At 58.6% G+C, this 113480-nt stretch carries 104 protein-coding genes and 1 tRNA gene (1 of these 105 running past the window's edge); 56 read left to right on the forward strand and 49 right to left on the reverse strand.

The genetic code is table 11. From position 1 onward, the window contains the following. Nucleotides 1-479: 479 nt before the first annotated feature. From AB4Y89_RS05345 to AB4Y89_RS05370, 6 genes are all read left to right on the forward strand, one after another. Entirely contained in the window at nt 480-1373 is an 894-nt protein-coding gene (locus tag AB4Y89_RS05345) for a universal stress protein (protein ID WP_442299876.1), read from the forward strand. Between the two features lie 26 nt (nt 1374-1399). Next, complete coding sequence (locus AB4Y89_RS05350; RefSeq protein ID WP_442299877.1) at nt 1400-2017, forward strand: hypothetical protein; 618 nt, start codon at nt 1400-1402, stop codon at nt 2015-2017. A 177-nt stretch (nt 2018-2194) separates the two neighbouring features. Next, entirely contained in the window at nt 2195-3124 is a 930-nt protein-coding gene (locus tag AB4Y89_RS05355; protein ID WP_442299878.1) for a dienelactone hydrolase family protein, read from the forward strand. Between the two features lie 2 nt (nt 3125-3126). Continuing rightward, nucleotides 3127-3813, forward strand: a complete 687-nt coding sequence (locus AB4Y89_RS05360; protein ID WP_442299879.1) for a peroxiredoxin-like family protein — start codon at nt 3127-3129, stop codon at nt 3811-3813. Nucleotides 3814-4092: 279 nt separating this feature from the next. Then, on the forward strand, nt 4093-5703 hold the full coding sequence (gene pgi, locus AB4Y89_RS05365) for a glucose-6-phosphate isomerase (RefSeq protein ID WP_442299880.1): 1611 nt from the start codon (nt 4093-4095) through the stop codon (nt 5701-5703). Between the two features lie 191 nt (nt 5704-5894). Next, entirely contained in the window at nt 5895-6362 is a 468-nt protein-coding gene (locus tag AB4Y89_RS05370; RefSeq protein ID WP_442299881.1) for a GNAT family N-acetyltransferase, read from the forward strand. Between the two features lie 57 nt (nt 6363-6419). Here AB4Y89_RS05370 and pcaD read toward each other — a convergent pair whose 3' ends face one another. Beyond that, nucleotides 6420-7196, reverse strand: a complete 777-nt coding sequence (gene pcaD, locus AB4Y89_RS05375) for a 3-oxoadipate enol-lactonase (RefSeq protein WP_442299882.1) — start codon at nt 7194-7196, stop codon at nt 6420-6422. A 75-nt stretch (nt 7197-7271) separates the two neighbouring features. Between pcaD and AB4Y89_RS05380 the strand changes: the two genes are divergently transcribed. Then, nucleotides 7272-8126 carry an IclR family transcriptional regulator domain-containing protein gene (locus tag AB4Y89_RS05380; protein ID WP_442299883.1) on the forward strand — a complete coding sequence of 285 codons (855 nt, stop codon included), beginning with the start codon at nt 7272-7274 and terminating at the stop codon, nt 8124-8126. A 63-nt stretch (nt 8127-8189) separates the two neighbouring features. Here AB4Y89_RS05380 and AB4Y89_RS05385 read toward each other — a convergent pair whose 3' ends face one another. The 4 genes from AB4Y89_RS05385 to AB4Y89_RS05400 all read right to left on the reverse strand — a co-directional run bounded on the left by AB4Y89_RS05385 (nt 8190) and on the right by AB4Y89_RS05400 (nt 13762). Next, nucleotides 8190-9476 (reverse strand): glucuronyl esterase domain-containing protein, encoded by a 1287-nt coding sequence (locus AB4Y89_RS05385; RefSeq protein ID WP_442299884.1) that lies wholly within the window; start codon nt 9474-9476, stop codon nt 8190-8192. Nucleotides 9477-9549: 73 nt separating this feature from the next. Further along, nucleotides 9550-11016, reverse strand: a complete 1467-nt coding sequence (locus AB4Y89_RS05390; protein ID WP_442299885.1) for an NCS1 family nucleobase:cation symporter-1 — start codon at nt 11014-11016, stop codon at nt 9550-9552. A gap of 42 nt (nt 11017-11058) precedes the next feature. Then, on the reverse strand, nt 11059-12459 hold the full coding sequence (gene preA / locus AB4Y89_RS05395; protein ID WP_442299886.1) for an NAD-dependent dihydropyrimidine dehydrogenase subunit PreA: 1401 nt from the start codon (nt 12457-12459) through the stop codon (nt 11059-11061). Continuing rightward, nucleotides 12452-13762 (reverse strand): FAD-dependent oxidoreductase, encoded by a 1311-nt coding sequence (locus tag AB4Y89_RS05400; RefSeq protein ID WP_442299887.1) that lies wholly within the window; start codon nt 13760-13762, stop codon nt 12452-12454. The genes preA and AB4Y89_RS05400 overlap by 8 nt, the downstream gene beginning before the upstream one ends. A 192-nt stretch (nt 13763-13954) precedes the next feature. On the opposite strand from AB4Y89_RS05400, the gene AB4Y89_RS05405 reads away from it, so the two are divergent. From AB4Y89_RS05405 to AB4Y89_RS05420, 4 genes are all read left to right on the forward strand, one after another. Then, nucleotides 13955-14920: an acyl-CoA desaturase gene (locus tag AB4Y89_RS05405; RefSeq protein ID WP_442299888.1), complete on the forward strand. Its 966-nt coding sequence runs from the start codon at nt 13955-13957 to the stop codon at nt 14918-14920. A gap of 228 nt (nt 14921-15148) precedes the next feature. Further along, nucleotides 15149-17485 (forward strand): LPS export ABC transporter permease LptG, encoded by a 2337-nt coding sequence (gene lptG / locus AB4Y89_RS05410; RefSeq protein WP_442299889.1) that lies wholly within the window; start codon nt 15149-15151, stop codon nt 17483-17485. A gap of 577 nt (nt 17486-18062) precedes the next feature. Continuing rightward, nucleotides 18063-18698: an FKBP-type peptidyl-prolyl cis-trans isomerase gene (locus AB4Y89_RS05415; RefSeq protein WP_442299890.1), complete on the forward strand. Its 636-nt coding sequence runs from the start codon at nt 18063-18065 to the stop codon at nt 18696-18698. Between the two features lie 21 nt (nt 18699-18719). Continuing rightward, entirely contained in the window at nt 18720-20474 is a 1755-nt protein-coding gene (locus AB4Y89_RS05420) for an ABC transporter ATP-binding protein (protein ID WP_442299891.1), read from the forward strand. Nucleotides 20475-20593: 119 nt separating this feature from the next. Here the strand turns inward: AB4Y89_RS05420 and fliS are convergent, their stop codons facing one another. The 3 genes from fliS to AB4Y89_RS05435 form a co-directional block, all read right to left on the reverse strand. After that, complete coding sequence (gene fliS, locus AB4Y89_RS05425) at nt 20594-21070, reverse strand: flagellar export chaperone FliS (protein ID WP_442299892.1); 477 nt, start codon at nt 21068-21070, stop codon at nt 20594-20596. Nucleotides 21071-21073: 3 nt separating this feature from the next. After that, the gene (gene fliD / locus AB4Y89_RS05430) at nt 21074-22435 is read right to left on the reverse strand and encodes a flagellar filament capping protein FliD (RefSeq protein WP_442299893.1); all 1362 of its coding nucleotides are present in this window, start codon (nt 22433-22435) and stop codon (nt 21074-21076) included. A gap of 126 nt (nt 22436-22561) precedes the next feature. Continuing rightward, nucleotides 22562-23416, reverse strand: a complete 855-nt coding sequence (locus tag AB4Y89_RS05435) for a flagellin (protein ID WP_442299894.1) — start codon at nt 23414-23416, stop codon at nt 22562-22564. Between the two features lie 211 nt (nt 23417-23627). Here AB4Y89_RS05435 and AB4Y89_RS05440 point away from each other — a divergent pair, with 211 nt between their 5' ends. The 3 genes from AB4Y89_RS05440 to AB4Y89_RS05450 are packed head-to-tail and all read left to right on the forward strand — an operon-like array spanning nt 23628 to nt 25541. Next, entirely contained in the window at nt 23628-23879 is a 252-nt protein-coding gene (locus AB4Y89_RS05440; RefSeq protein WP_442299895.1) for a flagellar FlbD family protein, read from the forward strand. 11 nt (nt 23880-23890) lie between these two features. Then, the gene (locus tag AB4Y89_RS05445; RefSeq protein ID WP_442299896.1) at nt 23891-24658 is read left to right on the forward strand and encodes a flagellar motor protein; all 768 of its coding nucleotides are present in this window, start codon (nt 23891-23893) and stop codon (nt 24656-24658) included. A 4-nt stretch (nt 24659-24662) separates the two neighbouring features. After that, a complete protein-coding gene (locus AB4Y89_RS05450; protein WP_442299897.1) occupies nt 24663-25541 on the forward strand; it encodes a flagellar motor protein MotB in 879 nt (292 codons plus the stop codon). A 35-nt stretch (nt 25542-25576) separates the two neighbouring features. Here AB4Y89_RS05450 and AB4Y89_RS05455 read toward each other — a convergent pair whose 3' ends face one another. Then, nucleotides 25577-26803, reverse strand: coding sequence for a glycosyltransferase (locus AB4Y89_RS05455; RefSeq protein ID WP_442299898.1), 1227 nt, complete (start codon nt 26801-26803; stop codon nt 25577-25579). A 108-nt stretch (nt 26804-26911) separates the two neighbouring features. Here AB4Y89_RS05455 and AB4Y89_RS05460 point away from each other — a divergent pair, with 108 nt between their 5' ends. After that, nucleotides 26912-27523 (forward strand): non-canonical purine NTP pyrophosphatase, encoded by a 612-nt coding sequence (locus AB4Y89_RS05460; protein WP_442299899.1) that lies wholly within the window; start codon nt 26912-26914, stop codon nt 27521-27523. Nucleotides 27524-27529: 6 nt separating this feature from the next. Here AB4Y89_RS05460 and AB4Y89_RS05465 read toward each other — a convergent pair whose 3' ends face one another. Further along, nucleotides 27530-28675 carry a hypothetical protein gene (locus AB4Y89_RS05465; protein ID WP_442299900.1) on the reverse strand — a complete coding sequence of 382 codons (1146 nt, stop codon included), beginning with the start codon at nt 28673-28675 and terminating at the stop codon, nt 27530-27532. A 231-nt stretch (nt 28676-28906) separates the two neighbouring features. Between AB4Y89_RS05465 and AB4Y89_RS05470 the strand changes: the two genes are divergently transcribed. Genes AB4Y89_RS05470 through sdhB form a run of 3 tightly spaced genes read left to right on the forward strand, consistent with a single transcriptional unit; the run spans nt 28907 to nt 32248 of the window. Continuing rightward, on the forward strand, nt 28907-29671 hold the full coding sequence (locus AB4Y89_RS05470; protein WP_442299901.1) for a succinate dehydrogenase: 765 nt from the start codon (nt 28907-28909) through the stop codon (nt 29669-29671). A 25-nt stretch (nt 29672-29696) separates the two neighbouring features. Further along, nucleotides 29697-31478: a succinate dehydrogenase flavoprotein subunit gene (gene sdhA / locus AB4Y89_RS05475; RefSeq protein WP_442299902.1), complete on the forward strand. Its 1782-nt coding sequence runs from the start codon at nt 29697-29699 to the stop codon at nt 31476-31478. Between the two features lie 11 nt (nt 31479-31489). Next, nucleotides 31490-32248, forward strand: a complete 759-nt coding sequence (gene sdhB / locus AB4Y89_RS05480) for a succinate dehydrogenase iron-sulfur subunit (RefSeq protein ID WP_442299903.1) — start codon at nt 31490-31492, stop codon at nt 32246-32248. 64 nt (nt 32249-32312) lie between these two features. Here sdhB and AB4Y89_RS05485 read toward each other — a convergent pair whose 3' ends face one another. Beyond that, nucleotides 32313-32852, reverse strand: a complete 540-nt coding sequence (locus AB4Y89_RS05485) for a DinB family protein (protein WP_442299904.1) — start codon at nt 32850-32852, stop codon at nt 32313-32315. A gap of 110 nt (nt 32853-32962) precedes the next feature. Between AB4Y89_RS05485 and AB4Y89_RS05490 the strand changes: the two genes are divergently transcribed. After that, nucleotides 32963-33190, forward strand: a complete 228-nt coding sequence (locus AB4Y89_RS05490) for a hypothetical protein (RefSeq protein ID WP_442299905.1) — start codon at nt 32963-32965, stop codon at nt 33188-33190. A 3-nt stretch (nt 33191-33193) separates the two neighbouring features. On the opposite strand, the gene AB4Y89_RS05495 is transcribed toward AB4Y89_RS05490, so the two are convergent. Beyond that, nucleotides 33194-34069 carry a hypothetical protein gene (locus tag AB4Y89_RS05495; protein WP_442299906.1) on the reverse strand — a complete coding sequence of 292 codons (876 nt, stop codon included), beginning with the start codon at nt 34067-34069 and terminating at the stop codon, nt 33194-33196. 57 nt (nt 34070-34126) lie between these two features. Here AB4Y89_RS05495 and AB4Y89_RS05500 point away from each other — a divergent pair, with 57 nt between their 5' ends. Then, nucleotides 34127-35884 (forward strand): DUF885 domain-containing protein, encoded by a 1758-nt coding sequence (locus AB4Y89_RS05500; RefSeq protein WP_442299907.1) that lies wholly within the window; start codon nt 34127-34129, stop codon nt 35882-35884. A gap of 222 nt (nt 35885-36106) precedes the next feature. On the opposite strand, the gene AB4Y89_RS05505 is transcribed toward AB4Y89_RS05500, so the two are convergent. Together AB4Y89_RS05505 and AB4Y89_RS05510 are read right to left on the reverse strand one after the other, a co-directional pair. Next, on the reverse strand, nt 36107-36295 hold the full coding sequence (locus AB4Y89_RS05505; protein ID WP_442299908.1) for a hypothetical protein: 189 nt from the start codon (nt 36293-36295) through the stop codon (nt 36107-36109). A 240-nt stretch (nt 36296-36535) separates the two neighbouring features. Further along, nucleotides 36536-36805, reverse strand: a complete 270-nt coding sequence (locus AB4Y89_RS05510; protein WP_442299909.1) for a hypothetical protein — start codon at nt 36803-36805, stop codon at nt 36536-36538. A gap of 178 nt (nt 36806-36983) precedes the next feature. Between AB4Y89_RS05510 and AB4Y89_RS05515 the strand changes: the two genes are divergently transcribed. The 4 genes from AB4Y89_RS05515 to AB4Y89_RS05530 all read left to right on the forward strand — a co-directional run bounded on the left by AB4Y89_RS05515 (nt 36984) and on the right by AB4Y89_RS05530 (nt 40543). Continuing rightward, nucleotides 36984-38231 carry a dipeptidase gene (locus AB4Y89_RS05515; protein ID WP_442299910.1) on the forward strand — a complete coding sequence of 416 codons (1248 nt, stop codon included), beginning with the start codon at nt 36984-36986 and terminating at the stop codon, nt 38229-38231. A 494-nt stretch (nt 38232-38725) separates the two neighbouring features. Beyond that, the gene (locus tag AB4Y89_RS05520; RefSeq protein WP_442299911.1) at nt 38726-39064 is read left to right on the forward strand and encodes a hypothetical protein; all 339 of its coding nucleotides are present in this window, start codon (nt 38726-38728) and stop codon (nt 39062-39064) included. A 66-nt stretch (nt 39065-39130) separates the two neighbouring features. Beyond that, nucleotides 39131-39856, forward strand: coding sequence for a peptidylprolyl isomerase (locus tag AB4Y89_RS05525; protein WP_442300315.1), 726 nt, complete (start codon nt 39131-39133; stop codon nt 39854-39856). Nucleotides 39857-40018: 162 nt separating this feature from the next. Continuing rightward, a complete protein-coding gene (locus AB4Y89_RS05530; protein ID WP_442299912.1) occupies nt 40019-40543 on the forward strand; it encodes a peptidylprolyl isomerase in 525 nt (174 codons plus the stop codon). Between the two features lie 177 nt (nt 40544-40720). On the opposite strand, the gene mdh is transcribed toward AB4Y89_RS05530, so the two are convergent. From mdh to AB4Y89_RS05550, 4 genes are all read right to left on the reverse strand, one after another. Further along, nucleotides 40721-41650 carry a malate dehydrogenase gene (gene mdh / locus AB4Y89_RS05535; protein ID WP_442299913.1) on the reverse strand — a complete coding sequence of 310 codons (930 nt, stop codon included), beginning with the start codon at nt 41648-41650 and terminating at the stop codon, nt 40721-40723. A 191-nt stretch (nt 41651-41841) separates the two neighbouring features. Next, nucleotides 41842-43335 carry a malate dehydrogenase (quinone) gene (mqo, locus tag AB4Y89_RS05540; RefSeq protein WP_442299914.1) on the reverse strand — a complete coding sequence of 498 codons (1494 nt, stop codon included), beginning with the start codon at nt 43333-43335 and terminating at the stop codon, nt 41842-41844. A gap of 189 nt (nt 43336-43524) precedes the next feature. Continuing rightward, nucleotides 43525-44943, reverse strand: coding sequence for an NADP-dependent isocitrate dehydrogenase (locus AB4Y89_RS05545; RefSeq protein WP_442299915.1), 1419 nt, complete (start codon nt 44941-44943; stop codon nt 43525-43527). A 230-nt stretch (nt 44944-45173) separates the two neighbouring features. Continuing rightward, on the reverse strand, nt 45174-46604 hold the full coding sequence (locus AB4Y89_RS05550; RefSeq protein ID WP_442299916.1) for a glutamine synthetase family protein: 1431 nt from the start codon (nt 46602-46604) through the stop codon (nt 45174-45176). Nucleotides 46605-46779: 175 nt separating this feature from the next. On the opposite strand from AB4Y89_RS05550, the gene AB4Y89_RS05555 reads away from it, so the two are divergent. The 8 genes from AB4Y89_RS05555 to AB4Y89_RS05590 all read left to right on the forward strand — a co-directional run bounded on the left by AB4Y89_RS05555 (nt 46780) and on the right by AB4Y89_RS05590 (nt 52845). Then, nucleotides 46780-47691 carry a carbon-nitrogen hydrolase gene (locus AB4Y89_RS05555; protein WP_442299917.1) on the forward strand — a complete coding sequence of 304 codons (912 nt, stop codon included), beginning with the start codon at nt 46780-46782 and terminating at the stop codon, nt 47689-47691. 294 nt (nt 47692-47985) lie between these two features. Further along, nucleotides 47986-48207: a hypothetical protein gene (locus AB4Y89_RS05560; RefSeq protein WP_442299918.1), complete on the forward strand. Its 222-nt coding sequence runs from the start codon at nt 47986-47988 to the stop codon at nt 48205-48207. A gap of 24 nt (nt 48208-48231) precedes the next feature. After that, the gene (locus AB4Y89_RS05565) at nt 48232-49281 is read left to right on the forward strand and encodes an agmatine deiminase family protein (protein WP_442299919.1); all 1050 of its coding nucleotides are present in this window, start codon (nt 48232-48234) and stop codon (nt 49279-49281) included. Between the two features lie 19 nt (nt 49282-49300). Beyond that, entirely contained in the window at nt 49301-49903 is a 603-nt protein-coding gene (locus AB4Y89_RS05570) for an HD domain-containing protein (RefSeq protein ID WP_442299920.1), read from the forward strand. A gap of 373 nt (nt 49904-50276) precedes the next feature. After that, the gene (locus tag AB4Y89_RS05575; protein WP_442299921.1) at nt 50277-50906 is read left to right on the forward strand and encodes a phospholipase D-like domain-containing protein; all 630 of its coding nucleotides are present in this window, start codon (nt 50277-50279) and stop codon (nt 50904-50906) included. Nucleotides 50907-50992: 86 nt separating this feature from the next. Then, nucleotides 50993-51595, forward strand: coding sequence for a cytochrome P460 family protein (locus tag AB4Y89_RS05580; protein WP_442299922.1), 603 nt, complete (start codon nt 50993-50995; stop codon nt 51593-51595). 13 nt (nt 51596-51608) lie between these two features. Beyond that, nucleotides 51609-52061 (forward strand): tRNA adenosine(34) deaminase TadA, encoded by a 453-nt coding sequence (tadA, locus tag AB4Y89_RS05585; RefSeq protein WP_442299923.1) that lies wholly within the window; start codon nt 51609-51611, stop codon nt 52059-52061. A 16-nt stretch (nt 52062-52077) separates the two neighbouring features. Then, nucleotides 52078-52845 (forward strand): SDR family NAD(P)-dependent oxidoreductase, encoded by a 768-nt coding sequence (locus AB4Y89_RS05590; RefSeq protein ID WP_442299924.1) that lies wholly within the window; start codon nt 52078-52080, stop codon nt 52843-52845. Nucleotides 52846-52973: 128 nt separating this feature from the next. Here the strand turns inward: AB4Y89_RS05590 and AB4Y89_RS05595 are convergent, their stop codons facing one another. From AB4Y89_RS05595 to lnt, 6 genes are all read right to left on the reverse strand, one after another. Continuing rightward, nucleotides 52974-53363, reverse strand: a complete 390-nt coding sequence (locus tag AB4Y89_RS05595; RefSeq protein WP_442299925.1) for a YybH family protein — start codon at nt 53361-53363, stop codon at nt 52974-52976. Beyond that, the gene (locus AB4Y89_RS05600; protein ID WP_442299926.1) at nt 53360-55468 is read right to left on the reverse strand and encodes a protein-disulfide reductase DsbD family protein; all 2109 of its coding nucleotides are present in this window, start codon (nt 55466-55468) and stop codon (nt 53360-53362) included. The genes AB4Y89_RS05595 and AB4Y89_RS05600 overlap by 4 nt, the downstream gene beginning before the upstream one ends. Before the next feature lie 31 nt (nt 55469-55499). Then, the gene (locus AB4Y89_RS05605) at nt 55500-55910 is read right to left on the reverse strand and encodes a CoA-binding protein (protein ID WP_442299927.1); all 411 of its coding nucleotides are present in this window, start codon (nt 55908-55910) and stop codon (nt 55500-55502) included. Between the two features lie 13 nt (nt 55911-55923). Beyond that, nucleotides 55924-56424 (reverse strand): DinB family protein, encoded by a 501-nt coding sequence (locus AB4Y89_RS05610; protein ID WP_442299928.1) that lies wholly within the window; start codon nt 56422-56424, stop codon nt 55924-55926. 101 nt (nt 56425-56525) lie between these two features. After that, nucleotides 56526-57666, reverse strand: a protein-coding gene (gene prfB, locus AB4Y89_RS05615; protein ID WP_442299929.1) for a peptide chain release factor 2 whose coding sequence is annotated in 2 segments (ribosomal slippage) — nt 56526-57596 and nt 57598-57666 — 1140 coding nt in all. Because the reading frame shifts where the segments join, the coding sequence is not laid out codon by codon here. A gap of 4 nt (nt 57667-57670) precedes the next feature. Further along, the gene (gene lnt, locus AB4Y89_RS05620) at nt 57671-59296 is read right to left on the reverse strand and encodes an apolipoprotein N-acyltransferase (RefSeq protein WP_442299930.1); all 1626 of its coding nucleotides are present in this window, start codon (nt 59294-59296) and stop codon (nt 57671-57673) included. A 43-nt stretch (nt 59297-59339) separates the two neighbouring features. Between lnt and AB4Y89_RS05625 the strand changes: the two genes are divergently transcribed. From AB4Y89_RS05625 to AB4Y89_RS05635, 3 genes are all read left to right on the forward strand, one after another. Continuing rightward, nucleotides 59340-59504, forward strand: coding sequence for a hypothetical protein (locus tag AB4Y89_RS05625; protein WP_442299931.1), 165 nt, complete (start codon nt 59340-59342; stop codon nt 59502-59504). 112 nt (nt 59505-59616) lie between these two features. Beyond that, a complete protein-coding gene (locus AB4Y89_RS05630; RefSeq protein WP_442299932.1) occupies nt 59617-61977 on the forward strand; it encodes an APC family permease in 2361 nt (786 codons plus the stop codon). A gap of 146 nt (nt 61978-62123) precedes the next feature. Further along, a complete protein-coding gene (locus AB4Y89_RS05635) occupies nt 62124-62378 on the forward strand; it encodes a hypothetical protein (RefSeq protein ID WP_442299933.1) in 255 nt (84 codons plus the stop codon). Nucleotides 62379-62430: 52 nt separating this feature from the next. Here the strand turns inward: AB4Y89_RS05635 and AB4Y89_RS05640 are convergent, their stop codons facing one another. The 3 genes from AB4Y89_RS05640 to AB4Y89_RS05650 form a co-directional block, all read right to left on the reverse strand. Beyond that, on the reverse strand, nt 62431-63147 hold the full coding sequence (locus AB4Y89_RS05640; protein WP_442299934.1) for a metal-dependent hydrolase: 717 nt from the start codon (nt 63145-63147) through the stop codon (nt 62431-62433). A 69-nt stretch (nt 63148-63216) separates the two neighbouring features. Then, complete coding sequence (locus AB4Y89_RS05645) at nt 63217-63798, reverse strand: class I SAM-dependent methyltransferase (RefSeq protein ID WP_442300316.1); 582 nt, start codon at nt 63796-63798, stop codon at nt 63217-63219. A 72-nt stretch (nt 63799-63870) separates the two neighbouring features. Further along, nucleotides 63871-64263: a bactofilin family protein gene (locus AB4Y89_RS05650; protein ID WP_442299935.1), complete on the reverse strand. Its 393-nt coding sequence runs from the start codon at nt 64261-64263 to the stop codon at nt 63871-63873. A 113-nt stretch (nt 64264-64376) separates the two neighbouring features. On the opposite strand from AB4Y89_RS05650, the gene AB4Y89_RS05655 reads away from it, so the two are divergent. Next, entirely contained in the window at nt 64377-65216 is an 840-nt protein-coding gene (locus tag AB4Y89_RS05655) for a hypothetical protein (protein ID WP_442299936.1), read from the forward strand. Nucleotides 65217-65524: 308 nt separating this feature from the next. Here the strand turns inward: AB4Y89_RS05655 and menC are convergent, their stop codons facing one another. Genes menC through mazG form a run of 3 tightly spaced genes read right to left on the reverse strand, consistent with a single transcriptional unit; the run spans nt 65525 to nt 68198 of the window. Continuing rightward, nucleotides 65525-66634 (reverse strand): o-succinylbenzoate synthase, encoded by a 1110-nt coding sequence (gene menC / locus AB4Y89_RS05660; protein WP_442299937.1) that lies wholly within the window; start codon nt 66632-66634, stop codon nt 65525-65527. Between the two features lie 17 nt (nt 66635-66651). After that, nucleotides 66652-67407, reverse strand: a complete 756-nt coding sequence (locus tag AB4Y89_RS05665) for a GNAT family N-acetyltransferase (protein WP_442299938.1) — start codon at nt 67405-67407, stop codon at nt 66652-66654. Next, on the reverse strand, nt 67404-68198 hold the full coding sequence (gene mazG / locus AB4Y89_RS05670) for a nucleoside triphosphate pyrophosphohydrolase (protein ID WP_442299939.1): 795 nt from the start codon (nt 68196-68198) through the stop codon (nt 67404-67406). Before mazG ends, AB4Y89_RS05665 begins: the two co-directional genes overlap by 4 nt. 90 nt (nt 68199-68288) lie before the next feature. On the opposite strand from mazG, the gene AB4Y89_RS05675 reads away from it, so the two are divergent. Beyond that, nucleotides 68289-68489 carry a DUF3311 domain-containing protein gene (locus AB4Y89_RS05675; protein ID WP_442299940.1) on the forward strand — a complete coding sequence of 67 codons (201 nt, stop codon included), beginning with the start codon at nt 68289-68291 and terminating at the stop codon, nt 68487-68489. Between the two features lie 10 nt (nt 68490-68499). Further along, the gene (locus AB4Y89_RS05680; protein ID WP_442299941.1) at nt 68500-69750 is read left to right on the forward strand and encodes a mechanosensitive ion channel family protein; all 1251 of its coding nucleotides are present in this window, start codon (nt 68500-68502) and stop codon (nt 69748-69750) included. A 206-nt stretch (nt 69751-69956) separates the two neighbouring features. Here AB4Y89_RS05680 and AB4Y89_RS05685 read toward each other — a convergent pair whose 3' ends face one another. Continuing rightward, nucleotides 69957-70709, reverse strand: coding sequence for an OmpA family protein (locus AB4Y89_RS05685; RefSeq protein ID WP_442299942.1), 753 nt, complete (start codon nt 70707-70709; stop codon nt 69957-69959). A gap of 217 nt (nt 70710-70926) precedes the next feature. Here AB4Y89_RS05685 and uvrC point away from each other — a divergent pair, with 217 nt between their 5' ends. Next, nucleotides 70927-72879 (forward strand): excinuclease ABC subunit UvrC, encoded by a 1953-nt coding sequence (uvrC, locus tag AB4Y89_RS05690; RefSeq protein WP_442300317.1) that lies wholly within the window; start codon nt 70927-70929, stop codon nt 72877-72879. Between the two features lie 54 nt (nt 72880-72933). After that, on the forward strand, nt 72934-73746 hold the full coding sequence (locus AB4Y89_RS05695; protein WP_442299943.1) for a metallophosphoesterase: 813 nt from the start codon (nt 72934-72936) through the stop codon (nt 73744-73746). A gap of 233 nt (nt 73747-73979) precedes the next feature. On the opposite strand, the gene AB4Y89_RS05700 is transcribed toward AB4Y89_RS05695, so the two are convergent. Then, nucleotides 73980-74819: an SGNH/GDSL hydrolase family protein gene (locus tag AB4Y89_RS05700; RefSeq protein WP_442299944.1), complete on the reverse strand. Its 840-nt coding sequence runs from the start codon at nt 74817-74819 to the stop codon at nt 73980-73982. 143 nt (nt 74820-74962) lie between these two features. Further along, nucleotides 74963-75868 carry a KPN_02809 family neutral zinc metallopeptidase gene (ypfJ, locus tag AB4Y89_RS05705; protein WP_442299945.1) on the reverse strand — a complete coding sequence of 302 codons (906 nt, stop codon included), beginning with the start codon at nt 75866-75868 and terminating at the stop codon, nt 74963-74965. Between the two features lie 74 nt (nt 75869-75942). Between ypfJ and AB4Y89_RS05710 the strand changes: the two genes are divergently transcribed. The 3 genes from AB4Y89_RS05710 (at nt 75943) to AB4Y89_RS05720 (ending at nt 78959) form a co-directional block, all read left to right on the forward strand. Continuing rightward, nucleotides 75943-77535, forward strand: coding sequence for an ArnT family glycosyltransferase (locus tag AB4Y89_RS05710; RefSeq protein ID WP_442299946.1), 1593 nt, complete (start codon nt 75943-75945; stop codon nt 77533-77535). 134 nt (nt 77536-77669) lie between these two features. Next, the gene (locus AB4Y89_RS05715; RefSeq protein ID WP_442299947.1) at nt 77670-78305 is read left to right on the forward strand and encodes a LysE family translocator; all 636 of its coding nucleotides are present in this window, start codon (nt 77670-77672) and stop codon (nt 78303-78305) included. An 18-nt stretch (nt 78306-78323) separates the two neighbouring features. Beyond that, nucleotides 78324-78959, forward strand: a complete 636-nt coding sequence (locus AB4Y89_RS05720) for a LysE family translocator (RefSeq protein WP_442299948.1) — start codon at nt 78324-78326, stop codon at nt 78957-78959. A 130-nt stretch (nt 78960-79089) separates the two neighbouring features. Here the strand turns inward: AB4Y89_RS05720 and AB4Y89_RS05725 are convergent, their stop codons facing one another. Next, entirely contained in the window at nt 79090-80118 is a 1029-nt protein-coding gene (locus tag AB4Y89_RS05725) for a metallophosphoesterase (protein WP_442299949.1), read from the reverse strand. Nucleotides 80119-80284: 166 nt separating this feature from the next. Here AB4Y89_RS05725 and AB4Y89_RS05730 point away from each other — a divergent pair, with 166 nt between their 5' ends. Beyond that, on the forward strand, nt 80285-81691 hold the full coding sequence (locus AB4Y89_RS05730; protein ID WP_442299950.1) for an APC family permease: 1407 nt from the start codon (nt 80285-80287) through the stop codon (nt 81689-81691). A 124-nt stretch (nt 81692-81815) separates the two neighbouring features. Here the strand turns inward: AB4Y89_RS05730 and lysA are convergent, their stop codons facing one another. The 4 genes from lysA to AB4Y89_RS05750 all read right to left on the reverse strand — a co-directional run bounded on the left by lysA (nt 81816) and on the right by AB4Y89_RS05750 (nt 85687). Further along, nucleotides 81816-83132 carry a diaminopimelate decarboxylase gene (gene lysA / locus AB4Y89_RS05735; protein WP_442300318.1) on the reverse strand — a complete coding sequence of 439 codons (1317 nt, stop codon included), beginning with the start codon at nt 83130-83132 and terminating at the stop codon, nt 81816-81818. 5 nt (nt 83133-83137) lie between these two features. After that, nucleotides 83138-83473: a PspC domain-containing protein gene (locus AB4Y89_RS05740; RefSeq protein WP_442299951.1), complete on the reverse strand. Its 336-nt coding sequence runs from the start codon at nt 83471-83473 to the stop codon at nt 83138-83140. 130 nt (nt 83474-83603) lie between these two features. Then, nucleotides 83604-85016 (reverse strand): BON domain-containing protein, encoded by a 1413-nt coding sequence (locus AB4Y89_RS05745; RefSeq protein ID WP_442299952.1) that lies wholly within the window; start codon nt 85014-85016, stop codon nt 83604-83606. 131 nt (nt 85017-85147) lie between these two features. Then, complete coding sequence (locus tag AB4Y89_RS05750; protein ID WP_442299953.1) at nt 85148-85687, reverse strand: hypothetical protein; 540 nt, start codon at nt 85685-85687, stop codon at nt 85148-85150. A gap of 182 nt (nt 85688-85869) precedes the next feature. On the opposite strand from AB4Y89_RS05750, the gene AB4Y89_RS05755 reads away from it, so the two are divergent. Then, a tRNA-Met gene (locus AB4Y89_RS05755) sits at nt 85870-85946 on the forward strand. A 201-nt stretch (nt 85947-86147) separates the two neighbouring features. Here the strand turns inward: AB4Y89_RS05755 and AB4Y89_RS05760 are convergent. Together AB4Y89_RS05760 and AB4Y89_RS05765 are read right to left on the reverse strand one after the other, a co-directional pair. Then, nucleotides 86148-86621: a DinB family protein gene (locus tag AB4Y89_RS05760; RefSeq protein ID WP_442299954.1), complete on the reverse strand. Its 474-nt coding sequence runs from the start codon at nt 86619-86621 to the stop codon at nt 86148-86150. A gap of 71 nt (nt 86622-86692) precedes the next feature. Then, nucleotides 86693-87637: a carboxypeptidase-like regulatory domain-containing protein gene (locus tag AB4Y89_RS05765; RefSeq protein WP_442299955.1), complete on the reverse strand. Its 945-nt coding sequence runs from the start codon at nt 87635-87637 to the stop codon at nt 86693-86695. 318 nt (nt 87638-87955) lie between these two features. Here AB4Y89_RS05765 and agaR point away from each other — a divergent pair, with 318 nt between their 5' ends. After that, nucleotides 87956-88747: a transcriptional repressor AgaR gene (gene agaR, locus AB4Y89_RS05770; protein ID WP_442299956.1), complete on the forward strand. Its 792-nt coding sequence runs from the start codon at nt 87956-87958 to the stop codon at nt 88745-88747. Nucleotides 88748-88870: 123 nt separating this feature from the next. Here the strand turns inward: agaR and AB4Y89_RS05775 are convergent, their stop codons facing one another. The 3 genes from AB4Y89_RS05775 to AB4Y89_RS05785 all read right to left on the reverse strand — a co-directional run bounded on the left by AB4Y89_RS05775 (nt 88871) and on the right by AB4Y89_RS05785 (nt 91968). Next, nucleotides 88871-89917 (reverse strand): amidohydrolase family protein, encoded by a 1047-nt coding sequence (locus tag AB4Y89_RS05775; protein WP_442299957.1) that lies wholly within the window; start codon nt 89915-89917, stop codon nt 88871-88873. A gap of 63 nt (nt 89918-89980) precedes the next feature. Continuing rightward, nucleotides 89981-90919, reverse strand: a complete 939-nt coding sequence (locus tag AB4Y89_RS05780; protein ID WP_442299958.1) for a carbohydrate kinase family protein — start codon at nt 90917-90919, stop codon at nt 89981-89983. Between the two features lie 2 nt (nt 90920-90921). After that, on the reverse strand, nt 90922-91968 hold the full coding sequence (locus AB4Y89_RS05785; protein WP_442299959.1) for an SIS domain-containing protein: 1047 nt from the start codon (nt 91966-91968) through the stop codon (nt 90922-90924). Nucleotides 91969-92166: 198 nt separating this feature from the next. Here AB4Y89_RS05785 and AB4Y89_RS05790 point away from each other — a divergent pair, with 198 nt between their 5' ends. Beyond that, nucleotides 92167-93864 carry an MFS transporter gene (locus AB4Y89_RS05790; RefSeq protein WP_442299960.1) on the forward strand — a complete coding sequence of 566 codons (1698 nt, stop codon included), beginning with the start codon at nt 92167-92169 and terminating at the stop codon, nt 93862-93864. A 521-nt stretch (nt 93865-94385) separates the two neighbouring features. Continuing rightward, a complete protein-coding gene (locus AB4Y89_RS05795; protein WP_442299961.1) occupies nt 94386-95504 on the forward strand; it encodes a hypothetical protein in 1119 nt (372 codons plus the stop codon). A gap of 187 nt (nt 95505-95691) precedes the next feature. On the opposite strand, the gene AB4Y89_RS05800 is transcribed toward AB4Y89_RS05795, so the two are convergent. Both AB4Y89_RS05800 and AB4Y89_RS05805 read right to left on the reverse strand, forming a co-directional pair. Further along, a complete protein-coding gene (locus AB4Y89_RS05800) occupies nt 95692-96459 on the reverse strand; it encodes a glycerophosphodiester phosphodiesterase (RefSeq protein WP_442300319.1) in 768 nt (255 codons plus the stop codon). 93 nt (nt 96460-96552) lie between these two features. After that, nucleotides 96553-99933 carry a carboxypeptidase regulatory-like domain-containing protein gene (locus tag AB4Y89_RS05805; RefSeq protein ID WP_442299962.1) on the reverse strand — a complete coding sequence of 1127 codons (3381 nt, stop codon included), beginning with the start codon at nt 99931-99933 and terminating at the stop codon, nt 96553-96555. A gap of 265 nt (nt 99934-100198) precedes the next feature. Here AB4Y89_RS05805 and AB4Y89_RS05810 point away from each other — a divergent pair, with 265 nt between their 5' ends. From AB4Y89_RS05810 to AB4Y89_RS05825, 4 genes are all read left to right on the forward strand, one after another. Then, nucleotides 100199-100963, forward strand: a complete 765-nt coding sequence (locus AB4Y89_RS05810) for a DeoR/GlpR family DNA-binding transcription regulator (RefSeq protein ID WP_442299963.1) — start codon at nt 100199-100201, stop codon at nt 100961-100963. Between the two features lie 42 nt (nt 100964-101005). After that, nucleotides 101006-102466, forward strand: coding sequence for a GHMP family kinase ATP-binding protein (locus AB4Y89_RS05815; RefSeq protein WP_442299964.1), 1461 nt, complete (start codon nt 101006-101008; stop codon nt 102464-102466). A gap of 74 nt (nt 102467-102540) precedes the next feature. Beyond that, on the forward strand, nt 102541-103503 hold the full coding sequence (locus AB4Y89_RS05820; RefSeq protein ID WP_442299965.1) for a DMT family transporter: 963 nt from the start codon (nt 102541-102543) through the stop codon (nt 103501-103503). A gap of 80 nt (nt 103504-103583) precedes the next feature. After that, nucleotides 103584-104108: a GNAT family N-acetyltransferase gene (locus tag AB4Y89_RS05825; protein WP_442299966.1), complete on the forward strand. Its 525-nt coding sequence runs from the start codon at nt 103584-103586 to the stop codon at nt 104106-104108. 128 nt (nt 104109-104236) lie between these two features. Here the strand turns inward: AB4Y89_RS05825 and AB4Y89_RS05830 are convergent, their stop codons facing one another. Continuing rightward, nucleotides 104237-105685 carry a sulfatase-like hydrolase/transferase gene (locus tag AB4Y89_RS05830; protein WP_442299967.1) on the reverse strand — a complete coding sequence of 483 codons (1449 nt, stop codon included), beginning with the start codon at nt 105683-105685 and terminating at the stop codon, nt 104237-104239. 655 nt (nt 105686-106340) lie between these two features. Here AB4Y89_RS05830 and AB4Y89_RS05835 point away from each other — a divergent pair. Continuing rightward, nucleotides 106341-107498 carry a ComEC/Rec2 family competence protein gene (locus AB4Y89_RS05835; protein ID WP_442299968.1) on the forward strand — a complete coding sequence of 386 codons (1158 nt, stop codon included), beginning with the start codon at nt 106341-106343 and terminating at the stop codon, nt 107496-107498. A gap of 56 nt (nt 107499-107554) precedes the next feature. Here the strand turns inward: AB4Y89_RS05835 and AB4Y89_RS05840 are convergent, their stop codons facing one another. Then, nucleotides 107555-108430: a TIM barrel protein gene (locus AB4Y89_RS05840; RefSeq protein WP_442299969.1), complete on the reverse strand. Its 876-nt coding sequence runs from the start codon at nt 108428-108430 to the stop codon at nt 107555-107557. 52 nt (nt 108431-108482) lie between these two features. Between AB4Y89_RS05840 and AB4Y89_RS05845 the strand changes: the two genes are divergently transcribed. From AB4Y89_RS05845 to AB4Y89_RS05855, 3 genes are all read left to right on the forward strand, one after another. Further along, complete coding sequence (locus AB4Y89_RS05845; protein WP_442299970.1) at nt 108483-109265, forward strand: c-type cytochrome; 783 nt, start codon at nt 108483-108485, stop codon at nt 109263-109265. Next, nucleotides 109262-110833 carry an acido-empty-quinoprotein group A gene (locus AB4Y89_RS05850; RefSeq protein WP_442299971.1) on the forward strand — a complete coding sequence of 524 codons (1572 nt, stop codon included), beginning with the start codon at nt 109262-109264 and terminating at the stop codon, nt 110831-110833. The genes AB4Y89_RS05845 and AB4Y89_RS05850 overlap by 4 nt, the downstream gene beginning before the upstream one ends. A 142-nt stretch (nt 110834-110975) precedes the next feature. After that, a complete protein-coding gene (locus AB4Y89_RS05855; protein WP_442299972.1) occupies nt 110976-111776 on the forward strand; it encodes a 3-keto-disaccharide hydrolase in 801 nt (266 codons plus the stop codon). Between the two features lie 145 nt (nt 111777-111921). On the opposite strand, the gene AB4Y89_RS05860 is transcribed toward AB4Y89_RS05855, so the two are convergent. After that, complete coding sequence (locus AB4Y89_RS05860; RefSeq protein WP_442299973.1) at nt 111922-112377, reverse strand: hypothetical protein; 456 nt, start codon at nt 112375-112377, stop codon at nt 111922-111924. A gap of 191 nt (nt 112378-112568) precedes the next feature. Further along, on the reverse strand, nt 112569-113480 hold the 3' portion of the coding sequence (locus AB4Y89_RS05865; protein ID WP_442299974.1) for a diguanylate cyclase. Its footprint extends 636 nt past the window's final position; the window shows 912 of its 1548 coding nt (coding positions 637-1548); the start codon falls outside the window, past its right edge; its stop codon occupies nt 112569-112571.

Below are 113480 nucleotides of genomic sequence, written 5' to 3' on the forward strand. Positions count from 1 at the left end.
CGGCAAATACCGTGACATACTCTCTTCTCGTATAAATAACCCCGAAAAGCAAGTACTCACACAGACTCTAAAAGCCCATTACTTTTTGCCGTTTATCAGCGGGCTGAAGCCCGCTGCTCCCACCGCTTTCAAACCATGATTCTCAGACCAAACGAACTTGTCGATACGCCTATAGGAAAAGCAGGCGCGGGAAAGAATAGCGCAACAAAAGGCTTGCTCCGGCCGCGTGATTGGCCGGAGCAAGCCTTTTGAGCATCAAAACAAAATATGGACGCCCATGATTCTTCGGGGCGACAATATTGCCGTCTCGTTGACCCAGTGTGGCTAGATAGGCCGACGAGACCTGGCCGGAGGCATGCAGCAGCGCTGACCTCGGGATCGCCCCGTTCGGTAGCCGGTGTGATTGCCATCACCGACTTCGATTCCCGGACACGCGCACTCTTACTTTGCTGCCAGCGGCCGCGAAAGGAGTGTGTTTCATGGCGCTCAGTTCCCATTCCGCAGCTGTTGAGATTCACCTTCAGACCACACGGTTGAAGTTCCGGCATATTCTCGTCGCGACCGATTTTTCCTCCTACGCGGATGCGGCCCTGTTCGCAGCCTGCCATCTGGCTCGTACGTACCAGGCTGAATTGGTGCTCTTCCACAACATCATTCCTCCGGTCATTACGCCCGACGCCACGCTGACTACCATTGAAGCCTCGTCGGCCGCCTGCGCCCATGCCGAAAAGCGCATGGCGGCACAGATCGCGGCACATATGGAATTGACCACCGTGCCTCACCGCATCGCCATCCGCGAAGGCTATCTGAACGAGGAGCTTGCCAGAGTGGTCAAAGACGAAGCAATCGATCTGCTGGTGGTCGGCTCACATGGCGCGCGCGGATTTGAGAAAGTCCTGCTTGGTTCCGTGGCGGAGTCGATGTTGCGCCGGTCCCCCATTCCGGTCATGATCATCGGCCCGGAGGCCAAAGTCGCCGAAACGCCCACCTGCATTCTGCTTGCCACCGATCTTGAACCCGCAGCATTGCATGCGGCGCAGTATGCGACCTCGCTCGCCGAGGAGTTTCAGGCAAAGCTGACACTGTTGCACGTCCTGCCCAAGGCCGGCTGGCCTACCAGCGAAGAACGCGAGGCGATTGAACATCGGCTTCAGCAACTGGTGCCGGCCGATGCAACGGCGTTCTGCCAGGCTGGATATCGTGTACGGCACGGCGAACCCTCACGGGAGATCGTCGCGCAGGCCAAGCAGTGCGAGGCCAACCTTATCGTTACGGGCCGCCATAATAAGGGTCCGCTCTCAAGTCGAGCTCTTTGGACCACGCTCACACGCCTGATCCAGGAAGCTCCGTGTCCTGTCTTGACTGTTCGCTAGGCATCACCCCGGATAGGAGGGCCGCCATGCACCGCTACGAAACATATTGGATTATCACGTTGTTCCGCGGGGTTCTGGCGATCCTGTTCGGCTGTGCCATTCTGCTTATCCCGCAGATGTCGTCCTCGGTCTTACTATTGCCGTTTGCCATGGTGCTGTCAGTGTTATTTCTGGCAGGCTATGGCGCGGCAGACAGTGCCTTGGTGTTCTTTGAAAGCTTTGCGCTCCCCAAGCGCCCTGGCCAGATTGCAAGCCGGTTGCAGGGATCGGTTGGTATCACGATCTCGTTGCTGCTGGCGACCATCGCCTTTGAACATGCCCGTCTGCATTGGTTCTTCTATCTGGTAGCGGCACAAGCCGGAGCGGCTGCCGTGTCAGACATCGCCACAGCTCGTCATGTGTGGCGTCACCATCGCACGATCGTGGTGTATGCCTCGGCACTCGTCTCCGGCGCCGCATCGCTTTACTTTCTGATCAGCGCCCTCATGGAAGCACCCCTGGCAACGGACACCTCGATGCGCATGCTCTACGGCTATCTGCTTGGCTTCGGGACCGTCAACATCGGTTTGGCATGCATGCTGCTGCAGGAAAGACCATATCCTCACCACGTGCCGCCGACATCTACGCTGCGGCACATCCACTGATTCGGCAACAAATTACATTTCCCCAATTGCCGATGGGTTCTCGCTCGCTCTAGAGCATTTTCCTGTAGGTGTGGTGCAGGGCTTATGCATCTATGGGCGTTTTCCGCAAAATGAAAACGCCGCTGTACGGTTCTCCGGGATACCCAGCAACAGGAAAAATGCTCTACACTGCTGCGCATGCGCCGACTCCTGCTTGCCTGCTCGTTGCTGTTGCCCGTCTCTGCTGCAACCCTTCACGCCCAGGACTGGGCCAAAACCCGCCTCGACAAGTCTCCGCGTCACCGCGAGTACATCTCCCTGAAGACCTCCGGTGGACCGGTCCAGGCCTTCGTCGTCTATCCGGAGATCAAGGACAAAGCTCCCGTCGTCGTTCTCATTCACGAGATCTTCGGGCTGAGTGACTGGATGAAGACCATGGCCGACGACCTTGCCGCCAGCGGCTACATCGTAGTGGCTCCGGACCTGCTTACCGGTAAAGGTCCGAACGGCGGCAATACCGATTCGTTCGCCACCCGTGATGAGGTCACCAAGGCCGTCTCCACGCTCTCGCCCGACGCCGTCACCGAAGGCCTGAATGCCGCGGTCGCGTATGCAAAGACGATTCCCGCCGGCAACGGCAAGATCGCCGTCGGCGGCTTCTGCTGGGGCGGAGGACAGACCTTCCGCTTTGCGACGAATAACCACGACATCTCCGCCGCGTATGTCTTCTACGGACCGCCACCCACCGCGGACGATATGAAGAAGATCACCGTACCGGTATATGGCTTCTACGCGGGCAACGACGCGCGCATCGATGCCACCATTCCCTCGACCATCGAAGCGATGAAAGCCGCCGGCAAGACCTACGAACCAGTCACCTATGACGGCGCAGGCCATGGATTCATGCGTGCTGGCGTTGACCCGACTGATACCAACCCGAATAACAAGAAGGCGCGTGACGACGGATATGCGCGCCTGACAACACTGCTGAAGTCACTCTCAGGGACAAAGAAATCCCCTGTAGAAAGCACCCCCAACCGTTCGATGGTCGCCAAGGCAGCGAAGGGTAGCAAGTCTAAAAAGGCTGCCGCAGCCACCATGGACTGCCACGACATGTCTACCATGTAAGAGTGGACGAACAGAGTATCCCTGTACTGCAGACGCAACTGGACGAGATCACCGCGAACACGCGGCGGCTCGTCCAGGCTGAGCGTCTGGAAATCAATGAAAACGCCATCGCTGAGTTATTCGCGACCGGCATTGAAGACCGTATTCTCCCCGTAGGCTCCAGGGCTCCTGAGTTTTCTCTTCCCGATGCCATCAGCGGCAAACCCATCCGTTCCGCGGACCTTCTCGCTCTGGGACCGCTGGTCATCAACTTCTTCCGCGGACGCTGGTGTCCCTACTGCATCACCGAACTGGAGACCTGGCGCGAGCTATACCCGTTGCTGCGGGAGCGCGGAGCCTTGTTCGTGGCAGTCTCGCCGCAGACCGTACGCCAGTCTGACTTTACCGTGCAGCAGCACGCCTTACTCTTTCCTCTGCTGCGGGATGAGGGTTCAGAGCTTGCCGAAAAGTTTGGCATCGCCTATACGCCATCGCCGGCCATGCAACAGTACTACCGGTCGATTCTGGTCAATATTCCTTTCATCAACACCGGCCAGAACGCCCTGAAGCCGGCGACGGACGCGGCATGGCGCCTGCCCCTGCCGGCCACCTTCGTCGTTGGCCAGGACGGCACGATTCGCTTCGCCGAGGCGCATGCAGACTTCCGTGTGCGTCCGGAGCCTGCCGATGTCCTGGCGGCGCTTCCATAAAAATCCGTATCGCGATCTTTCTCTCGGGCACCAAACCGCCCCTGCCGGTCATCTATCGAAGGGGCCTCGGGCTCGGCGATAGAGCATTTCCCTGTAGGTATAGAGTAGGGCTTCCGCATCTATGGGCGTTTTCCGCAATGAAAACGCCGCTGCACGCACCTTCCGGAATACCCAGTAACAGGAAAATGCTCTAATGAAACTGATGGGCCGCGAGACACGTCGGCTGCGGCCAAAACACTCACCTGCTACAAGACATAGAACGGAGCAGAATATTTCGTTATGAGCACTTCGACCGCATGGAGCGCGCTTGCGCAGCACTACAAGGCTATTGAAAAGACTCACCTGCGCGAGCTGTTTGCCACTGATCCCGGCCGCGCCGAGCGCTATGCCCTTGAGGCTGCCGGAGTCTTCGTCGATTTCTCCAAGAACCGCATCACCGACGAGACCCTGAATCTGCTGCTCTCGCTGGCCAATGAAGCCGGCCTGAAGGACAAGATCGTCGCCATGTTCTCCGGCGAAAAGATCAACATCACTGAGAACCGCTCGGTACTGCACATCGCTCTGCGGGCCCCCAAGGGCACCCAGATCTTCTCCGACGGCAAGGATGTTGTTCCCGAGGTTCACGAAGTCCTGGACAAGATGTCCGGCTTTGCTGATCGCGTCCGTTCCGGTGAGTGGAAGGGCTTTACCGGCAAGACGATCAAGACAGTCGTCAACGTCGGCATCGGTGGATCGGACCTCGGCCCGGTGATGGCCTACGAGGCGCTCCGCCACTACTCCAAGCGCGACATCGGGTTCCGTTTTGTCTCTAACGTCGATGGAACTGACATCGCTGAAGCGACCCATGACCTGGATCCGGAGACAACGCTCTTCCTGATCGCGTCGAAGACCTTCACCACTCTGGAGACCATGACGAACGCGCACACCGCGCGCGAGTGGCTGCTGAAGGGGCTGAAAGATGAGAAGGCCGTTGCCAATCACTTCGTAGCCATCTCCACCAATGCCAAGGAAGTGGCGAAGTTCGGTATCGACACGGCCAACATGTTCGGCTTCTGGGACTGGGTCGGCGGACGCTACTCCATGGACTCAGCCATCGGTCTGTCGACGATGATCGCAATCGGTCCTGACAACTTCCGCCAGATGCTCGCCGGCTTTCATGAGATGGACGAGCACTTCCGCTCCACCCCATTCGAGAAGAACCTGCCGGTCATCCTGGGCCTGCTGAGCGTGTGGTACACCGACTTCTTCGGCGCACAGACCTATGCTGTGCTGCCTTATGACCAGTATCTAAAGCGCTTCCCTGCTTACCTGCAGCAGCTCACCATGGAGTCGAACGGCAAGCACGTTACGCTGCAGGGCGAGCATGTCGCCCACGATACCGGCGCCATCTACTGGGGCGAGCCCGGCACCAACGGCCAGCATAGCTTCTACCAGTTGATCCACCAGGGCACGCGCTTGATCCCTGCCGACTTCATCGGCTTCATGCGCTCGCTGAACGCAGTAGGCAATCACCACGACCTGCTGATGGCGAATGTCTTCGCGCAGACCGAGGCTCTGGCCTTCGGTAAGACCGCGGAGCAGGTGAAGGCTGAGGGTACAGCCGACTGGCTGGTACCGCACCGCGTCTTCGAGGGCAACCGTCCGTCGAACACCATCCTCGCCGAGGAGCTGACTCCGAAGGTGCTGGGAACACTGGTGGCTCTGTACGAGCACATCGTCTTCACCCAGGGTGTGATCTGGAATATCGACTCCTTCGACCAGTGGGGCGTAGAGCTTGGCAAAGTACTCGCCATGCGCATCGTTCCCGAGCTCGAGGGTGCAGGCGAACTGAAGCACGACACCTCCACCAACGCTCTGATCGAGCGTTACCGCAAGGCCCGCCGCAACTAGAGCATTTTCCCTGTAGGTGTAGAGTAGGGCTTCCGCATCTATGGGCGTTTTCCGCAATGAAAACGCCGCTGCACTCCTCTCCCGGGATACTCAGCAACAGGGAAAATGCTTTAAACAAATCTCGCAACCGTAGAGGCCTGCTCTTCATCAAGAAGAGCAGGCCTTTTACATCTTCAGAGAGACTGGTTCGCATGGAATCGCTCGAGATCCGCATTGCTGACTTTGACGATCCCCACACGCGCGATCTGCTCGCGCTTCATCTGGCCGGGATGCGTGCTTCTTCACCGCCGGAGAGCGTGTATGCTCTCGACCTCTCGGGCCTGAAGAAGCCCGAGATCACAACCTGGAGCGCATGGCGCGGAAATCGTCTGGCTGGAGTAGGAGCACTGCGCATGCTCAGCGCAGACGCAGCGGAGATCAAGTCCATGCGGACTCATCCTGACTTCCTGAAACAGGGCGTCGGCAGAGCGATCCTCACCCATATCGTGGAGACAGCGAAGCAGTGCGGGATCAAGCGCCTGAGCCTCGAGACCGGCAGCGGCCCAGCCTTTGACGCAGCAGTACAGCTCTACCGAAACTTCGGCTTTCAGTTTGGCGAACCGTTTGGAGACTACGTCCCCACAGGTTTCAGCCAGTTCCTGCATCTGGAAATTGCATAGGATTGCGCCCAACCCGTTCGAGCTACGCTCGAACATTATTCAATTCTTCAATCTCCCCTAAGCCAGAAACTCCATCACTGCCTCATTCCATAGACCCGGCCGATTGAGGCACGAGAGATGGCCTGAGGGCAGTTCACGATACCGTGCCGAAGGAATCTGCTCGACCAGAAACTTCTGGTCCGCAGGAGGCGTGGTTGGATCTTCATTGCCTGCGATGCAAAGCACCTGCAGCGGGATCTGGTTCACGCTCTCACGAAGATCCGTCGTTGCCAGCACCTCGCAACCGGCGGCATAACCTGCGATGCTGCTGCGGCGAACGGAGTTCTCCAGCTCCGGGACCACCTCGGGATGCTCCGCTCGGAAGTCCGCCGTCAGCCAGCGCTCCGCGCTCCCCGGCAGAAACTGTTCCACACCCGCAAGCCGGGTACCTTCCGCGCGTTTCTGCCAGAACTCGGACGTGCCGATCTTGGCAGCCGTATTCGATAGCACCAGTCTCTCGATGCGGTCCGCCGCATTTACACCCAGCCACTGGCCGACCATGCCACCGATGGAGATACCGCAGAAATGAGCCTTCGCAATGCCGAGATGATCCATCAGGGCAAGAACATCGTTCCCCATACCCGCAAGCGTATTCGGTGGCTGCTGGGAGTTTGAGCGGCCAAAGCCCCGCTGCTCATAAACCACGGTCCGGAAGGTGCGGCTGAAGTGCTCCGCCTGTGCGCTCCACAGGTATGTGCCCTGACCAAGAGAGTGGCTAAAGATGACCGCAGGCGCGCCTTCAGGACCGGCGGCCTCGTAGTAGATCGTCTCCTCACCGCCCAGTTGAACCAACACCGTATCAGTTCTCCTTGATTCCGTAACGCCGTTCGTTTATCGTCACTATAGTGCGTCTATCGCACGGGATGTTGTATGCCGAACCAGACTGACTCTGCCGCCGTTATCGCCGAAGCTCCCGCACCTGCTCCCACAGTCCGGCAGACGCCGGCTTCATCCCTGGATCAATTTGCTGGTGATCCTAATTTTATGACGTCGCTGGCCCGAGGCCTCGTCGTCATTCAGGCATTCACCCAACAGACACCGCAGATGACCATCTCGCAGCTTTCGGCGAAGACCGGTCTGTCGCGCGCTGCAGTGCGCCGCTGCCTGTACACCCTGACGAAGCTTGGCTTCGCCGGCGCCGAGGACGGTCAACGCTATTCGCTGCGGCCACGGCTGCTTACGCTGTCGCACACCTACACCTCGTCCAGTTCCCTCTCCTCTTCCGCCCAGCCAATCCTGGAGCGCATGACCCAGCAGTTCCGCGAGTCGTTCTCGGTGGCTACACTGGACGGTGATGAGATCGTTTACGTAGCCCGCTCTCAAGTCTCCCGCGTCATGGCGGTCGACCTGCACATCGGTTCGCGCCTGCCGGCCTTCTGCACGTCCATGGGCCGTGTCCTGCTGGCCTACCTGCCGCCGGAGCAGCTCGAACAGTTCCTCGCGCGTATCACTTACTACCCGTACACCAACCGCACCATCACCACTCCTGACCGCCTGCGCCTGGCGATCCGCAATATCCGCCGCAATGGCTTCGCTATCTGCGACCAGGAGTATGAGATCGGCCTGCGCTCGATCGCCGTACCGGTCTTCGCCCCTTCGGGCAGAGTTGTAGCGACTCTCAACCTTTCCAGCCATGCGCCCCGTATGCCGCTGCCGGACCTTCAGCAGCGCTATCTGCCGCACCTGCGCGCAGCCGCCAACGAGCTCAGCATGTTCCTGCGCTAAAAGATTCGGCTAAAGAAGAAGGGGCACGGCGATTGCCGTGCCCCTTCTTTTTGTCCATCTCCCCTACATCGCAACTTTAAAGTGTTGCTTTAAGAATTCGACGTAAACTTTCCAATCATTTGGCACCATGCCATGTCCACCATCATGCATGTAATAGGCGAGGTCATGGAAGATCTGCTGGTCTGGCGCAGGCCACTGCGTCGTTCCCAGAGGCTGTTTACCAAGTAAGGTGTAGACCGGACCGGCCGCCACCTCTGCCTCAAACTCCCCCTTTGGATCGGACCAGGTATCGGTGTTCCCGGTCTGCAGCAGCAGCGGCCGCGGAGCCACCAGGGCGACCAGCATGTGCGCATCCACCGGCAGTTTGCTGACATCGGTCGCGTACTTCTGGTAGTTGATCGCGAACTGATAGGGGTAGCGCCGGGGGCTGACCAGGTCCTCAATCCTCTCTCCGTAGTCGCGGCGGCTGAGCGCGGCTCCTCCCTCACCGCTGCAACTGGCAATCACGGCGGCGAACCGCTGGTCATGCGCTCCCGCCCACATCGTGGTCTTGCCCAAACGAGAGACACCGTGGACCGCAACCTGTTTCGCATCTACCGCCTTGTCGGTCTCCAGGTAGTCCATCACCCGGCTCATGCCCCAGGCCCAGGCACTGATCGATCCCCATTCATCCGGAGCGGGTTCGATCTGGCCGGACTTCAGGTAACGGGCGCGAATTCCCTGCTGCAGACCGCCAAGATAATCCGGGTCCAGATCGCCGTAGTAGAACGTCGAAACTCCGATACCCGCGTCCAGGAATGCCTCGACATCGATCTTTCCGAACTTGCGGCCCTGATCCGCAGGAACCCTGGTCTTAGTCTTCGCATCCCAGATCATCCCAACCTTGATGCCGGGGTCGTCGATCATGTTCGAGGGAGCCGTAAAGCTGATGGAGAGAAGCATCGGTGACGGCCCCTTTGCCTTGGCCGGGAGATACTCCACCAGTTGGATCTGGGGCGCAGCGGGATCCTTATCAACGTGGATCATTACCTGACGGCGGATGGCCTTCCCGTTAAACGCAACTCCTTCTTTTTCAAAAACCTCGAAGCTCTCATCCTTCGGCCGGCCGGGGGCGCGGCCGTATTGTTGCGTCTCAAAAAGTGACACAATTTCAGGACGCCGTTTGCTGATCCAGGTCTTTGCATCCTTTACCGGCTTACCATCAGTGGTCTTCAGCACTTCAGGCAAGGTGTAGGGCTTCACCTTGGATTCGTCGGTATTCGTCGGATGGTTGGGATTAACACCCTGTGCAGCCGCAACCGCCACCGCCGCCAGAAGCATGGCGCTACCAATAGATTTCGTTCGGGTCATGGATTTTCTCCGGGCACACAAACTAAAAAAGCTGCAACTCTGCTGTCAAATGAAAATTCGGCAGCCTTTATTTTCAGGCGCCCTCACCCTCAAGAACGGCGGCGCCGGGGAGCCTGTGTTCCACGAGCAGTGGGGTACTTCCCTTGGCCGTCGTTGCCCCCATCATCAGCAGGCAATACAGCAAGCCCGAAACGATGAAACCGACAAACCAGGCATAGTCGTACAGCCAGCGGAGCGGGGGAACAACGATGCCCACCAGGGCGACAACGATGCCGGCTATCAGAGCAATGATGGCGCGGATGTTGAAGCCGTCGGAGTATTCATACGGGCCGCCCCGGAGGTACAGCCCATCCGGATCGAGCTCCCGGCCGCGCACCAGGAAGTAGTCCGCGATCATGATGCCGGCAATCGGGCCCAGCAGGCCGGAGTAACCCACCAGCCAGCCGTTGATATACCGTGCCGGATCCGCAGCAAGCTTCCAGGGCATGCACAGAATGCCAAGCACCCCGGTAATCAGGCCTCCGGTGCGGAAGCTGATCCAGCGGGGGTTGAGATTGGAGAAGTCATTCGACGGCGAGACCACGTTCGCGGCAACATTCGTATTCAACGTGGCCAGCAACAGCGCCACCAGACCGATGCAGGCAACGACCGGCTGATTGAAGTGCCCGAGCAGTACGACCGGATCCCAGAGAGCCACGCCGAAGACGAGCGACGAAGCGGAGGTCACCGCAATACCGATGAAGGAATAGAGCGTCATGGCTGGAGGGAGGCCAATCGCCTGGCCAACCATCTGGGCACGCTGCGATTTCGCGTAACGGGTAAAGTCCGGAATGTTAAGCGCCACCGTTGCCCAGAAGCCGACAATCGCCGTCAGCGATGGAACGAAGATCTTCCAGAAATCGGCCTTTGCCGCTCCTGCATGGAAGGTCGCGGCATTCGCCAGGGTTGCAGAAAGCCCACCGGCCTTTCCTGTCATCCAGAAGAGCAGCAGCAGACCAACGATGAGCATGAAGGGGGCGGAGACAACCTGCAGCCAGCGGATGACCTCAATCCCGCGCCAGATCACCGCCATGTTGATGGCCCAGAAGGCGAAGAAGCAGATCCAGACCGCGGCGGGCGCCGACGCGATGGCAGGAGCGATCACACGCAGCATGGAGTAGATCGCCTGCCCGCCGATCCAGCACTGGATGCCGAACCATCCGCACGCCACCAAAGCTCGCAGCACCGCCGGGATATTTGCTCCGCGTACGCCGAATGAAGCGCGGACGTAGACCGGAAACGGAATCCCGTATTTAGCTCCTGCATGGGCGTTCAGGATCATGGGGACGAGGACGATGAGGTTCCCCAGAAAGATCGTCCCGAGCGCCTGTTTCCAGCTCATGCCGTTGGCGATGAGACCGCTGGCGAGCATGTAGGTGGGAATACAGACCGACATCGCCACCCAGAGTGAAACGTAGTTGTAGACACCCCAGGAGCGCTCAGTAAACGGGATTGGCGCCAGGTCCTCGTTGTACAGACTGTTGGCCTGCTGCTGCGGCATGATCACCTGTTTTCCTCGAGCCCTTTTTCCTTGCGTATGGGCTCAGCATTGTTCAACGATCCCCAGCTTCACAGTCCGCTCTTCCCACGTCTCCGGAGCAAGACCTACTGGGACTTCCTTCATGGTGATGCAATCTTCAACCGGACAAACTAGTGAACACAGGTTACATCCGACACACTCGGTCTCGTCCACACGGGGAATCCTGGCAAGCGGCGCCTTGTGGAGCCCCTGCGAGACCACCGGCGGATCCATCTTCGGAATGCGAGTCACGGCGATCGAGCTCATCGTGGCATGGACGGCTTCCATCGGCTTGCGATGCACTTCAACGTGCCCATCCACCGGCCCCGTCACCCGGTCCGTGTGAATGCACTGGTGCGCTCCGTCCCAGCAGGCGATGTGGCAGAGGTCGCACCCGATGCATAGCGACTCATCGATCTGCGCAACGATCTTGTAGTTGAGGTTCAGGTGTTTCCACTCGGCCACCCGTGGCAGACTCAGGCCGCGGAAGTCGTCGAGCGAGGCAAAGCCCTTCTCGTCCATCCACTGCGACAGGCCGTCGATCATATCTTCGACAATGCGGTAGCCATAGTGCATCACCGCAGTGCAGACCTGCACCGTGCCCGCGCCCACCAGCAGGAACTCGGCTGCATCGCGCCAGGTACCAATCCCTCCAATGGCGCTCATCGGCAACACTGAGGCCGGGTCGGCCATCACTGACTGCACCATGTTCAGCGCAATCGGCTTAACCGCCGGACCGCAGTAACCGCCGTGCGAGCTCTTACCGTCCACGTTCGGCCGTGGCGTGAAGGTATCCAGATCGATGCCCGTGATGGAGTTGATGGTGTTAATCGCAGACAGTGCATCGGCGCCGCCCTGCTTTGCCGCCCGAGCCACTACACGAATGTCCGTGATGTTCGGGGTCAGCTTCACCAGCACCGGCGTACGCGCGACCTCCTTTACCCACTCGGTGATCATCTGCGCGTATTCCGGAACCTGACCGACGGCCGATCCCATGCCGCGTTCGCTCATGCCATGGGGACAGCCGAAGTTCAGCTCCAGGCCATCGGACCCGGCATCTTCGGCTCGCTTCACCATCTCGTGCCAGACATCGCGGCGCGACTCCACCATCAGCGAAGCGATGACGGCGTGTTTTGGATACCGCCGCTTCACCTCGGCAATCTCCGCCAGGTTGACTTCGATGGGCCGGTCACTGATGAGTTCGATATTATTCAGGCCCATCATGCGCTGCCCTGCCCAATCGACGGAACTGTAGCGCGAGCTGACATTGGTGATTGGCTCACCAATCGTCTTCCAGACCGCTCCTCCCCAACCCGCGTCAAAGGCGCGCATCACCTGTTCGCCGCAATTGGTTGGCGGCGCACTCGCCAGCCAGAAAGGGTTGATGCACTCGATACCGGCAAAGGTCGTCTTCAGGCTAGCCATGAGCCACCTCCGTTATTCCCAGAGCTGCGGTGATGCCACGCGCGGCTCTCTTGCCATCGGCGACAGCATCCACCACTTCGCGGCCGCCGTTTACGCAGTCGCCACCGCCGAAGTACTTCGCGTGGCTGGTGGCGCCGGTAGCACGGTCCACCACAACACGTCCTTTGGCGAGCTGGATTCCTTTCACCGAAGACAGCCATTTCGCAAGCGGAGACTGGCCAATCGCCGGCACCACGACTTCAGCGGCAAGCTGGGTCCGCATCTCGCCGACGACAAGCTCTCCGGCTTCGTTGATCGATGTCCCGGCGCAAAGCAGCGTGCCTGCATCCAGTGCAATCGGCTGCTGCCACCACAGGAACTTCACACCCTCCTGCAGAGCGTGTTCATATTCGAAGCCGAAAGCGGACATCTCCTCCGGACCGCGGCGATAGACGATGTGAACTTCTTCGGCGCCAAGCCGTTTTGAGGCTACGGCTGCGTCAATCGCGGTGTTGCCACAGCCGATGACAGCTACGGTCCGGCCGACGGAGAGGATCTCTCCGGTCTTATACCCGGCGATCAGGTCCAGCGCATCCATCACGCCGGTCTCTCCACCGGGGATGCGAAGCCGGTGCATCTCCCCAAGCCCGACACCGAGAAAGATCGCGTCGAACTCCTGTTCCAGGGCTGCGAAATCTTCGATCCCAATCTCACGCTGCAGGATCTCAACGCCCATGGATTGGATCGCTTCCACCTCGCGCAGTGATTCGCTGACGCGTAGTTTGTATTCCGCCACTCCGTAGGTATTCAAACCTCCGGCGAGATCGCGCTTGTCGAAGACCGTTACCTGCACACCGGCCTGGCGAAGCTCCGCCGCGCAGGCCAGGCTCGCGGGGCCGCCGCCGACACAAGCGACTCGCAGTGGCAGCTCAGGACGCTGACGAACTGGAATCTGCAGGCCGCGCCCATAAAAGTTATCCATGGCATAGCGCTGCAGCCGGCCAATCATAATCGGCTTCTCAGCGCGGTGATGCATCACGCAGGAACCTTCGCAGAGCACCTCGACCGGACACACGCGGGCGCAGCTTCCCGCCAGGACATTGGCTTCAAGAATGCTGCGGGCGGAGCCGGCGATATTGCCCGAGGCAATCTTCTTAATGAAGCGCGGAACGTCGATGTGTGTGGGACAGGCAGCGGTACAAGGCGCGTCAAAGCAGTTCAGGCAGCGGTTGGCTTCCACCATTGCCGCCTGTGGCGTCAATGCAGGCTTCAGCTCCGGGAAACGAGCTGTAATACCGGCATGCGGAGTGAATGCGGTGCCCAAAATCGTGGCCCTCCGTTCAAACAAACTGATCGTAGAGATTGCAAGCTACCCCTTCCCACAAGGTAAGTCAATAGAATCAGGGGTTTCCCTATTTGTTTCTGGGACCGGAAAGAAATGACCGGAATCACAGCAATTCTGTGCTAACGCTGATACTGTTAAACAAGGTTGTCTCCATTATTAAAGGAACAGATTTTGGCAAATACCGTACTCCCACCGACCTCGGAAGTAGAGACGATTAACAGCACGTCTACCGCACCGCAGTCCTTCCTGGTAAGTCCGCCCCTGTTGAAGACTCGGCCCAACACCGACGTTTTGATGGGCCGCGCTGCCCAGGGCGGAAAGATCAATTGGATCACGTCCATCTTCATGGGCGCGTTCCATGTGGGAGCGATTGCCGCGCTCTTCTGTTTCTCCTGGAAGAACCTGGCTGCGTTTGTGGTGCTGTACTTCCTCGCCATCAACGTTGGCATCGGCATGTGCTATCACCGCCTGCTGACGCACCGCGGCTACAAGGTCCCCAAGTGGCTGGAGTACTGCCTGACCATCTGCGGCACGCTCGCCCTTGAAGGCGGACCAATCTTCTGGGTAGCGACACATCGTGTTCACCACCAGCTCAGCGATCACGAGGGCGACCCGCACACGCCGCACGACGGCACATGGTGGGCCCATGCCGGCTGGATCATCTCCGGCCGCACCCTGCATACGCACACCGCGATGCTGGCTCGCTATGCGCCAGACCTGACCAGGGACCGTTTCCAGGTCTTCATGTCGAAGTACCACTGGCTCTCGATCGCCACCGCTGCCGCCATCTGCTACGTCATCGGCGGTTGGTCGATGGTGCTGTGGGGCATCTTCCTCCGTACAGTGCTTGGCCTGCACTCCACCTGGCTGGTCAACTCGGCAACGCACCTGTGGGGAGCGCGCCGCTTTGAGACTCGCGACGACTCCCGCAACAACTGGTGGGTCGCTCTGCTGACCGGCGGCGAAGGCTGGCACAACAACCATCACGCTCACCCGGTAAGCGCCCGTCACGGCCTGCGCTGGTACGAGTTCGATATCAACTACTACGGCATCTGGGTGTTGGAGAAACTTGGTCTCGCCAAGAAGGTCCTGATCGCACAGTGGGATCCGAAAGATCCCCGGCCGGCCGGCAGCTAGTCAAGTATCCATCTATCTCATTGAGGCCCGCAGATGCGGGCCTCAGTTTTTGCCGGTAACGCGCGACCAGCCGGCCATCCTCGGTACACTTAGAGAGCGTTTTCCCTATTGCTGGGGTTCCGGAAGGGTATGCACCGGCGTTTTCATTGCGGAAAACGCCCATAGGATGAGGAATCCCTACATTACACCTACAGGGAAAATGCACTAACTCGTACACTTAAGCCAACCGTGCGCATCCTGACCCGCTACATTTTGCGTGAGTTGCTCTCACACGCCCTTCTCGGCGGCGCACTTTTTACCTTCGTGCTTTTCATGCGCGACCTGGAAAAGATTCTTGAACTGGTCGTGCGCGGTTCGGCGCCCCTGACAGACGTCTTCCGCATCTTTCTCTACACCGTCCCCAATACGCTCACGCTCACCCTGCCCATGTCTGTCCTGGTCGGCGTACTGCTCGGCCTGTCACGGCTCGCGGCCGACTCCGAAGTCACGGCGATGCGAGCCAGCGGCGTCGGCGTGCTGGATTTCACCCGCATCGTCTCTATCGTCGCGGTCGGAGCCTTTTCTCTCGGACTCGCCAACTCGCTCTATCTCGCACCGCGCGCGGCCTCCGCGCTCATCCAGATCGAAAACGAGTTGAAACAGTCGCAGGTCAGCTTCGAGGTGCAGCCGCGCGTCTTCTATGAAGACTTCAAGGACTACGTCCTCTATGTGCAGGATGTCGTGCCCGGCGTCGGTGCAGCGCAGTGGAAGAACGTCTTTCTTGCCGACCTGGCGCATCCTGCCTCGCCGCTCATCACCACTGCAACCGAAGCGGTCGTGGTCAACGGCGGAAACCAGACCCTCCGCATGAGCCTGCATGCGGGCGGTCAGCATCAGATCGCCGCCAACGATCCGAACCAGTACAACATCTCCACCTTTACGGACAGCGACCTGCCGATCAGCGCCGGAGCGTCCGACGACACGCACATCACCCGGCGCAACACTCCCCTGCTAGCGATGCCGCTCCAGGAGTTAATGCGCGCCAATGCGCCAGATCGGATTCTGAGGCGTATCGAGCTGCAGAAGCGCTTCTCCTATCCCTTCGCCTGCTTTGTGCTGGTCCTGGTCGGTGTGCCTCTTGGCCTGTCGTCACGCCGCGGCGGTAAGTCGACGGGCTTCGTGCTGACCATCCTGCTGGTCTTCATCTACTACCTGCTCTCCTCCATCGGAGAAGCGGTCGCACGACAAGGCAAGCTACCCGTCGTAGTGGGCATATGGGCAGCCAATCTCGTCTTTGCACTCGCAGGCATTTTTCTGCTGTGGAGACTTTCAGTGGAGACCATCCCCCTGGGACGGCTTGCCGGCATGGGACAGTGGATAGCCGCCCGTCTCAAGAGGGGTAAGACGCAAGAGCCACAAACCGAACAGGCTGAGATCGTCTCGACAGACCGCGGTGCGCGTAAGACCATCTGGGGCTTCCCCTTGCTGCTGGACGACTACGTCATGCGGCAGTTTGTCGCCAACTTTGCCCTGGTACTCTCGTCGTTCGTGGCATTGTCGCTGATCTTCAGCTTCTTTGAGCTGGTGGGAGATATCATCCGCAACCGTACGCCGCTCGTTACGGTGGGCGACTACCTGCTGAACCTGATCCCGTACATGCTCTACAACCTGGCTCCGCTGTGCGCCCTGATCGCCGTTCTTGTCACCTTCGGCGCATTGAACCGCACCAGTGAGATCACGGCAATGAAGGCCACCGGCATCTCGCTCTACCGCATTGCGGCGCCGGTCCTCGTGCTCGCGGCGGTGTTGGCGGCGCTGCTGTTTACCTTCGACGAGTTCTACCTTCCCTCCGCGAACAAACGTCAGGAAGCCCTGCGCTCGGTCATCAAGGCACGGCCGGCACAAACCTTTTCACGTCCAGACCGGAAATGGATTACCGGTCAGACGAACGGCGGCGAGGATCCGGTCCGTATCTTCTACTATCAGTTCTTCAACCCGGACATGAATTCGTTCGCGAACCTGACCGTCTTCGAGTTCCAGCCCGGAACCTTCGCACTGCAGCGCCGCGTCTTCGCTACCAGCGCGCACTGGGATCAGAGCGCCCATCAATGGATCTTTGAGAATGGCTGGCAGCGCACCTTCGACAAAGAGTCCGTCGCCACCTATCAGCCGTTCACCGTCTCCCTCTTCCCCGAGATCCACGAACAACCCAGTTACTTCAAGAAGGAGTTCGTCGCGGCTCAGGAGATGTCGTTCGCGGATTTGACGCGATACATCAACGACCTGAAACAGTCTGGCTTTGACACCATGCGGCTGCGGGTGCAGTTGAACCACAAGATCGCCTACCCTCTAGTGACCCTGGTGATGGCGATCCTGGCGATTCCGTTTGCACTCTCCATGGGCCGCAAGGGCTCACTGGCCGGCATCGCCGCCGCCATCGGTCTGGCCATCGCCTACTGGGTCATTGCCGGGCTCTTTGAGGCGATGGGCAACGTGAATACGCTACCTCCGATGCTGGCCGCCTGGTCGCCGGATATCCTGTTTGCCTTCGCCGGGGCCTACCTCCTGCTCCGGACTCCGACCTAGGGTGTGTCATCAAACTCCTGTCGTCAGAGCATTTTCCCTGTTGCTAGGTATCCCGGCAGTATCGTGCAGTGGCGTTTTCATTGCGGAAAACGCCCATAGATGCGGAAGCCCTACTTGACACCCACAGGAAAAATGCTCCAGCGTTGCGAGCTCAAATTGGCCCAGACGAGGCGGAGGCCGAAGGCTGTGGCGGGTTCCACAGTCGAGGCCGACAACGAAGTTTGGGCCAATTTGCGCCGCAACCCGAAGGGCCGGGGCAGATTTTCTTCACCCCAGCCAGCAAAGCTGACTGGGGACCCCGATTTCCCGATCTCTTCGTCACTCGTCGTTCCAGTGGACCGGCCACAGTTCTCTCCTCGCTCCTCGATCTCGTAAAAATCTGCTCCCCGCGCTGACGGCACGAGTTTGATGACACACCCTAGAGTTGGTAACCCGGCCCAGCTTTGCTGGCTGGGTGGAAGGGTAGCGGAGAAATCCGCTTTCATTTCTTTCCCGCCGAGTTCACCCCATCCCATATCTGGGCTCCGCCATATCCGATACAGTTAACTGGACGCGCCCCAAGGAGCTTATCCCCACCGTGAAAATTGCTGTTTTCGGCCTTGCCCTCACCACTTCCGCCGTTCTGGCACAGAGCGGAGCTGCTACTCCAAAGCCGGCGGCCTCTCCTGTAACCCGCCGCCCGGCCACGACAGCCGCTCGTAAACCTGCAGGTACGGCCACGAAGGCGGCTCCCGCCGCTGCCCCTGCCGCCAATGCGGCCTTTAACCCCAAAGGAGCTCCGGAAGTCACGGGAACACCTCAGACCCTTTACGCACTGACCTACATCGACACCAAAATCGGTGACGGTCCGCTGGCGGAAGATGAGCGGTTCTACACCGTGCACTACACCGGCTGGCTGCCGGACGGCACCAAGTTTGACTCGTCGGTAGACCGCGGGCAGCCCTTTGTCTTTCCCTACGGCGCCCGGCGGGTCATTATGGGCTGGGACACCGGCTTCGAGGGAATGCACGTCGGCGGCAAACGCCGCATCCTCGTCCCCTGGCAGCTTGCCTACGGAGCTGCCGGCCGTGGCCCGATTCCGCCCAAAAGCCCCCTTGTCTTCGACATCGAGCTGATCGCCCAGGCGGCTACGCCTCCGGAACCGCCTGCACAGCCCGCACAACCTGCACCTTCTACCCCGCCTCCCGCATCTACTCCGCAGCAGCCCAAGTAAGCAGGAGACCGCGCAAAGCTGATGTTTGAACGTCTGTCACCACTGTTTCCCTACCTGAAGCGCTACCGCCGTCAACTGGCGACGGGTGCGGTGGTGACCGTTCTTTATAACGCCAGCAAAATTACGCTGCCGAAGATCATCGGCTCGGCCGTGGATGACATGCGCCTGGGAGTGACCCGGGACAAGATCTTCCATCATGGCCTGTTGCTCTTTGGCGTCGCGGCGCTGAGCGCTGTATTTCTCTACCTGATGCGGCAGATTGTGATCGGCGCCAGCCGCGAGATCGAGTTCGACCTGCGCAACGATCTCTTTGAAAACCTGCTGCGACAGCCGCCCAGCTTCTATCACCAGCACCGAACCGGCGACATCATGGCGCGCACGACCAATGATCTCAACGCGGTGCGTCAGCTTCTGGGTCCAGCCATCATGTACAGCGCCAATACTGTGGTCTTCACAGCGGCCGCGCTTCCCTTCATGTTGAAGATCAGCCCGTGGGTCACGCTGTGCGCCTTTGTTCCCCTGCCCATCGCGTCAGTTGTGGTGCAGTACTTCGGCAGCCGGATCCATACGCGGTTCGAACGCATTCAGGCCATGTTCTCTGAGATCTCCGCCAAGGCCCAGGAGAACTTCTCCGGCGCCCGCTTTATTCGCGCCTTTGCGCAGGAAGAAGCGGAGATCGCCTCATGGGAGACAGCCAATCAGGAGTACATCCGCCGCAGCCTGCTCCTGGTCCGGCTGATGGCCATGCTGTGGCCCACGCTTGAGTTTGTTCTCGGCTTCGCCATGGTCATCACGCTGCTCGTTGGCGGCCATGAAGTAGTAAAAGGACACGTCTCTGCCGGAAACTTCACCGCCTTTGCCATTATCATCGTGCAACTTACCTGGCCGATGATCGCTCTGGGCTGGGTCGTCAACCTCTTCCAGCGCGGAACCGCCTCGGTTGTGCGCATCGACGAGCTGCTGAAGTGGGTTCCACTCATCGACGACTCTGCTGTGGATTCAGCGATCGCAGCCGATCTGAAACTGCGTGGCGATATTGAGTTCCGAAATCTCAGCTTTGCCTACGGCTCCAATGCCGCGGTGCTGCACGATATCACCCTGACGATCCCCGCAGGCTCTTCACTCGCGATCGTCGGTCCTACCGGCTCGGGCAAGTCCACTCTGGTGCATCTGATTCCCCGTCTTCTGGATGCGAAGGGAGACCAGGTGCTGATCGACGGCGTTCCCATCCGTCACTATCCGCTGGATGTCTTGCGCTCCAATATCGGCTTCGTCCCCCAGGAGACCTTCCTCTTCTCAGAGAGCATTCGGGAAAACATCGCCTTCGGTGTCCAGGACGCCACAGACGAACAGATCGTGCATGCCGCCACCACGGCCCACATCGCAAAAGAGATCCAGGAGTTTCCCAACGGATTCGACACCGTCGTGGGTGAGCGTGGCATCACCCTTTCGGGCGGCCAGAAACAGCGCACGGCTATTGCACGCGCTTTGATTCGGGAACCACGCATCTTGATTCTGGATGATGCGCTTGCATCCGTCGACACTTACACCGAAGAGCGCATCCTGAGCGGCCTGAAGCAGGAGATGCAGGATCGCACTACCATCTTCATCTCGCATCGTGTCTCAACGGCCGCAAACGCCGACCAGATTGCGGTTCTCATCGATGGACGTATCGCCGAGCTCGGCACTCACGAAGAGTTACTGATGAAAGGCGGGTATTACACCAGCCTGTTTGAGAAGCAGCAGCTCGAAGAAGAGATTGCCGTCACCGCTTAGGTAGAGCCGTGGGCTTGAAGCCCACGCTCCCACCGACTTTCGCTACCCACAAAGAAGAACGCATCGAGCTCCGCTCGATGCGTTCTTCTTTCATTCAAAAACTTTGGAATTGTCTGAGCTTAGGCGCTCCACCGGGCACCGGCCTGTGCACCGCTCTCGACCATCTGAGCCTGTGCCACCACCGCCGGAACCATCTGTCCCTCGCGCGTACGCAGGTCGCGCGGAAGCACTGTCTGAGCCTCAGGATCGCGTGCCGCGATCGCCCATGCATCACGTACATCACGGACGCACTGGATGACCTCTTCGAAGGTCTCCTTCGAGTTGTAATAGGAGGCCTCCAGAGTGAGCTGGAACATGGCGGCATAGAAATCAGCGAGAGACGTTGTCGTCTTGCCGCACACATCGGTGCGCAGCGTGCTCTGCAGATAGATGAAGATATCGGTTACCCGCTTCACAGCCATACGGCGGCCATAAACATCGTCCTCTTCCACACACTGGACGGCGCGATAAAGATAGCGAAGCACACCATCGTACAGTGCCACGACGAGATCGATGCCGGTAGCTCCGGCGAGAGACTGCTGCTGATATCCGTTCATGGGTTATCCCTTCGTGTTGTAGCCGGTAAGAGCCGAATAGATCTTGTTGATCTGATCGACCTGAGCCGGAATTGACTGGAGGATCTGGTTGGCTGCAGTCAACTGGCTCGTGAGCCTAGTCTTAAAATCGGCAATTCGATCGTCTTCATTAGAGATGCTGTTGTTAAGAGCCTTCTCTTTTGCCGTATTTTCCTGCTGGGCCAGATAGACCACACCTTTCGTCGAGGTGGATCCCAGTCCGTCAACAACAGATTTGAAGTTTTGCCCAAAGCTGTCAGAGTTCTGCAGAAATCCCACTACATCATCGAAGTTGCCATTAAGCGTGGACTCAAGCGCTGTAGTATCCAGACTGAGAGTTCCATCCTTCGCGACAGTGATGCCGAGTTGATCGATGCTCTTGATCGAGCCGGTGCTGGTACCGCCGAACAGAGCGCCTGATAGCGACTGCTGCAACATCGAAAGCGTTGACGTTCCGGACAGAGGCGGGGCTGTACTACCTGAGACTACCTTTGATTGCACAGCGAGTTCCTTCGCTACGGTGTTGTACGCGCTGACGAAGGTGCTGAAGGCGGTCTCGATGGAGCTGTTGTCATTGGCAATCACTACCTGAACCGTCGACGACGGATCTGCCGAGACAAGCTGAAAGGAAACACCTGGAATCGCTCCGGAGACCGTATTGGAGCTGCTGGTGACTCCAACACCATCCACGGTGAGCTGTGCATCGCTCCCAGTCTGCCCCTGATTCATGGTGAGCGCGTTTCCGCTGCCGTCACTCAAACCACCCGTGATGGTCAACTGCCCTGCGGCGCCGCTAGTCTGGCTGACGAACGAGAGCCGTGATCCGCTTGAGTCCGTAATTACGGAAGCACGTACACCGATGCCGGCGAGATTGATCGCCTTTGCATAATCGGCAAGCGTTGAGCCCGAAGCAACATTGACCGTCTGTGCAGTTCCGCTTCCTACCTGAAAGGTAAGGGACCCGCTCACCGATGCGGTAGAGCTGGAAAGCTGACTGGTGTACATGGAGGAGGTCTTGGCCAGCGATGACACCACGACGCTGTGACTGCCGGCAGTGGCCGTACTGGAGGCCGAAGACAGAGAAAGAATATTGTTGTCGGAGCTGGAGCCCTGCTTCTGGGCCATGACGCCGCTGAAGTCCGTCAGGCTCGTCAGAGCGCTATACATCGTCGACAGATCGGTGCCGATCTGCGACAGCACTGTGTCCTGGCTCTGAAGCGAGGTGACCTGGTCTTTCCACGCCGTCTCGACGCCCTGGCGAATGGAGACGATCGACGAGACCGTCGTCGCGACATCGAAGCCCTGGCCGCTGGTGGCGGAACCGAATGCTAAGCCGACTGTACCCATAATGTGTGTTCTCCCCCTGGAAATGGCACGTCAGTGACCAAACCCAATCGGGAGCGAATTAAGTTCCTGCAAGAAAATCGGCGGACGAGCCGTAAGCAACTCGTCCGCCGTGCTGAGGAAGGGTGATTATTGGAGCAGCTTCAGAACCTGCTGCTGCGTCTGGTTGGCCTGCGCCAGGGCGCTGATACCGGTCTGGCTCAGCACCTGGAACTTGGCCAGTTCGCTGGTGGCGGTGGCGTAGTCCGTGGAGCGGACGCTGGACTCGGCCGCGGTCAGGTTTTCGGACTGCGAAGTCGCAACCGACGAAGCAGCTGAGAGCTGGTTGATGTTGGCGCCGATCTGGCCGCGCTGATAAGCAACGCCGGCGATGGCGGTGGTCAGGTTGGTAAGAACGGTCTGGGCGGTGGAAGCCGTCAGGGTGGCGACAGCGGTAGCAGTAAAGTCTACGCTGGTGCCAGCCGCATTCAGACCCACATGAGAGGTGCTGAGAGCGCCGGTCGTGTCGCTGAACACCGTCGCACCCGAGCTGGTGCCGTCAGAGACGAAGATCGTGGTTGCCGTGCTGGAGAATACCGCGTTGCCGTTGAAGTTCGTCGAGGAACCGATGTTGCCGATTTCCGACAGAATGTTCTGGTACTCCTGGTTTGCAGCGCTAACCTGCGAGCTGTTCAGGGTGCCGTTGGCACCCTGGGTGGCCAGGGTCACAGCGCGGTTCAGAAGGTTGGTGACCTGGGAGAGAGCGCCGTCAGCGGTCTGCAACAGACCGATACCGTCGCTGGCATTACGAGCCGACTGGTTCAGAGCGGCAACGTTGGCGTGCAGGCCGTCAGCCAGGGCCAGGCCGGCGGCGTCATCGGCGCCGGAGTTGATGCGCGAACCGGAAGAGAGCTGCGTAAGGGTGTTCTGCAGGTTCTTCTGGGTCGACGCGAGGTTGTTCTGTGCGTAGAGAGCAGAGATGTTGTTAAGGACACTCAGGGACATTGGTATTCACTCCTTTTAATACGTCAAGAAAGAATTGCGCTTTGCCTGCCTGGTGTCCTCTCTTGCGATTAGCACCTCGCGGAAGGCTCCGCGTTCACCTACCTCATCGGTCTGTCCCGAAAGAACATTAGCCAGAAATGTAAAAGTACACAAAAGTAATGCGTTGCCCCCAATGGCCGATAACAAACAGGAATAACGGAGTTAGATCCCCATGATTGAGCTCGCACGCCTGAACGGTCACGCTCTCTACATAAATGCGGACCTTATTAAGTACATTGAGGCCTCCCCGGACACCGTCATCACCCTGGTGACCAACGAGAAGATCATCGTCCTCGAAAGCTGCCAGCAGGTCATCGATCTGGCCCATCAATATAAGGCAAGCCTGCTTCGCTCCACCTGGCCGACAGCCGCGGACGCGCTGGCGGCAAAGTTCGCCCACAACATTGAAGAGACCTCTCGCTAAAAGGAACAGATATGGACATCGCAAGCGTTGCAGGTATTGTTCTGGCCCTACTCGGCATTCTGGGCGGCATGATGATCGAAGGCGGCCAACTCGCCCAGATCACACAGCCGACCGCGGCCATGATCGTCGTTGGCGGCACCGCCGGCGCTGTTATGCTGCAATTTCCCCTCAGCATCTTCCTAGGCGCCCTTAAAAAGGTCGCCTCCGTATTTCTGCATAAGGGAGCGGATAGCCAGGCGCTGGTCAAGCAACTGGTGGATTTTGCCAACAAAGCCCGCAAAGAAGGCATCGTCTCCCTGGATACAGAACTGGCCAAGGTGACCGATCCCTTCCTTAAACAGGCGATGATGCTTGCCGTCGATGGCACGGAGCCGACCGAACTCCGCAAGATCATGCAGCTCGAGCTCGACAACAAGAGCGAGATCGAGGAAAAGATTCCGCAGGTCTTCGAGTCTGCGGGCGGTTTCGCGCCGACCGTCGGCATCATCGGCGCCGTACTCGGCCTGATCCAGGTCATGCAGCACCTCGACAACATCGATGAGGTAGGACGTGGTATCGCGGTCGCTTTCGTGGCAACCATCTACGGTGTGGGACTGGCCAACCTTATCTGTCTCCCCGCCGCCGGCAAGCTGAAGATCCGCCACCGCGAAGAGACCATGATCAAGGAGATGATGCTCGAGGGCGTCGTCAGCATCCTTGAGGGCATGAACCCCCGCATGATGGAAACCAAGCTTCGTACCTTCCTGATGGAACCGGGTCACGCGGAACAAAAGGCATAACGCCATGGGTAAAAAGAAACACGCCGAACACGTCAATCACGAACGCTGGCTCGTCTCTTACGCGGACTTCATCACACTGCTGTTCGCCTTCTTCGTCGTACTCTTCGCCTCATCGCAGAGTGACAAGAAGAAGGAGAAGCAGATGGCCGCAGCGATTAAGGCAGCCTTCTCCGATACGCGTATCTTCGATATGCACTCGGCGACGCCTGCCCTGACCGATGGCGGAGCCAGTGTCGACACCAAACCGATTGAGATGCCGCTTCCCACAGCACCCGAGTTCGGAAGCGGCAACGGCAATGGAAACGGTAGCGGACAGGACGTTGCGGCGCAGATCCGAAAGGCGATCGAACGGGCCGCTGCCAAGCAGATCTCAGCAGGAGCAATCTCAATTCACCAGGCGGCTGACGGATTGACCATCTCGCTGCAAGAGGGAGGCTTCTTCCCCTCTGGCTCGGCGGAGCTTCGAATGGACTCACAGGGAATGCTGGACCATATCATCGCGGCCCTGCCTACGAATATGAAGATCCGCGTCGAAGGCCACAGCGACAATCGTCCCATTCATACGGCACAGTTCGCGTCCAACTGGGAGCTCTCATCGGCACGCGCCTCTGCCATTGCCCGTGAGATGCTGACCCGCGCTAAGTTCGATCCGGCGATGATCTCTGCCGCCGGCTATGCTGAATACCACCCGGTAACCTCCAATGAGACCGAAGCCGGACGGGCCCGAAACCGCCGCGTCGATATCGTGGTGCTCCAGCTTACTTCCGCTCCCCCTCCGCCTCCGATGGCCCCTGCTCCTCGTCGGCCTCACAACGTAGAGTCAACAGCGTCGACCAGCGAACCCGGCATCGTAAAAGATGCGGTACCACCCTCCACACCTTAATCCTGTCCTCTAGCTCCAAGTCGGAGGCCGATGAGCTACTTATTATGCGGGTCAAGGTAGTTAGCGATAGAGCGGTGCAGGTCGGATGCGCCCGCCATCGTCAGGCGCTTTTCTGCGACATCGCCTGCAAACGCCATTTCGTTTGCCGTAACCGCACCGGCAATCACGATATCCAGCAGCTCCGCATGATCAGGTTCTATCTCATAGGCTTTATGGAGAACATCCATCCCTTCATCCATATGGCCGAGGTAAATCTGGCACACACCATATTTGGCAAGGATCAGCGCTGACGCGCCTCCGAGCCTGCGAGCCGTGTTGTAGGCATCGGAAGCGGCCTGGTACTGCTGCTGATGCAGATGGGCGTCGCCAAGCGATTCATAAAGAACAATGCTGGCTGAATGCCTCTCTACTGCATGGATGAACAGTTGGACTGCCTCAGCATAACGCTCCATACGGAGCAGACACACACCCCCGAGAATGATGGCATCGGTATTGGATTCATCCAACTGTATGGCGCGGATCAGGAGGTCCAGTGCGGCCTGCGGATTCTTACCGTACTCCAATTCTCCCCAGCCGAGTTCGTAGGCGGTTCTGCTGTCTTCCGGAAATGCCTCGAAATGGCGTTTGCCAATCTCAAGATAGAGCTCATTCTTGGCAGTTCGCACGGCCTCATCGTCTTCGGCGTGACCGAAGTGATGAATGACGAACGGTGCCTGTCCAATCGAGAGACCAGCTTCTTTAACCCGATGAACGACGGTTTCATGGACAGGCCTTTCGAACCAGACATCCGCATGTCGCCGGAATAACCGCGTATTGACGGATGTAACGTATGCGGGAAAACCCTCTGCTGCTGGAAGCACATGAGGATTCGCCATCGCCCCATCTGCGCCACTTCGGCTATTTACCTGCCGGACGTAATTCCATCGCACAACGTCAAAGGCGGACAAAGCAGTACCCGAAACCAGCGTTCTCAGAAGATTGGCGCCTTTCGGATCGAGCATCTCGTCAGCATCGAGCACAAGAATCCAGTCGCAGGTCGCTTGCCGCAGGACCAGGTTGCGGGCTTCCGCAAAATCACCGTTCCACGGGATCGGCATCCACTCTGCTCCAAATGCCTGGGCAATTTCGGCTGTATCGTCTGTCGACCCCGTATCTCCGATGACGATGCGATCGACGACGGAACGAACGCTCCGCAAACATCGCTCGAGACTGCTTCCTCCATTTTTCACAATCATCGAGAGTTCGATCGTGGATGTACGCATCCTTTGGAGCCCCTTCAAGAGCGATTATCACCCAAGGAAGGGACCCTCTCGGTCGGGGCGTTCCGCTTCGCTTAGCATCCAAAGAGGGGGACCCCTTCCGAAGAACGTATGACCATCTATCTCGCAACTACCAATGCCGGTAAACTGCGCGACTTTGCGGCAATTGCGCTTCAGCACGACGTGACCGTCGACACCTTGCCGGGGCTGGCCTCCATCCCCGAGGCGCCGGAGAATGAACCAACCTTCGAAGGCAATGCGGTCTCCAAGGCTCTGTATTACTCCAGACGTGCTCCGGGGTTGCTGGTGCTGGCTGACGATTCCGGACTCGAGGTTCAGTGCCTGGATGCTGCTCCTGGAGTACGTTCGGCACGCTACGCCGAAGACCAGCACTTCCCTCCCACGCCCGGCTCCACCAAGGATGAACGCAACAATGCCGCGCTGCTGCATGCCCTGGACGGCATTCCCGAGACCTGCAGGCAGGGACGTTACCGCTGCGTGCTTGCCCTGGCACGGGATGGAGAGCTGTTACAGACGGCAGAGGGCTCCGTCGACGGCATCATCCTGCAGTCGCCGCGTGGGGAGAACGGCTTCGGCTATGACCCGCTCTTCTTTCTACCGGAGCTGGACCAGACGATGGCGGAGGTCTCTATCGAACAAAAACAAAGGCTCAGCCATCGTGGCCGAGCCTTTGAGTCACTGTTGCGGCAACTCGATACCTAGGCCGCATTACTCTGCCAGTTTGAACTCCGGTTCCGCCTCGCTCCAGGCCATGCGCAGGCCGTGCCAGAAAGGCGCTGAACCCATCATGCGGACCGCCGTCAGGCTGGCGCCGATGTACCAGGGCGCCCGTCCCTTCTGCCACATTGCCGAGACCGGCTGCATGACACCGTTCGAATCCGGGTGGAAGACCCGCTCATCCCACTTACGGGAACCTTCCGGGAACTCCGGGTAGTTGCGGATGGCGGCCAGGGTCGACTCCAGCACGCGGTGCTTCCAGGGCTCGGCGTACTGCGGCATGAAGTGTACGTGGCTCACGCGCTCCACCCGAACCTCTTGCACGAACTCCGCAAAGCTGGTCGCGCGCGTCAGGTTGACGTTCGCATTCGGCTCCGTACCGTGACGGTCTCCACCGCTGATCAGAAGCATGCCCCAGCGCTCCGCCAGACCGATCACATCCCGGTTCTCGTGCCAGTTGCGCAGGCCGTTCAGCTCCAGAGCGTGGACAAAGCCGCCGCAATCACGCAGGAAACGCTCAACCTCGATGAGATGGCGCTCGGTTCCGATGTCGTACAGGTCCCACAGGGGGTGATTGAAGATGATCAGAACCTGCTTGATCTCATGCAGCTCCGCCAGAATCGAGCGCAGCTCCTGCTCGTTCGGCGTAGCGGTCATCGCCTCCATACGAGCCATCCACTGCTGGCAGGTCCCGGCCGGAAGGTTATGGATTCCCAGGTGGAAAGTCGTGATTCCAAACGGCGCGCTCCACTCCACGCTGATCGGCAGATCTTCAGCCGCATTGGTGGCGCGCAGCAGCAGAGGAGCGTTGATGTCGTCGTGGTCGCTGATGGAGACCATACCCGACAGCTGCAGTCCGTTTTCGATCTGTCCGCGCTCCAGGTCCAGCGACTGCATCGGCGTCAGGGGCGGCGTCCAGTAGGCACGGTCGAAGTCCAGCTTCAGGCCATATTCGCCGGCGCATTTTTCTTCCCGCGAGCGGACAAACTTCTCCAGCCAGGGAATCTTGTTGCCCATCGCGGCGATAAAGTTCAGCGTCTCCTTGGACTGGTTCGTATGACTGTGCAACGAGACACCGCTCCGAAACACCCGGGTATTCACACGTTCTTTCCAGCTACAGGTAATGACGCTTGACATCGGTCAGGCCCTCCGTCCCTAAGGTCGCCCGAAATACGTCAACAGGCGTTCAGCGCCAAAAGAACAGTCGATGAAAAGTGCACCAAAATTGGTACAACACAAAATTCGCACATTTTTCCGATAATCGCACACGAGAGGCCGCTTTTCCTTGACCCCGGTTTTCCAGGGGCGGAATAATACGGTTGCCGCAGCTTCAGGCTGACATTCGTACTAGAGGAGCGACCTCTCATTATGGCGACAACCGCCTCAGCACCGCCCGCCACCCCGCAGTTGAAGGGCGTTCAGCCGCTCCGCGCAGGCGAAGGCAACTCCTTTCTCTGGCGCCGTCTGCACTCGCTGACCGGCATTGTGCCGATCGGCGCCTTCCTCATCGAGCACATTGTTTCGAATTTCGAGGTCGTCAACGGTCCGCTGGCTTATGCGCAGCAGGTCAAGTTCCTGAACGGCCTGCCCCTGGTGCGGGTGCTGGAGTGGGGCCTGATCTTCATCCCTCTGCTCTACCACGCGCTCTATGGCGTCTTTATCGCTGTTCGCGGACGCAGTAACGTGAATGTTTATCCGTGGGCTGGGAACGTGATGTATTACTCGCAGCGCGCCACCGGTCTGATTGCGTTCGCCTACATCCTCTATCACGTCCTGACCCAGCGGTTTATGGGAGTGAGCCTGCCCGAGCATCCTGGCCTCGCATATGCCAAAGTACAGTTTGAGCTGCTGTCGCACTGGTATGCGATTCCGGTCTATGTCATTGCGATGATTGCCACCTGCTGGCACTTCGCCTATGGCATCTGGCTGTTTGCCGCCAAGTGGGGCATCACGCCGGGCAATGTTGCCCGCAAGCGCTTCGGCTGGGTTTGCGCGATCGGCGGGACCGCGCTCTGCATTATGGGCCTGGTCAGCATCTTTACCGTGGCATACAGCCGCCCATATTCGCCTGATGATGTGATGCCGGCGCAGTACGACAACGTCGTCGCACCTACGGTTCCACCGCAGCAGTAACTCGAAGAAGGACACACACAAGACTATGGCTGCAGCTACACCCAGGATTATTGTCGTTGGCGGCGGACTTGCCGGTCTCTCCGCCGTCATCAAGATCGCCGAAGCCGGCGGTAAGGTCGACCTGTTCTCCGTCGTTCCGGTAAAGCGTTCGCACTCCGTGTGCGCGCAGGGTGGCATCAATTCCGCCAAAAACCTGAAGGGCGAAGGCGACACACCGTTCAAGCACTTCGACGACACCATCTACGGCGGTGACTTCCTCGCCAACCAGACGCCCGTCAAGGCCATGTGCGAGCAGGGACCGGCCATCATCGATCTTCTGGATCGCATGGGTGTGCCGTTCAATCGCACTCCCGAGGGCCTGCTGGACTTTCGCCGTTTCGGTGGAACGCTCTATCACCGCACCGCCTTCGCCGGCGCTACCACCGGACAGCAGCTTCTTTACGCGTTGGACGAGCAGGTGCGCCGCTTCGAGTCTGAGGGCAAGGTCCAGAAGTACGAGGGCTGGGAGTTTCTGTCAGCCATCCTCGACACCAAGGGAGCCTGCCGCGGCATCGTGGCCATGAACCTTCGCTCCATGGAGCTGAAGACCTTCCCCGCCGACGCCATCATTATCTGCACCGGCGGCAATGGCGCCATCTTCGGCAAGTCCACCAACTCGGTGGTCTGCACCGGATCCGCCCAGGCTGCGCTCTATCAGCAGGGCGCCTACTACGCCAACGGCGAGTTCATCCAGGTGCACCCGACCGCCATCCCCGGTGAAGACAAGCTGCGCCTGATGTCAGAGTCGGCCCGTGGCGAAGGTGGCCGCGTATGGGTTCCGAAGGATCGGAACGACAAGCGCCAGCCGAACTCCATTCCTGAGACTGAGCGCTGGTACTTCCTGGAAGAGTGGTATCCGAAGTACGGCAACCTCGTCCCGCGTGACGTTGCGACCCGCGCCATCCACAAGGTGGTGTACGAGCATGGCATGGGCCTCGACGGCCAGCCGATGGTCTACCTCGACGTCTCGCACCTGGCGCCGGAGCGCCAGCACAAGCTCGAAGGCATTCTCGAGATCTACGAGAAGTTCGTCGGTGACGATCCGCGCAAGGTCCCGATGAAGATCTTCCCCGGCATGCACTACACCATGGGCGGCCTGTGGGTGGACTTCAACCAGATGACCAACATCCCCGGCGTCTTCGCCGCGGGTGAGGCCGACTACTCCATCCACGGCGCGAACCGCCTGGGCGCGAACTCGCTGCTCTCGTGCATCTACGGAGGTTTTGTCGCCGGACCGAAGGCAATGGAATACGCCAAGGGGCTGGCGCCGCAGGAGAGTGACGGCGGTCATGCCGCTGAGCTCATCCGCCAGCAGCAGTACAACAACATTCTGCTGAACAACCAGGGCACGGAGAATCCGTTCCAGATCTGGCGCGAGCTGGGCGACACAATGACCCGCCACGCCACGATCATCCGCTACAACGCGGGTCTTCGCGAGGCGGATCAGAAGATCGTCGAGCTGATCGAGCGCTACAAGAAGATCAACCTCTCGGACAAGAGCCAGTGGGCCAATACCAGCTTTGCCTTCGCCCGCCAGCTCTACAATATGCTGCAGCTTGCCCGCGTGATCGTTCAAGGCGCGGAGCTGCGCGACGAGAGCCGCGGCGCACACTACAAGCCGGACTTCCCGGAACGCAATGACGAGAAGTTCCTGAAAACGACCAAGGCGGTCTACGACGACAACAGCGACGCGCCGAAGTTCGAGTGGGAAGACGTTGATACCAGCCACATCAAGCCGCGGCCTCGCCGCTACGACGCCACCGCGTAAGGGAGAACAGAATGCCGACCACGATTGAAGTCGAAATCAAGCGTCAGAATGGTCCGGACGGCACAGGCGCTGTCGAGAATTTCTCGATTCCCTATCGCCCGAATATGAACATCACCTCTCTTCTGGGCGAGATCGCGCTGAATCCCGTCACCAAAGAGGGCAAGGCGACCACACCGATCACCTACGATTCGAACTGCCTGGAAGAGATCTGCGGTTCCTGCGCCATGCTGATCAATGGCAAGGCCCGCATGGCGTGCTCGGCCCTGGTGGACAAGATGCTGGAAGAGGGGGGCGGTAAGATCAAGCTTGCTCCGCTGTCGAAGTTCCCCGTGGTGCGAGATCTGGCGGTCGACCGCGCTGTCCTCTTCGAGAACCTGAAGAAGGTCAAGGCGTGGGTGCCGATCGACGGTACTTACGATCTGGGCGCAGGCCCCAAACAGGCTCCGCACATCCAGGAACAACGCTATCCGCTCTCGAACTGCATCTCCTGCACCATCTGCATGGAGGTCTGCCCGCAGTTCAACGACGTAACCAACTTCGTCGGCGCGGCCACGATCGGCCAGGCCAAGCTCTTCAACATGGACCCCTCGGGTTCCGTACTGAAGGAAGAGCGCCTGCGCGCGCTCGCCGGCGACGGCGGCGTGCAGGAGTGCGGCTTCGCCCAGAACTGCGTCCAGGCCTGCCCCAAGGGGCTTCCGCTCACCGAGGCCATCAGCGATATCGGCCGCGATGTCTTCGTGCAGAAGGTCAAGGACTTCTTCCGCGCCTAGCCGACAAAAATGCAAAGGGCTGCCAGGCATGTGCCGGCAGCCCTTCGTGTTTTAACGGAGACGTTTACTTAACACCGTTCTCCGGATTCCAGGTTCCGTGCAGCTTGCGAACAAAGAGCATCTGGCCGACGTGATAGGCATTGTGTGTGCTGATGTGTGCGATGTCAGTGGCGTGCTTCTGCAGGTCCGCTTCAGAACAGCTCGCGACATAAGCCTCAAGATCCGTAAGGACCTTATCGAGGTCTTTCTGCGTCTGTGCCCAGTTGGCGGCGTTGAAAGCGTTGAAGGTCTCGTCGTTGTTGCCGTTGAACTTGGGGACGGGCTTGCCGGTCATCTTTGCAAGCTGTTCGCCGTTCCAGAAGATAAGGTGGTTGGCGAGTTGCCCGACGGAATGATTGCCGGAGCCGTCAGTCCAGGCAGCCTGCTCCGGAGTGAGCCCGGCGACTGCATCGTTAGCTGGGACAAACCATTCTTTGCTGTTGTGGGTGGATTTGAGCTGCGACAACAAAACCGAGCGCAGAGTGGGTGGAGCTTCCGGTTTCTTCGTTTGTGCCAAAGCTAAAGCCGGAGCCGCAAGAAGAGCGAGGACAAGCAGTCGTTTCATAGACACGTCCAGCGGGATTTTGAAGTACAAGGCATTCTACGCACTTCGCGAAGGTACGGTCCCCCCCAAAGCAAATGTCAGTATCGGGCAGCCGTATACACTTGTTTGCCATGAACCGCTGGCTGAACTGGACCGTGGGGCTAATCTATGTCTCAATCGTCAGCTTTGTCATTTTTTGGCTGCTAGGTGGCAGTTTGCATGGCGATGGCGGCTGGGTGGCCATGATCTTCCTCTGCACTGGATACCTGTCGACCCTGGCCACACCTGTCTGTTTCGTTCTTTTTCTTGCAACGGCTATTCGTAATAAACGGCGCGGCAAATCCTTCTGGTACGCCTGATCTTTAGCTCTTTCTTAACTGCACTAGGCGTCCCGTCATGGCGGAGATATCGCTCAGAGCGGCATCGCTGACTTCCGTTGAACGTTGCCGTCTTGCTTCGCGGATCTCGGGCTCTTTTCCTTTGATCTGATACTTCGTCTGCCGCGCGCTCGCCATTGTATTGACCCATCTCTGCGCCTCGGACTGTACGGCAGCGCTCTGTCCTCCCTGGGCCGCCTGAGCGATCACGGCGTCGGTCTGGGGCGTCTGCGCAAAGAACATCGCGGTCAGCAGCGTTGTCCTGGTCTCATCCTTCTTCGCCTTGTTGAACTCTGCCACCAGAACATCGGCCCATTTGCTTTCGGGAAGAGGGAGCAGCAGAAAAACAAGCGCCATCGGGCGCTTGAGGGTCATGTTCTGCTGGGTGAACGTCACCGTGAACTTCGGGTCGTCCAGAAGGTGCAGCGCTGCCTGGGTTACATCAGCGCCGTCGACCGCCAGGCGATGCACCATGTTGAAGTACGCCAACGGAGTGACATCAGCCAGATCCGTACTCGGAAGCGAATCGGCCACAAGCTGCTCATCGTCAGGAGAGTGGCTCATGCTCAGCAGCAGAGCGGCGCCGTCATACCGGAAAAAACGCGGTGTCGCGGAGTTCTTCAACTCCACACGCAGCATGGGCAACATCGCCGCAGGGTCGGCCTTCACGTCCTTCCAGAAGGAGTCCATCTCGGAGGCCTTCTCCTTCTGCTGTGCAGGAGTCACCAGGTGCGGGGAAAAGTTGTAGACATTGGTGACGCGGGTATGAAAATCCCGCTGGGTGGAGTCTGTCACCTGCCCCAAGGCCGGTCCGGCGATGAGACAGGCGAGCATCCATCCCATAAAAACACGTGCTCGCATTAACTTCCTCCTCACAATTAGATGCGGTACCCTAACCCTTCATCACTGAGAAACAGCATGAAAATTACAGCCGCCGCGCTTTTGACCCTCCTCGCCCTCCCCCTTTCGGCACAGGATACGCAGCCAGCCTGGGTAAAGACCTCCGACGCCTATACCCAGCTCCTGCTCGATCTGGACAAGAAATATTCGCCGGAGGAGGCCTCTGCGCAGGGCCTCTCCCAGTTCGACGCCGAGATCTCTATCCCGACACGCGCCAATGAAGACGCCAAACGCAGGGATGCGGAGGCCGTCGTGGCCAAACTCGCCGCGGCGGAAAAGACGGAGAAGGAGGAACTGGTCCGCCAGGACCTGGAAATCCTGATCGACAGCTCCGAGCGCGATTTCAAGCACGAGGACTACTCCCGTGCGCACTCCGTACCATTCATCAACGCCGCCGGATATGTCTATGGCGGGATTGAAGCTCTACTGGACGACCAGGTGGCTGCTGACCGGCGTAAAGCGGCCGTCGTCCGCCTGGCGAAGTACACCGGCCAGGTGAAAGGCTTTCAGCCGATTACGGCGATCCTGCGCCAGCGTACGGAAGAGCAGATCGCCAAGCCGAACATGATCTATCCGTCGAAGCTGCGGATGGAGACAGAACTCTCCCGTAATAAGGCTCGGATCGACGGAATCGCCGAGCTCTTCAAGAAGTACAAACTTACCGGCTGGGAGGCCAACTACGCGCTGCTGCAGAAGCAGATCGCGGATTACGATGCCTGGCTCAAGACGACGGTCCTTCCCAAGGCACGGACCGACTTCCGCCTGCAGCCGGAAGAGTATGCTCTGAACTTCGCCGATTACGGCATCGACATCTCCCCGGCCCAGATTTCCCGGATGGCTCACGCGGCATTCCTGGACTACCAGGCGCAGATGCAGCGAGTAGCTACCCGGATCGCAACGGAACAGCACCTTCCCAACTCCGACTACCGGACCGTGATTCAACAACTGAAGCAGAAGCAGCTCTCGAACGATGAGATTCTGCCGTTCTACGAAAAACGCCTGCATGCGATTGAAGAGATCATCCGGACGCAGCATCTGGTCACTCTGCCGGACCGCCCGGCGATCATCCGCCTGGGCACACCGGCCGAGTCTGTACAGCAGCCGGCGCCGCACATGGTGCCTCCTCCGTTCCTGAACAACACCGGCCAACGCGGCGTCTTCGTGCTGCCGCTCAATATGCCCGCCGCCAACGGCAACACCGCGCAGAAGGTGGACGACTATACCTACGATGCCGCGACATGGACCTTGATCGCACACGAGGCACGTCCCGGCCACGAACTCCAGTTCGACTCCATGGTGGAACACGGCGTCTCTAAGGCGCGCGCGTTGTTTGCCTTCAATTCAACGAACGCCGAAGGCTGGGGCCTCTACGCTGAATACATCACGCTGCCCCATATGCCGCTTGAGGGCCAGTTGATCAGCCTGCAGTTCCGCCTGTTGCGTGCAGCACGCGCCTTCCTGGACCCCGAACTGCAGGCCGGCAAGATCACCCCGCAGGAGGCGATGCGCGTACTTACCGAAGATGTCGGGATGTCGGTTCCCTTCGCCAACCAGGAGGTAGAGCGTTACACCTTCCGCATGCCGGGTCAGGCCAACAGCTACTTCTATGGCTATACACGCCTGCTGGAGTTGCGGAAGTCGACCGAAGCTGCACTGGGACCGAAGTTCAATGCGCAACGCTTCCACGACTTCATCCTGGCGCAGGGCCTGCTGCCTCCAGGATTGATGAAGAAGGCGGTCGAAGACCATTTCATTCCCGACGAACAGAAGCGATAGAGCATTTTCCTGTAGGTGTAGCGCAGGGCTTGTGCTTCTATGGGCGTTTTCCGTAATGAAAACGCCGCTGCACTCCTCTTCCGGAATACCCAGTGATAGGGGAAAATGCTCTAAAGCATTTTCCTGCAGGCGCTCTAGTTTGAACGATGAAGAAAGCCCCGCTCATAGCGGGGCTTCTCTCTTCTATTCGGGTTCACGCTCGTGGCGCTACGTCGTGAAGATTTACTTGGTAAAGATCTTACTCCCAGGTATCTTGCCTTCGTTCTGCTTCATGCGTTGTTGACCGCGACGAGCCGATTCCATCGCCTGCTGATCCTTCTTATTCAGGTTCTGGGTATCTCCTTCGCGATGCACGAGTGCTTCATGCGAGGGGCGGGCTGGATCTTTGGTCGAATTTACGCCGGTTCCCATAGTGAATTTACCTCTCTGGCCATACTCTGACGTCGGCGCCTTATCGGGCGTTGCCCGCAACAAAGAAAGCCCACTGGAGCATTTTCGCTGTCGCTGGGTATCCGGAAAGGGCGTGCAGCGGCGTTTTCTTTGCAGAAAACGCCCATAAGTGCGAAAGCATTACACCTTCAGGAAAAATGCTGGTCGCAGGGCTTTCCCTCTTCTATTCGGGTTCGCGCTCGCAGCGCTACTTCGTGAAGATTACTTGCTGAAGAGCCTGGTGCCGGGGATTCTTCCCTGGTTCTTCTTCATGCGTTGCTCACCGCGGCAAGCCGCTTCCATTGCCTGCTTCTTTATGTGCTCGGGCTCGTGTAAATGCTCTATATCCACGTGTTCCCTATCCACATGCTCTCTATCCACATGCTGTGTATCCACATGCTCGGTATCCACGTGTTCCCTTCCTCCGCGATGCACCAGCGCCTCGGGAGACGGGCTTGCCGGATCATTGGTCGATTTCGCGCCCATATCCATGGTGAATCACCTCTTCTAATGTGTGTTTGACGCAGGCCGAGGGGTAGAGGTCTCTAGCCATTGCGTTCCCGGAAAACGATGCCTTTCCTTTCGAACCTGGCGCACAATCCGGCATCACTTTGAATTCCGAACTCTTAGCGAGAACCGCTACCATAGAGCAGCACCGATCCAACTGCCCATGAGACTCTCTCTCCCCATCGCCATCGCTGCTGGAAGCCTGTTCCTGGTATCCACCGTTTACAGCCAGCAGACCGTAACTCGAAAGAAGGCTATGCAATCAGATCCCGCCAAAGTTCACGCCGAAGCTCTCGTCATTGACACCCACGCCGACACACCACAGCGTTTTGTCGACGAAAACTGGGATTTCTTTGAGCCGCTGAACGGCGGCATGGTGAACTACGAATCCGCTAAAAAGGGCAACCTCGACGCCGAGTTTTTCTCCATCTGGGTCGATCCATCGCAGTATCCGGCCAACCGTTCGGCGGTACGCACTCTTTCCTTGATCGACGGGGTTCTGGAACAGGTGCGCAAACACCCGGACAAGATGGCGCTGTGCCGTACACCCGACGAGATTCTCGCCGCGCATAAGGCCGGCAAGTTCGTCGCCTGCATGGGGATTGAGGGCGGCCACTCCATCGAGAACAACCTCGGCCTGCTGCGTGACTACTACCGCCTCGGGGTTCGCTACATGACCCTCACCTGGTCCAATACCAATGACTGGGCAGACTCCTCGGGCGATATCGACGACCCCACCGTAAAGCACCACAACGGGCTGACCGACTTCGGCAAACAGGTCGTCGCGGAGATGAACCGCCTGGGCATGATGGTTGACATCTCGCACGTTGCCGACAAGACCTTCTGGGACGTGGTTGAGGTCACCAAAGCTCCGCTGCTGGCATCTCACTCCTCAGCACGAGCCCTGACTCAGGCCGGTCGCAACCTTACTGACGACCAGCTTCGCGCTGTCGCAAAAACGAACGGCGTAGTGATGGTGAACCTGTTCCCTGCCTTCATCGACGAGAAGTGGAGACAGGCCTGGAACGACTGCAAGGCCGACCGCCAGAAAGAACAGGACGCACTCGAAGCCGAATACCACGCCAAAGGCATTCCAGTTCCCTACACGGCATCTGACGCGATCGATCGCAAATATGCGGCAAAGGTGGGACGCGCACCATTCGATTCGCTGATCGATCACTTTGATCACGTCATCAAGGTGGCCGGCATCGACCATGTAGGCATCGGTACTGACTTCGACGGCATTCCGCAGCCGCCTGGAGGTATCGACTCCGCAGCCGATCTGCCAAAGATTACGGCAGCCCTGATGGCCCGCGGATATACCGCGGATGACATGAAGAAACTGCTCGGCGGCAACCTGATCCGTGTCTTCCGCGAGGTTCAGGCGAAGGCCGAGCCTTCGTTTCAGTAACGTTATCTCTATCTCTTGAGTAAGTTTTCGATTAAATCCATCTAAGATCGAGATAGTTCGGGAATAGTTGCCAAGTAATCAGGCTATATTCCCGAACTAAAAAATAATCAAAAAAATTCTCTCCTTACTCTTTACAAAAGTACTAACCGAGGAGCATCGTATCCGGCGGTCTAAATGGCCACGGGTAAGTTGTCATGAAAGTTTTTCCTCGGTGTTCGTTGATTTTTGGGTTCCTTGTTCTGCTGTCCGCCTGTCTCCTGGCTCACGCGCAACACTACTCGCAGCCCGCGCTCATTCTCAAACCAGATAGGGTAGGAAATTTCCGCCCAGAGTTTGCAAACGCAGTTGCAACCGAGATACAAATTCGGCTGCGGGAAGTAAATCCCGGTCAACCTTCCCCAATCTTCTATCTCTCGCAGACTCCACCTCTGGCAGTCGATTTCCCTGAGATACTCTTCCTGCGCTTCACGGGCTCATGCGATGTGCTTCCCCAGATGCCTGCACCGCATATTCCTCGAGCGCTGGGTTCCGTCCCCTTTGTGAAAGGCGAGCCGATCAACTACATCCTGATTGATTGCGAAGAGATCGCTCTGACGATCAACGACGCGATTGCGCCGATGAAGCCGGAACAACGCATCGATGCCATGGCGAGAGCGATTTCGCGTGTCTTCCAGCACGAATATCTGCACATCCATCGCCGGACTTCACACCACGACGAGACAGGTGTCTTCGCCTCGGCTCTGTCGCGGCGTTTTCTGGTAGCCCCTGACCCTCCCACTCCACCATCTGCCACACCGACGACCGCCGTCATCGAGACCGTCGGAGCTCTCTGACACTAGGGAGTGTCATCCACCCCCCAGGGGACGAAAGTACGCCTCACCTTGTACCCTTATAGGGTGATGGTTCGTGCTTTCGTCCTTAGTGTTTCGCTCGCTGCCACCGCGTTTGCCCAGCAGCAGACGCCGACCCCGCCCAAGCCGGTCGACGATCTGCCGGACACGCCGAGCACTACCGCTCAGATCGTCCGTGACGCCATCCCGAATGGCCCCACGGCCGTCATCGATACCTCCATGGGGCGGCTGACCTGCCGTTTCTTCCAGAAGGAAGCGCCCGTCACCGTTGCCAATTTCGTCGGTCTGGCCGAAGGCACCAAAGACTGGCTCGACCCGGTCAGTCAGAAGCGCATGCACAACACGCGTTTCTACGACGGCACCACCTTTCATCGGGTGATTCCCCGGTTCATGATCCAGGGCGGCGACCGCGCCGGCAATGGCACCGGCGACCCGGGCTACTTCTTCGCCGATGAGATCACGCCGACCCTCACCTTCAACCAGCCGGGACGTCTGGCCATGGCCAATTCCGGCCCCAGCACCAATGGGAGCCAGTTCTTTATCACCGAGGCTCCGGTTATGGAACTGAATGGAAAGCACACCATCTTCGGCCAGTGCGACGAGCACTCCGTCGTTATGGTCCAGTCCATCGCCAGGGTTCCTACCAATCCCAACGACAAACCGCTGACACCGGTGACCATCAACAAGGTCACCATCGTTCCCGAAGGGCAGCCCCTGCCGCCGGATCCCATGGCGTCGCCTGCTGCCGCTCCATCCACACCGCAGACGAAATAGCTGCCCTAGGTTCCTGTATCCTGACTAGAGCATTTTTCCTGTTGCTGGGTATCCCGGAAGAAGCGTGCAGCGGCGTTTTTCATTGAGGAAAACGCCCGTAGACGCACAAGCCCCGCACTGCATCTACAGGAAAAATGCTCTACCGCAAGGAGAGAATTACACATGTCGACTCGCACCCCCGGCACGTATGCCGTTTTCAATACCTCTGAGGGAACCTTCGTCTGCAGCCTTTTCGAGAAGGACGCACCGCAGACCGTCGCCAATTTCATCGGCCTGGCCGAAGGCACCAAAGACTGGAACTCCCCTTCGAAGAAGGGCGCCAAGCTGTACGACGGCACCGTCTTCCATCGCGTGATCCCTGACTTCATGATTCAGGGCGGCGATCCCGAGGGCTCCGGTATGGGCGGTCCCGGCTACCGCTTCGCAGATGAGACCAAAGGCAGCCCGCACGGCTTCCAGGAGAAGGGCAAGCTGGCCATGGCCAATGCCGGCCCGAACACCAACGGCAGCCAGTTCTTCGTCACCGTTGCTCCCACCACCTGGCTGAACGGCCGCCACACCATCTTCGGTGAGGTTGTCGAGGGCTACGACGTTGTGGAGAAGATCAGCAAGGCCTCCACAGCCGCTATGGATCGCCCGAAGAAGGACATCACGATCGACTCCCTGCTCATCGAGCGCGTCGCCTAACCGCTGCACAGACACACGAAGGCCCGCCAGCAACGGCGGGCCTTCTTATTTTGTCTCTGATTGCTAGAGCATTTCTCCTGTAGGTGTAGTGTAGGGATTCGTTATCTATGGGCGTTTTCCATAATGAAAACGCCGCTGCACTCCACTTCCGGGCTACCCAGCAACAGGAGAAATGCTCTAGGCCATGCCGATCACGTCACACAGCTCTTTTACGGCATCCGCACTGCGGTTCAGCGCAGCCTGCTCCTCGGGCGTGAGCTTGATCTCGATGATCTGTTCCATGCCCTTCTCGCCGAGCTTGACCGGAACACCGACGTACAGACCATTGATGCCGTATTCGCCCTGCAGATAGACCGCGCAAGGCAGGATCTTTTTCTTGTCCTTCAGAATGGCTTCCACCATCTCCACTGCGGCGGCAGAAGGAGCGTAGTACGCCGAGCCGGTTTTGAGATGCTTGACGATCTCCGCACCACCATCGCGCGTCCGCTGCACCAGGGCCTCCAGACGGTCCGGAGCGATGAGTTCTGTGATCGGGATGCCGGCGACGGTGGAGTAACGCGGAAGCGGCACCATGGTGTCACCATGACCACCAAGGACGAACGCCGTAACGTTCTCGACGGAGACATGCAGCTCTTCCGCAATGAAGGTCCGGAAGCGAGCCGAGTCCAGAACACCCGCCATGCCGATCACGCGTTCGCGGGGGAAACCACTTTGTTTGAAGGCCGTCTGTGCCATGGCGTCGAGCGGATTTGAGACAACGACCAGGATGCTGTTGGGCGAGCCGGCGGCAACTTTCGTCACCACGTCGCTCATGATCTTGAAGTTAGTCTGCAGCAGGTCATCTCGGCTCATGCCCGGCTTACGGGGAATGCCTGCCGTAATCACGACGACATCGGAGTTTGCCGTCTCCGCATAGTCGTTTGTACCGATGATGGAGCAGTCGCGTTTCTCGATCGGCATGGCCTCCAGAAGGTCCAGAGCCTTGCCCTGTGGAATGCCTTCGGTCACATCGAGCAGCACCACATCACCGAGTTCTTTTCCTACGATCCAGTTTGCAGCCGTTGCGCCTACGTTCCCTGCTCCAACAATCGTGATTTTTTTCCGCACGCAGAAACCCCTCCGGTCCTCTCGGCCAACACCCTACCATTCTCAAGCCTTGAAGTCCAAAAGGGGTTGCGGTTCGCTTAGAGCATTTTTCCTGTTACTGGGTATCCCGGAAGGGGCGTGCAGTGGCGTTTTCATTGAGGGAAAACGCCCATAGATGCACAAGCCCGCACTACACCTACAGGGAAAATGCTCTATCCGATGCGGAGCGCGGTGCGCGCCTGCGCCGTGATCTGGTCCAGCAACGCCGGCTCCTGATCGAGCTTCTTGCCGAACGATGGAATCAGCTCCGCGAGCCTTGTCTTCGCCAGCTCCGGCTTGATGACCGTAATCCCCTTCTGCAGCATGCCCAGCATGATACTGACCGCGGTCGAGGCACCGGGCGATGCACCCAGCAGTGCCGCAATGGAGCCCTCGTTGTCACGAATGACCTCGGTGCCGAACTCGAGCACACCGCCCTTCTCCGCATGCGACTTGATGATCTGCACTCGCTGTCCTGCGATCGCCAGCTCCCAGTCTTCCAGGCGGGCATTGGGAACGAACTTGCGCAGGCTCTTCAGGCGGTCCTGCGGAGACTGCATGACCTCTTTCACCAGATACTTGGTGAGGTCGACGTTATCGAGACCGGCCTTGATCATCGGATACAGGTTGCTGGGCCTCACCGACTTGATCATGTCCAGATACGATCCGTGCTTCAGGAACTTGGTCGTGAAGCCCGCGTACGGCCCGAAGAGCAGCTCTTTCTTGCCGCCGGTCATGCGCATGTCGAGGTGGGGCACCGACATGGGCGGAGCTCCGACCGATGCCTTGCCGTAGACCTTCGCCGAGTGCTGCTCAATCACCTCAGGATTCACGCAGCGGAGCCACTGTCCGCTGACCGGGAAGCCACCGTAACCGCTGCCTTCGTCGATCCCCGCCTCCTGCAGCAGAGGCAGAGCGCCGCCGCCGGCGCCGATGAATACGAAGCGTGCGCAGACAGTGGCTGCGCGACCGGTCTGCAGATTCTTCACGTGCACATGCCAACGGCAGTCCCTGCCCTTCCCGATGCCGGTGACACGATGACGAAGGAAGAGACGCGATTGCTTACCCTTGAGCAGATAGGCAAAGAGCTTGCGCGTGAGCGCGCCGAAGTCGACATCGGTGCCATGATCCACACGTGTGGCAGCCATGGAGCGGCTCATATCGCGGCCCTCCATCATCAGCGGAATCCACTCAGCGATCTTGGCCTTGTCCTCGGTGTACTCCATATCGCGGAAGAGCAGGTTCTTGCTTAGCGCCTCGTACCGCTTGCGCAGGAAGCTGACGCTTTTGTCCGTCGTAACGAAGCTAAGATGAGGCACCTTGGTGATGAACTCGTGCGGGCAGGTAATCTTTCCCTGCTCAACCAGATACGTCCAGAACTGCAGCGATTCCTGGAACTGCTGGTTGATCTGGATGGCCTTGGAGATGCTTACTGAGCCGTCCGACTTCTGCGGCGTGTAGTTCAGCTCGCAGAACGCGGAGTGGCCCGTGCCGGCGTTGTTCCAGGCATCGCTGCTCTCGGCCGCCACGCGGTCCAGGCTCTCGAAACAGACGATTGACAGCGATGGATCAACCTGGCGCAGCAGCGTTCCCAGCGTCGCCGACATCACACCGGCGCCAATCAACACGACGTCTACCCGCTCCCGCGGGGCAATTTCAATCGACATTTGTATCCCTTAAGACAAAGGCGCGCCCTGCTTGCTGCAAGGCGCGCCGGTTAAGAGCGTTTCCTCGTTGCTGGATATCCCGGGAGAGCGCACAACGACGTTTTCATTGCGGAAAACGCCCCAAGGATGCAGAAGCCCTACTGTACTCCCACGAGGAAACGCTCCAGAGCTAACGGAGAACGTTTAAGCTTACTTGCTGGCGACCTTGTCCATGTTCTCGATCATGCGGGTGGCGAACTCACTGGTCTTCACCTTGGTCGCACCCTCCATCTGACGCTCGAAGTCGTAGGTCACGAACTTCTGCTTGATGGTCTCTTCCATGGAGTTCTCGATCAGACGAGCAGCTTCCGTCCAACCCAGAAAGTCGAACATCATCACGCCAGAGAGCATTACGCTGCCGGGATTGATGACGTCCTTGTCCGCATACTTCGGTGCCGTACCGTGGGTCGCCTCGAAGACGGCGTAGCCATCACCGATGTTGGCGCCCGGAGCGATGCCCAGACCGCCGACCTGCGCCGCGGCAGCGTCGGAGATATAGTCGCCGTTCAGGTTCGTCGTCGCGAGGACTTGATAGTCGCTGGGACGGATGATGATCTGCTGGAAGATCGAGTCGGCGATACGATCGTTCACCATGATCTTCGACTTCCACTTGCCGCCGCCGTGCGATGCGCCGATCTCGGCCAGTACCTGCTTGACCTCGGCAATAACGCTGTCGCCGAACTCCTTCGGAGCAAACTCGATGCCCGGCTCGACCAGGGCAGCGTTCTCCTCCGGTGTGAGATTGGGGTTGGCGTCCAGGTTGCCCAGGATCCAGCTCTCACGCTCTGTGACAGTCTGGTCACGGAACTCCTGCGTGGCGACCTCGTAGCCCCACTCACGGAAGGCGCCCTCGGTGAACTTCTGGATGTTGCCCTTGTGCACCAGCGTGACCGTCTTAAGGCCATTCTTGATGGCGTAGTCGATGGCCGCGCGCACCAGGCGCTTGGAACCGGTGATGGAGATGGGCTTCACGCCTACGCCTGAATCCAGGCGAACCTTCTTCTTACTGCCCTTCAGCATCTCGTCGTTCACGAAGCTGACGAACTTCTGGGCCTCGGGCGTTCCCTCGCGGAACTCAATGCCGGCGTAGATGTCCTCGGTGTTCTCACGGAAGATCACGATGTTGCACTTCTCAGGGTGCTTCACCGGGCTGGGCACACCAGTGTAGTACTTCACCGGACGGACGCAGCTATACAGATCCATCAACTGACGCAAAGCCACGTTCAGCGAGCGGATACCGCCGCCTACCGGAGTCGTCAGCGGTCCCTTGATTGAGACGCGGTAGTCAACAGTCGCCTTCACGGTGTCATCGGGCAGCCAGTTGCTGGTCTGGCGATAGCTCTTCTCACCGGCCAGAACCTCATACCACTTCACCTGACGCTTGCCGCCGTATGCCTTCTCTACGGCTGCATCGAACACACGCTGTGAGGCCTTCCAGATATCGCGGCCGGTACCGTCACCCTCGATAAACGGAATGATGGGCTTGTCGGGCACGATGTATTTGCCATCGACGTACTGAATCGCCTCGCCGTCCTTAGGGACCGCAATACCGTTGTAGCTCTCTTGCATGATCAGGATTCTCCGGTGAAATTTGTGCACTTCAAAGGTATCACCGGCGAAGAGGGGTATGCAAAATTCGCACAAAGAATTCGATTATCGCGCAACCTGCCAGAGCCAGAGAGCCTACAGAAACGATGGGGCGAGAAGCAGATTTCTCCGCTCCCTTCGGTCGCTACGAAATGACAAACAAAGAAGACGCCCGGCCGAAGCCGGGCGTCTCTGTCTGATCTGCGGCAGTTTTAGAACTGGCCCCACAGAAGCTGGTTGTACACGTCGTGGTGGAACTGCACTTCGCTGCTCTTCACGATGGTGCCCAGCAGGCGCGGGCAACGATCGGCCGCAGCCTGTTTCAGGTCCGCATAGCGGGCCTTCACATCCTCGCCCAGCAGGGTGCTGGTCCACTCCGCATTACGGAAGTTGTCGAGCGCCGTGTAGATGTTGTCCGGCAGGTAACGCTCGGCCTGACGAAGGTTCTTGATCTTCGAGATGTCGCCCTCAAGGCCGGTCTTGAAGCAGGAGAGCAGCACGGCGTAGGGGTTGGCATCCGGTCCCACCGAACGAACCTCGACGCGGGCCGACTTCTCGTTGCCGATCGGGATACGGACCATCGATCCGCGGTCGGTCGCCGAAGCCTTGATCTGGTTCGGAGCTTCGAAGTGCGGATCAAGACGGCGATAGGAGTTCACGCTGGCATTCAGCAGAAGGCAGATGTCGTTGCCGTGGGTGAGGATGCGGTCAACGAACTTCCACGCCATGGCCGAGATCTTCTCCTGTCCCTTTGGATCCCAGAACAGGTTCTTGCCGCCCTTGGTGATGGAGATGTTGGTGTGCATGCCGCTGCCGTTGACGCCGGTCACCGGCTTGGGCAGGAAGCTGGCCGTCATGCCCATCTGGGTAGCGACCTGGCGGCAGATCAGCTTGTAGAGCTGGATCTGGTCGGCGGCTGCAACGACTTCGCCGTAGGTGTAGTTGATCTCGAACTGCGAAGGCGCAACCTCGGGGTGGTCCTTCTCGTTCTCGAAGCCCATCGCACGCTGAACCTCGGCGGTGGTATCGATGAACTCACGCAGCGGATCGCCGGGCAGCGAGTGGTAGTAGCCGCCCTGGTTGACGTACTCGAACTTGCCGGTCTGGTGGAAGGCGCGCTCTGCGTCCACGCCCTCGAAGAGGAAGCCCTCGATCTCGTTGGCGGCGTTCAGGGTGTAGCCGTTCTTCTGGAACTGTTCCTTCGCGAAGGCCTTCAGCACGCCGCGCAGGTCGGCGGAGTAGGTGCCGCCGTTCTTGTCGATCACTTCACCGAAGACGATGACCTTGCCTGGCCCGAAGATGTCGGCCGGGGTCCAGTAGAAGGCGCTCCAGTCAATGCCAAGGCGGAGATCGGACTCACGCTGCGCGGTAAAGCCGCGGATCGACGAACCGTCGAAGGTCAGGTTGTCGTAGCTCTTAACCAGGAACTTCTTGTCATAATCCAGCGTGTGCAGGCGGCCTTCCAGATCGCTGAAGACCACGGTGACAGCCTTGATGCGCTTTTCATCGGTCAGATACTTCAGACGCTCTTCCTGAATAACGTCGGCCGCCACGCGCTTCTTGCGCTGCTCTTTGGCTGCGAGGTTCAGGTCTTCGAGCTCCGCGTAGCTGAGCTCCAGAAAATCACGGTATTCGCCGGACATACGACTCCTTCTAGTCTCCTGCGCCAACGGCCACAGCCGCCGCAGGTAAAGCGTGAATTGTGTTGGGAGAAACCCTGAAGGCCGGGCGTCGTGGCCCGTCCTCGCTTCAAAGCTATCAGAAATCAAGACTCGATTTATAGTCCTTTCGCTCGAATCTGAGAAACTGGAGGGAGCTATGAAGTCGACCCGTACCGCACTGATCCAGATGTCCTGCGTCGCCTCCACCGATGCCAACCTCGAGAAGGCCGCCTCGCTCGTTGTTGAAGCCGCCAGAGAAGGCGCCCAGCTGATCTGCCTGCCGGAGCTTTTCCGCGCCCAGTACTTCTGTCAGCGTGAAGACCACGCCCTGTTTTCTATCGCCGAATCGATCCCCGGCCCCTCGACAGAGCGCCTGTCGGCCATCGTCCGCGAACACAAGGTCACTATCGTGGCCTCGCTCTTCGAGCGCCGCGCTCCCGGTCTGTATCACAACACCGCTGCCATCCTGGACCCGGCCTCGACGGCCGAACACAACATTCAGGACATCTACCGCAAGATGCATATCCCGGATGACCCGCTCTACTACGAAAAGTTCTACTTCACTCCGGGAGATTTGGGTTTCAAGGCCATGAAGACCTCCGCCGGGCATATCGGCACGCTGGTCTGCTGGGACCAGTGGTATCCGGAGGGCGCCCGCATCACCGCGCTGCAGGGAGCGAACATCCTCTTCTACCCCACCGCCATTGGCTGGCATCCCAGCGAGAAGGAAGAGTTCGGTACGGCACAGTACGATGCCTGGCAGACCATTCAGCGCGCCCATGCTATCGCGAACGGCGTCTTCGTCTGCTCAGTGAACCGCGTAGGGCACGAACAGGGCGACGTCAACGGCATCAAGGGACCCGAAGGCGCAGGTCTCGAGTTCTGGGGCGGCAGCTTCATTGCCGATCCCTTCGGCCGCATCCTGAAGCAGGCTGCACACGATGAGGAAGACATCCTGATCGCCGATCTCGATCCGCAGCTGGTCGAGGTGACGCGCCAGCACTGGCCCTTCCTCCGTGACCGCCGCATCGACGCCTACGGCAACATAACCAGCCGGTTTATCGACTAGGACCGCTATGTTGAGTCTGGAAAGTCCGCGCTGGGCGAACCTGACACACGCATATGGAAATGCTTCCGACATCCCACAGCTTCTGGGAGCGTTGGGAGCATTTCCAACGTCTGAGGGGCAAGAAGAACCCTGGTTTTCAATTTGGAGTTCACTTGCCCACCAAGGTGATGTGTACGACGCCTCATTTGCCGCTGTACCCCACGTCATTGCGCTACTAGAGTCCGATCCATTGCAAACCCCATCGATTTTTTTCTCTTCCCGACATGGGTGGAGATTTGCCGCCAGAAAGCCGCTATGGATGTACCTCTCGATCTGAAAGAGGACTATTTTGGGGCAATCGCGAAACTGTCCGAGATTTCAGGTAAAACACATTCGCGCAATTTCGATTCGTCACAACTTGTCTATGTACTCGCGGCGTTCGCAATTTCCAAAGGGAACGCAGCACTGAGCGAAGCAATCCTTGAGCTGACACCTGACGTCTTGCACGATTTCCGGGACTGGATCGAGTCACGCTAGTCCGTAGAATTGAAAAAGGAAAGAATGACAACACCCCGCGAAAAGAACTTCCGCATGCCCGCCGAGTGGGCTCCCCATACCTCGACCTGGATTGCCTGGCCGCATAACGCCGAGGACTGGCCGGACAAGTTCCTGCCAATTCCCTGGGTCTATGCCGAGATCGTCCGTCACCTCTCGCGGGTGGAGGACGTTAACATCCTGGTCAACGACACCGCCGCCGAAAAGCGTGCGCGTAACATCCTGCGCCGCGCCGGGGCAAACCTCGCCCGGCTACACTTCCATCTCTGGAAGACCGACCGTGTCTGGCTGCGTGATTCCGGTCCGATCTTCGTGAAGAACCCGAAGGGCGAACTTGCCATCACCAACTGGAGGTTCAACGCCTGGGCCAAATATCCCAACTGGCACAACGATGACCGCATCCCGGGACAGGTCGCCGAGCTCTACGATATGCCGGCCTTCGAACCCCACGTTGGAACGCATCGCCTGGTGCTTGAGGGTGGCTCCATTGACACCAACGGTGAGGGCATCCTGCTCACCACTGAGGAATGCTTGCTCTCCGAGGTGCAGCAGCGCAACCCTGGCATCTCTCGCGAGCAACTGGAGCAGGCCTTCCAGGAGTACCTGGGCATCGAGCAGGTGGTCTGGCTCAACCGCGGCTGCGCCGGCGACGACACGCATGGCCACATCGACGATATCTCCCGCTTTGTCGGAACGAACACCATCGTCACCACCGTGGAGCACAACACCCACGACGAGAATCATCTTCCATTGGCCGAGAACCTTGATCGCCTGCGCAGCGCGAGGAATCTGAAGGGTGAGCCCTTCCAGATCATTGAATTGCCCATGCCGTCGCCGGTCCTCTTCGAAGGTCAGCGCCTGCCCGCCAGCTACGCCAACTTTTACATCGCGAACAACCTGGTGCTGGTGCCCACGTTCAATGACAAGAATGATCGCATTGCGCTCAATACGCTCGCAGACTGCTTCCCTGATCGCGAAGTCGTGGGGATCCACTGCGGCGACTTCATCTGGGGTCTGGGTGCGCTGCACTGCATGACACAGCAGGAACCCGCCTAACTCTACCGCCGGAGACCCGATGCCCGACTTTCGCGCCAAGCTGACCGACTACCTCCACGTGAATGCCCAGCCGCAGCACAAGTACGGGCATCAGCCACGGCTCTATGCGCTGACGCGCAAGATCGGCGAAGGTCTGGACTACGACGACGATGTTGTCTTCGCCGCCTGCTTCCTGCACGATCTCGGGGTCTTCGTCGGTCATCGACCAGAAGACCCCGAGCTTCTGAAGAAGTGGGATCACGTCGTGTATACCTGTGAAAAGTCGCCCGCGATCCTGCGTGAAGCAGGTTTTCCTGAAGAGAAGATTGCGGCCGTTCTCGAGGTGATCCGCACTCATCAACCGCATGATGAGCCACGGACATTGGAGGCGACGATCGCGCGCGATGCCGACATCCTGGAGCAACTCGGCGCCATCGGCATTACCCGCACGCTCGCCAAGCTGGGATCGGATACACGCTTCATCACCTTCACCAACACTCGCGATTCGCTGCAGAAAACGCTCGAGACGCTTCCCGGAAAGCTGCGCCTTCCACGCGCGAAGGAACTTGCAGAGCCCCGCATCCGCACACTCACGAAGTTCCTGATGCATCTGAACGAAGAGGCCGGCGAGAACCTTTTTTAAGAGGCCGTCATCGGGAAGAATCAGCGAGAGAGACCTTACCTCAGCGGCTGAAGCCGCATTTTCTTCGCCTCCGGTATGGCATGGCTGAAGCCATGCCCTTAAGCAAAACGGATCGAGCGGAGCTCGATATTCCAACTCACGTGACTACTCTAAAAGAGTAGCCATCAACTTCGTTGCATCCGACTTGTATCCTGTTCGCGCGTAGCGCGAATGTATTGCTCCGGGGTCCCCAGCCGGCTCAGCTGGCTGGGGTGGTTAAGGGGACGGCTCAAAGAAAGCGGCTTCAGTCGCTGAGGGAATGAGGCAAAACGCTCGGACCCAGTTCCGCTTTTCCTCAGCCGATACCCTCACAAAGCAATACACTCGTCGAAGCATGAATGCCCGTTGCACGCTATTTCTCCCTCTCGTTCTTCTCACAGGCTGCGCACAACTCTCCGGAGTCACGCCTACTCCGACGAACATCCCCGCTGAGATTCACTACTCCCCCGCCGAGAATCTCGAACACCTGGACGTCGATCTGATTGGACAGGCGCGCAGAAGCATCGACATGAATGCCTATGCCCTCACCGATCTCGCAATTGCGGATGCCCTGGTGGCTGCCGCGAACCGTGGCGTGCGGATTCGCATCTATCGCGATAACACGCAGACCGACGGAGAGCTAGCCCGCGCGAACAAGGTCAAAAATTCCCGAGCCCGGAAATCCGACAGCGATGAGGACAGTGACGACACCGGCGATGCCAACTCTGCTCTGCTGCGGTTGGCGCATACGGCGAATGTGCAGGTGCTGGTGAAGCACTCTCGCACGCTCATGCACCTGAAGGCCTACTGTGTCGATGGACGGTTTGTTCGTACCGGTTCAGCCAACTTCTCGCCTACAGGGGAAAAGCGCCAGGATAACGACCTCATCATCCTTCGCGACGGCGCCAGCATCCAGCACTTCCAGGCCAACTTCAATACGTTGTGGTCACGGCCTGACAACGAATCCCTTCCGGCACAACCTTAACCAACGAAAATCTGGAACAAATCTGCGGTATGTCCCGTATCATCCGGGCATACCGCAATCGAAATCTTTGTTCTGGAGACCGTGCCATGCTCCGCCGTGCTGTTCTTGCTTCCAGTCTTCTGCTCACCGCAGGCGCCCAGACCATTGCTCCCACAGACGTACCCGCCTATACCGCGGAGGGCAAGCTGGTGATGCCGGTCAACTACCGTGAATGGATCTATCTGACCTCCGGCATTGACATGACCTATACGCAGCCCACCAGTGCTACCGCGGCGCCCGCGGCTCACTCCATCTTCGATAACGTCTTCGTCAATCCAAGTGCCTATCGCAGTTTTCTGCAGACCGGCACGTGGCCCGACAAGACGATGCTTGTCCTCGAGGTCCGCACGGCAGAGAACCCGGTCTCCATCAACAAGAGCGGACATACCCAAAGCACCAGCGTACGGAACATCGAGGTCCACCTGAAGGACAAGAACGAGTGGGCTTTCTACGTCGGCGGTAAGCCCGGAGGAGCGCCGGCATCGCGCGTTCCGCAAACAGCAAGCTGCTATACCTGCCACCAAGCCCACGGAGCCGTAGACACTACCTTCGTGCAGTTCTACCCCACACTTCTGCCCCTCGCCACCGAGAAGAAGACTCTGAGCAAGGAGTATCTAAGCGAGACTCCCGCTCCGGAGCCGACGAAGTAGTACAACATAAGCTGTGCCAGAGGATCTCGACTATCTGAATGCAGCCATCGAAGAGGCCCGTGCTGCGGAGCTGGGCGGCGAAGTCCCCATCGGCTGCGTTGTCGTTTCCCCAGCGGGAGAGATCGTCGGACGCGGACAGAACCGCGTTCTGCGCGACCAGGACCCGACTGCTCATGCTGAGATCGTTGCCCTGCGCGAAGCGGGCAGAGCGCTCTCCAACTATCGCCTGAGCGGATGCACGCTCTACGTCACCCTGGAACCCTGCGCCATGTGCGCCGGCGCCATTCTGCATGCACGCATCGCCCGGCTGGTCTATGCTGCACCCGATCCCAAGGCAGGAGCATGCGGTTCCGTTCTCTCTGTCATGAACCACCCTCAACTCAATCATCGTGTCGATGTGATATCGGGCCTATTGGCAGAGGAGTGTGGCGAAATTTTGCGCAGCTTCTTTAAAACGCGAAGATAGCATCCAAGGCAGGTACATGCGTCTTCAGAACAAAGTCGCCATCGTCACCGGTTCTTCCTCGGGTATCGGGCAGGATATTGCCATCCGCCTGGCTGCGGAAGGAGCGGCAGTCGTTATCAACTACAGCGGAAATGCCGAAGGCGCCGAGGCGACGCAGTCGCAGATCGAGCAGGCCGGTGGCCGCGCATTCGTCGTCCACGCCGACATGGCAACGGTCTCCGATACCCGAAATCTGATCGAGGAGACCTGGGCGCATTTCGGCGGATGCGACATTCTGGTGAATAACGCCGGCGTCGAAAAGGGCGCCGACTTCTGGGATGTCACCGAGGAAGACTACGACAAGGTGCTCGACGTTAATCTCAAGGGCGTCTTCTTTACGACACAGGCCTTAGTCCGCCGCCTGCGAGACGCAAAAAGGCCCGGACGGATCATTAACATCTCCTCCGTCCACGAAGACATGGCCTTTCCTCATTTCTCGACATACTGCGCCAGTAAAGGCGGCCTGCGCATGCTCACCCGTAATCTTGCGGTAGAGCTTGGCCCGCTCAATATCACGATCAACAACATTGCGCCTGGAGCGATCGTCACACCGATCAATCACTCCCTGCTCGCAGACAAACCCAAGCTGGAAGCGCTGTTGCGGAACATCCCCCTCAACCGCCTGGGGACGACCGACGATGTCGCAGCTCTGGCTGCGTTTCTCGCTTCAGACGAAGCAGGCTATATCACCGGCAGCACGTATGTGGTCGACGGCGGCCTGATGGTGGACTATCACGAGCAGTAGGACATGAGGAGTGAAGACACCGGGTGCCCCCTGCACGGAACCCCCGACGAACTTGTTCGTTGGGATGTTTCCCCTCGGGGACGGTTACTGCGAAATGGCAGACAAAAAGTTGGCCCTGAGGCCTGTGACTACGGCATCATGTTCGCATCACGCATCAGACGCCACTTGCCGTCCTCGCATCTGCGATAGATGCCCATGGTCCTGCCCTTCATAACCATCGGCTCTTTGCCTTCCACGACGACGTTCACGGTCAATTCCTGCCATAGCCAGCCGAAATTTCCTTCAACCTGAACCTCTTTGATCTCGGCCCGGGGAACAATCCGCGCCTTACCGACCATCTCGCGGGTTCCCTTCTCGAACTCGGCTTTGGTCATCGGCGGAAACTTCGTTGTCAGAAAGAGCATGTCATCAGTCATCAGGTCCATCAGTTCCTCGACCCGCTCTTCCACTGTGAATTGGATCCAGTCGGCGACCACCTGCCGTATCGCCAGCTCATCTGCGCTCTTGTTTGGGCTCATTTCAGGTCCTTATCCAGGGCGTCGATCACAATGCTCTTGCTCAACAGTTCCGGCAAAACATCGGGCTTTGCTGCGCCGCCCGCAGGATAGATCACATACGTTGGAACACCGCTGCGTCCCACTGCATGCAATGCTTCCGTAATGGCGGGATCGTACTTGGTCCAGTCCGCCTTCATCAGGACCACATTGCCCTTCTTGAAGCGAGCCTGCACTTCGTCAGAGTTCAATGCAACGCGCTCATTCACCTGGCAGCTAAGGCACCAGGCCGCAGTGTAGTCCACAAAGACCGCCTTGCCCTCAGTATGAGCCTGCTGTACGGCGGCATCGCTCCAGGGAGCCCAGCGAGCCTTCTCCTCTTCCGCAGCCTTCTGGCCAGTAAGAGGAATCGCTACACCGCCAATAATCAGCAGCACGGCAATGGCGACGCCAAGCCACTTGCCCTGCCAGCGGCGCATGGCCCAGCCGGCAACGGCAATCAACAACAGGCCGGCGAGCAGACGCACGGCGCGATCCACACCGTCCTCACCAAACAGACGGCCGAAGACCCAGACCAGCCAGACCACGGTGCCAAAGAGGAAGAGCGACGTGAACTCCTTCAGCGTCTCCATCCAGGCTCCTGGCCGCGGCAGAATCCGCGTCCAGGCAGGCTGCAGGCTCAGCAGCATGTACGGCAGAGCCAGTCCCAGCGCTACCGCGGTAAAGATTGCGAAGGTGACCCAGGCAGGCTGCGCCAGAGCAAATCCGATGGCCGCGCCCATCAACGGAGCGGTGCACGGCGTAGCTACGATCGTTGCCAGAACGCCGGTGAAGAAGCTTCCCGTATATCCCTGCTTTGCTGCCAGACCTCCGCCGACACTCGTCAGCGACAGGCCGATATCGAACATCCCAGCCAGAGACAGGCCAAAGAGGAAGAGGAAGGCCGCAAGTAGCGCGACGAACCCTGGCGACTGCAACTGGAAGCCCCAGCCGAGCTGACTTCCACCCGCGCGCAGCAATAGCAGGAGCGCCACGATCGCCCAGAACGAAACGACGATACCGGCGGTATACGCCACACCGTGCGAGCGCTGCCGCTTCCGTTCCTCGCCTGCGCTCTGCACCAGGGCCAGAGCCTTCAGGAACAGTACCGGGAAGACGCACGGCATCAGATTCAGGACGATGCCGCCCAGAAATGCCAGCCCGAGAAAGCCCCAGATCTCCGCACCAGCTCCGCCATTCGCTGTGGAACCAGCTGGAACCGCCGCCGCTGCCGCCGTGCTTACCGGTGCGCGGAACTCGTAGCCCCAACCGTCATCGAGCTTGATGAGGCCATGCAGCTCCGCCGGATTCTTCGTGAGCTCCTCGGCCTTTGCCAGATGAATGCGCACGCCGCCGGGGAAACTCTCCAACCGCTGGGTTGCGGCGTTTTTGATCTGCTCCTGGTCGAAGGGATAAAACTCCCAAACCTCGCCTTTGTCGGGCGAACGCAACGTGACCAGCAACTCCGTTGGTGTCGCATTCACGGCGACCTTCGCGCCATCCGGCAATGGCGTCGGCAGGCTCTTCAGCGCCGAACCGATCGCTCCTACCGGCGCCTCATCGCTCTTCTCCTCGGCGGGCTTAGCCGGCAGAACGTCCAGATCCATGCCGAGAACGGCCTTCCCCGGAAGGCAGACCTGTGCGCAGACCAACCAGTCCACCTTTGCTTCGATGTGAGCCTTTCCCGGCTTCGCTTTCTCCGTCGCCTTCAGCGTGAAGGGAAAGGTCACGCCCTCCTCGTAGCCGAAGTCCATCAGCGGTCCCAGGGGCAGCCGCTGCGGAACGGGGAACTTCAGATCGGTGGCGGCGATGCCGGCCGGCATGGTCCACTTCGCATGCGGAGGCTCGCCGGAATCTCCGGCATTAAGCCAGTAGACATGCCAGCCCTCCTCAAGCGTGAAAATCAGACCGGCGTTGAACTCGCCGCCCGCATAGACATAGGGGTGCTGGGTGACCAGCTCCACCGTAAGATGCTGTGCTTTCAACGGCCCAGGGGTCTTACCATCGCCCACGGGCTCAATCTGCGCGTATCCAGACGCGCACACCACCGCCCATAAGGCGAGCAACCGGCCGAGCCATTTCATATTCATCTATTGTAGGACTCTCCCGAAACGAGAAGGGTTACGTAGCGCGCCGCCGGTGCTCTACCATGATGCAGCGGTCCATAACCACCCGGATTCCGCCCTCCTCAGCCTTTCCTGCGGCATCAAGATGCACGATTCCCTGCTGTACCCACAGGTTCGTCAATCCGAGCTCCAGCATCTCGTCGACGATACCGGGGATGAAGCTGGGGACACGAAAGACGTTCACGATGTCCGGTTTGCCCTCGGACGCTACCAGGTCAGTCAGGCTCGCGTAGCTCTTCTCCCCGAGAACAGACTGGATACCGGGGTTCACCGGCAGGATCCGGAAACCGGCTCGCTGCATGTACTCGGAGACATAGTGGCTAGGCTTCGTCGAATTGTCACTCAAGCCGACGACCGCAATCGTCTTCGCCTCAAGCATGCCGCGCAGGACCTCTGGCTCGTTCATCTCCGCTCTCCTGTCACTTCCAGACTCCCAGCAGCCGCCGCAGCATAATCAGCTCGCCCACATGGTATGCGGAGTGATCTGTGACCAGTAGCACCTCCCGCAGAAGGTTCTGTCCCTGCCCCCACTTAAACGGCGTATGCAGATCGCCTTTTTCGACCAGCTTCTCGAACTCACCCAGATCTCGTTTGATCGCGGCAATGCTCTCATCCCAGGCCTTCGTCGAGGCCGGCTCGGCCTCTTTCGGCCAGTAACCATCCGGCCACTTCAGTTCCTCGTAGTGGCCGTCTTCATTGGTGCTGAAATCGAGGATGTCCCGCTGCGCGATCCGCAGATGTTCCAGTAACTGCCAGGCGGAGTACGGTAGCCCCTCCGGGACGACACCGCGTTTCGCCGCAGGAAAGTCCGCAACGGCATCGTCAAAGGTTGCGTGTGCCTGTGCTTCTTTTAGAAGCGCCAGAAGCTGTTTCCGGAGGTCCTTGTCCGCATTCACAGTGTCCGGATTCACAGTCGCCATGGTGAGTGTTGGATGCGTGAAACCTTACCCGGGTGCTTCAGATTTTCCTGGTGGCAAAAGTGAAGGGCCTGCGCAACGCAGACCCTTCGCTTTTACACGCTCTACAGATCGTCGTCGTCCGTAATCGGCGCGGGGATGCCTCCCTCGCGGCGCATCTTCAAATAACCCGCAATAAAGATTTCCAGATCGCCATCCAGCACCGAGTCCACGTCGCCAGTCTCCACACGCGTACGCAGATCCTTGGCTATGCGGTAAGGCTGCAACACGTAGTTCCGGATCTGTGAGCCGAAGTTGATATCCAGCTTGGAGTCTTCAAGCTTCTTGCTCGCCGCCTTTTTTTTCTCCAGCTCGAACTCATACAACCGTGACCGCAGCATCTTCATCGCCTTTTCGCGGTTCTTATGCTGCGAACGCTCGTTCTGGCAGGCGGCCACGATTCCAGTAGGAATGTGCGTGATGCGCACAGCCGAGTCGGTCGTATTGACGTGCTGGCCGCCCTTGCCGCCGGAGCGGTAGGTGTCCGTGCGAATCTCGTCCGGCTTGATGTCAATAACGATCGAGTCATCGATCTCCGGCGAGACGAAGACGCTGGCAAACGAGGTGTGGCGGCGCTTTGCCGAATCGAAGGGAGAGATACGCACCAGGCGATGGACACCCGTCTCTCCGCTCAGCAGGCCGAAGGCGTATTCGCCCGTCAGGGTAAAAGTCGCGGACTTGATGCCGGCCTCATCACCATCCTGCAGTTCGTTGATCTCGGTCTTGAAGCCCTGCCGCTCTGCCCAGCGCAGATACATGCGCAGCAGCATCTCCGCCCAGTCCTGGCTCTCAGTACCGCCGGCGCCTGGATGGACAGTGACGATCGCATTCAGAGGATCGGTCTCGCCGCCCAGCAGGGTCTTGGTCTCGAGCTTTTCGGCAAAGTCGCTCAGGCTGTCGATCTCGCGCTCCAGGTCGGCAAGCAACGACGCCTCTTCGCCGCCTTCCTTGGCCAGTTCGAAGTAGGCCCCGATATCGTCGGAACGGCGGCCCAGCGCCTCATCATCGGCCAGCAATCCTTCAAGCCGCTTGCGCTCGCGCATCAGCGGCTGTGACTTCGCCGCATCGGCCCAGACCGCCGGATCGGCTACTTTTTCTTCAATGTCAGACAGTTCCCGCCGCAGACGCGCGGCGTCAAAGATACTCCCGCAGGTCGCGCACCTTCTCACGCACCGGGGAGTAAGCAAACTCTAGATCAGCAAGCATGCCGTTATTCTAATGCGCCGGGGGCGGTTGCGCCGGAGGGGATTGCGCCGGAGTTGGTTTGCTTCACCCTTAACGCCCCATATCCAAGCAAAGTAATCACCACCAGAGAACACCCGTAGGCGAACACATCGCCAAATCGCGTATAGAAGGTCATCTCGTCCGCATAATCGAAGCCTACGGCAACTGCCGTTCGTATGTGCCGCGGGGCCTGTTCGCGAAGGTGGCCGTAGGGATCAATGGCGCCTGTCACACCCGTGTTGGTATCGCGCAGCAGCCACCGGCGATTCTCAATGGCCCGCATCCGGGCCATGTTCAGGTGTTGCCACGGGGCGCTGCTGTCTCCGTACCACCCGTCATTGGAGATATTGACCAGCACCTCGGCGCCCCCCTTCACGAACTGCCGAACTTCATCCGCGAAGATCGACTCGTAGCAGATAAACGTGCCATAGCCATGGCCATCAGGACGAAAGACCGTACGGAAGTGTCCAGGATCAGATCGCCCAACCTCAGCGACAAGTCCACCGGCAAACTGAAAGAGCGACGGAAACGGAAGATACTCTCCGAACGGAACGAGATGAACTTTGTCGTAATGACCGCGATAGCTTCCATCGGTAGCAAAGAGCGCCGCTGAGTTATATGCCTTATAGCCGCTGGACGATCCACTATCGAGCTCGACGCCTTCAGCGCCGATAATCGCTGCGCTACCTGCGGTCTTCGTCATCTCGCCGATTATCTGGCGGAACTGAGGATCGTTGGTCGTAAAGGGCGCAGGCGATTCGGGCCAGACAATAATTTGAGGAGGAATGCTCCGCGCACTCCCTTGCGGCTGCAGCGATTGCCGCGCAAATGCAGCAAGTAACGCGCTCACATCTTCATTACGCGGCGCATCGGGACCTGACTCGGAAAGATTTCCCTGCAACAATACGGCGGTATGCCTCGCCTGAGGAAGCGACTCAGGGTTGTGCAGATTGGATGAATCTTTCGCCCATCCGCCGATCTGCAAAACAACTGCGGTTGAGAGCCCGACGCCAGCGAGCCTCCAGGAGCGTCGTTCACCCACCCAGCGGGACGCCACCAACGCATTCACTACCGCGATGACGAAGCTCATCGCATAGACTCCTCCCCATGGCCCAAGCAGAGTGAGCAARGGATTGTCTACTTGTGCAACACCTAACTGGTCCCAGGGAAAGCTTGTAACACGGGCTCGCGCCAGCTCTACCGCTACCCAGACAAATGGCGAGGCAAGAAGTACGTAGCCGGCGCTCCAGAAACGACGCAGAAGGCCAATCAGAATGGCGAAGAGTGCGTGATAGAGCCCCAGGTAAAGTGCAAAGAGCAGCAGAATGCCGAAGCCGGCGGGTTTACTCATACCGCCGTAGAGGTACATCGTCGGCATGACCCAGTAACAGCTCCCCAGGTACCAAAGAATGCCACAGGCATAACCGAGGAGCGCAAACTCTCTCGTCCTCAGAGGTTTCGCTTCGAGCAACGCTACCAGTAGTGGAATCAGCGCCAGCCAGCACAACACCGCTCGCCACGCAGGCACCGGACCCGCCATTGGGAAGATGAGCACCTGTAATACTCCGGACACAAGCGTGAGCGCCCATCTCTTTCCCGAAACTGCCTGCATGCATCCTCCGCTCGGAAAAGTCTAACAACCACACAGGCGTACAATGATGTTCGTGGTCGACCTGTTCATTCACGGACTTTCGCATCTGTTGGTGCCGATGTTCTTCTTCGGCCTTGTCGGTTCAGTCTTCGTTGTCGTCATCAGTTCGGCGCACGATCTGCTGGAAGTCTTCACTCCTGATGAGGAACCGAACGAGGCGGAGCTATAGCGATACCGTTCCACCCATTGACCTTGCCCAACCACAGGTCTAGACTCTTCGATGGGCGTCAGTTTCGTTGAGCGACGGATCGTAAAGTCCTCAAAAGGCGCGACCATACAAGATGGCCTCTAAACCCACGGTCACCGTTCCGCAACCGAACCGAGTTCGGCTCGTCGTAGCCTCCTCGGTTATGCTCACCTTCATTTCCTTCTGGCGAGCCGCCGCCATCGTTCTGAACGACCTTGGATCGTCGGCCTTCTACGCCGGAGGCATCTCAGAAGAGGCTGTCGGCAAATCTGCGCCATGGTTCATCATCGGCGTGATGCTCTTCTCCTATGCGGTGCGCTCGGTCTACGTCGAGAGCTGTTCGATGTTTACTCGAGGCGGCGTCTACCGCATCGTGAAGGAGGCCCTCGGCTCCACCTTCGCCAAGGTTTCGGTCTCAGCACTGATGTTCGACTACGTGCTGACCGGACCGATCTCAGGCGTCTCTGCCGGCCAGTACATCGTCGGCATGTTGAATGACCTGGCCAGATTATGTGTTGAGAAATATCACTGGCCCACGTGGGCGGCGCCTCAACTAAACGTCAACTACGCCTCCGCCGCCTTCGCCGTCGTCATCACCATCTATTTTTGGTGGCAGAACATCAAGGGCATCGAAGAGTCCAGCGAAAAAGCCCTGACGATCATGAAGATCACAACGGTCATGGTGATCCTTCTTCTTGCCTGGGGCACACTGACCGCAGTCCATCGTGGAGCTCATCTTCCACCGCTGCCCACGCCGTCGAATCTTCATTTCTCTGACTCCGCGCTCGGCTTCCTCAAAGGCACTCACTTCGCCCAGACCCTTGGCCTCTTCGGTATCCTGATGGCCTTCGGCCACTCCGTGCTGGCGATGTCCGGCGAAGAGTCGCTGGCACAGGTCAACCGCGAGATCGAGCACCCCAAGCTCAAGAACCTGAAGCGCGCGGCGATGGTTATCGCCATCTACAGCCTGCTCTTCACAGGTATCGGATCGATGCTTGCGGTCATGATCATTCCGGATGAGGTTCGCGTCTCCGTCTATCGTGACAACCTTATTGCCGGTATGGCGATGTACATGGCCGGCCCGGAGTTTTTACGGCTGGCCTTCCGCGCCTTTGTCGTGATCGTCGGCTTCCTGATCCTCGGTGGAGCAGTCAACACAGCTATCGTCGGCTCCACCGGCGTGCTGATGCGCGTCGCTGAAGATGGAGTTCTCACCGACTGGTTCCGCAAACCGCACAGGAGGTTCGGCACCAGTCACCGCATTGTGAATCTGGTTACCGGCATGCAACTGCTGGTAATTGTCGTCACGCGCGGCGACGTCATATTGATTGGCGAGGCGTATGCCTTCGGCGTGATCTGGTCGTTCACCTTCAATGCCCTGGCCATGCTGGTGCTGCGCTATCGTTTCCGTGGCGAACGCGGCGCGAAGGTGCCGCTGAATCTGCATATTGGCCGCACCGAAATCCCGGTGGGCCTGATCAGCGTCTTCTGTGTTTTGCTGACCACGGCGATCGTAAACCTCTTTACCAAGTCAATCGCGACCGTCTCCGGCATTATCTTCGCCGTCGTCTTCTTCATCATCTTTTCGCTCTCAGAGCGGGATAACAAGCGCCGCCATGCACTGGCAGAGCGCCAGATGAAGGAGCACTTCCAACTCGAGCACTCCGATGACATTGGCGCGGAAGAGCTGAAGATCCGTCCCGGCTGCGTTCTGGTCACTATGCGTGACGCGGCAAATCCCTTCGCCTTAAAGTGGGCGCTGGCACGCACCGATACTGATGAGCAGGATGTCGTCGTACTCGCCGCCCGTATGATGGGCGTGGGCGGTCCGGAGTATGTCGATGCCAGTGAACAGCTTTTCTCTGAGCATGAGCAGATGCTGTTTACCAAGGCAGTCTCCGTGGCAGAAGGCTTTGGCAAACATATCTCGCTGCTTGTTGTTCCGGCCGGCGACATCTTTGCGGCGATCGTCAAGACGGCTACCTCACTGGAAGCCGCCGCAGTAGTCTCCGGCCTCTCCAGCAAGCTCACCGCGCAGGAGCAGGCCTATCACGTCGGCCAGGCGTGGGAGGCACTTCCGGAACCGAAGCGGCAGTTCACGTTCTACGTGGTGCCGCAGCAGGGCGAGGCGGAAAGCTTCCATATCGGGCCGCATGCACCCACCATTCCTGCGGAAGACGTCCAGCTGGTTCATCGTCTCTGGTTGAATCTCCGTCGCAGTCCCAATATGCAGCATCTGCATCACAGCGACATCGTGACTTATGCGTTAACACGGCTATCCTCGGAATATTCCAAGGATCGCGATGCAGTCGTGCATGGCCTGCAGGAATGCATCGAACATACACAGCACCATCAGGCTCTTGGCTCTCCTGCCCGTTACGACTCGATGGAAGGGGCCGGCCCGGGGCTGTCTTTACAAGCTCCTAAACCAACTCCTGCAACAACTACCAAGTAACTGAGGTACAATTTCAAGAATTTGCAGGTATATTATCTGCTGGGTATCCTTGTTACTTAGAAGAATTTCATTGATCCGCGGATCCTTGCACGCTCAGAGTTATTCTGGATCCCCCAACCGCGGACATATTCAACGGAGGCAATTTCGTGGAAGTTTCTCGCATTATCGCCGAAATCGATGCACAGATCGCCAAACTCCAGCAGGCGCGCACTCTGCTCGCGGGTGCGGCAGCTGTGGGCGGCCGTCGTCCAGGCCGCCCAAAAGGCACAACCGCTGCAGCAGCAAAGACCAGCGTCTCTCGCAAGCGTTCCAAGCGTGTTCTTTCGCCTGAGGCTCGCAAGAGAATCGCCGACGCTCAGAAGCGCCGCTGGGCCGCACACCGCAAGGAAAGCGACAAGTAAATAAAAAAAGCCCCGATCCACTCCGGGGCTTTTTTCGTGTTCTGTAAGACTTCTATGTCGTCGGTTCTCCAATCGTAAGTTCCAACACGTCAATCCCTTTTCCTTCCAGTGCCATACGCAGAGCATCGGGCCTGCCACGGAGAACGGGGAAGGTACCGAAGTGAATCGGGATCACAGTTTTCGCGCCAATCCACTCGGCGGCGATTGCGGCGTGTTTCGGCCCCATCGTGTAGAAGTCGCCAATCGGCAGAACGGCAACCTCAGGGGCATAGAGCGCCTTGATGAGTTTCATGTCGCCAAAAAGCGAAGTGTCTCCGGCGAAATAAATCACCGGCCCATTCGCGGGCTTAACGATTAGACCTGCCGGGGGGCCGGCATAGACTGGCTTGCCGTCGATCATATAGCTGGAAGAATGGCGCGCTTCCACCATCGAGATTTCGAGATCGTCGACGTGTACCGTTCCTCCAAGATTCATTGCGATGAGCTGCCTGCTTTTCAGTCCCTGTCCCTCGAGTAGATCGCCAAGTTCCACCATGCAGACCACTGCGGGATTGTGCTGTTTCGCCACATCCAGGGCAGAGCCCGTGTGATCCGAATGTCCGTGCGTCAACAGCATGACATCGACCTTGTCGAATTTCTTTTTATCGGAAGGATAGACAGGATTTCCGTCAATCCATGGGTCGATCAGGATGGATGTCCCTGCGGCTGTCTTCAGATGTAGCGTTGCGTGTCCAAGCCACGTCAACGTGACCCCGCCAAGTCTGCTCATCCTAACCTTCCTTTTTCTATTTGCTGTTGTGCGATTCGGGCTGAATTTACCTGGGGATAAGATGCAGCCCTAGCGGCTAATGACTACTTCCCGAAGATTATCTTTCGCCAGGAAGAACTTATAGGAGTTGTAGCTCTCAAACATGCGCTCCACCTGGCGGTTGGTCCACACCTGCAGCAGTTTGCGATCGGCTATGCGCTGCATATTGATCATTTCGTTTTCGGTCAGGTGATACCGGTAGAAACTGGTGTCGCTGTCTTCCTTTTTCGTATGGAAAAACGCCAGGACCAGCCCACCGGGATTGAGCACCTCATGCAGCCGGGCGATCACCGCTTTTAGCAGTGACTCAGGAAGATAATCCGCAACATCCCACAGCAGCACGATATCGAAGGTGCGTCCGGCGAAATCGAAGTTCTCCGCCATGAAACGATCCACATCGAAGCGCGCCCCTTCACTTTCAGTAGCGGGCAACATCCAATGCGGCTTTGCGGCCTCCTCTGCCAGGTCGGCCATATAAACGCCATGTCCAAGACCGGTAAGGAAATTGATGTTTCCCGATGAGGTCGCGCCGATATCGAGGACGCGCAATCCCTCGCTCGCTTTTAACTGTTTAAGAACATGAGTCCAGCCGCTGGAATGACGTGCAACCACTCCGCGAGGCCCACTCGCCTGTTCGCTTCCGCCAAAGAAACCTCGCAACACAGTGCTGATCCCGACTCCTGGTTACTTATGCTGAAACAGCGAGGACTCTTCCACAACAGGAGCGGCATCTTCAGCCTTCTCCTCAGGTCCACGCAGGTCTACATGGCCACGTAAGACGGCGCCCTCTTCCACCGCCAGACGGACGGCAAGAATATCGCCCCTCGTGGTTGATTTGTCGCGTAGCTCCACCTTTCCCTCGGAGCGCAAATTGCCGTTAAGTTCACCCATCACAGCGACTTCGGGCGCCTGCACATCCGCCTTGAGCCTGGCGTTTGGCCCAACCGTCAACCGGCCTGCGGACAGGGTAACCGTTCCTTCGATGGATCCATCCACGTACAGATCTTCGCTTCCGCTGACTTCGCCGCGAATGACCAGAGAACGGCCAATCAGCGTACCGGCACCCAAAAGGCTCATATCCGGAAATCTCTCCTTTTGAAACATGTGGGACTTGCCCGAAGTCTATCCGACCAAAGGTTATCCGGCAAACCGCAAAACTTTCCTGATAAGCTGAGCGTCTACTTCAAAAGGTGCGCGCTCTACTCTTTACGCTTTTGACGGCCATCACACTGCCGGTCTCCGCGCAGACGGCAGACCTCTCGCAGGCGCCACGGGACTGGGTCGTCACCACCGTCAACACCGAACTTCCCGTCGTCGCCCGCGACAACTTATACCTGCGATATCTTTCACGCCGCGTTGATGAACGCGGCGACGTGGTACGCGACACCATTGAAGCCAAAGAAGGCGCGGTCGCACGTCTTGTCAGCAAGGAAGGCCGTGCCCTCACCAAGGAAGAGAACGAGGCTGAGTGTGCACGTCTCAATGCCACCCTGGAAGACCCCAGCGGCTTTTTGAAACACCACAAACGGGACCGATCGAATATTTCGTTGACCACGGAACTGATCAAACTCATGCCGGATGCAATGCTCTGGACCTACGTCCCAGGTCAACCGCAACTGGCAGGGCGGTCGCCGCAGCAAGTCGTTTTGGACTTCCACCCGAACCCGGCTTTTCATCCGTCCGGCATGGCCCAGGCCGCCCTTGGCTCCCTTGAGGGCCGCATCTGGATCGATTCGCAGAGCCATCACATGATGCGCATGGAGGGCCATATCTTTCGCGATGCCAACCTCGGATGGGGCCTGATCGCAAAGATCTATGCGGGCGGCAACCTCGAGCTCGATCAGCGCGATTTTGGCAACGGGCTCTGGACCTACAGCCGGCTCACCATGGACATCACGGTGCGTGAAGTGTTGGTACATACCGTCAGGGTGAAGTCGCTGTTTGAGGCAACAAATGTGACGCCGATGCCCAAAGCACTCTCCTGGCAGGACGCCATCAAGGTGCTTCTTACCGCTCCCCTGCGACCATAGAGCCGCCGCAAGAGTGGGAGGCCAGCCTACAAAGCGTGTTCCTAGGGTGTATCGACAAATTCGGAAGGAGTAGAGTCTCGTTGCCCCATTCTTCGCGGTTTTATCGCGAAGGGTGGGGTATCGCGCTTCGCGAGACCGTATTTTGATCTTTCAGACGATGATGCAGGAAAGGTCGGATGAGTACTCGGGATAGTGAAGACCGGGCCCATGTCCCCGAGGGACACCACCCCAACGAACAAGTTCGTTGGGGACCCCGGACATGGGGCACCCGATGCATGGGATATCTCGAATTTGTCGATACGTCCTAGCTATTTCGTGATTCGTTCTTCGCGGACGGTAAGCTTTCGGATGAGGTCGGCCTTCACCTCAAAGCCGCGGCCCGGCGTTGTCGGCACTACGATCTCACCAGTGCTGCTTACTTCGACTGCCGGCTCGATGATGTCTTCTGCCCAATAACGCTTGGAGGCGCTTACATCACCCGGAAGCCGGAAGTTCTCCAGCGACGACAATGCGATGTTCTGTGCGCGGCCAATGCCGGTCTCAAGCATACCGCCGCACCACACCGGAATCCCTCGCTCCGCCGCGACGTTGTGGACTGCAATCGCTTCGCTGAAACCGCCCACACGCCCGACCTTGATGTTGATAATGCCGCAGCTTCCCATGTCGATAGCCGCCAGGGCATCGCGCCGGTTGCGAATGGACTCATCCAGGCAGATGCGTGTCTTCAGGCGTGACTGCAGTTTTGAGTGGAAGTAGAAGTCGTCGTACCAAAGCGGCTGCTCGATCATGAGCAGGTTGAAACGGTCCCATGCGGCGATGTGATCGGAATCTTTCACCCGGTAAGCCGAGTTCGCATCGCAGCTCAGCAGGATTTCCGGCCAGCGCTTGCGAACCATCTCGAAGATCTCTACGTCCCAGCCCGGCTTACATTTGAGCTTGATACGCTGATAGCCTGCGGCGAGCTCCGTCTCGATCTTTTCCATCAGCTTCTCAGGCGTGGGCTGAATACCGATGGAGACACCGCAGGGAATCTTCTCGCGCACGCCGCCAAGCAGCTGGGCCAGAGGAACCTTCTTCAGAATCGATTCCAGCTCCCACACGGCGTTTTCCAGAGATGCCTTCGCCATGCGGTGTCCGCGAACCTGCTTCAACAGATCGGGCACTTTACCGCCGTTTTCGATCTCAACGCCTACCAGTCGGGGCGCCAGCTCCGTCTTCGCGATGATCCAGGCTGTATCGATCATCTCGTCTGAGAAGTAAGGGTGCTCTCCGGCGACGCATTCGCTCCAGGCCGTTGCTCCCTCGGCCTGCAGCTCTACGAGCATGATGCGACGCATCGTAGTCAGCCCGAAGCTGGTTTCAAACGGGTGAGCCAGAGGCATCTGGATCTCGCGCAACACTATGGCATCAATCTTCATTCGTCTCTCGTTTCCTTCTAAATCACTTGATCTTCGTCCCAGCGGCCCATCAGGAATCTGCCAGTCCCCTCCGCATCGCGGTCATAGCCGATCACCGAGAGCCCGTGCGCAAACGCAGCCTGCAGCGCCTCGCGGTTCGCGGCCTGCACGGCGGCTGCCTTATCGCGATCCGCTCCGTTTGCCTTCCACTCATAGATAGCAGCAGGCACCTCCACGGTGCGTTCGATCTCCATTCGAGGTTTCCCGCCGGCGAGGACAGTCTTGACGCGGTCGCTCTTGAGCCACCATTCGGCGTACAGACGGTCAGTGGGGAGACCTCCCTGCAACGGCGAGGTGGAAGAACCGTAGAAGTCGGCCTTATACCGTCTGGAAATGGCGCCCAGCTTCGTGATGTTGAGGTAGGCATTTTTGATCTCCAGTGGATCGTAGGTCCACTCCATCAGATCGAAGCCTTTGGCCAGAGCGCCGTCGCGCTGGGCGAGTTTGAGACGGCGGCCGATGCCGCCGTTACGGTACTCGGGCAGAACGGCCAGCATATGCGAATGAAGATAGCTGTGTCCGTTGCGGAAGCCTGGCAGGCCCATGGCGAAGCCGATCATGCGTTCACCATCATAGGCCCCGAGCACCTGCCCTCCGATGCGGTACGCGACGAGGAAAACGCGGCGCGGGACCAGGTCCTGCTCCGAGTAGTTCCATACCTTCAATTGCAGATCGACACACAGGTCGAACTCACTGAGCTCTGACAGCTCGCGGATCACGATCTCCGTACTCAAGCCTTCTTTGCCTCCGCCCACAGCTCTTCGAGCCGGGTTGGCGAGAGGCCCTCCAGGGAGCCTCCCGCGGACTGTTCCATGGCCGCAAATCGCGCACGGAACTTTGCATTTGCCAGGCGCAGCGCCTGCTCGGCATCTACCTTCAAATGCCGCGCAAGGTTGACTGCGGTAAACATCAGGTCGCCAAACTCTTCTTCTACCTTCGCACGATCTCCCGCAGCCACCTCCGCTGCGAGCTCCCGCGACTCCTCTTCGATCTTGCCGACAAGCCCCTGTACGTCCGGCCAGTCGAAGCCGACCTTGGCAGCCTTCGAGCCCAGCTTGGCCGCTTCGACGACAGCCGGCATACTGCGAGGCACCTCGCCTAGCAAACCGCCCTCACGAGCCTTTCCGGCCTTTTCTTCCTTCTTGATGGCCTCCCAGTTGCGGAGGACAGTATCGGCATCGTCGGCCGTCACCTCGCCGAAGATGTGAGGGTGCCGCCGGATGAGCTTGGAGTTCAGGCCATCCACAACTTCGGCGATTGAGAAGTAACCGGCCTCTTCCGCCATCTGCGCGTAGAAAAGCACCTGCAGCAAAAGATCACCGAGCTCGTCTTTGAGCTCCGGCCAGGAGCGTCGTTCGATGGCGTCGAAGACCTCGTAGGTCTCCTCCAGCGTGTGCCGCTTGATCGTGTCGAAGGTCTGCTCGCGGTCCCAGGGACAGCCATCCGGGGCTCGCAACTGCGCCATGATACCCACCGCCTCAGCGAACCGTGCCGCCGCCAGGTCCGGGGTCTTGTTCGAATCCATGGGTTAAGCATAACGAACGGAGACTGGGCAGGAGCATGTCATCCAAATCCATCAGGCACGCCCTGGGGTCGTGCTACCATCAACCCCATCGTGTCCACACCGACCAAGACGCGCATTTCGCCCTGGGCTTTGCTGCTGCTTCTGCCCTACCTGGCGCTCTGCTTTCCGAGCCTGTACAACCGCATGACGCCGGACCTGATGGGTTTTCCCTTCTTTTACTGGTACCAGTTGGCGTGGGTGATCATCGCGTCGGCCATCATGCTGGTCGTTTATAGGAAGCTGAAGTCCTGATCCGCACACCATGCACGTTCTTCCCGCATTGCTCGCTGAGATCCCTTTCTGGAAGAATCCCGATTACCTAAAGCGCACCGCGATCACGTTGCTGATCCTGGTAACCGCATTCCTCCTTTGGCGTCTTCTGCGCCGCGGGCGCGCCCGTCTGGATGACCTCCTGCAGAGCAAGCGGCGCACCGTACCGCCACTGCATATTCGTGGTCTGCAGCTTCTGACCGGGTCGCAGATCGTGTCCGCACTGAGCCTGCTAAGCGTCGCCGTTTTCTACGGGCTCGTCCTGCTGAACGTAATCGTCGCCCTGCTGCTGACCTTCAGCCAGTTCCCCGCCACCGAGCGTTATGTCAACCTGGTGCTCGGCTGGGTCCTCACTCCTCTGCACGACCTCTACTACGGCTTCCTTGCGTCGTTACCAAACCTCATCACCATCCTGGTGATCGCCATACTCACCCGCTTCATTCTGAAGGCGGTGCGCTTTCTCTTCACCAAGGCAGATGAGGGCGCCATCAATCTCTCGCCATGGGTGCACCGCGATGTGGCGCTGCCTACCGGCCAGATCGTCCGTGCCGTGATTATCGTGATCGCGTTGTTCCTGATCGCACCACGGATTCCAGGCACGGGATCGGAGGCCGCGAAGGGCCTGTCGGTCGTCATCGGCCTGATGGTCTCGTTTGGCTCAAGCTCAACCGTAGGTAATGTCATCGCCGGCATCGTACTGACCTACATGCGTCCATTTCGCGTTGGGGATCGGGTGCAGATCCAGGGAACCACCGGTGACGTGATGGAGCGGACGTTCCTCTACACCAAGCTGCTGACGCCGAAAAATGAAGAGGTGCTGATTCCCTCCACCAAGGCGCTGGATGGCAACATCACCAACTACTCGGCACAGGCGCGCTCCGGAAACCTGATCCTCTATACGACGGTCACGATCGGCTACGACACGCCGTGGCAGACAGTGCACCAGCTTCTGGTCGATGCGGCGCTGAAGACAGAGATGGTCGAGTCGAATCCACAGCCCTTCGTACTGCAGACCGCGCTGGACGATTTCTATATTCACTATCAGGTAAACGCCTTTACGGCGCATGCCGACACCATGCCGCGCATCTACAGCGAGCTCCACCGGAATATTCAGGATGCCTTCAATGAGGCAGGCGTGGAGATCATGTCACCGCACTACACCCAGCTACGAGATGGAAACCAGTCGACGGTACAGGGGCCATTGAAACCGAAACCCACACGGTTTCGAGTGGCAATGGACTGACACTTTCCCTAAACGGGTGCCCTACCCTCGGGGAGTGGGCAAGACCACAATATTCGAGAGAAAAACCGGTTTAAAGAAGCTGGCGGAGCCACATAGGTGCTGGGCTCCGCCGCCTTTTGGGGTGAGTAGTGAGACTGGCAGCACGCCGGTCTCACTACTTGGGGGAGGGGTACTTCACTTGCAGTAACTACTGAGGAAGGAAACCTCTACTTGGTACCGCTCGGAGCGGACGTGTCAGCCCCATCCTTCATGTTCGACATCAGGCGAACAGCGACGCGACGGTTCTGCTTGCGACCGGCGACCGTCTTGTTGGACGCGACTTCCTGATCCTTACCGATACCAATGAGATAGAACTTATGAGGAGCAACGTTGTACTTGGTCTGCAGATAATTTACGACCGCATCCGCGCGCCGCTGGCTGAGCTCGTAGTTGTACTGCGGATCGCCGGTGGAGTCTGTACCTCCGGTGACCTCAAGAATGTAGTGACGGACGCCGTCAAGCTTGGCGGCAAACGCGTCGAGGTCCTTCTTGTCGCTGGCGGTCAGAGTGGACTTGTCGAAGCCGAAGGTCACGGTCACATCCGCGAGCGGAGTGTAGTGATCCAGGTTGGCGACAACGCCGGTCAGCGAGTCGACACGATTGTAGGCTTCCTGGGCGCTCTTACCGGCTGCGTCCGCAGCCGTTCCGGCAGCCATAGCATGCTGATCAGCCGTATCGGCAGCACCCTGGGCGCGGGCGATGCCGGCCTGAGCGCGCTGATCCGTATCAAGAATCGTGCGATGGTCCTGTGCCGTCTTCGCATCCAGATCGTTCGTGTTCTGGATGAGAGGAGCAGTCTGCGAGCGAACATAGTTCTTTGTAGAGCAACCGACCGTCAGGAAGAGAATGCCAGCCGCGGCCACCGTGGTAGCAATCGTGGCTCCAAGATTCTTGCGTGCAAGGCGGAAATCGTTCGTCATGGTGACTCTCCTATTGTTTGGCCCGGCAAACAGGGCCATCTGTTACGCCTTATGAGATGCAAGCTACGCACCAAATGTAAACTCCAAATACTTTCAATGACTTGCGAGATTTCCGGGGTTTAAATAGGGAAAATTTTTCCTACCATCTCTTCCGACGATGGCAGGCCGAAGAGCGGAGTAATCTAATAATTTGCGCCTTGTAAGGGTGCTCCCACTGATGGATCTGCTGGCGAAAATCCGGACACTGCCGACCAAACCTGGCTGTTACCTCTACAAGAACGCCGAGGGCGAGGTGATCTATGTCGGCAAGGCGAAGAACCTGCGGGCGCGTGTCCGCAGCTATTTCCTCGCCGCCAGCCAGGCAAATGCCAAGACCGGCTCCCTGATGCGCGAGGCAGTCGACATCGATTACATCCAGGTAGCAAATGAGCACGAAGCTCTGGCGCTGGAAAACAACCTGATCAAACAGCGGAAGCCACGGTTCAACATCCTGCTGCGGGATGACAAGACCTACCCGTATATCAAGCTGACGCTGGGCGACCGCTATCCGAAGGTCTTTGTCACGCGGCGACTGAAGAAAGACGGGTCAGCTTACTTCGGGCCGTACTTTCCCGGCAACCTGGCATACCGCCTGGTAGATCTGATCCATCGTAGCTTTCTGATTCCATCGTGCAAGGTTGATCTCTCCCGCTATCACTCGCGCGCCTGCCTGCAGTACTACATCAAGCGCTGTCTTGGACCATGCGTAGAAGGCTTCACAACCCCGGAGGCCTATCGCGAGGCAGTACGCGATGTGCAGCTTTTCCTCGACGGAAAAGAAAGCGAGTTGGAAGGGCGTCTGCGAGAGCGCATGGCCGAAGCCGCTGTCGCAGAGCAGTACGAGCTTGCCGCACGGATGCGCGACCAGCTCATCACCGTGCAGCAGCTGCAGGAGAAGCAGCGCATTGCCAGTACTGAAAACGAGGACGCCGACGTCTTCGGCTTCCATTTCGAGAAAGAGATGCTCGCTGTCAACCTCTTCCATATGCGGTCGGGCAAGATCGTGGATAAACGCGACTTCTTCTGGGAAGACCTGCCCGACTTCAGCTTTCTAACGGAAGATCCCGAGGAGAGCGACGAGACCGAAGACATCGCATCTCTCGGCTCCGGAGGGGCTCCAGAAGCAGCAGCGGAGGCAACGATCGAGCGGCCCGCGTTCTCTCCTTCGGCCTTCTTCTCTGCCCTGCTGAAGCAGGTGTATCTCGATCAGCCGTATGTGCCCAAACATATCTACGTCCCGGTCGATTTCCCTGATCGCGTGGCGCTGGCCTCTCTGCTCTCAGAACGGACGGGGCACAAGATTGAGCTGGCCGCGCCGCAGCGAGGAGACAAGCGTTCCCTGGTTGACCTGGTATGCCAGAACGCCAAACAGGCCTATGACCAACGGTTCCGCACGCTGCAGCCGACCAACAAGGCGATCGCCGAAGCGTTGCAGGATGCGCTGAGCCTGGAAGAACCGCCGCGGCGTATCGAGTGCTTCGACATCTCCCACATTCAGGGAGCGGAGACGGTCGCCAGCATGGTGGTGTGGGAAGACGGCGCGATGAAGAAGTCGGACTACCGCAAGTTCAAGGTGAAAACCGTCACAGGTGTCGACGACTTCGCCTCCATGCGCGAGATTGTGCATCGCCGGTACTCACGCCTGTTGGAAGAGAAGAAAGATCTGCCATCACTGATACTGATCGACGGCGGCCTGGGACAGCTTCATGCAGCTTATGCCGCACTGGAACAACTCGGACTCACGCTCCAGCCGATGGCTTCCATCGCGAAACGCGAAGAGATCGTCTATGTCTACGGCCAGGAGGATGAGCCAGTGGTGCTGGATAGGCGTTCTCCGGTACTGCATCTGATCCAGAAGATCCGCGATGAATCGCACCGGTTCGCAATTACCTACCACCGCAAACGCCGCGAGATGCGTGACCGCGATTCGGAGCTGCTGGCAATCCCGGGCGTTGGTCCACGGACGCGGCAACGGCTGCTGGAGCACTTCGGGTCGCTGCGCGGCATCAAGCAGGCGGGGCCGGATGCCTTGTCAGCGGTGGTGAGTCCGGCAACTGCTGAGAAGATCCGGAACTACTTCCAGGCTGAGAACGAAGCAGCTGTCGATACGGCGCTGCGGGTAATTCAGTAAAACTGCCTCTCTGGGCCACATACCCGAGCCGCCCAAAATCGATATTCTTAGAGTGTGAGTACCGCCGCTGAGCTTCATGCCGAATCGATCTCCTTTCAGGATCACTCCGAGAACTCCGGCCCCTTCGACATCGTGGGCGATGTTCACGGATGTATCGATGAGCTAAGGGAATTGCTGGGAACGCTTGGATACCAGGTGGGTGATGATCTCTCCATCACGTCGCCGGACAAGCGCAGGCTGATCTTTGTCGGCGACCTCGCGGATCGCGGGCCGGGAATCCCAGGGGTCTTCCGTTTGGTATCTGCGGCGATGGCACAGGGCAAGGCTTTCTCTGTCGCCGGAAACCATGATGTGCGGCTTGCGACGGCTCTGTCCGGCAAGACCTTGCCCCTGACCTTCGGACTTGCTGACTCTCTGGAACAATTCGGACGGCAGTCTCCAGAATTCGCCAAGCAGATGGCGATCTTCATCAAGCGGCTGCCGGGGCATCTGATCTTCGACCATGCCAGGCTTCTGGTCGCTCACGCCGGCCTGAAGGAGTCCATGCATCGCGCCGCCACCATCCAGGCTCGGGAGCTCGCAATTCATGGAGAGAAGACTGGAGTCCGCGATCAGTGGGGCGAGATCCGTTATCCGTGGGCGGCGGAGTACCAAGGGAACCCGTTGATCGTGTTCGGGCATACTCCGGTGGAGAGCCCTGTGATCCTGAACAACACCATCAACATCGACACCGGGTGTGTCTTCGGCGGCAGGTTGACGGCGCTGCGTTATCCGGAGTGTGAGTTCGTCTCGGTTCCGGCGAAGCGTAGATACTACGAACCGACGCGACCGTTTCTTCCGGACGATCCCCGGCTGCGTATCGCTTAGATAGCCCATTCAATGGGTGCCCCATCCATTGCGTAGCAATGGATGGGATTTTCAGGGGATGGGATTTTCAGGGGATGGGATTTTCAGGGACAAGGCGGATTCGAGCTTCGCTCGAATGTCCCACTCACGCTACGCGTGACCACCCCAACGAACAAGTTCGTTGGGGACCCCGGTGAATGGGGCATCCAGTGAGTTGCCACACCGATTCGCACGCCAACGTCCGGCTTAGCGTGTTAGCGAGCTGAAATCTTCTTCGCCTCGTCCGCCAACATGCCTCCCGCTACCTCGTGAGCTCGCGTTGAGGGATGCCCTTCGTGGTAGAAGAAGTACTTCTCCGGCGTGGCACAGGGTGTGGGATCTTCGTTGCGGAGCACGCGGCCGGCACAGCGGTCCGTCGTATTCGTAATACCGTACTTCGCAGGGTTTGTAATCACCTCATCAAGGAATGCACCCCAGTTGCTGGTGGCAATCTCGATGTCAGCGTGCCGGTGCTTCATCTCTTCCGGAATACCGCGCAGTGCCGGGTTGACGCGGATTCCCTGCTGCGCAAACTGCGGAATCTTCTCCGGAAGAATGGCCACCATGAAGCGGCGTGCGCCCAGACCATAGAGCGCCTCGATCTCGTCCTCAATGTCCTGGGCGCTGGTCTCGATGGGCAAGGTCCTGTCATTCAATCCACCGGCGAAGAAGAACATTGTCCGCTTGGGATCGAAGGTGACGAGACCCGCCTGCATCAACTCGCGGAATTGCCCTACTTGAAGTTGCATGCCATAGCCTAGGATCTCGCCGTGTTTATCAATGCGCCCGAGTCCACCATCGGTGCGAGCGCCGCTGACGGCGAAGTTCACGCTCGCCCCAGCCCACGACTTCAGCGGTATGACCAGGTCAATACCGAGATTTTTGGCCATGTACCAGACTGCCGTGGGGCCATTGCCGTCAATGTATCCGGCTCCGGTATCGGAGTAACTGTCACCGAAGACGAAGAGCTGATCATACGGGCGCGACGGCTTTTGCGCCTGAAGCGCAACGGAGCCGAGACAGAAGAGAAGAGCAAGCTTCCGGAGTGCGTGCATGCGGCCATGCTACGACAGCAGCGTGTCAGTAGTGCATTTTCCCTGTAGCCGTAGTGTAGGGCTTCCACATCTATGGGCGTTTTCCGTAATAAAAACGCCACGGCACCCCCTCTTCCGGGATACCCAGTAACAGGGAAAATGCTCTAGTCCTGGTTGTCCGCGTCGCTGAGATTCTTGAAGGTATTGCAGGCGCCGATGGTGCCGTCCTGCAGACCACGCTCCAGCCACTGCTGCCGCTGCTCGGAAGAGCCGTGCGTGAAGCGTTCAGGACTGACGGCCCGTCCGGCCATCTTCTGAAGATGATCGTCGCCGACTGCCGCCGCAGCCTTCATGCCCTCTGCAATGTCACTGGTGTGGACATGACCGCGCTGCTCAGCGGAGTGCGCCCACACACCGGCAAAGCAGTCTGCCTGTAGCTCCAGAGCGACGGAGAGCTGGCTGCGCTGCGCCGGGCGCGCATACATCAGGCGTTGCACATTGCTCTCAATCCCGAGCAGGCGCTGTACATGGTGGCCGATCTCGTGCGTAACAACGTAGGCCTGTGCGAACTCGCTCGTACCGCCGCCGAAGCGCTGGAGCTCCTCCCAGAAGCTGAGATCGATATAGACCTTCTGATCGACCGGGCAGTAAAAGGGGCCAGTGGCTGCCTGCGCCGTACCGCAGCCGGAGTAGGTGGCATCGCGGAAGAGGACAAGCTTGGCATGACGATAGGTCTTGCCGTTCTGCTGGAAGATCTGCTCCCAGGTCTTCTGCGCGTCGTCCAGGGTCCAACTGATGAGCTGCACACTGTGCTTCTCCCCCTGGGTCTCCTCGACGGGACCTGCACTGCGGCGCTCTGCAGGCTGCGAGGGAGCATGACCGGCGCCAAAGAAGCCGCCAAGGAAGTTCCGGCCCGTAACCAGGCTGAGGATCAGCAGAAGGATGAAGCCACCGATGCCGAGGCCACCGCCCATACCGCCGAAACCAAAGCCGCCGCCACCACCGCCGCCGGAGTCGTCGCCTCGCCGGTCTTCAATATCGTCACTGGTGCCGCCAGGTGTCCAGTCCATGATTCATCCCCTATTCCGTAATCTTAGATGCCGCGCAAGGAACCGCAGTGCTGTTCCTTGCGTATCCTTGCCGCATGGCAGCATCCGTGACCGTCCGCTCCGCTGACCCTACACTCCGGCAGGCCATCAGGCTTGCTACGATCTTTGCACTCATCAAGCTTGCCATTCATGTCGGCACGAATCTGCTGGAGCCGGCGATCGGCTATGGCTACTTCCGCGATGAGTTCTATTACCTGATGTGCGGCCGGCACCTGGCATGGGGATATGTGGACCACGGCCCCGTTGTCGCGGTGCAGGCACGGCTGGCGGAGCTCTTGTTCGGGCACTCCCTGACTGGGATCCGCATGTTCTCCGCCCTGGCGGGTGCGGCTCGCGTCTTTCTGACGGGTCTGCTTGCCTGGGCGCTCGGCGGACGCCGGCCGGCGCAGGGCCTGGCGATGCTGTGTGTGTTGTGTGCGCCGCAGTACCTTGGCCTCGACAGTTTTCTCTCGATGAACTCCTTCGAGTCGATGTTCTGGATGATCTGCCTGCTGGCGCTGATCCTGCTGCAGCGAGATCTCTGGCCACCGCAACGGGCGTGGATCGTCCTCGGCGTCTCGGCAGGGCTGGGGCTATTGAACAAGCCCTCGATGATGTTCTTCCTGATCGCCGTAGGACTGGCGCTGCTGTGCACACCGCAGCGTAAGCTGCTGTTCACGCGTCATGCGGCGATGGGCATCGCCCTGCTGCTCCTGATCGCGAGTCCGAACGTCATCTGGCAGGCGATTCATCACTGGCCAACACTGGAGTTTCTGGAGAATGGACGCAAGGACGGGAAGAACATCTCGCTCGGCTTCCTGGCCTTCTTCCTGGCGCAATTCAAAAACGTCAACCCTATCGCGGCCCTCGTGTGGATTCCCGGAGTTGTCTTTCTGCTGCGCCGGGCGCAGTGGCGCTGGCTGGGGCTGACCTGGGTCTTTACCTACGCCATGATGTTTGCCCTGCACGCGAAGGACTACTACCTGGTGCCGGTCTATCCCATCGTCTTTGCAGCCGGTGGTCTGGCATGGGAAACACGCTTCGCCACACGGAAGTCAGTCCACTGGGATCGTCCCATTGCCTTCCCCGTACTGTCAGGCTTGATTGCGCTGTTAGCGATCATCTCGCTGCCAATGGCAATTCCGGTACTCCCGGTGGAGTCATGGCTGCGTTATATGAAGGCGACGCATCTTTACGACAGCTCCACCAATACTGAGACGGACAGTTCCGGAATTCTGCCGCAGTTCTATGCAGACCGTTTTGGATGGGAAGAGCTCTCCGCGAAGATCCGCCCCGCCTACCACTCATTGCCGCCGGAAGACCAACGGAAAGCCGTAGTAACCGCCGGCAACTACGGCGAGGCAAGTTCACTGCTCTTTCTCAATAAACCAGGTGAGATTCCACCCGTGGTCAGTGGACACAATACTCACTTCCTTTGGGGACCGCAGGGTGCTACCGGAGAGGTCGTCTTCTCCATCAATGCAGCGAAGCTTCCGGCCATGCTGGAGTACTACCAGAGCTGCACCGTGGTCGGACATCTGGATCATCCGTACGCGATGCCATTTGAGAACCGGCGAAACATCTACCTCTGCCGGAACAGGAAGAAGAATCTGACCGAAGATTGGGCGAGCTTCAAGTTCTACTACTAAAACAGTTAAAAGTTGAAAGTTAAAAGTTGAAGAGGTACGGCAGTGGTTAGATGAAGTGCTTGCCTGCCTTATAACAAGAGCTGGCTGGCGCTTGCCAATTGTTGGTGGAACTCTGTAGCGTCCTTGCTGTCCCCATGTCTTACATCGTTGCGCTTGCCGCGTTTGCGGGAATCCATTTTCTCGGTATGGCCTCGCCCGGGGCTTCGTTTGTGAATACACTGCGGGCCTCGACGCAGTATTCGCGTGGAGTCGCTCTGTTTCATGCGCTGGGGTTGGCCGGCGCTGCCTTCGTCTGGGCGCTGGCGGCAGTGCTGGGCTTGCAGAGTGTTTTGATGACCGTGCCTGGACTCTTTCGCGGGCTGCAACTCTTTGGCGGCGTCTACCTCATGTGGCTGGCGGTGAATGCGTGGCGTCATGCCAACTTCCCTGCACACCAACGTGCCTCGCTGGAACTTGGCGCAACCACCACCAGGTTTGCTTTGTTCCGGAGAGGTCTGCTGACCAACTTGGGAAATCCGAAGGTGATGATCTTCTTTGCCAGCGTCTTTGCCGCGGTGCTGCATCCCGAGTGGCCGATGTGGATACGGTTCGCGGCAGCCCTTCTGGTGTTTGCCGATGAGTTCATCTACTACAGCAGCCTGACGCTGTTGCTCTCCACACGCCATGCGCAACAGACCTACCGGCATGCCAAGCCCGTCATCGACCGCGTCGCGGGAACAGCGCTGCTGCTGTTTGCGTTACGGCTCTTCTACCGAGCACTCGAAAGCTGATTCCGTACACTGAAACACATGCATTATGTTGCCGCACTGCTTGCACTGGCCGGCGTTCATCTGCTCGCCGTCGCCTCGCCCGGACCCGCCTTTGTTGCCACCATGCGCGTCTCCATGCAACACCGCCGGCCAGTCGCCGCTGCACATGGCTTCGGATTGGGCTTTGCCGCGTTTCTATGGGGCGCGGCTGCGGTCTTCGGCGTGCAGATCATCCTGGCCAAGGCGGAGTGGCTCTATCGCATCATGCAGTTCGCCGGCGGCATGTACCTCTGCTACATCGGCGTGCAGTCCTGGCGTCACGCAAAGTCGAAAACGTCTAACGGCGCCGCCACCACGGCGGCTCCCGATATGTCGGTCGGCGCTGCCTTCCTACGCGGGCTTACGTTGAACCTCGCCAACCCGAAGGTCATTGTCTTCTTTGCCAGCATCTTTACGGCGGTGCTGCAGCCTTCGTGGCCACTGTGGCTGCGCGGCATCGTGCTGGCGATCGTGTTCGTAGACGAAGCCGGATACTACATTGGGTTGTCGCTGCTGCTCTCCACCCAGAAGGCACAGGCAGCGTATCGGCGCGCTAAGACCGGCATTGAACGCACGGCCGGTGCGGCGATGTTTACGTTCGGCGGGAAGCTGATCTACTCGGCCACCAGCAAATAGATTTGAATCGAGCTGTTCTTCGGCTTTAGCGAGGATCAGAGGATATGGAGAGAAGCGGATTTCTCCGCTACGCTGCCAAATGACAAATAAAATGTCGTGCAGCGTTCTCAAAGAGAGTGATCCCAACTCTTTATCCTACAAACGGGGTCAGCACTTCGACCGCTCCGCCGACATGGCGACGGAAGCTGTGTAGTTCTTTCGCGTTCTGGTCGAGGAGTCGAACGATAATGGCGTCGTCCTTCGCTTCAAAGTCGGTGAAGCCGAGAACCTTGCTGCCCCAGGGACCACGCTTCTTCGGATCGGTCGTCCAGTCAACGAGCTCCGCTCCGCCGCCTCCCGAAATGACAAACGACGTTGGATGCCCGGCAAACTCCAGGTGTTGCAGGTCGTGGTCGTGGCCGGTGAGATAGAAATCCACCTTAGCGCCACGTAGCAGGTCATCCCAGCGCTTGATCAGCAGATGGTTGTCCTTATGGATGCCATTGCTGAAAAGTGGATGATGTGCGACGACGGCGACGAAGGGCGTGGTGCGCGGCTTGGCGAGTTCCTGCTTGAACCACTCCTCCTGCTCGTCCCGGTGCTCGCGCTTCATCGTGAAGGACCAGGGCCATGGATCACTCTTCGTTCCCGGCAGGTTCGAGTCCAGGCAGATAAAGGTCACGATCGGCTTCGCCTGTGGCCAGGTAAAGGTGTACCAACGCGACGGCATGTACCAGCGGGTCCCCTGGTGGTTCTTAGCGTAGCCGAGCTGCATCTCAACCTTGTTGCCGATCTTGTACTCGTAGTCGTGGTTGCCCAACACGGCATAGGCCGGCCCTGGAAAATGCGACTTCGGATACATCTGCTCAAACTGGCTCTGCCAGCGGGGGGAGTCATCACTGAGCGTGCCGTACCAGTTATCGCCCAGCATAAAGAGGCTCTCCGGGTGAATCTGACGAACGTCGACGTAGCTCTTCATTCCGTTGGCCGTGGCCACCTGCTGTTCGAGATACTTGTCGGTGCCCCAATCTCCGAGCATCAGCATATGGGCGGCATCGCGATCCGGAGCGGGTGACGGAAGCTGTCCAAAGACAGCGCGCGGCTGAATCGCCGCCAAGGCGGAGAAGGCCACCGTCTGCTTCAAAAACGATCGCCGGGATATGGAACCAGTCTTGCTCATCACTTCCTCATCAGACGCAGAAAACCGCGGGCGCGTCACCTATTAAATTGCCGGCTTGGCCCATCTCACCATTGAAAGAGAAAGGCCTTAAGTGCCCATTAAGCCTGAGTGAGAACGGAGGTAGTCCGATGACCTCAGGCAGGGCGTGCTACCCTCACTTCAACCCATGCCATCGCAGACCGCACCGCCAGCCGTCCACGCCGAACTGCCTCGTGTACTTGAAGCATCGCATGCCACGGCGCTGGTGATCGGCATCATCATCGGCTCGGGAATCTTTCTTGTACCGTCGGAGATGATGCGGGCCGTGGGCTCCTCCGCGATGGTCTACGCCGTGTGGATCGTCGGTGGCATCCTTTCCCTCTTCGGAGCGATGACCTACGCGGAGATCTCCGCGACCCGCCCGCGTTACGGCGGCGAGTACGCCTATCTGCGCGAGGCCTACGGTGACCTGACCGGCTTCGTCTTCATGTGGACGCAGGTGACGATTGCAAAGCCCTCGTCGATTGCATCGATTGCGAGCGGCGTGGTACGTGTGCTGGGTAACTTCGCCGCCTTTCATTTCTTCACCCAGCCCGTCTTTCCGCATGTAGTTTGGGGGCAGCTTGCCGCGATTGCCTTCACCTGGCTGATTACCGGTTTGAACATCCTGGGCACGCGCAGAGCCGGAAACACACAGCGGCTGCTGCTCATCATGAAGATCTTTCTGGTGCTCGGCGTCGTCGGGATCTGCCTCTTTGGCGGACACGGCAGTGTTGTCAACTTCCATACTTCGTTCAGCGGCGCGCGCGGCGGCTTCTCCGGATTTATGGTGGCGTTGATCGCAGCGCTGTGGGCGTATGACGGATGGTCCGATGTCACGCACACCGCGGGCGAGATCAAGAACCCGAGCCGGTCGCTGCCCATCGCCCTCATCGCCGGAGTCTCCGTCGTCGGCGTGCTGTACATGCTGACCAACGCGGCAATCCAGTTCGTGCTCCCGGCAATGGCAATTGCCCATGCCGATCGTCCCGCGGTAGCCGCGATACTCACCAGCGCTCCACCGATCGCAGCGACGATCTTCTCTGCCGTGCTGGCCGTGGGCTACGGAAGCACCTTTATCGGATCGTCGCTGACCGGCGCACGTATCCCGTTCGCGGCAGCACGCGACGGGCTGTTCTTCCGCTGGCTGGCATGGGTGCATCCTCGATTCAAAACACCAGCGGCCGCGCTGATTTTGCAGGCAGTGTTGTGCAGCATTCTTCTGCTGCTGATCAATACCTTCCAGGGATTGTTCTCGCTGGCTATCTTTTCGGAGTGGCTGTTCTACGCGGCGGTGACGGCTTCGGTCTTCGTCTTCCGCAAGCGGGAGCCGGACGCTCCACGGCCCTACTCTGTAACCGGCTACCCAGTAGTACCGGCGATCTTTGTGCTGTGCGCGATTGTGCTGCTGGTGTTTTCAATCGTCGATCAGCCACGGAACTCGGGCATCGGCGCGGTGATTATCGCCTGCGGTGTTCCGCTGTATTACCTGCTGAAGCGTTCGGGCGTGTTACGACCCGCCGAAACCTCGGCGCCAGCGAACGAAGCACCGTAGTGTGGAACATCGGATTCAGTTGGTGGGAGCGATCCCCCTAAAAAGCAGATCCCTAAGGGATGACAAATCAAAACAACGGCCCGAACTACGTTCGGACCGTTGTTTTTGAACATTGTCCAGATGTCTAGAGCAATTCCTGCGCCAGCATCTCCTCAACCGTCTCGCGGCGGCGGATCCGCTTCGCTTTACCGTTACGGACCAGCACCTCGGCGACGCGGGAGCGAGTGTTGTAGTTCGAGGCCAGTGACATGCCATACGCTCCCGCATCGAGCAGTGCAACCAGATCTCCTGATTTGACCGGGGGCAGCTCGCGATCACGGGCGAAGAAGTCTCCCGACTCACAGACCGGGCCAACGACGTCGGCAACAATGGTCTTCTTCGAACTCGACTGTTTCACCGGCAGGATCTCGTGATGTGCCTGGTAGAGTGCCGGGCGGATTAGATCATTCATCGCGGCGTCGGTAATCACAAAGGTCTTGGTGCCGTTGACCTTGGTGTAGAGCACGCGTGAAAGCAGTGTTCCCGCCTGAGCGACGAAGAAGCGGCCGGGTTCGAGCAGCAGATGCACATCCAGGCCACCCATAGCCTTCTTCAGTGCATTGGCGTATTCGTGCACCTTAGCCGCGGGGTCGAAGTTGCCGGTACCGTACTCAATACCGAGGCCGCCGCCCGCATCGACATAACGGATACTGAGACCGTCCTTGCGGAGTTGCTTCACCAGGTCCACGACCCGGGCGAGGGCTGAGCCAAAGGGCTCTGTCGAGCGGATCTGCGACCCGATGTGAACAGACACGCCCACGGGATCGAGCCACTGCTTCTTTGCTGCGCGGCGGTAAACCTTGCGGGCGATGCGAATGTCGATACCGAACTTGTGCTCGCGCAGACCGGTGGAGATGTAGGGATGCGTCTCTGCAAAAACATCCGGATTCACGCGCAGAGCGATACGCGCCTTCTTCTTCAGCTTCGCGGCTCGTTCTGCCAGCAGCTCAAGCTCGGCCTCGCTCTCGACGTTGAACATCAGGATGCCGGCCTTGAGAGCAAGATCCATCTCGGCGGCCTGTTTGCCTACACCGGAGAAGACAACGCGCTTGGCGGCATCCTTCGAGACGCGCAGAACGCGCTCCAGCTCTCCGCCGGAGACGATATCGAAGCCCGTGCCGGACTGTGCCAGCAGCTTGAGAATCGCGAGCGACGAGTTCGCCTTCACCGCATAGCAGACCGTGTGCTCGACGCCGGCAAACTCACGGGCGAAGAGATTGCGACGCTCCAGGATCTGGTCGCCGGAATAAACATAGAGCGGCGTCCCAAACTTCTGGGCGAGACCGTCCAGGGCGACGCCGCTGCATGCGAGCGAACGCCCCTGGTAGGTAAAGGGACGGGCTTGATTCGTGGATTGTGTGTTGGTCGACTTCGGGGAGACAGCGTTTACCTTGGCCTTCACTTCGTTCACGGAACTCTCGTCGGCGGCCCTGCGGGCAGCACGTAACTTTCTTCTGGAATCGCTATCCACAGGATGATGTACGCCACAACGCCGGTGCCGAAGAGGACGACGGCGAGCAGCCAGGCCACGCGGACCATGCTGACATCCCAAGCATAGCGCCGGGCGATGCCAAGGCAGACACCGGCGACAACACGGCCGGAGCGCGGTCGTGTGATGCCGTCAAAGTTGACGGACGGGTTCGCGGCCACCGCAACATCACCGAACGAGGCAACAGACGCACCGCAGGCAGAACAAAAGCTGGCCCCGGCGCTTACTTGCTTTCCGCAACGAGAACAGTACATGGTTACACTCCCATGGAAGAATTCCATTGTTTCATACGCTGCATGCTCTCTATTCGTTCCAACAAAGCAGAAGGCCCGACATAGTGCCGGGCCTTCTGCCATGGTGAATCAGGGGAGGACATCTTAGGCCTTAGTAGCGGTAGTAACCGCGATAATACGGACGATAGTACGGACGGTAATAGCCGCCACCGTAGTAGTACGGTCCAGGTCCGCCAACGACCACCGCGCCGTAAGGATAGGCGTACGGATAGGGATACGGGTACGGACGCGGCCCCATTGTCGGAGGCCCGCCGGCGGGTCCAGCTCCGTAGGCCAGCCGGTTGAGCTCCTGCTGGTCGACTGTCGCGACAGTGACCGGCTGCGAGACACGGAAGCGCAGGACGGCCTCGCCGGGTACCCAGACGTTTCCGCTGGGGGATGCGGCTGCCGCTCCCAGGCCAACACCGCCACCGACGCCGGCTCCGATAGCGGCACCGGCTCCGCCACCGGCAACGCCACCGATGATCGCGCCGATAGCGGCGCCGCCAAGGGTGCTGTCCACGCTGGTGACGGCCTTATCGCCGCCGTTGCGCGTCCAGGGCTCGGAGGTGAGAGCAAACTCTTGTCCGCCGAGCGAGACTCCGGTGAGCAGCAACGAGACCGAGCCGCGGCCCTTGAGGGCTCCGGCGTTCGACACATTGGCAACCTGGCCATGGACGGTAGCGCCGCGCGGGATCGCGATCGCCCCATCGGCGATGATGTCCGCGACGACCGTTCCGTCAAAGCTTATGCCCGCCTGCGCGTTGTGGCTGTCGAGCGGCTGGTTGATACGGACCGAGAGAACGGTTCCGGCAGGCACGGTAACCATGCGGCCAGCCTGCTGGCCTCCGCCCTGGTAAGGCTGCTGTTGCTGTGGGTAAGAATAGTTACCCTGCGCCTGCTGTGGCGGAGCACTGGGGTACGGATACGGTCCGTAGACACGGCGCTGGTACGGTGCCCGGGAAGGGGGATATCCCGGCTGTGCCTGCGGATATTGGGGCTGCTGTTGCGCCTGCTGATCCGGCTGAGCTTGCTGATCTGGCTGGGCCGGGGGGGCGGCTTGAGGGGCATACTGAGGGTCCATGGACTGAGCCGTTGGGTTCTGGGCCTGCTGGTCAGCAGTAACGGGGGGATACTGCTGCGGCTGGGCTTGACCTGGCTCGTTCCGCGCTTCGGCAATGGCCGCCGCGCCGGCATCTTCTGCGCTCGGAGCTGCGGCAGGGTTGGCCGGAGCCGCTCCGAGGGCGAGTTCATCCACAACCTTGGTGACGCCGTTGGTCTGTGCCGCGGCCTGTTCGGCGGCGTGACGGGCATTGTCGTCGGTCACCGTGCCCGTGAGCGTAACCGTCCCGAAGGCAACCGATGCCTGGATGTCCTGATTCTGCAGCGAGGCGTCGGCGGCAAGCCGTTTGAGCACGTCTGCCTGGATCTGCGCGTCAGGGACAGTGCTCTTCTTCGCCTGGGCAGATGCGCTCGCAACCAGAGCAGCGGCGAGGACTGCGTGAGTAAAAGTCTTCCAATACATATGCTTCCCTATCCCCCGTCAGTGCCCAAGAATCACCGACACTGACCCTGCTTGTTCAGACGCAAATTCCGGGGGAAAGTTCTGGTACCTGGCGAGTGCATGGGCCGAAATCCTATCGTTTCGGCCATTGCCTACTGTTTCTGGGAGGCATCTTTGTAGTCGGCTGTCAGTTTGTAGGTCCCGTCCTCACCACGACGCAGGAAATACTCCTGACGCCACGAATGAGAGGCCAGTGAGGCTTCGCCGACAAACATAATTTCAGCGGACTCCGCGCCCTTGCGTGGCAGGCGTATCGATACGACTCTCCGGCACTGGACCGGAAGTGCTTCATCCAGGCTGCCATCGAGAAAATACGCAGGCCCCTGTGCAGGTACAACGTAGATACCGCAGGTATGCCGCGATACCCCGGCGTTCGGGTTGGGCACATCAAAGTCGACCGCAGCGATGGTCAGTTCTTCTGTGTCGTGCGGCCCAACAAGTTTGAATATCTGTTTGGGGTCGATGTTCCTGTGGTTGGCGCCCGCCGGCATAAGGGCCGGATCAAGCCTCTTCTCAAGGGCCGCACGTTCCGCCTCCGATGGGGGCACCAGATGGCGTCGTGACTCCGCGTGACCCACCGCACCGCATAGAAAAGCCAGAGCCAGAACCGTGATTACCTTATCCGCCCGCATGCCCACAAACCTTATTCAAAAGCTTCTCATTCGAAACTGGAGTCAAAACTCCCGTTCGATGGACATAGATGCTTCCTATCTCAAAGAAGATGTTGGAGACATAGCAGGTTAATGCCGTTCTGCGATAACTCCAAAAACAGGGGACGAGTTGACCTGATGGCCCTCAGATGGCATCATATGAATGCGGGGTGGAGCAGCCCGGTAGCTCGTTGGGCTCATAACCCAAAGGTCGCAGGTTCAAATCCTGCCCCCGCAACCAATCGACAATCACGCGAACGTTGAAGCAGTAACATCATTTACGTTTGCAAGAGCCTCCGGTCCACGCACCGGAGGCTCTTGTCATTTCTGCTTACAATTTCGGAAAGCTATCCGTTAGCTTACTCACCGCTCCAGACGCGGGAAAGGCGTAAACGACATCATTGATGTCATTTACGCCACATCAAGAAACTCTCCGAAAGCTCTACTTCACCAGTACTACTTGCCCCGCATGAAACGCTACGTGGTTGGTGCGGCTGAGAAAAACGGCAAGCCGGTTCCGTGTTGGTTCTTTGGCGAAGTCTTCGTCGGTGACTGCGCTGTGCTTCTTCAACCAGTCGTCAGCCGAAAACTTCTCGACCGCGGAGATCAACGCAGTGTTCACCTGTCCCCACGCCTTTTTCAGGTCCGCCGCAGGGAGCGGATCGGCAAGCGAACGATCGGGGTTGGTGATGTAGACCTCATCGAGCGCCGGGTAAAGTCTCTCCCCAACGCCAAGGAGCGGCAGCATGCGGTCATGAACGGCCGTGAGATGGCCGAGCAGATAAAAAAGACGGTTTCTGTCCGGGGCAACCTGCTTCTGAAGCTGTTCGTCGTCAAGTGGCGCAAAGCGTTGGTCCACACGGCTGACCGCCTGTTTCCACGAAGCTACGACAACCTTTATAAAGAGCTCGTCCATCGTTCCTCATCCTTTTTGCGGAGTTATCCATTGGATGTCTTCGCCGTCGTGGCGATGCGAAACGATGCGACTTAGTTCTTCTCGTGATTCCCCGAGGTGAGCTTCTTCAGGATGAACTCCTGGGCGAGAGCGTTGAGCATGCGCCCTCCTGCGGCCGTCAGCGCTGTGTTGAAGACAAGACTGGGACCGCGATTGGATTCCGGATAGTAGAGGTTTGAAAGCGCACCCGAGGCGAGGTCGCCTCCGATAGACGAGTAGTTGAACTGCCACTTCCCGTTATCGCCCTTGCAGATAAATGGACTGGAGAGCGCATGCAGTGCGCGAGACTTCCTTGTGCCTGTCCCCTGGTAGAAGTAGCGCGGATCCTGATGGAGGAGCGACGGCAGAACAGCGCCGCCAATAAGGATGTCGCTCACGCCGTCGGCATAAATGGCGCCATATCGTTGACCGTATCCCTCGGCGCCCTGGCGAAAATCAGGGCGGTCCGCAGCCTGATAGATGCCCGAGATAAACCCAACTCCGGCAAAGGTAACAACGTCGGTAGAAGCCTTCAGAGCCAGGCGGAATTTCAGCGCACTCGTCATCGGAACCGCATTGTGGTCATAGACCACGTAGAAGTTCGGGATCACACCCAGTACGCGCTGCTTCTCTTCTTCCTTGACCTGCTCCTTCGCCAGCTCTTCCGGAAAGATCGCAGTCACCTCGGTATCGAGCGTCGCGATCGCAAGCTTGATCTCCGGCAGTTCCATATACTGCCCCGGCGTCAGCGTCACAGAATTCGATGTCCAGGAAGCAAATCCATTGACCGACACGTTGAACGTCACCGCAGTCCCCGAGGGCACACGCGGTAGCAAAAAGACACCGTCCCCTCCTGAAACCGCAGAAACGCCATCAACCGTCGATCCGTTGCGAACAACGGTAATCTTCGCTCCCGGAATGGCTGCGCCGTCGGTATCCATAACCACACCGGCAATGGAGCCGGGCTGGGGCGCCGGGCCTTCTGGAACGGCAATCATTTGCTGTGCGCGTGCGATTACCGCAGCGAAACAGAAGAACAAGACGAGCAATTGTCGCGAACAGGGCATATAAGTCTTCCCAATAGATGAGGGGAAAGGTCTGAAAGACGCGGACTTTTGTGCAGTTTTATGCGGTTTTACGGGCTGTTCGGCTGCACATAGCCCGCAAAATAATTTGCATCCGATATCCCATGGCGTGAGCGACAAGACCAGAAACGCAGATCAAGGTTGCGGTCACCCGATGTAATTGCATGCCAAAACAAAGGTTTCGCCTCATAATTGGGAGTTGAATAAGATCCATCGCCCGAGAAGAAAAGAATGCGGCCTACCACTCCCGACGGAAATGAAATGCTCATCGATGAGCGCCGTCATCACATCCTCAGCAAGATGCAGCAAGAGGGACGGGTCCTGGTCTCGGAGCTTTCTGACACTCTGGGCATCTCGCGAATTACGATCCGCAAAGATCTGGACTACCTGGAATCCAAGGGCATGGTGCGCCGCACCCACGGCGGCGCCATTCCTCCGCAGGGAAGCATCCTGCAGGATCTCTCTTTCCGCGAGAAAGAAAAAAAGCAGTTCAAGGAAAAGCAGCGGATCGCCAAAGCGGCTGCCGCGCTTGTGGAAGAAGGCACGTGTGTCCTTCTGGACTCGGGCACCACAACCAGCGCCATTGCGCAGGAGCTGAAGCGGTTCTCGCACTTAACGGTGATCACCAACGCGGTCAACATCGCCGCCGAACTCTCCGGGACGGACTTCGAGGTCATCATCACCGGGGGCACACTGCGGAAGAACTCCTTCTCTCTGGTAGGCCCGCAGGCAGAAGATATGTTCCGCGAGGTTCACGCTGACATTCTTTTCCTCGGCGTCGACGGCTTCGACACGACCATCGGCGTCATGACACCCAATATGCTTGAGTCGCGTGTGAACCGCGCCATGGTCAAATGCGCCACGCGTGTGGTCGCGGTCTGCGACTCCACCAAGTTCGGCCACCGCAGCCTGGCGCTGATCGTTCCTCCGACAGCGATCCATGCCGTGATTACGGACGATCAGATCCGTGACGAAGATGTGGAAGCACTGAAAGCATCAGGCATTGAAGTGATCATCGCCTAGGCGAAAGCATTTTCCCTGTTGCTGGGTATCCCGGAAGCGGTGTGCAGCGGCGTTTTCATTGCGGAAAACGCCCATAGATACCGAATCCCTACACTACACCTACAGGGAAAATACTCGAATCGCCTATTGCGGAAACAGCTTGAGGGCGTTGTCGCGATAGACCTTCTTGAGCACATCGTCCGGCAGGTAGAGCCCGTAGATGTTCCACCGTCCCTGCCGCGACGCATGCGAGGGATACTCGAAGTACTCGTCATCGGTTTCCAGGAAGCGATAGTACAGCCGGTACATCTCGATCTCCGGAAGCAGATCGGTGCCGAACAGAATGCGATCGGCATACTTCAGGAAAAACCTGCGAGCGGTGTAGGGCTGCCGGCCCAGCTCCGGCGTGCGGGCGCTGATGTCGATCATCAGGTTCGGCAGCGCCTCCATCTGCTCTGCGAGATAGGCCAGATCCTCGCCTGACTCAGCACAGTGGGCTCCCACAAAGGTCATCGAAGGGTGACGCGCAATCACACGGTTCCGCTGTTCGAGCAACTCCCGCTTGCTGAACAGTGAATTGCTGAAACCCCAGTCAGGATGAGCGGCGAGCTCTTCATAACGCTCGTTCTTCGCGTCAATGGGATCGAAGAACGCACTCGGGTCAGCGGTGTGGAACATGACCGGCAGGCGAAGCTTTCCGCACTCCTCGAAGATGGGAATCAGACGCTCATCGTCGATCCGCAGCAGCTTGCCTTCGCGGTCACGCACGGAAAGGCCAAGGTCCTTCCAGAACTTGATACCGATCGCTCCGTGCTCCACCAGGCGATGAAGACGAGCGATGGTCACCTGGGCAAAGTCGTCGCGTTCGACACCGTGCCAATCCATCCACCCTATGCTTGCAAAGCGATCCGGAGCTGCCTGATGAAACTTGTCGAGCATAGCGATCGCACGATCGCCCACCTGCATGGTGATGTTGACGATGCGTTCGACGCCGCAGGCATCCATGATGCGCAATACCTCGGCAGGCTCCATGGAGTCGAGATGGTTGTGATAATCGATGACTGGAAACTTCGGCTTCAACGGCGTCCGCACGGGCGTGACCAAGGACGACCGCGGCTGAAACTCGCCCAGTGGAAGATCGACACGCGCCACCGCACTCACTATATCGACGAACTTGTCGCTACCTGCCATGCTTCCTCCGATTTCTCACGCTCCGTGATATGCCGCTTTTCAGGCTCCGTGATATGCCGCTTTTCAGGCTCCGGGAATATGCTGCGCCAGAAATGCCTTCCGAAACTCCGCATCGCGAAAGGCCTCAGTTCCGCCGGGACGCTGCGTTGAAAGCGCTGCCGCGACATTGCCCATGGCCGCACAGATCGGCAACGGTTCCACTGCGAGAAAGCCTTTCAGAAAACCTGCATTGAAGCTGTCCCCCGCACCGATCGTATCCACCGCTGCCACGGGAATCGCGGGAACGTGCCAGAGACGATCTCCCTGCCGCACCACCGCACCTGATCGTCCCTGCTTGACGGCAACCACAGGCACGCGCCTCGCGAGACGGCTGATCGCCTCGTCCAGATCATCGCAACGGGTCATGCGGCGAGCCTCATCATCGTTTGGCAATAGAAGATCGATGGAATCGAGCATGCGGTCCAGAATGCTGCCCCATTGATCATCCGGGTCGTCGTTGGTGTCGAGAGAGACCGTACATCCTTCAGCGCGCAGCTCGCGGCAAAGCTCAGGCAGTTCGGCATGTAAACCGCGCTGCAAAAACAGAGAGGAGATGTGCAGGTGCTTCGCCTGGCGAAGATACTCCCGATCAATCTCTGCAATCGTAAGCTCCGCCATCATTCCGGGGTACGTGAGGATGCGACGTCTCGAGCCATGATGCAGCAGAATCGTCACCCCGGTCTGCGACTGCGCTTGCACCACATCGCGCGGCAGGTCGACACCGGCTTCGTGCAACCGCTCCAGTGCGATGGCGCCCAGAGGGTCGCCTCCCACCTTGGTGATAAAGCCCACCCGGCAGCCCAGCGTGGCGAGGTTATGCGCCAGGATGGAGGACGAGCCACCGAGTGTCATGCGGAAGTCTTTTGCCAGCACCTCCCGCTCGAAGGGCAACTCCTCCTCGAGACCGTACAGAATCAGGTCGAGGTTGGTTTCACCGAGAACGACAAGGTCGAGCGCAGGCATCTTCAAATCGTCACGACACGGCTGAGATTGCGCGGGTTATCGGGGTCGAGGCCTTTTTCCAGACCGCGGTAGCTACCCAGCAATTGTCCCCACACCACATACACAATAATGCGTGCCAACTCGGGCACTGGCAGGTCAAGTTCGATGACCAGATCGGCAAACTGCCGCAGCTCAGGCGTGGCCATGTTTGCAATCGCCAGCGTGCGGCTGCCAAGCTCCTTCATCTCACGAAGCACGGCGACCTCGGCGTCGAAGGCTGACTCAGAGAGCAGCGCGCCGACAACCGTATCGGGTCCGACGATGGACTTCGGTCCGTGGCGGAATTCGAGCGTGTGGAAGAACTGAGCATAGCTTGACGAGGACTCCATCACCTTCAACGCGGTCTCCTGTGCGATGGCGTACAGCGCCCCCTGCCCCAGGAAAGCAAAGTCATCGACCGGAGCCTTGGCGAAGGCCTCCACCTGCGGTCCATAGACTTCCAGAAGGCGCTCAAGATGATCGGGCAGCGCACGCAGAGCAAAGAGAAAAGCTTCGTCCCCTGCCAGGACCGCTGCCAGATATTGCAGGCCAAGCACCATGGAGGTGAACGATGCCGTCATCACCGTGCTCTCTTCCACGACCGGAAACTTCAGCACGCGCGGTGTCATCTGTTCCAGCTCGCGACCGTCGCAGGTTACAGCAAGAAAATCGACAGCTTTGCTCTGTAACAGAGCAGCAACCTGCAATACTTCAGAGGTATGACCCGAGCGTGAGATCAGAATGGGGAAGTAACGGGAGGCATCCTGCGGCAACGCCAGCGCTGGAAAAAGCAGAATCTCAGAGGCCGGCATCGCCCGGGCCGGAGCGCGAAGCAGCGAGGTCACACTCGCGGCAGCCGCCTGGGCGAGATAGAAACTGGTTCCACAGCCGACAAAGACCCATTCCTTCTTCTCAGGCTCACATCCCTGCACCAACACACGCAGATCGGCGGAACCCAGTGCTTGCAGGCAGTCACGCCACACTTTTGGCTGGCCATAGATTTCAGTAAGTGTTTGAATCTTGAACTGCATGCAAAGGAACTCCTTCAGAACAACGGGGCAGGGCCCAAGATACGGCAAACTGGCCAGATACTCCAACGATGCTAGCATCAAAAGAAACATTAAGTAATAAAGCGAAACACGCGACCAGCCATCCGGATATTCCGGAGGGCAGCGCGACCAGACAACATTCTTTGTTCAATTACGTCAGCTACGTCAGCCGGAGAGTCTATGGGCCGTTCTAATTCCACGACAGCTTTTTACACCTATCTTTTGTTGTCTGTTGCCGGCCTGGGCGGACTTTTATATGGCATCGACGTTGGCATCATCTCGGGCGCCTTGTTGTATCTGGAAAAGACAGTAGATCTAACCGTTAGCCAGACTTCCATCCTGGTGGCGGCAGTCCTTGGTGGAAGCACGTTGTCCTCTTTGATCGCCGGCTTCATGGCCGACTGGTTCGGCCGTAAAAAGATGATCATCGTCAGCGGTGTGCTCTTTGTTCTGAGCATCGTGCTCATTGTTTTATCGCAGGGCTTCGTGTCGCTGCTCTTCGGCCGCATTCTGCAGGGCCTCAGCGGCGGCATTATCGGCGTCGTCATCCCGCTGCACCTCGCCGAGAGCCTTCCCCCTTCCACACGCGGACGTGGTTCAGCCATCTTTCAGTTCCTGCTGACGCTCGGGATTGTCGTCGCCGCCGGTATTGGCGTGTACTACAGCCGTGGGGCCGAACAGCTTATCGCCACAGCCAACGGCAACGCCTCCATGATTCACACGGCACAGGATCATGCCTGGCGCGGCATGTTCCTCTCCGTCATCTATCCCGGTTCCCTCTATCTGCTGAGCACCTTCTTTGTCAGCGAGTCACCGCGCTGGCTGCACCGCCGCGGCCGCCGCGAAGAGGCGCGGATCGCGTTGGAAAAGATCGTCTCGCCCGCAGAAGCGGAGCGCGAGTTGCTCGAGATGGACTCAGTGGTAGCGCCGCAGTCCGGGTCGTCGTCCAAGCCCGCCTTCGCCGGGTCTCTGCTGCAGCGGAGGTACATCGTTCCTTTTGTACTTGCCTGCGTCATCCTTGGCTGCAATCAGGGAACAGGCATCAACTCCGTGCTTGGATATCTTTCGGTCATTCTGAAGCAGGCGGGGATGTCAGCCGTTGAAGCCACGCGCGGCGATTTCGCGGTAAAGCTGCTCAACTGCTTGATGACCGTGGTTGCCGTAGCGCTGGTCGATAGGAAGGGCCGCAAGTTCCTGCTGATGCTCGGAACCGGCTCCATCGTAGTCGCGCTGGGTATCGGCGGGGTACTGTTCCGGACCTCAGAGGCGAAACGCATTGAAGTCGCCGACCAGGTGCGCACGCTCGTACAGGGCAATCATCTCAGCGTCACTCCTGAGTTCGTCCGCAATCAAGGCGGAGACAGCAGTCTGACGGTGCTCTACAACTACGGCGACGGCGAGAAGATCGCCACCCTGAGCGCAAACGACAAGGAAGCGCTGCAGGTCGCGCCCGAAAAGGCTAAGCCCGATGCACCGCTGAAGATCACTCGCGCCTTCGTCGCTCCCCTGCCCTCGCGCCAGACCGCGTGGCTCATCGCACTCAGTCTCGCGTTCTTTATCGCAGGCTATGCCGTCGGACCGGGAGTCGTCGTTTGGCTGGCTCTCTCCGAACTGATGCCGACCCGCATCCGCTCCGTTGGTATGGGCATTGCGCTGCTCATCAATCAGGGCGTCTCCACTACGATTGCCGGTGTCTTCCTGCCTGTAGTCTCCTCACACGGCTATGCGGCCATGTTCTTCTTCTGGGCCGCGTGCAGCCTGGTCTACTTCCTGACTGCCACCTTCTTTCTTCCCGAAACCAAGGGAAGAACACTCGAAGAGATCGAGGCTATCTTCGCCGGAGAGAAGCATGCCGAGATGCCGGAGACAGCCAGATAACCCACACCCGCGTCTCAGAACGCAAAAGGGCCGGCAAGATGCCGGCCCTTTTTTATTGTTCCGGCGCGGCAAACAGTTGTGACCCGCGTCACAGATCGAAGTGCCGGAAGTCGATACAGTACCTCCATCGATGGTCGAAAAGGGATTGCGGGTGCAACACCTCAGCGACCCCGAAATAGACCGAGTGAACCGCCAGCCGGGGTAACCCGGAGGACGACCAGACCCGAAAAAATCGACCGCGTCCCCGAGATGCTGTCGAGGCCTGGAACTATGAGAATAGTGTTCACCCAAGGGCTGCGATGGCAGTGATCCACCTTGACTGACTCGGTGAACACAAGCCAACCAAACGGATGACTGCCTTCCGTCGCAGCCCTTTTCTCTCGTGGCGGGGCTTTCACGCGTTACAGCAGATCAAACTCATCACGCATCTTCACAAGCAATCTAGTGATAGCAGCGCTATGCTATCGAAGCGCTGTCCTGTGCTGTCGCGATCACAGGCTACCTGGAAGGGACGGAGCCGCATGCTTGAAACCAGCACACAAAACGCGCCGGAGCTGGAGCTCTCGCTCAAGGGCACGCTGCTGCTGCTGGTACAGTTCGACGTCTGCGATGAGATTCAGATCGATCAGCTAGCCCAGGTCCTTGGTATCCCAACAGTTTCGCAGTCCGGTCCGCGCCCATCCGCACCCATTTATGGGAGATACGAAAGACCTCCCCTCGTCGAACCATTCGAGGATGTGCTGTTCCCAGGGGAAGGAAAGCTCAGCGGTGAGGTCAAGTACTACGACTACGGCGTGCTCAGTGTCCTGATCCACCTGCCGTTCAGTGGTGACTGGCCCTCACTCATCAGGCAGACGGCTCACTGGATGTGGGAGGTAGACCTCGCTGCCCATGCCGAGCGCATTGTGCACGAGAAGATCGCTCGAGCCACACCTTGCATGATCAAGGCATACAAACGTTACCTGAGTGAGGAGTACGTCATCTTTCATACCCGGAACCTCTCCGGAGTCCGTAACGCTGCGCAGATGCTCTCACAGCATGGCTCTCGTATCGCCCAGGTCGTGCGCGGCGATAGCGGTGAGCTTTCCGAGGGTGAGGTCACGGAGGTGTTGCGATCGCAGATCTCCTACTATGCCACCGACCTGGCCGTAGTTGGCTGGAATGCCGCATTCCTGTACGACACTACCGCAGACGCGAAGGACGCAGTTCAACTGCTGGAGTATGCCAACTCCCAGCTACTGGAGCTTCGCTACTACGATGAGTTGCTCACACAGGAGCTGGCGGGTGTCTACAAGCAGCTCGAGAGAAAGACTGGAACGCTCGCCCGATGGAGACTGGCTGGTTCCGCCACACGGCTGCAGACAACTCTGCTGGAGGTCTCCGAGCTGACCGAACGCGTCGATAACGCGATCAAATTCCTAAGTGATATGTTCGCCGCGCGCCTGTATCGACTGGCTGCCACGCGGGTTGGCGTGGCAGATTACCGGAATATCGTCACCGCGAAGGTGCATGTCGCGGAAGATCTCTACCGGTACATGGTCGATCAATTCAATCAGAGCCGCGCCTTCCTGCTCGAGCTGACCGTTGTCATCATCCTGGTCGTAGAGCTGATCTTCCTCTTCCGTGGAAAAGGCTTCTGATTCGATTGTCCTTGCGGGCAGACGCGTGCTCCCACACGCGCCTACCCTTGAAAATAACTACACTCGTGCCTGTCCCTGAAGTTCGCGACATAAATCATGAAGAGCTTTGCCATCCGAAGCGCTAAAAAAGCAGGTCCTTCACTGCGCTCAGGATGACAACATTTATAAGAACTTCTGAGACACCACGCTAGTGGGTAGCAAGTTTGTGCTGGCGCAGCCAGTCGGCCAGCTCTGCTGGACGATTTGTCTGGATACCCGCCGCCCCCAGATCGAGTGCCTTCTGCCAGACGTCAGGCGTATCCGCATCGCCCAGCCGATCTACGAAGATGCTGGCATGTGCGGCCTTCGCGCAATCGATCACAGGGTCTTTGAAGTCGTTAGCGTCGAAAGCAATCACCTGCGGTTGCAAGCCGCGAACAAGGAACTTGCAGATATCCGGTGTAATAGCCTCCGGCATGACCTTCAGTGAAGGACGAATCTTACGCACGTCATACAGAAAAAATGGATTGCCGTAGATCACGACGTGGTCCTGCATATCGTGTTTCACGATCGTATCCACCAGTTGCTGCGGGTCGGCATACTTTGTATCGACGTAGATGTTGATCTTTCCGTGGGCAAGGTCAAGGGCTTCTTCGAACGTTGGAACCTTGGTTCCCGCAAAAGCAGGTGAGAATTTCGAGCCTGCATCCAGTGCGCGGATCTCATCGAAGGTGTGCTTGTGCACCTCGCCCGTTCCATTTGTCGTACGGTCAAGGGTACTGTCGTGCATCAGCACCAGCTTGCCGTCCGAGGTGGTGCGGACATCCAGCTCAAAATAGTCCGCACCCACGTCAATAGCAGACTGAAATGCGGCCAGCGTATTTTCGGGATGATGCAGGTGTTCTCCGCGATGAGCGATCACCCGAATCTTGCCGTCACTCTCCAACGGCTGCCATGCTGTTTGAGCCACGGCCATTCCACTGAGGGAGATACAGCAGAGAAGAAGCTTTCCTAATGATGTATGCATCGTTCTTACACAATCCTTTTTCATAACTGATGTTTGTCTTCCTCAGAAGCGCAGGCGGCCGACGATCAGTAGCGAACGCGGATCCTGTGCTCCCGTTACCTGACCGAAGTTCGCATTACTGATGTTGGTGCCAAGTCCAGAGAACTGCGGATGATTGAAGGCGTTATGCGCATCCACGCGAAGTGCGAAGACCACACGCTCCCGTATAGGGATCTCTCGCATCAAGCTCAGGTCCCACACATTCTGGCCCGGACCATAGAGTGCCGCCCGTGGCGAGTTGCCCAGCGTATTCGCTGGAGTGATGGCAAAGGCAGACGTATTGAACCACTTCTGAACCGTGCGCGAACCTCGCGAAATGTTCGGATCGCCAGCCTTGGTGACATACTGGGCTCCCGAGAAGATACCTAACTGATTTGCCTGCGTGATGAAGTACGGATAGCCCTTCTGAAACTGAGCCACCGTGCTTACCTTCCAGTGACCGATCACCTGTGACAGCACAGGAACACTCTGCAGGTACTTCCCTCCTGCGCCAACCGGAAACGCATAGACCGCCGACAGCGAGAAGCGCTGAGGAATATTGTTCATTGCCGTTCCCCACTGCGCCCGCAGGTCATAGTAATTCTGTACGCCCACGGCATTCGCACGCGAAGGTCCGTCCACGTCATCCAGCGAACGCGCCCAGGTGTAGGCGGCGCGCACCGAGACACCATTGTTCCAGCGATGGCTCAGCGTCGCATACATGGCGGCATAGGAGGTGGCGCCTCCGTTCTTCAACGCCGTTACCGTCAGGAACTGCGGGTAGGGACGCAAGCTCTGCGCCGTGCTCAAGCCAAAGCAGCAGCTTGCAGACGGCTGAATCTGGTTGATGGGCACGCTGATCGGCAGATGCACGCCGTGATTGCCGGCATAGTCGACCTCCGCAATCCACTCATGACCCAAGTCATGCTCGACGCCGAACTGCCACTCCTGCAGATAGGGCAGTACAGCAGTCTGAGGCAGTTGTGTCGGGCTGAAGGAAGGCTTGGTCAAGCTGGTTGGAATCAACGGATTTCCATCCGCATCTGCGTTCGGGCTATACGGAGGAACACCCTGGCTCAACTGGAAAGGCGCGGTAACGCCCGGGTTAGAGCTCTGGAAGCTGACCGCGACCGTCGAGGCCGAGGTGAGTCCTGCCGTTCCGAAGCCGATGCTGGGCAGTTGATAGATACCGTATCCACCACGAACCACCGTCTTGCGGAAGAGCCGGTAGTTGAAGCCTGCACGCGGCAGAATGCCTGTATAGATATTCGGGTTCAGGCTGTGCGGAGCACCGTTATACCCCGCAAACTGGATACCACCCAACTTATTGGTCGTGGGATCGGTGATGTTCGGGTTGAACGTGTACATGTTGTTGTGCTTCTCAGAGAACGGCCCGTCAAACTCATAGCGAAGGCCGAGGTTGATGGTCAGCTTCTCTGAGAGACGGTAGTCGTCCTGGATATAGCCGGCGAAGTAGTTGAGATTCTCGTGGAAGATCGTGTTGGTGGTGCTGATGCTTGCGCTTGCCGGCAGGCCGAGTTCGAGATCCGTAATCCCCAGACCGGACTGGCCATTCGCTGTACTGAAGGCTCCCGTAAACCCGTAGCTTCCAGACAAGACTCCCGGGGTGTAGTAGCTATAGGCGTAGCGCATGAGCTCTCCGCCCATCGAAAGCGTGTGCCGGCCCAACTGCAGCGCTACGGCATCGTTCACAATGATGTGACCGTCCCTCGTCTTGGCATAAGAACCTGCGCCGAAGCTGGCGAACTGCGTCGTGGAGATGCTGGGAAACTGCGTTAGCGGGACACCTTTCAGACCGATCTCAGCAGGAGCCGGCTGCGGGCGGCTGAAATTCTCTTCCGAGACGTAGCCGATACGAGCCTCATTCGAAATACGAGGAGAGAAGATATGGCTCCAGGACATCTCATAATGATCGTCAACCCAACCGTTTATTGCGGACGTGTTCGCCGCATTCGGAATGAACTGAACCGGCTGGTTGGTTGGCCCGTCACGCGAGAACTTTGCCCAGATGTGGTCATAGTCCGAAGCGTTGAAGTCGACACGGTCCGCATTGTAGAGATAGCTGCTGTGAGCTACAGGATTGACGCAGTAGTTATTGGTCACAGCGCCGACGGTATAGCTGCAGTTGGGCTGGGGGAAGAAGGAGAGGATGCTCATGCCCACGGGATCAAGCCGATTGGTGGGAATGATATTGCCTTTGAATGCGGTCCTGCTGATCTTGCCGTTGGCAACGACCGTCGTGTTCGGATCGTAGACAGTAGGCGTAGCGCCGCCCAACGCGGAAGGTCCGGAGAAATCACCATTGCGCTCGGCCACTGTGGGCACGTTGGTGTTCAACGTGCTCGCTGAGTTATTCAGCGTATTCTCCCAATCCGTAAAGAAGTACAGCCGATGCTTGCGTCCGTCAAAGATCCGCGGAAGCCATACCGGTCCGCCCAGCGAGCCGCCGAAGTAGTTGAATGACTGCGCCGGAATCACCGCGTTTGGAGCCGTGAAGTATCCGCGCGCATTCAGCGCCTGCGAGCTGTAGGACTCGAAGGCCGAACCATGAAACTTATCCGTTCCGGACTTCGTGGTCGTAAGAATCGCGCCGCCGCCAGTCTGGCCATACTGGGCTGAGAACGGCGACGTCAGTACCTGCAGCTCTTCTGTTGAGTCGGGCGTAGGAATCAGACCATAGGTGCCATCGACGCCCATGTTGCTGGGCAGGCCATCGATGATGATGGGATTCGAGACCGGCCTGCCACCACCCAGCGAAAGATTATTCACATTGGAGTAGTCCTGGCTGGTACTGGAGGCGCCCGCGAAGGTCTTTGTGATCAGAAACTCATTCGCGCCCTTGCTTCCCGTCGTCTCCGGCAGATCGACCAGTTCCTGTCCGCTGAGCTCGCCGCCGATCTGCGCGTTCACGGTGTTCAGCGTGTTGGAATCACCGGTGACCGTGACGACTTCAGAGGTGGCTCCGGGCTTGAGCAGCGTGTCGACGACAAGTTCCTGGTTCAACACCAGGTTTTGCGCGTTCGTTACGTACTGGGCAAAGCCGCTCCTCTCAAAGCGGACCGTATAGCTGCCCGGCTTCAAGAAGGAGACACGATACGCTCCGGACTTGTTCGTTACCGTCCTGTAATCCGTTGCCGTGCTGTTCTCATGCACGGTAACGGCGACGTCGGGAATCACGGCTCCGTCCGCATCCTTAACAAGGCCGCTGATCGAGGCATAGAAGGTTTGCGCAAAGACAGGTCCACTCAACAACAGCGTGCAACACAGCGCCACTGCGGCGAAGAGCAGCCCTGATCTCCTGCCGTCTCCTCTGGAGCGGCGCCGGGATACCCAGCAACAGGGAAAATGCTCTAGTACATGGGAGAAAAAGATGGTGCGGTTCATAAAGTCTCCAAAACTTTCGGTGTTCGTCATCGCAGGCGAAACGTGGAGAAGGCCCGCTGCTCTCGAAGAGGCGGGAAGATTCAGGCTCGATGATGTGAACAGTAACGACCGGATGTTAATAGGTGACAAAACGATCCCAAATTATGTGAATTATTTTCACAACACAAAACACATCCTAATCGATGGCACACCTGTTCCTCTTTGCATTCCATTCCCACAGATCACGCTATAATCGTGCGGACGCCCATAGGATTGCCAGACCGGAATGAGTGAAACTGCTGAACATTCAAGACTTGATTCGATCGTGCAGTTGTTAAAAATGAACACATCAGCGTCCATCGCTGAGATCGCCGAGAGTGTTCACGTCTCGCAGATGACCGTACGCCGCGATCTGCAAAAGCTGGTCGAAGCCGGACAGGTCATCCGCATTCCAGGTGGAGCCCGCATCGAGCACTGGCGCGGAGCCGAGCGCAGCTTCTTCGAGCGCCTGGAGAAGATGTCGCACGCCAAGCGCAGCATCGGTGCGGCCGCCGCAGCCCTGGTGAGCGACGGAGAATCCGTGGTGCTGGATTCCGGCACCACCACGCTTCACGTCGCGCGTGAGCTGCGCGCCCGCCGGAATGTCGTGGTGTTCACCTTTTCCCTGGCGGCACTGGAAGAACTCACCTCTGCCGAGGGCATTCGGGTTGAACTCACCGGCGGGGTGTACCGTCCCAGCAGCCATGACCTCATCGGACACGCGGTCGCGAAAAGCCTGACCTCGATCTTTGCCGACACCGTGATCTTCGGCGCCGCGGCCGTCTCATTCAGCCGGGGCGTTATGGTCCACGATCCCGATGCGCAGCATGAGCTGCTGCAGGCCGGCAAACGCAAAGTCCTAGTCGTCGACAGCAGCAAAATTGGAACGGAGGCGACCTATCGCCTCTGTGGTATCGAGGACTGCGATCTGATTCTTACGGACAAGGGAATCTCGCCGGAGGACCTGGCACGCCTGGGACAGATGACGAAGGTTCAAGTCGCAACGCCCTAATATTAACGTTCCTTGTACAGCGGTTCGGTAGCCTGTGGCAGAATGCCATCGCCACGAACCAGCGAACTGGAATCACACGGTGTTGAGGAACATGTCGCGGCAGCGCTTGCGACAACGCGCGACTTCTTCACGCCCGAAACCCCAGTCCTGCTTGCGCGCGCCCCTGGACGGCTGGATGTGATGGGCGGGAACGTCGACTATACCGGTGGCGGGGTCCTGCAGGGCCTGTTGCGGGAGGCAGTATGGGCGGCCTGCCAGTCTCGCCCTGACGAGACCGTGCATGTGCTCAATCCCGGCGCCGCTCGCTATGGCTGGAAGACAGAATTCGACCTCAGCCTGAGCGAATTATCCGATGCGAATGCCATACAGGCGATGTGCAACGCAGAGGAAGGCAGCTTCTGGGGACGTTATGTCCTGGGAGCGGTCTACTTCCTCAAGAGTCAGTCCGAAGGAGCTGAGACACTGGACGCACCAGGCGGCCTCAACCTCTTCCTCCATTCCGACCTTCCTCCCAACAAGGGAGTCAGTTCCTCGGCTGCGCTGACCATCGCCGCCCTCAAAGCCATCTCTGCCGCCTGGGGCATTCCACTGAGTGCCGTGGCCCTGGCAACCGCGGGGCAATGGGTTGAGAACGTTGTCGCCGGAGCCGCGTGCGGCATCATGGATCAGGCCGCGATTGTGCTGGGCAGAGACAGCCATCTCCTTCCCATACTCTGCCAACCCTGCCATCCCTCCCCTGCCATCGCTCTGCCCGACGGTCTTCGGATATGGGGCATCGACTCGATAGCGCCTCGCTCCACCACTGGCGCGGCCTACGAAGCTGCGCGTGCCGCGGCGTTCATGGGATACCGCATGATCTGCAAGAAGGAGGGACTTGCGGTCAGCCCCGATGCAAGCTCAGGCATTCCACGCTGGGTTGATGCGCGCTGGAATGGCTATCTTTCCAACCTGCCTCACCCGGTGTTTCGTACGTACTATGAGCATTGGCTTCCCAAGTCGCTTACAGGCCATGAGTTCCTTGAGCGTTACGAAGAACACATCGATCCCTTCACGGCGATTGAGCCATCGCGGGAGTATCCAGTGCGTGCGGCCGTCCGCTACGCCGTCGAAGAAAATTTCCGGGTGCGGATGGCGAGTTCGCTATTCGAAGCCACCGCATGGGATGTATCGGAAAACAATCTCCAGTTGATCGGCAAGATCCTCTGCCAGTCGCACCATGCCTATAGCGAGTGCGGACTCGGATCGCAGGCGTGCGACGACCTGGTAAACCGCGCGCTGAAGGCAGGTTTTCCAGGGGCAAAGATGACCGGTGGAGGCGCCGGAGGCGTCGTCGCCATTCTTGGCCGCGCGGAGGACCGTAAAAAAATCCTCAGACTCGCGGAAGAGTACGCTCTCGACCGCGGCGCAACCCCGCACATCTTTGAAGGCAGTTCCGACGGGACCGACGCCTTCGGTCTACGTACGCTGCAGTTCAAAGCCGGCAAGGGATGGGTGTGTTGCTAGAGCATTTCTCCCGTTGCTGGGTATCCCGAAAGTGGAGTGCAACGGCGTTTTCATTGCGGAAAACGCCCAAAACTATGGAATCCCTACACTACACCTACAGGAGAAATGCTCCAGCACGCGCTTTCGGCCGAGGCCAATTTCTCGGCGCCATTCTGATGTTGCTGACCGCCAATCTCCTGTGGGCCGGCCAGGGAGTCGCGGTGAAGCTGCTCTCCGGCACTCTTGGCCCTTTGGCGATCGCGCTTTTCCCGCTCTACTGCATCACTCTTCTCGGGCTGGGAGTGCTTGCCATCCATGGCAACCTCACGGAACGATTTCGCGCTGCCTGGAGACACCGCCGCGAGTTCTTTCTTGCCGGAATCTGCGGACAGCTTATGGCTCAGGTAGGGATGACGCTGGGCGTCAGCTGGTCAACCGCCTCCAATGGCGCCATCCTGAGCCTGCTGATTCCTATCTTTGGCGCCATCATTGCTGTCTGGTTGCTGCGGGAACGGCTTTCCCTGCTTCGGGTAAGCGCACTGCTGATGGGATTTGCCGGAGTCATCCTGCTGTCACCGATTCATCGGGCCACCAGTCCCGGCACCCGCATCCACGAGATCGCCGGCAACTGGCTTATCGCCATCGGCTGCTTCGGCTCCGCGTTTTACAACGTGTATTCCAAGCGTCTTCTCGAATATTTCAACGGACTTGAGACCCTGTTCTTCAGTTACCTGTCCACGATGGTCTTCAGCCTGCCCGTGCTCTTTCTGCTGGAGCCCAACTGGGTGCGTAACCTGTCTCATCTGACCATGACGCAGTGGAGCGCATTCGGCTATCTCGCCATCTTCCTCTACGGCGTTTCGATGGTGCTCTTCCTCCGCGCTCTCGAATCGGTGGACACCATCCTCGCATCGGCTTCGCTCTACCTGATGCCGATCTTCGGTGTGGCTCTGGCCTTCGGCATTTTGAGAGAGCGCATCGCTCCGCACGCCCTGCTCGGCTCTGGAATCGTGCTCTTTGCGACCCTCCTTCTCTTCCGCTACGACTACGCAATCTAGAGCATTCCGCCGGGGGCTCAATTGTTAATAATTAACATCCTTCCGCCCAAGCGACGGAAAGACGACTATGCTCTTATTTTGTGAGGGCTAACCGGCCATACCCCGAAATCGAAAACCTCCTTTCTCCGCAGCAGGAAGGCACGAAGAGTGTTAATTATTTTCGGAGGGAGAAGGGGCGATTTGTCATCTCCACCGATCCCAGCTCGCTGGATCCCGAGGCCGTCTACGGATTTCTCTCCGAAGCCAAATGGTGGGGGGCTGATCTCACACCGGAGTCACTGCATCGCGCGCTGCGTCATTCGATCTGCTTTTCACTGCTGGAAGAAGGACGTCAGATCGGAATTGCGCGCATCATCACCGACTATGTGACCTACGCCTATCTCTGCGACGTGTTTATCGTCGAAGAGCGCCGCCGGCAGGGCCTTGGGACGTGGTTGATCCGTTCTGTCCTTGAGCACCCAGATCTGAAATCGCTGAAGAGGGTCTCGCTCATCACCCACGACGCCCAGAGCTTCTATCTCGGCCTCGACTTCCACTTCGCGGCTCATCCTGACTGGTATATGGAACGGTATCTGGACAAGGTCTATCAGCCGTTCAATCTTTGAAACTCAGGCCTCGATCGTAATACCGGGTCTTCTCTGCATAACCCAGAGCAATATGCCATCCTCAGTGACAGGTTCGATAGAGCGGATGGCCTACCCGGAACTTGCCGGATAGGCCATCGCCACGGTCGTCACGGATAGAGGGTCGCCGGTTTGATCTCCGGTGAGCCTTCACCGGCGTACTCGAGCAGCTTCTGCAGCTCCGCTCTGAGCTCCTTCGCCTTCTCTACATACTCCTTGCGGCCCGCAAGATTGGTGAGCTCGTGCGGATCGTTGCGCTGGTCATAGAGCTGCCACTCGAGATAGGTGGGGCTCTCAGACTTTTTAGCTCCGGAGATGTCAGCCACACAGTAGGTCCACTCCGGTGTGCGGATCGCGCGGGCGGTCATGGACTCGCTGATCTGGACCAGTTCCTTATTCGGCCAGGCCTCGCGAGCCGCCGTGTCGTTCAACAACGGCAGGAAGCTGCGTCCCTTCCATGTAGATGGCGCCTGCACTCCCACAGCTTCCAACAGCGTGGGAGCGATGTTGATGATGCCCGTGAGCTCGGGAATCTGCTGCGCTCCGTTGAACCCCGGACCATCGATGATGAGCGGAATGCGGATCGAGCTGTTGTGTGTGGACCGCTTGTACTCCTGGTTGCGGGTCATGAAGTGGCAGCCATGGTCGCTCATGAAGACGAAGATGGTATTGTCGGCCTGGTTGGTCTCCTGCAGTATCTTGCGCAGACGGCCAACGGAAGCATCAATGCTTTCGCAGGCGCCGTAGTAGTCAGGCAGTTGCTGGTGCCAGTCACCCGGAAAGGCGCGAAGATCCGGCGGAACATGGGCATTGATGAATCGCTCGGCCGAGCCCTTGGGGCCGACCATGCGGTTCTCGTCGTTCTGCTGGTGCGGCTCAAGCTGCGAGACGAAGAGGAAGAAGGGCTTGTCATGCTTCTGGCGAAGGAAGCGCTCCGCGCGATCGGTCAGGAAGTCGACGCGGTATTGGTTCTCGAACTTGATCTCCTTCCCGTCGCCGTCGAAGAGTGAGCCGTAGTAGGGGTGTGAGGTGTGTTCGAGAGCGTTAGCGCCCTCCCACAGATCGAGAAAGCCGCCACGATACTCGGGTGGAACGTAGCCGGGACCACCGCCCTGTGCCGCGGCTGCAGGCGAGAGATGCCACTTCCCGATCAGGTTAGAGGTATAGCCTGCCTTACGAAGCTCTCCCGCGAGTGTGGGCAACTCCGACTTCAGGCCCGGGCCATTGCGCCACACACCGGTCTCGGTAGCGTAGCGGCTGGTCATCAGCACCGACCGCGCTGGTGCGCACACAGGCTGGTTGGTGACAGCGTGGGTGAAGTTCTTGCCGCGGCGCGCCATGGCGTCGAGATTCGGTGTGCGGGTGGAGCTGTTTGCCCCATTCACACCGACAAAGTCCCGGCGAAACTGGTCAGAGAGATAGACGATGATGTTCGGCTTCGACTTCGGAGCAGAACTTGCGGTGCGCTGGCCCTGAGCTTCCGTGACAGACGCAGCCGAGCCGAGGACCGCCCCACCGGCGGCAGCAGAGGTGTTGCGGAGGAACTGGCGACGATTCATGCGACTTTCTTTCTCCTTGGAAGTAGAACTTGAGGCTCGCCTGCAGCTCACGCGGATCGGCTCGCCAAAGCTCGAAGGGTAACTCGCGTAAAGTCTTCATCGCCTCTTTCTCGTGGGAATTGTCCTGTAGGTGTTGTCGAGTAGCCGCGGTTACCGTCATACAGGTGATGCATGCCCGCACTGTACTCTTCGGCACTCCGCCCCGCCAGAGCCGCAACCCGCTTGGAGCTTCAATATAGTCAGAAGGCCTAGTGCGATCCCTACAACCTTTTGACAGGCCGGAAGCCGTTCTAGTATCTAGGGTGTGTCATCAAACTCGTGCCGTCAGCGCTGGGAGCAGATTTTTTCGAGATCGAGGAGCGAGGAGAGAACTGTGGCCGGTCCACTGGAACGACGAGTGACGAAGAGATCGGGAAATCGGGGTCCCCAGTCAGCTTTGCTGGCTGGGGTGAAGAAAATCTGCCCCGGCCCTTCGGGTTGCGGCGCAAATTCGCCCATACTTTGTTGTCGGCCTCGACTGTGGACCCGCCACAGCCTTCGGCCTCCGCCTCGTCTGAACAAATTTGCGCACGCAACGCTGACGGCAGGAGTTTGATGACACACCCTAGGTAACGCGCTTGACATCCTTTGATCTCCACTCTGAAAAGAGAGCCCGATGACTTTGTTCGCTAACTTCCGCTTCTGTATGCAACGAACTCTCGCCTGTACTGCCGGTGTGCTGCTGGCCAGTGCCATGGCAACAGGAGCGACATTGCATGCACAGAAGGCTGCGCCGATGCGCATCTACGTCATCGACGTAGAAGGCGGCCAGTCGACGCTATTCGTCATGCCGGACCACACCTCGCTGCTGGTAGATACCGGCTTCCCCGGCAATGGCGGGCGCGACTCCCAACGCATCGCCGATGCAGCGAAAAAAGCAGGGGTCTCTCGGATCGACTATGTGTTGCTGACGCACTATCACCTTGATCATCTGGGCGGTGTACCGGAGCTGGTAGCGAAGATCCCGGTTGGCACCTTCATCGACCACGGCGAGAATCGCGAGACAGTCGTTCGGGGCACCGTCCGCAACTATGAGAACTACCAGGCGATGCTGCAGTCCGGGAAGTACAAGCACATCATCGTCAAGCCGGGCGACAAGCTGCCGATTCCGGGCGTGGACCTGACCTTCCTAAGCGCGGCCGGAGAGGTTCTGGATAAACCCCTTCCAGGAGCAGGACAGGCGAATGCAACCTGCTCCGCTCCAGACAACATGCCGGAAGGGATCAATACGCCGGACCAGGCGGAGAACGCACAGTCCGCAGGCTTTGAGATGAACTTCGGCAAGCTGCGCATCCTCGACCTCGGCGATCTGACCTGGGACAAAGAGCGTCTGCTGATGTGCCCTGCCAACAAGATCGGCCATATCAACCTGCTGATTGTCTCGCACCATGGCTCGAAGCCCAGCTCGAGCCCCGCGTTGATCGATGGCATCACTCCGCAGGTAGCGATCATGGACAACGGCGAACGCAAGGGCGGCTATGTGCCAGTGCTGGATACCATCCGTGCAACTCCCAGCAAACCAGATCTCTGGCAGTTGCACTATGCGCTGGAGGGTGGCGATCAGCACAACACCGGTAAGGCGATGATCGCGAATCTGCTGTCGCCTGAGGGTGAGGCGGCGGCCAAGGAACTGGCAGAGGGAAAGCCGCTGCCTCCGCCTGCACCGCCCGCCAACGACGCGGGCCACAGCATCACTGTTGAGGCCTATGCAAGTGGGCGCTTCACTGTGACCAATGGGCGTAATGGCTTCGCAAAGACCTATCAGGCAAAGTAGGTAAGATCAAGCAAAAGCCGCGCATTTTCATGCGCGGCTTTTTCCTGCCTTCAGGTTTACGCCTGTTGAAATGCCTTCAAGACCTCTTCCTTCGCGGTCTTCAGTTCGGCTACAGGATCGCCCTGCGCGTAGAACTCCATAGCGATGTAGCGGTTGTAGCCGAGGGCGGCAAGGCGGCGGTAGATGTTGTTGTAGTTCATCTCGCCGGTGCCGGGGCGATGGCGGCCAGGAACGTCGGCCACGTGGATCAGTCCGATCTGGTCGAAGTTGTTTTCCAGCTTCTCGATCAGGTTCCCCGCCCCGCGCTGCTCATGGTAGAAGTCGTATAACACCTTGATCGATGGGCTGCCGACAGCGCGCGTAATCGTGAATGCCTCGCTGACGGAGTTGACTGCCGCCCGCTTGTTTTCGAGCAGGTCGATGGGCTCCAGCAGCAGCTCCATCTTTTCCTTCTCCATGATCTCGGCGGCGACCTTCAGGTTCTCCGTGATATTGGCGATCTGCTGCTCGGGCGACTGGCCAGGGATACGCGGGCCGGAGGCATAGCCCAACTGCGGGCAGCCAAGCTCTCGCGCCACGGGAATTGCCTTGGCGAGCTGCTCCCGGATGATGTCTCGCGATGCGAGATCGGCGAGCGGCACCTGGCCGGGAAACATCAGGTCGATGGTGATGCCGAGCGATTTGGCCAGGGCGGCGACGCGGCGGCGTTCTTCGGGTGACCAGGCCATCCACTCCGTCACCAGTTCCGCGCCGGTATAACCAGCTTTCGCAACGGTTTCAAGCCGTTGATCGATGGTCATGGGCTTGGGAAAAGCCCAGATCATGTACGAAAACTTCGGCAGGGTTGCGGGGGGAGCGGCAAACAAGCCGCGCGGGGCCAGGGACAGTGCGGTACCGGCCATTGCGAGATGACAAAAGTGTCGGCGATTCATAGTCCCAATCTCAGTTTCTGTTGGTCGTGCGAACAAAGTATAAATAGGAACGATGAGATTTCACCTCTTCGCTCGTTCCGAACTGCTGCTTGCCCTGGGCCTCAGCATAGCAACTCCGGCCCTGGCGCAGTTTCCACGGTCGATTACAGACCCAGCCGCAGCCGAACGCGGCAAGGCTATCTACGGGCAGCAATGCGCACGCTGCCATGGTGACGATGTGCGCGGCACTCAGGCAGCGCCCGACCTGCTGCGCTCGCTGAAGGTCCTTCACGATCGCCGCGAGAACCTGAAAGGCAAGGAGCTTGCCCCCTACCTGAAGGACGCTCCCCACAAGATTGAGCTCGACGCCAAGCAAGCAGCCGACCTCTCGAACTTCCTCTCGTTCTCCATCAATAAGATCCTGCGTAGCGGCTACGACGCCGAGCCCAAGAACCTGCTGAGCGGCGATGCCAAGGCCGGCGAGGCGTACTTCAATGGGGCCGGTGGATGCAACAAGTGTCACTCGCCCAGCGGCGACCTGGCCGGCATCTCCAAGCGTTTGAGTGTCGCTTCCCTGCAGCAGCGCTTCCTCTTCCCCAATACAGGTTTTGGATCCAAGCGCAAAGCGCAGGTTGAAGTCACGACAGGGGGGAAAACGATTACCGGCGACCTGGTGCATATCGACGACTTCACCGTCTCCCTGAAGGACAAAGACGGCCGCGTGCAGTCGTTCAATCGCACCGCCGCGCTCAAGGTAAAGACGACCGATCCCTATGCAGGCCATGTGGAGCTGCTGAACCGCTACACCGATGCCGACATCCACAACCTGACCGCATACCTGGTGACGATTCCATGAAGCATCTGTTCTCTCTGGCCGCTCTGGCCATGCTCTCTCTACCCCTGTCCGCGCAGACGGCTGCTGTCAAAAAGCCGGCGCCGGCGCAGCAGACTGAATGGCCGACATACAACGGCGACTACAGCGGGCGCCGCTTCAGCAAGCTGAGCAAGCTGAATACCACGAACGTTGGCAAGCTGCAGCTTGCCTGGACCTATCGCATCACCACCACCACCGGCGGCGGACAGCGCATCTCGGCAACGCCGCTGATGGTCGACGGCGTGATCTACTTCACCGTACCCAGCCACGCCTGGGCCGTGGACGCACGCACCGGCCAGAAGCTGTGGCAGTTTGACTGGGCCAGCAAAGGTGGAGAGACCATCGGCAACCGCGGCGCGGCCATCAAGGGTGACACGCTCTACTTCGAGACCGAAGACTGCAACCTGGTGGCGATCGACATCCATACAGGTAAGGAGAAATGGCACTCCTCCATCGGCAACCCGGACCAGTTCTACTTCGGCAGCGTCGCTCCGGTCATCGTCAAGAATCACGTGATGGTCGGCATCAGCGGCGATGACTTCGATATTCCTGGTTATGTGGAAGCACATAATGCGGATACCGGAGCTCTGGAGTGGCGTTGGTACACGCATCCCGAACCCGGGACCCCTGAAGCCAAGACCTGGCCGAATGACGAGGCCATGACGCATAGCGGCGGCATGACCTGGGTGGCCGGCACCTATGACCCGGATCTGAACCTCTACTACTTCGGCACCGGCAACGCGCAGCCTGTCATCAACGGTACGGCACGGCCCGGCGACAATCTCTTTACCTCCACTATCTGCGCTCTGAACCCGGACACCGGCAAGCTGGTGTGGTACTTCCAACCGAATCCGCACGACACTCACGACTGGGATGCCGTGCAGACACCGGTTCTGATCGATGGCACCATCGAAGGCAAGCCTCGCAAGCTTCTCGCCCAGGCCAGCCGTAACGGATGGTACTTCCTTCTGGACCGCACCAACGGCAAGGCCATCACCAGCATTCCGTTTGCCAAGCAGAACTGGGCGAAGGGTGTAAATGAGAAAGGCCAGCCGATTCCCGATCCTGCGGTCGTCGCAAAACAGAATGGCACCCTGACAGCGCCGAACCAGGCGGGTGCGGCCAACTGGTACCCGCCGAGCTTCAGTCCGCTGACCGGTCTCTTCTACGTTCCGGCGTATGACGCCTACAGCGTCTACTACATCTACGACAACAACAAGAAGCCCGAGGGCTGGGCCGGCAACGATCGCGGTGGGTGGTCTTCGGCCTCGCTGCGCGCCATGGACTACCGTACCGGCAAGGTCCGCTGGAACCACGAGTGGCCCACCTCCGGCGCCCGCTCCGGCATTCTGACGACGGCCGGCAACCTGCTCTTCACCGGAGATCCTTCTGCGAACCTCATTGGCTTCAATTCCACCACCGGCGAGATCCTGTGGCATTCAGGTTTGAATGCTCCAGTCAGCAACGGACCAACAACGTTTGAGCTGGACGGCTTGCAGTACATCACTGCGGCCGCAGGCGACACGTTGTATGCCTGGGTGCTGCGGTAGCGAACGATAGGATAAACAACAAACGGAGCGCCTTGGCGTTCCGTTTGTTGTTTAAGACCTTGTGTATTCCTGCGCACGCCTTCTCAAGCTTCGTCACAGCCCTGTAGAGTAAGTGCGCTTCCAAAACCCTACAGAGGTCGTGATGAAACGCACGCTTGCCGTCACCTGTCTCGCTGTCTCCGTCGCGCTTCTCTCGCAGCAACCGCAGACGGCACCTACGCGTGGACCGGCACGTATCCTGCCGGTTGATGTGGACCCCAACGACCACGAAGGATTTACGCAGATCTTTGATGGAATCAGCCTGAAAGGCTGGGATGTTAATCCCGCCGTCTGGACGGTGAAAGATAGAGCATTGGTTGGCGCGTACACATCTCAGGAAGGCACGCGCAATCCACAGACCTTCGCCATCTATCGCGGAGCTGAGCCGGCTGACTTTGAGCTCAAACTGGAAGTAAAGCTTGAAGGAGAGCAGGCAGACAGCGGCATTCAGTATCACAGCTACCCTCCTCCGCCAGTCACGCCGCGCTCGGGCGCGCCTGTATTTCCCCAAGACCCGAAGTGGAATCTCGCCGGCTTACAGTTTGACCTGAGCCTGCAGCGCGACGGAAACAATATTGGCATTCTGGCCGAAGGCGGCGGGCGAGGAATCATCGGAGAACGCGGCCAGATCGTTCACACCCAGACAGGCAAGACACCACAACTGCTGGGAGAACTCACGTCGACAAAAGATCTGAATAGCTTCTTCAAACCGCGCGACTGGAATACCGTTCACCTGATCGTGCGCGGACATACCGTCATCCAGAGGATCAACGGGCTGACCGTCGCCATCCTGATCGATGACGACGCTGCAAAGTGGAAGCCCGGCGGAGTGATTGGACTTCAGTGTGCCGGACCGGGCTCGGTGAAAATTTCGTTTCGAAATATCTGGCTGAGGACAAGCTAGTGTCCTGAGTCAGAAGTTCGCCGACATAAATCATGAACAGCTTTGCCATCCAAAGCGATGAAAAAGCAGGTCCTTCACTACGTTCAGGATGACAAATTTTACGACAAGAACTTTAGACTCACCACACTGGGTGGAGACCCAGCAGCTAGACAATCGCCTGTTTCGTGAGCCCCGTAAAGCCAGGAAGCTTTCCTTCCCCTGACGCTGGAGAGATCATCGCCACATTTGGCGTCAAGCTCAGGATCATGCCCTGCTGTGTGTGCCGCACTGCCATTCGGATCTGGCAAAGAAAGAAACCTAAGCAGGAGGTCTGCCGGACCTCAACGAGTTCCGCCATATTTCTCGATGCAGGCACTCCGGCGAGAGCGCTTTGCAATGCCTGGCGGAACGCGGCGTCGCGGCTGCCTCCGACGCTCCATTTTCCTACCTGATCCGTGAGCCGGAAGAGATGCCAGCCGCTTCGGTTCACCTGCTGTTCGACAGCTCCCGGACTCCTCGCAAGCTGAAGCCATTTGGCATTCCATGAGACCGCATCGCGCACAGTCTCTGATGGGACCCTGGAACCCTGTCTTAGAAAAAGCTGCCCTTCGATAACCTGCATACGCGACCCTCCGTACGGGATATATGCCAAGCCACTTCGCATAATGGAGCGGTCCGCTGCGAGCTCAGAATCGAACTCGTCAGCCTGACAGTATCTTTAGCAAAGGAAGCTTAAATCGGTATATCGGCGAAACTGGGAATATCTGGACTGCAATTTAGTTACGGCGATATATTTCGCCGAACGACGATTGCTCAACCGATGAAGGTGTCAACACCGGCAGTCTGATCGAGCACCGATGGAATTGGAGAGAGATCGCTGCGTAGAGCTTCGAGACTGGTTCCCAGGATGACCTGATTCCTTCCAGAACGTTTCGCTCGATGGAGACTCGCGTCGGCAATTTCGATCAACATATTCCCTGACTTCTCGGGAGTCCAGGGAGTAACACCGATGCTCACCGTCATTCCCTGCAGCATGCCTGACTGCTGCGAAATAGTACGACAGATATTCTCTGCCAGGGCGAGCGCCTCTTTCGCAGTTGTATCTGGAAGCAGAATGGCGAACTCTTCTCCTCCCAAACGGCTGACATGATCGAATGGACTGACAAGTGTCAGCAGAACTCTGCTGAGTTCGGCCAGCATCGCATCTCCTGCAAGATGCCCCTTGATGTCATTGATCACGCTGAAGTGATCGACGTCGATCATCATCATCGAAAGCGGACGGTTGCTGCGCGAAGCACTAGAGACACATTGGTCGAGCCAGCGATTGAAGCCTCGGCGGTTCGGAAGACCGGTCAACGCATCGGTCACAGTCATCCGCCGCAGCTCTGCGGACCTTGCCGCCAGCTCCTCTTTAACAGTTTCCAGCTCCGCTTCCCGGCATTTCTCGCGCGTTACATCAATCGCGATACCTGCCAGGAAGCGCTGGCCGTTTGCATCGGTAAAGGGAAATTTGTAGGACTTCCAGTAGAGATGGCTGCCGTGGGGAGCGGGTGTCCGTTCTTCAACCTCTACTAACCCAGTCTGTGCGAGCACTGCCAGATCCGCAGCACGGTACTCATCTGCCAGCTCCGACGGCCATATCTCGTGATCGGATTTCCCGAGCCAATCGTGCTGGGTAATGCAGAAAGTTTCGGCCACCTTGCGGTTATAGAAGCGCATGCGGCC

Origin of the sequence: Terriglobus sp. 2YAB30_2, assembly GCF_052114765.1 — a bacterium.
Classification (GTDB): Bacteria; Acidobacteriota; Terriglobia; order Terriglobales; family Acidobacteriaceae; genus Terriglobus.

What these genes read in the sequence shown, in the direction of transcription:
- AB4Y89_RS05785 (WP_442299959.1), bottom strand. Translation starts at nt 91,968, where the DNA reads ATGCAGTTCAAGATTCAAACACTTACTGAAATCTATGGCCAGCCAAAA.
- AB4Y89_RS05685 (WP_442299942.1), bottom strand. Translation starts at nt 70,709, where the DNA reads ATGACGAACGATTTCCGCCTTGCACGCAAGAATCTTGGAGCCACGATT.
- AB4Y89_RS05385 (WP_442299884.1), bottom strand. Translation starts at nt 9,476, where the DNA reads ATGACCCGAACGAAATCTATTGGTAGCGCCATGCTTCTGGCGGCGGTG.
- AB4Y89_RS05515 (WP_442299910.1), top strand. Translation starts at nt 36,984, where the DNA reads ATGAGACTCTCTCTCCCCATCGCCATCGCTGCTGGAAGCCTGTTCCTG.
- AB4Y89_RS05570 (WP_442299920.1), top strand. Translation starts at nt 49,301, where the DNA reads ATGCCCGACTTTCGCGCCAAGCTGACCGACTACCTCCACGTGAATGCC.
- AB4Y89_RS05790 (WP_442299960.1), top strand. Translation starts at nt 92,167, where the DNA reads ATGGGCCGTTCTAATTCCACGACAGCTTTTTACACCTATCTTTTGTTG.
- AB4Y89_RS05650 (WP_442299935.1), bottom strand. Translation starts at nt 64,263, where the DNA reads ATGAGCCTTTTGGGTGCCGGTACGCTGATTGGCCGTTCTCTGGTCATT.
- AB4Y89_RS05520 (WP_442299911.1), top strand. Translation starts at nt 38,726, where the DNA reads ATGCCTGCACCGCATATTCCTCGAGCGCTGGGTTCCGTCCCCTTTGTG.
- AB4Y89_RS05490 (WP_442299905.1), top strand. Translation starts at nt 32,963, where the DNA reads ATGAACCGCTGGCTGAACTGGACCGTGGGGCTAATCTATGTCTCAATC.
- AB4Y89_RS05745 (WP_442299952.1), bottom strand. Translation starts at nt 85,016, where the DNA reads ATGTATTGGAAGACTTTTACTCACGCAGTCCTCGCCGCTGCTCTGGTT.
- AB4Y89_RS05730 (WP_442299950.1), top strand. Translation starts at nt 80,285, where the DNA reads ATGCCATCGCAGACCGCACCGCCAGCCGTCCACGCCGAACTGCCTCGT.
- AB4Y89_RS05380 (WP_442299883.1), top strand. Translation starts at nt 7,272, where the DNA reads ATGCCGAACCAGACTGACTCTGCCGCCGTTATCGCCGAAGCTCCCGCA.
- sdhB (WP_442299903.1), top strand. Translation starts at nt 31,490, where the DNA reads ATGCCGACCACGATTGAAGTCGAAATCAAGCGTCAGAATGGTCCGGAC.
- AB4Y89_RS05565 (WP_442299919.1), top strand. Translation starts at nt 48,232, where the DNA reads ATGACAACACCCCGCGAAAAGAACTTCCGCATGCCCGCCGAGTGGGCT.
- sdhA (WP_442299902.1), top strand. Translation starts at nt 29,697, where the DNA reads ATGGCTGCAGCTACACCCAGGATTATTGTCGTTGGCGGCGGACTTGCC.
- AB4Y89_RS05700 (WP_442299944.1), bottom strand. Translation starts at nt 74,819, where the DNA reads ATGCACGCACTCCGGAAGCTTGCTCTTCTCTTCTGTCTCGGCTCCGTT.
- AB4Y89_RS05440 (WP_442299895.1), top strand. Translation starts at nt 23,628, where the DNA reads ATGATTGAGCTCGCACGCCTGAACGGTCACGCTCTCTACATAAATGCG.
- AB4Y89_RS05600 (WP_442299926.1), bottom strand. Translation starts at nt 55,468, where the DNA reads ATGAATATGAAATGGCTCGGCCGGTTGCTCGCCTTATGGGCGGTGGTG.
- AB4Y89_RS05460 (WP_442299899.1), top strand. Translation starts at nt 26,912, where the DNA reads ATGACCATCTATCTCGCAACTACCAATGCCGGTAAACTGCGCGACTTT.
- AB4Y89_RS05605 (WP_442299927.1), bottom strand. Translation starts at nt 55,910, where the DNA reads ATGAACGAGCCAGAGGTCCTGCGCGGCATGCTTGAGGCGAAGACGATT.
- AB4Y89_RS05595 (WP_442299925.1), bottom strand. Translation starts at nt 53,363, where the DNA reads ATGAGCCCAAACAAGAGCGCAGATGAGCTGGCGATACGGCAGGTGGTC.
- AB4Y89_RS05815 (WP_442299964.1), top strand. Translation starts at nt 101,006, where the DNA reads ATGCCATCGCCACGAACCAGCGAACTGGAATCACACGGTGTTGAGGAA.
- fliS (WP_442299892.1), bottom strand. Translation starts at nt 21,070, where the DNA reads ATGAACGGATATCAGCAGCAGTCTCTCGCCGGAGCTACCGGCATCGAT.
- AB4Y89_RS05795 (WP_442299961.1), top strand. Translation starts at nt 94,386, where the DNA reads ATGCTTGAAACCAGCACACAAAACGCGCCGGAGCTGGAGCTCTCGCTC.
- AB4Y89_RS05680 (WP_442299941.1), top strand. Translation starts at nt 68,500, where the DNA reads ATGCACGTTCTTCCCGCATTGCTCGCTGAGATCCCTTTCTGGAAGAAT.
- AB4Y89_RS05775 (WP_442299957.1), bottom strand. Translation starts at nt 89,917, where the DNA reads ATGGCAGGTAGCGACAAGTTCGTCGATATAGTGAGTGCGGTGGCGCGT.
- AB4Y89_RS05465 (WP_442299900.1), bottom strand. Translation starts at nt 28,675, where the DNA reads ATGTCAAGCGTCATTACCTGTAGCTGGAAAGAACGTGTGAATACCCGG.
- AB4Y89_RS05550 (WP_442299916.1), bottom strand. Translation starts at nt 46,604, where the DNA reads ATGTCCGGCGAATACCGTGATTTTCTGGAGCTCAGCTACGCGGAGCTC.
- agaR (WP_442299956.1), top strand. Translation starts at nt 87,956, where the DNA reads ATGCGGCCTACCACTCCCGACGGAAATGAAATGCTCATCGATGAGCGC.
- AB4Y89_RS05510 (WP_442299909.1), bottom strand. Translation starts at nt 36,805, where the DNA reads ATGGATATGGGCGCGAAATCGACCAATGATCCGGCAAGCCCGTCTCCC.
- AB4Y89_RS05805 (WP_442299962.1), bottom strand. Translation starts at nt 99,933, where the DNA reads ATGAACCGCACCATCTTTTTCTCCCATGTACTAGAGCATTTTCCCTGT.
- AB4Y89_RS05630 (WP_442299932.1), top strand. Translation starts at nt 59,617, where the DNA reads ATGGCCTCTAAACCCACGGTCACCGTTCCGCAACCGAACCGAGTTCGG.
- AB4Y89_RS05525 (WP_442300315.1), top strand. Translation starts at nt 39,131, where the DNA reads ATGGTTCGTGCTTTCGTCCTTAGTGTTTCGCTCGCTGCCACCGCGTTT.
- AB4Y89_RS05725 (WP_442299949.1), bottom strand. Translation starts at nt 80,118, where the DNA reads ATGAGCAAGACTGGTTCCATATCCCGGCGATCGTTTTTGAAGCAGACG.
- AB4Y89_RS05610 (WP_442299928.1), bottom strand. Translation starts at nt 56,424, where the DNA reads ATGGCGACTGTGAATCCGGACACTGTGAATGCGGACAAGGACCTCCGG.
- AB4Y89_RS05390 (WP_442299885.1), bottom strand. Translation starts at nt 11,016, where the DNA reads ATGCCGCAGCAGCAGGCCAACAGTCTGTACAACGAGGACCTGGCGCCA.
- pgi (WP_442299880.1), top strand. Translation starts at nt 4,093, where the DNA reads ATGAGCACTTCGACCGCATGGAGCGCGCTTGCGCAGCACTACAAGGCT.
- AB4Y89_RS05710 (WP_442299946.1), top strand. Translation starts at nt 75,943, where the DNA reads ATGGCAGCATCCGTGACCGTCCGCTCCGCTGACCCTACACTCCGGCAG.
- AB4Y89_RS05350 (WP_442299877.1), top strand. Translation starts at nt 1,400, where the DNA reads ATGCACCGCTACGAAACATATTGGATTATCACGTTGTTCCGCGGGGTT.
- AB4Y89_RS05625 (WP_442299931.1), top strand. Translation starts at nt 59,340, where the DNA reads ATGATGTTCGTGGTCGACCTGTTCATTCACGGACTTTCGCATCTGTTG.
- AB4Y89_RS05765 (WP_442299955.1), bottom strand. Translation starts at nt 87,637, where the DNA reads ATGATTGCCGTTCCAGAAGGCCCGGCGCCCCAGCCCGGCTCCATTGCC.
- AB4Y89_RS05505 (WP_442299908.1), bottom strand. Translation starts at nt 36,295, where the DNA reads ATGGGAACCGGCGTAAATTCGACCAAAGATCCAGCCCGCCCCTCGCAT.
- AB4Y89_RS05420 (WP_442299891.1), top strand. Translation starts at nt 18,720, where the DNA reads ATGTTTGAACGTCTGTCACCACTGTTTCCCTACCTGAAGCGCTACCGC.
- AB4Y89_RS05835 (WP_442299968.1), top strand. Translation starts at nt 106,341, where the DNA reads ATGACTTTGTTCGCTAACTTCCGCTTCTGTATGCAACGAACTCTCGCC.
- AB4Y89_RS05820 (WP_442299965.1), top strand. Translation starts at nt 102,541, where the DNA reads ATGGAATCCCTACACTACACCTACAGGAGAAATGCTCCAGCACGCGCT.
- AB4Y89_RS05640 (WP_442299934.1), bottom strand. Translation starts at nt 63,147, where the DNA reads ATGAGCAGACTTGGCGGGGTCACGTTGACGTGGCTTGGACACGCAACG.
- AB4Y89_RS05855 (WP_442299972.1), top strand. Translation starts at nt 110,976, where the DNA reads ATGAAACGCACGCTTGCCGTCACCTGTCTCGCTGTCTCCGTCGCGCTT.
- AB4Y89_RS05530 (WP_442299912.1), top strand. Translation starts at nt 40,019, where the DNA reads ATGTCGACTCGCACCCCCGGCACGTATGCCGTTTTCAATACCTCTGAG.
- mqo (WP_442299914.1), bottom strand. Translation starts at nt 43,335, where the DNA reads ATGTCGATTGAAATTGCCCCGCGGGAGCGGGTAGACGTCGTGTTGATT.
- AB4Y89_RS05575 (WP_442299921.1), top strand. Translation starts at nt 50,277, where the DNA reads ATGAATGCCCGTTGCACGCTATTTCTCCCTCTCGTTCTTCTCACAGGC.
- AB4Y89_RS05850 (WP_442299971.1), top strand. Translation starts at nt 109,262, where the DNA reads ATGAAGCATCTGTTCTCTCTGGCCGCTCTGGCCATGCTCTCTCTACCC.
- AB4Y89_RS05800 (WP_442300319.1), bottom strand. Translation starts at nt 96,459, where the DNA reads ATGGCCGTGGCTCAAACAGCATGGCAGCCGTTGGAGAGTGACGGCAAG.
- AB4Y89_RS05470 (WP_442299901.1), top strand. Translation starts at nt 28,907, where the DNA reads ATGGCGACAACCGCCTCAGCACCGCCCGCCACCCCGCAGTTGAAGGGC.
- AB4Y89_RS05750 (WP_442299953.1), bottom strand. Translation starts at nt 85,687, where the DNA reads ATGCGGGCGGATAAGGTAATCACGGTTCTGGCTCTGGCTTTTCTATGC.
- AB4Y89_RS05485 (WP_442299904.1), bottom strand. Translation starts at nt 32,852, where the DNA reads ATGAAACGACTGCTTGTCCTCGCTCTTCTTGCGGCTCCGGCTTTAGCT.
- AB4Y89_RS05345 (WP_442299876.1), top strand. Translation starts at nt 480, where the DNA reads ATGGCGCTCAGTTCCCATTCCGCAGCTGTTGAGATTCACCTTCAGACC.
- AB4Y89_RS05555 (WP_442299917.1), top strand. Translation starts at nt 46,780, where the DNA reads ATGAAGTCGACCCGTACCGCACTGATCCAGATGTCCTGCGTCGCCTCC.
- AB4Y89_RS05445 (WP_442299896.1), top strand. Translation starts at nt 23,891, where the DNA reads ATGGACATCGCAAGCGTTGCAGGTATTGTTCTGGCCCTACTCGGCATT.
- AB4Y89_RS05740 (WP_442299951.1), bottom strand. Translation starts at nt 83,473, where the DNA reads ATGTACTGTTCTCGTTGCGGAAAGCAAGTAAGCGCCGGGGCCAGCTTT.
- AB4Y89_RS05435 (WP_442299894.1), bottom strand. Translation starts at nt 23,416, where the DNA reads ATGTCCCTGAGTGTCCTTAACAACATCTCTGCTCTCTACGCACAGAAC.
- AB4Y89_RS05495 (WP_442299906.1), bottom strand. Translation starts at nt 34,069, where the DNA reads ATGCGAGCACGTGTTTTTATGGGATGGATGCTCGCCTGTCTCATCGCC.
- AB4Y89_RS05830 (WP_442299967.1), bottom strand. Translation starts at nt 105,685, where the DNA reads ATGAATCGTCGCCAGTTCCTCCGCAACACCTCTGCTGCCGCCGGTGGG.
- mazG (WP_442299939.1), bottom strand. Translation starts at nt 68,198, where the DNA reads ATGGATTCGAACAAGACCCCGGACCTGGCGGCGGCACGGTTCGCTGAG.
- AB4Y89_RS05500 (WP_442299907.1), top strand. Translation starts at nt 34,127, where the DNA reads ATGAAAATTACAGCCGCCGCGCTTTTGACCCTCCTCGCCCTCCCCCTT.
- fliD (WP_442299893.1), bottom strand. Translation starts at nt 22,435, where the DNA reads ATGGGTACAGTCGGCTTAGCATTCGGTTCCGCCACCAGCGGCCAGGGC.
- AB4Y89_RS05590 (WP_442299924.1), top strand. Translation starts at nt 52,078, where the DNA reads ATGCGTCTTCAGAACAAAGTCGCCATCGTCACCGGTTCTTCCTCGGGT.
- AB4Y89_RS05810 (WP_442299963.1), top strand. Translation starts at nt 100,199, where the DNA reads ATGAGTGAAACTGCTGAACATTCAAGACTTGATTCGATCGTGCAGTTG.
- ypfJ (WP_442299945.1), bottom strand. Translation starts at nt 75,868, where the DNA reads ATGGACTGGACACCTGGCGGCACCAGTGACGATATTGAAGACCGGCGA.
- menC (WP_442299937.1), bottom strand. Translation starts at nt 66,634, where the DNA reads ATGAAGATTGATGCCATAGTGTTGCGCGAGATCCAGATGCCTCTGGCT.
- AB4Y89_RS05715 (WP_442299947.1), top strand. Translation starts at nt 77,670, where the DNA reads ATGTCTTACATCGTTGCGCTTGCCGCGTTTGCGGGAATCCATTTTCTC.
- AB4Y89_RS05860 (WP_442299973.1), bottom strand. Translation starts at nt 112,377, where the DNA reads ATGCAGGTTATCGAAGGGCAGCTTTTTCTAAGACAGGGTTCCAGGGTC.
- AB4Y89_RS05355 (WP_442299878.1), top strand. Translation starts at nt 2,195, where the DNA reads ATGCGCCGACTCCTGCTTGCCTGCTCGTTGCTGTTGCCCGTCTCTGCT.
- AB4Y89_RS05580 (WP_442299922.1), top strand. Translation starts at nt 50,993, where the DNA reads ATGCTCCGCCGTGCTGTTCTTGCTTCCAGTCTTCTGCTCACCGCAGGC.
- AB4Y89_RS05760 (WP_442299954.1), bottom strand. Translation starts at nt 86,621, where the DNA reads ATGGACGAGCTCTTTATAAAGGTTGTCGTAGCTTCGTGGAAACAGGCG.
- uvrC (WP_442300317.1), top strand. Translation starts at nt 70,927, where the DNA reads ATGGATCTGCTGGCGAAAATCCGGACACTGCCGACCAAACCTGGCTGT.
- AB4Y89_RS05780 (WP_442299958.1), bottom strand. Translation starts at nt 90,919, where the DNA reads ATGCCTGCGCTCGACCTTGTCGTTCTCGGTGAAACCAACCTCGACCTG.
- AB4Y89_RS05560 (WP_442299918.1), top strand. Translation starts at nt 47,986, where the DNA reads ATGGATGTACCTCTCGATCTGAAAGAGGACTATTTTGGGGCAATCGCG.
- AB4Y89_RS05840 (WP_442299969.1), bottom strand. Translation starts at nt 108,430, where the DNA reads ATGAATCGCCGACACTTTTGTCATCTCGCAATGGCCGGTACCGCACTG.
- AB4Y89_RS05845 (WP_442299970.1), top strand. Translation starts at nt 108,483, where the DNA reads ATGAGATTTCACCTCTTCGCTCGTTCCGAACTGCTGCTTGCCCTGGGC.
- AB4Y89_RS05720 (WP_442299948.1), top strand. Translation starts at nt 78,324, where the DNA reads ATGCATTATGTTGCCGCACTGCTTGCACTGGCCGGCGTTCATCTGCTC.
- AB4Y89_RS05450 (WP_442299897.1), top strand. Translation starts at nt 24,663, where the DNA reads ATGGGTAAAAAGAAACACGCCGAACACGTCAATCACGAACGCTGGCTC.
- AB4Y89_RS05370 (WP_442299881.1), top strand. Translation starts at nt 5,895, where the DNA reads ATGGAATCGCTCGAGATCCGCATTGCTGACTTTGACGATCCCCACACG.
- preA (WP_442299886.1), bottom strand. Translation starts at nt 12,459, where the DNA reads ATGGCTAGCCTGAAGACGACCTTTGCCGGTATCGAGTGCATCAACCCT.
- AB4Y89_RS05455 (WP_442299898.1), bottom strand. Translation starts at nt 26,803, where the DNA reads ATGCGTACATCCACGATCGAACTCTCGATGATTGTGAAAAATGGAGGA.
- AB4Y89_RS05545 (WP_442299915.1), bottom strand. Translation starts at nt 44,943, where the DNA reads ATGCAAGAGAGCTACAACGGTATTGCGGTCCCTAAGGACGGCGAGGCG.